Source organism: Pseudoalteromonas byunsanensis, from assembly GCF_001854475.1.
GTDB classification, from domain to species: Bacteria; Pseudomonadota; Gammaproteobacteria; order Enterobacterales; family Alteromonadaceae; genus Pseudoalteromonas; species Pseudoalteromonas byunsanensis.
The window spans coordinates 224762-340104 of the sequence record NZ_MNAN01000037.1; the positions used below are offsets into that span (position 1 = coordinate 224762).

Sequence of the window (115343 nt, forward strand, 5' to 3'; positions counted from 1 at the left end):
TTTTGACCGTCAATGTCTAATAGTGCACTGCCATCGGCATTGAACTTTAAGGTATCGTGCGCACCACTGCCTTGGGTGCTGACATACTCACCTTTAGCTGCATTATAGTTAAAGCGCTGCGCAAAGCCATCTGCCGTCACGCGCGTCACTGTGCTGCCTGCTTGGTTACGTGCCCCTTCAAGGGTAATCGATTTTAAAAACCCGAGGCGCCATTGGTCATCGTTATCACCATCAAAATGGCCCAAGCTGTTGTAGGTTCTTATCACCCCAAGTCCCAGTCCCAGCCCTTTTACCTGCTCATCTTGATGTTGCAACACCAAGTTACCTGTCGCTGCATTAACAAAGATGTTTTCTGATGCCTGCCCAAGAGCCGCACGCCCCTGTTGGCCTGAAAATGATGTAGAGGTGTTAAAAAGACCGAGTCCTTCGCCTGAAATGATAGCGCCCATAATTTATCCAATTTATTTGCTAAAAAGTGTTTCTATGTACCTCTTCCAGCATTTTTCTAAAATCTTTAACAATTAATGATATTTTTTTTCATATCACGTTAAAAACAATAAATTAGGATTAGCAAGCCCACTGAGAAGCCTAAACAGCGCAACTATCACCATCGGAAAAATAATTAATCTGGTAACTTGTGCCTTGGAGTGAAGTGTATTTAAATGATGAAGCAGCCAACCCTTGATACTGACTGACATATCGGCTTACTGTTCTAAGTGATGCCTAGCGAGCTGATTTATTGCTTCCTAATGGATATATTGTTCAGTCCTTGAACCTAAAAATTGGTATGAATTTGAGGAATAGAAAGATATTTTTTAAAACCACTCCAACATGTAAATAAGGGGGTCCTCGATTTACAACCGTATTAAACCTCCAAGGAAAAGTGTCAATCGGTAATCTCACAAATACAGCGATTACTTTTCCAGCCGCTCAACAGCTCTTTTTACTTCCCTTTGCCCTAGCCTCACACACTAACCAATCAAAAATATTGCGGTGGGCTTTCATGTAAAATAAATACTCTGGATGCCATTGTACCCCTAAAATCTTATCGCTCTTAGTGCTCTCCGTAACCTGATTAATACCGGATTTCTCTTTTCCTGTCACTTGCATATTATCGCCCGGCTGCGCAACAGCTTGAGAATGCAGAGCATTGACTCTCAAGGGTTCATCTCCAGCAATTTTCGAGATCAACGAGTCGTCCTGAGTATAAATGACCTTTTTACGCGGGAAGAAGCTGCGAATTCGCATTTCACGGCGCAATAGTGGCAGCGTCGAGGTGTACATCTTGCCACCTAATCGCGCATTAAGAAGTTGGTAACCCCGGCATATCGCTAAAATCGGTTTACCTTGTTGCAAAGCGTGATCAATAAACGCAATTTCCATATCATCTCTGGGTTTATCATAACGGCCCTTGGAAAACCGATCCAAAAACTCTAATGGATAAACCAGCCACTCTTTTAGCTTCAGTGAAAGAGGTCTTTTGAATGCGGGTAAATCTTGCTGTTGATAGTTATCGGGGTGAATGTCTGAGCCACCACCAATAATGAAGCCATCATAATCGGTATTACCATCGAATTGCTTAGGTGTAACTCGGTAGGCTTTTCCACCCGATAGCCAGACGTTAAAAGCACTAAACAACCACGCAGTGGTGCCAGAATCATCTGGTCCAGTAACTGCTATTTTAGGTTTACCAATTGAGGACATATCAACCCGATAGATTTGAACTGTTGAGAAAAACAGGGCTAGACAAAAAAAGCTTATCATCAAGTGTATACGCTAAGCCTAAGGTTACAAAATTAATATCACTGCGTAGTTACTACACTCACAGCTACATCCGTTCAATTAGTCATAGTCTGCAATGGCATTTCTGCGCATGTGAATTACTATTTAGGCTGTACATTTCTCAAACACTCAAAGGAATAACCATGGCAATTATCAACTACACAAGTTTAAATAATATCAAAAAGTTAACTATCAGTGAGATACCAACCACCCCAACCCAAATTGATGAGCAATTAGGCAACTACAATGAAATGGCCCATGCATTATCGCCATCCCCCTTTGATTTGATACGCCTAAGCATGACCCAGCCACTTACCTCGCAATATTGTGCGGCTTATAGCTTAACTGCCTCGGCGGCAACGCTTGGGATCTTGCCAGAAAATAAGGAAGTAGAGGTTAAACTAAGCGAGTACAACCCCTCTAAGATCACACTAAAGCGCGAAGACAACTTCACCACTTTGGCACTAAAACTCTATAAACTCACACGTTTCGATACTGCTGAAATACAAGATTTACTTCAAGTGAGTAGCGTACCCAAAGCAGTTGAAAAGGGAGGCAGTATGCCGCAACGGGTAACTAAAGTTGCAGCTAGTTTAGGCTTAGATGCCGAACTGTTCGTCACTAAGCAAGCTTGCGATAACTTTGCTACATTGGCACAAAAAGAGATAGACGAATTAGGGTCAAAAGTTAACCCACAGGATGTGTTGGCATTTGTTTTCGGCAAACCAGGCGAATATACCTTAACTGAGTCTCCCACGCCGATCCCTCAAGCGAATGAACTCAACCTAGTTTTAGTTCAGACCCCTGTAAATACACTACATTGGGTAGCACTTAGTAGCGACAGCACCTACTTTGATTCTCTGCGCGACTTTCAGCCAGACGGTAAATTCGGCTGTGTTGGTAGTCAATGGTCAGCAAGACCTTATGTTGATACTGGTATTTGGATAACACTAAAAAACCAAGACAAAGTAAAAGGCGTGTCTCCTAAGTTAAATGTCACGGGCTTGTTTACTTTTGACTGAGGCCTAAACTAACCCTTTTCAGTAAGCTAGAAGGGGTTAGTTTTCGTTCGTAGAGTTGGATTTTGCACGAAACACCTTTGCTTTAAAGCCTTACTAAAGGAATTTTGTTGTCAAATGAGCGAATGTAGGAAGTCTTATTGCGCAAGCATTTTATAAGACTTCTTTTTTTCTAAGATGACACTTATTGCGCTGTTTTCCTTAAAATTAGCTGTTCACGAATTGCATTTCGTATCTGCGTATGTAGTTCAAGAACACGATTTATATCATCTAGATTCAAGGAAATATTTTCTAGCATCACTAGGTCAATATTAAACTCTGGATAGTGGAGTGACATTGACATATACCCAGGTAAGTAGCCCGTATGACTATATTCTGAAAGACCTTCTTCAGTATTAATTCTAAGCCCATAACCATAGCTCATATTAGGCCAAAAAAACTTCATTTGGGTATGTGCATCCGTCATAAGGCGGTAACTCTTAGCGCTGATTAACTTGCCACTGTGAAACAGGTCTTGAAAAGACGCGAACGCCCTTGCCGACGCTATCAAACCACCTGCTGGCAGTAACATTTCATCTATTTCTAGATTTGTAGGCTGCAAACTCTCGGATTCTTCTAATCCTCTAATAAGCGACGTCACTTTTTGCTGAATAGATTCAATATTTCCTACCGCACTGTAAATTTGGCCCAACTTGTTTTCGTGTACAAATTGCATGACCTGTTCAGAAAAAGGTCGTTTATTTACTTTTTCAAGCACCTGACCCAAAAGAGCGTAGCCTAAATTGGAATATGCAAATTTGCTCCCAGGCTCAAAGAGATTTTGCTGACCCAAAGGCGCAATACCTGATGTGTTGCTCAGTAGATGGTGAACAGTGATCCGATTATCAAATCCCTCAGGCTTAGGTGTTGCAATTTCTTGAGATGAGCTTTGCACAGATAAATTGCTGTCCGTTTCACTATTATCTTCTTGAGTGCCAAATAGGTAAGTATTCAGTGGGCGCGCTAAGCCTAATTTTTCTTTATCAACTGCTTGCATGACCAAAGTTGCGGTAATTTGTTTAGACAACGATGCGACGACAAAGCTGGTTTCATATGTAACTCCTTCGCCTATTTGTAGTTCTAATTAAGTAGTGCCATGTTCAAGTAAGAGAATACTGCCACTAAATGGCTGCATAGAGTTTTTTATTGTTGCCTCAACTATACGCCCCATATTTTGTGTATTTGATACTGCTTTCACAGGCTGATGTATCGACACTGAAGCGCTGGTGCTATAACTCAACAGAAACAAAAAACAGCCCAATAGATTGGGAAATTGGCCAGTGGGCATAGGTGATCCTTAACGTATTGAGTAAAAATAAGGCGAATGTTAGTGTTGGGGTAGAGAATTACTGATTCTTAAGTTTTTAACTTTACCACATGAATTTTATATAGATTTTATGATAAAAACCAACTGGACAGCCACTCAAACCAAAGTGGCTGTCCAGAATGAGCTTGCTGTCGCTATTAATTCATTATTGCTAGATAAGGCTGATTGTTAGCTTAGTTAGCAATGCTCACTCTTACCACACCCCATGGTGACACTTCACCCGCAGGGTTGATAACGCGAAATGGGATCATATCAAATCGATTGATGCCTTGTGTATCATCTGCCATGTATAGCAGTTTACCTTTGAATTTAATCCAGCGTCTATCTAGAGTATTGTATGCAACCGCCTGACCATAAGCTGTTTCAGTCTTATCATAAAAGCTTATTTGCTCATATGACTTAGTTGAGTCCAGTTGAATACGCAACTCGCTGTTTGGATAATCAGGGTCAAATACGTAACCGTCTGCGAATAAATTAAATTCTTCTTGAATATACATTTGGGCATCGTATTCAAATGTTGTCTGACTAAGTTGAGGTGCAGCGCCTGCCAAAGATGTTACAAGTACAGAGCTTGCGAAAATTGCTTTTAACCAATGTGAGTTTAATTTCATTTTAATATATCCTTATTACTATACGTTAACTCCACACACCAAAATTAACAAAATCAACATGTTAAATCAACTCATCAGATTCCGAGTTTATTATTTTTATATCGTAGATTGGGTAAGGCGTGAAACGCCGCCATTCGACAAGATCTGAAACTACGCAATGCTGGAAGACCCTGTGGCTTTTCCAACCTAGCATTCACTTTGTCACGCTGATGTGAGCAAAAATTTTTCTCTAAAAAGCGCTTATTAATCAAAAAACAAGCTCATTTTTGTTAGAAAAAATCAATCTTTAAGCGCCTGCAACACACATTTATTTACATAGCTGCTACATTTATTTATGTCTACAAGGATGACTATGTTGGCATTGTCGCGTAAAGGACCATGCGTGCTGTACATGCTCAGAAGTAATCCATTAACAAGCAAAACGACTTACACCGCCAATCATGCAAGGAAAGCATCTATTGTTACCAATGCTTTATCGCTAACCTGCTTGATATGTGACGCGGTAACAATACCAAGGAACTATCATGACCCATTATAAGTTTGGCAATGAGATTAAAAACAAATCAATCCCTAACAACGTCAAAGTCGCCATCGTTGGTGCTGGTATGTCAGGCCTTTACAGCGCTTGGCGATTAGAAAATGAAAGTAGCATCAACGATTTTGCTATTTTCGAACGCTCTGATCGCACAGGTGGACGCCTAGATTCAGATCTAATCAACTTCAAAAACCAAAAATCAGGACCAAATCAACCTAACACTATCACGGTAAAAGAAGAGCAAGGGGGTATGCGTTTCTTGTTCGATGGTATGGACGACTTAATGGCGCTGTTTCTGAAGTTAGATTTACAGGATGATATCGTCCCCTTTCCAATGAACAGCGATGGTAACAATCGCCTCTACTTCCGAGGTGAAGGGTTCTGTGTTAGTGAGGCCGCAGATGACGACTACTCTATTTGGTCAGCGCTGTATAACCTAGACCCCGCAGAGCGTGGGATGAACCCAACAGAGATTGTAAATGTGGTGTTCAATCGCATTTTACGAGCCAACCCGCAATTTAGTGAGCGCCCTGAAGTGAAAGGGCCAGAGTTTTGGCAGAAGTTTCGCCTAGACTGCCAATGGAATGGTAAGCCATTGAATGAATGGACTCTTTGGGATTTGTATTCGGATATGGGTTACTCTCAAGAGTGTATCACCATGTTGTATCGCGCCTTAGGCTTCAACGGCACATTTTTATCAAAAATGAATGCAGGTGTGGCCTATCAACTATTGGAAGACTTTCCTGCTGACGCAAAATTCCGCACGTTTAAAGATGGCTTTAGTACGCTGCCAAACGCCTTGGTAGATAAAGTAGGCACGGAGCGTATCCATCTGCAAACTGAGATTGAAGCAATTGATTATGACGAAGAATGTAAAGAGTATATTCTGCGCTATACCCACATTGACGAGCATAACCAAGAGCACCGCGGCCATATTCGTGCTGAAAAAGTGATTTTAGGTCTACCAAGGCTTGCTTTAGAGCGCTTGTTCATCGGTTCCAATGCATTCCATCGCTTACCTAAGGCTGAATCAGAGAAGATCTGGAATACCTTACAAACCGCAACCAATCAGCCTTTGCTAAAAATCAATTTATATTATGATACTGCTTGGTGGGCAACGGGTATTACGGGGCGACCTTCTGTTGAGTTTGGCCCTAACTTTGCAGATTTACCAACAGGCTCTGTGTATCCATTTTATGCAATAAACGACCCCCTTGCGGCCGCGTTAATGTACGAAGAGCGTCGCACCAATCCAAGCAAAGAAACACAAGCTAAGTTGGACAAAATAAACTCTGAAAAGTATCAGCGCCCAGCGGCATTAACCATCTACTGCGACTACCTAAATATAAATTTCTGGAGCACTTTACAAGACAAGGGAGAGCTTTATCACAATCCAGATCAAGACCGCTATGTTGACTCCGTACCATCAGATATCTATCCAGCGTCTGTAGCTGTGGTTGAGCAAGCAACCGCGTTTTTCAAAAAAATCTTCGACACGCATTATGTGCCACAACCTGTACTTACCAGTGCTCGTATTTGGGAAGGTAGCGTAAATTTTGATTTACCACAGAGCAGACAGTTTGGTTATGGAGTGCATCAATGGGCGGTAGGTGCTGATGATAGAGCCGTGATGAAAGAGCTAACTGAACCACTACCAAACCTTTATACCTGTGGTGAAGCGTACTCTGACTATCAAGGCTGGGTTGAAGGCGCACTACGTTCAACAGATTTAGTACTTCAACAAGGCTTTGGTTTAGCGCCACTTAGCGAAGTGTATGAGCAGCAAACAGGCCTGCCTCCTTCCGTTGCCATTACAGCAGTATACGAAGAAAATGCGTCAAAACTTATCAATGAGTATATTGACCCGCAACTAAGTTTGAGCGATGCACCGATTGACCATACCTGCAATCGACACAGCGTATTGGGTGTTAACCTGACTTACTTCGATAAAGCCTAAGAGCGTTTGTAGGAGGTAGCTGATACCTCCTACTCAATACAATCACAGAGAAATATTATGAACAATGTAATCAACGACTACTGTGTTGCTGACTATCTAAAAGCACGCCTGGAAGAAATAGGTGTAGAGCAAATGTTTGGTGTTGCCGGAAATTACACCGCAGCTTTACTCGATACCATACTGGCAGATGATAATTCGCCAATTAAGATCTCAGGTAATGCTAACGAGATCTGTGCAGGCTTTGCGGCCGATGCCTATGCAAGACTCAAAGGGGTCAGCGCGCTTTATGTGACCTACAGCGTAGGCGCATTTAGCTTGCTAAACACAATCGCAGGCTCATTTGTCGAGCAAGTTCCGGTTATTCTGATCAACGGCGCCCCGACCAATAAAGAAGATCAAATTTCTAAACAGGCAGGGTTGCTGTATTCGCACACCACAGGCTATGATTTTGTGGACATTCACATGTTCAAGCCTATCACTGTTGCTGCTGAGCGCATCACCAACGCCCAACAAGCGCCATACCAAATTGATTCAGCCATCACCGCCATGCTGACGCAAAAACGGCCCATTTACTTTGAAGTGGCAGAAGATGTTTGGCGCACACCATGCGTTAAGCCCGTTGGCAAACTGAGCTCAGGTGCTAATGCAACCATCACTATCAGCGAAGCAAGCAATGCCGCGCAAGCCACCGTTGAGTTGATGCTTAGCAAGCCAAACAGTATCTTCTGGGCAGGGATAGAGTTGCAACGCTATGGCTTACAGGACAAGTTTTTAACGCTATTAGATACCCTTAATCGCTCACACACGTTACCAAATCAGCATATTCACTTTGTTACCACTGCGCTGAGTAAGTCCGTTATCGAAGAAACTCACCCATGGTTTGAAGGCTGTGTCACCCTAAAAAATAAAGAAATAGCCGAGCTTGTGGGTGAGGACGGTGCGTTAATCGGTATTGGCGCTTGGACCACGGGTAAAGATACTGGGAATGAAGATATCCGCAGTAGCAAAACCGTACTCGCCGCACACGGTGGTGTGTTTGTTGGTGCGAATTTCTATCCCTCAGTTCAACTAGAGCAGTATCTTGATGCCCTTATTGAAAAGTTTACTGAACTGGCCATGGTTGAAACACCAAAGTTATCTGGGCTCAGACTGACCAAGCCATTAATTAAAACAGCAAGCTTAGCACCGAACAGCGACAGTACATTGGGTTATGACAACTTCTTTCATACTATGAGCCAGTGGATCAGTGAAGATGACGTGATGGTCGTCGACGCAGGATTTCCACTCATTGGCGCGCAAGGGGTTAAGATCCCAAGCCGAAATGGTTTTGTAGCACAAGCTGCCTGGCTATCCATAGGTTACTCTGTCCCTGCGGGCACAGGCGTAAAATGTGCTTTTCCCGATAAACGTTCTATTGTCGTGGTGGGCGATGGTGCGTTTCACGAAACCTGCCAAGCCGTTGCAGACCAACATGCATACGGACAAAACACCGTGGTATTTGTAATCGCTAATGGCATTTACGGCATTGAGCAATATTTGGTGAACCCTAACCCATTTAGAACGCCGCCAGTTGAATACAACGACAAGCTGCTAGACAATGTATACGCCTACAACGAGTTACCGAGTTGGAACATCTCGAAGTTAACTGATGCTTTGGGTGGTGTAGGTAGAAAAGTCAGCCATATGAGTGAGTTAATGGCTGTAATGGAAGAGATCCGCTGCAACCCAGAGAGTAACTTTTTGGTGGAGGTGGTGATCCCCAAAGAAAACGTACCTCTTTCTATCGCTCAGGAAGCAGATAGTGCGGTGGGTGAGGATGAGATTGAAAACCCAAATTGGCCCCCCGCAAGTAAATTCTAACCGGCTGTAATATTTACTTTTTAAAACCCTGTGAAATATTCTCGGGGTTTCGCTCTTCAACCTTAGCTGTTAAGGGCCTTAACAACGCTAATCATAATTACACCTCTAACCAACCTCAGTTCAAAGCCATATCTTTTAATCAACCCACTTTTGATATACATTAACTTCAGTTTTGAAAATACAATTTAAATCAATCAGTTCGATACTCATTTACTTTGAACCCGCATGTATATAAGGAAGCACAATGCAATTCATCGTCACAGCCTATGATCACACTGACAACGAAGCACTTAACCGCCGCTTAGCCTGTAGAGAAGCCCACCTCGAGGGCATCAAAAGTATGATCAAACAGGGCATTTTTTTAAGTGGAGGAGCAATGCTGGATAGTCATGGCAAAATGATAGGCTCGTCCGTTCATGTGGAGTTTCCAACCAGAGCTGCATTAGATGAGTGGCTTGCTCAAGACCCCTATGTAAGCGAAAAAGTGTGGGACAGAATTGAGGTCTGCGAGGCGCGTTTGGTACCAGTAGAGCAATTTAAATAGCTTCAAATTAACCTTTATTAAAACCAAACTTAACTCGTTTGCTAAAAATATTTGCTCTATCCACCCGCAGGACAAAATATGAAAGCCCTGATAACCTTATTGGTTTTTATTACCAGCGTTTGCCAAGCTAATGTAGAACGCTTTTCGATCGCGTCTAAAGTAATTGATGAAACCACTGCTGTGCGCGTTTCGCTACCAGATACCTATACCCATTCCGACACTTTTAGTTATCCACTGTTAATTGTGCTTGATGGTGCAACCCAGTTTCCTCATGTTGCAGCAAGCACCCAGTTTTTAAGTACTTATGCCATTTTGCCAGAAATGATCGTGGTCGGTGTAAGCACCCACAAACGTCTACAGTACTTCACCCCTACAGAACATGAAGAATTTGTAGGTCGCTCTGGTCAAGCCAATGCTTTTAAGACATATTTGCACAAAGAACTTATTCCAACCTTAAAATCCAAGTATCGGATAGCGCCTTATTATGTGATCTCTGGACACTCAATGGGAGGGTTATTCACCAGTTATTTGGCACTGCAAAGTGACAGTGATTTTAATGCACACATCGCCATTAGTCCCAGCCTCTGGTGGGACGAGAACACGCTGGTGAATACTTACCAAACTTTACCAAATCAACACCTTTCAAAAGCAAAGCGCTGGTTCTTAAGTATGGCCAACGAACCTGGCGAAATGAACGACTCATATGTTGCTATGTTGAACGCCCTCAATGAAAAATCAATTAAAAACTTGCACTGGTTTAGTCAACGCTTTGCCAATGAAACCCATGACAGTACCCCACTAGTTGGCAATGCACAGGCCCTCAAGTCACTCTTTCACAATTGGAATGCCGTCCCCGAAATTACCGTAATGTCACTTTCCCAGTTACATGCATTTTATCAGCTAAAAAGTGATGAATATGGTTACAATTTCCCATTATCAGCACATCAGTACAATGTATATGGTCTCAAAGCAACCTACGAAGGGAAAACCACTTGGGGCGTTGAGATTTTGAAGCAAGGTGTAGAACATTTCTCTCAATCAGAAATTCTTTGGGACAGCTTAGCGACAGCCTACAACCTGGACAACAAACCAGTTAAAGCGTTAACGGCTTCTAAAGAAGCGCTGAAACTTGCCAAAGCAAATGACTCAATTTATCTAAATGAGATCACCAGTCAAAACAAGCAACTGATGTCTAAGGTAAAATCTCATAGCGGCTCACGATCTTTATGATAAGACGATAAAGTAACGCCTTTGTGCCAAGGGGAGTGCCTAATTAGAGTGGGCAAACCACTTGGCATTTTAAGCCACAATTTAATAAAAAATTAATCTAATCAAGCTATGAAAGTCAGACCTTTGTTGCCCATCTAAGTGCTCATCATAAAATTTAAATGTATTCAACTAACTGCTATTAACCAATATCACCACAAGCTTTTTAACTGCTATTCAAAGTTACAACACTGACACCAAAAATACTTAAATGAGTAAACATATCTGGCCAATTGGCCTGATTACCTCCAATGGTACAGCCTCACACACCCCTCAAATTAAACTCGTTTGACCATACTTAGCGCGACGCTTTGTATACAAACTCTTTGTACGAGCATAGCTTCGCACAGCGATATATACACAGCGCCGAAAAGGACTCCATCTAGGAGATTCATTAACAGGAATTAAGGAGAGAACCGTTATGAAACGTTTATTAGCATTTTGCTTAGCTGCATGCACCATATCAAGCACAGCGGTACAAGCACAACTTTACAAACCAACGTTAACTCAAGAGGGTAATCAGTGGATGATCACATTTCACGATGACCGCTCGTCTGTCCATGCCCGCTGGGCCACGCAAGGTATATGCTTTTACTTTGTTGGCATCAATGGTACTCATGAAGTCTATCGTTGGGTTTCAAACACTTACCCCAACTGGAATGGCGTAGCCGAAAAAGAAGGTGACCAAGTCTTTATGTATGGTGACTTCTGGAGCGAGCGCGGCCATGATGGCATGCAGTGGGAATTAGTGACACAAGTGAAAGACTCGCGCTCTGAAATCGGTGCAGGTCACTGGCATGAATGGGTAGAAAATACCACTTTTGGTAGCTTCTGGTTCTTTGGCAACACGCACTTTGAGCGAAAAGGATATTGTAGTATCAGTCGCCAAGGCGCAACAGTAAAGAGTATCAGCGGCGAATCTTATGATGACGATGTAGGTTTACAGTTATCAGAGCAAGCGATGGAGAGATATAACACGCTAGAGCCACCAAAAGATGAAAAAGGCAGATTGCTTTCACCTATGGGGTTAACTGAGCAGTGATAGCCCATGTAGCAAGACAAAAGTAATGAGATACGTAAATCAGGCAGCCTGTTGGCTGCCTTTTTAACTATTTGTTTTTAATTAACAAACGCCCGGTGATGTATAACATACAGGATAGCTATGCTGACACATCCAAGGGGCTGTATAACCACCACCCACCTGAACGGTTTGCTGCTCGTTTAGTTGTTTATTTGTGCTTAAGTCTTTGATTGATTTTTTATTCAGTTTTATTTTCATTGTTATGCTCCTTTGTTGACTACAAATCAGCCTAATGAATTAAGCAAACATCATAAAGTGAATAAAATTCAAACAATCCCAACCGTAAAATAAGCCCTCTATTAACTTAAAAATTATTAACATTAATCCATTAATTCTGTGATAAGAAATATAAAACTTAAAGAATAAAACAGTTCAAAGTTAACTTTTATGTACTTATATTGTAAAAGTAAAGATATTAATTAGCACAGCTCATAGTGCATTTATACTAATTCAAATAACGGGTTAGATATTGATTATTAGAAAAACGAGTATTGTGCAAGATGCAATTTTCTAAAGGTATCGTTATAACCGAGTAAGACCATCATAAGGCTTTTTTTAATGCATTGAGGCCGCTTTCTAAATGATCAACGTGTCATTCCAATTTATGCCCGTCAGAGTCAAAAATATAAAGTGAATGTCCTTCACTATGGTTTTCTTGCCATCGTTTAACACCATGAGAAAAGATACGAACTAAACCCCGCAAATCTGGGGGAGACGCATCAAACGCAATATAAGAATCTTCCTTAGCATAGGGACTGTCACAACTCAGGCACAGCGTTACTGCGGAAAAATACGCACCACCGTACCATTTAACATGACCCTTAAAAAACCAATAAATTAATATAAGGTGCTAGAGGGCATATAAGGTTGCTTACTGCAATAATGATATAATTTGGTCTTAGGAACATACTATTTTCATCTTGTATCGATAAGATGAAAACTGCATATTAGCTAGCAAGCATTATGGCTAAACCTTTTTGAGCTAACCCAATAAACTCCAATCTATTTTTGGTTATTTATTCGGCTGCTTTTCTAATGTGTTAATACTCACCTGAGGCCACTTGATAAGACCTGCTCCCGTAGGGCTTTCAAAGAATTCCAACAAAACGGTTTGTGTGTATTGCAATAACATTTTTGGCTCACCATTGAGATGCATTTCTTTAAGCTCATAAATCCAAAAAATAGAACTCACTTCTCCTGCACTCGCTGCTCTGGTAATGAACGGAATGTTATTCACACCGCTACAGGCTGAAGCAGAGTCCACTTTCAACTGAGTAACACTGGCTACTTTATCTTGCTCAAAGAAAGGCAGGATAGCCTGATTAAGCAGCTCATTGGGTTTTGTTGGGTCAAATACTCCCTGAAACAGATGCTCGTGAAAGTGTAAATAAGGCTTAAGGTATGGGCTTTGCAAGTCCTGATTGATACCAATAGGTAAACCGCTAATACTTGGAATATCAAAGCCTGTGTGATTTTTTTGGCTTCTCCCAAGCGCCATCACGGCATTCCCCTGAGCAATACTAGAAAGCCGACCAACATCGAATTCCCCTGTAGGATGGTTTTTCCTGTGCAACCACAAACCCGGTGCATGATGGATAGCAAGCCCAGCTTCTCCAGCTAAACCCGAGTTCGGAAAGTCAGCCGCTGCAATTTGTTCTATCGCTTGAACATATTCAATAGTGAACACTTCCTGACTGCCATTTGCCCCCCTATTTGGCACACTCTTATCTGGCAGTTGAAAAGTAAGCGTTTCATTATATTGGTTATTGAGTAGACGGTAGCCGTGTTCACCCGATGCAAAAGGCTGTGCGCTCATATTCCAGCCATGACCTTGAAACTGTCCGGAGTTTTTCCACACCCCAGGCAACTGGCTCAAAGGTTCTGATGCGGCCTCCGTGGTGGGTGAGGTGGTGAGCGAACGCTTTGATACTTGATGCTTTGCGTGACCTGAAATAGACATATTCCCTCCTACTTTTTCAGTGTCATTGCTACATATAGCCTATTAGGTGTAGTTCATATATGTCTGAATAGCTATTCCGCGGTTTAGCAAACAAGGCGCTTTAGCGCGCCTTTATAGTATGTAACTGTTTTTGCCTTCCATTTAGATAGAAAACGCCATCAGCGATAAAAAATGCATCTTCTTCGAGCATGATACGAATTTGCTTTTGCCACTGCTCTAAATAAATATCATTGCTCAATTCAATGGAGTATGCGGTGTTTAAATGCAGCGGGTAATCACCATCTCCTGGTTTACCTTGTTGCGCATCCCACATACCAATAGTAGTGCCAGCCGCGTGACCATGCAGGCCTAAAGGGTGAGTATAAATTGTCGGCTTCAGACCTCTGGCAATTGCTGTTTCTCGTGCCATTTTAAGTACTTCATTGCCCGTTCTGCCCACTTTAAATTGTTCTAACAAGGCATCTTGCACCTGATTACCAGAATGTAACGCCGCTTGAAGATATTCTGGTGGCGAAGTTTCACCTTCTTTTAGTACATAAGCGTGCTGCTGCGTGTCTGTATTCAAACGCAAATACACTATGCCAAAATCAACATGTAATAGATCTCCTGGCTGGATCACGTTATCACTATCAACATTGGTAAAGCTGGATTCATGGTCAAATTTACGCTTATCATCACGCTGAATAGATACACTCGGATGAAACCAAGTTTGCAACTTTAGTTCTCTGACTCGCTCACGCAACCACCAAACCAAATCATCTGTGGTGGTTTTTCCAGGCGTGATCACCTCGTTAGAAAAGCCCTGCGCGATAATAGCCTGCGCGATAGCAACGGCTTGCTTGAAGTAAGGAATTTCTTCGTCTATACGTTGCTCAAGCCAACCGACAGCCAAAGGCTCTGCCGATGTGAGCCGCTGCTGATATTTAGTCGGTAACTTAGCCTGTAGCTTTTTTTGATCCGTCACCACTAATCCATCTGCATGGGCCCAATGTTCAGAGGTATTTACACCGATACGCTTTGGCTGATATTTATCCATCAAATCCACCAGCGCTTGCCACTGATCCGGTTGATTATGTTTATCCCACGCACTTATAAATACATTACCAATTTTATAAGGCGCAACTGCGTAAGCATTCACATCGCCTTGTTTATCCAGCGCAAACACTAAAATGGTGGTACGCCGCGCCGAAAGCCAGGTGGCTGGTAGCATGGTTTTTAAAACTGGGTCTTCGTTATATTCGCGACTGATCAACACCCACATATCTAACCCTGTGTCTTTCATCAGCTTTGGGAGCAACGTATTGACTCGTTTAGCGGTCAACTCATCAATTACCGCCGCGCGCTCCTTCATGGGTAGAATAGTAGAAAACGGACTCTCGCTGGCCATGTTCAGACCACTGAAAGCCAGCAAGACCAAAAACTTGAGCGCCAATGCGCACTTATGAATGGATGCCAAAGGTATATTGGAAAACATATTCTCACTCCGAAAATGTAACGAGGACACTCTTGAGCCTATGCAAATTACCCAACAGCCACAATCTCAATGAGACAAACCCCCTTTATTAACAGTTTATTGTAAGCTTGTTTCCTATATTCATACTTTGATATGAAACACTTCTGCAAGAATATAAACGGCTAAGGGAGGTGAGATAACAAAACTTATTCAAGCTACAAAATTTAGGCGCTAATATGCAAAAAGCACAACACCTTAGACAGTATTGTGCTTATTCAACATACCGGAAGTATGTGTGTACTTTTAATCTTTTTCTTTGTCTTTGTCTTTGTCGAACAGCCAAGCTTTAGCCTGTGCATATTCACTAAACTGCTCCACCTTAGCACCCACAAACCATCCCGCTATTTTAGCCAACGCGTCTTGCCAAGGCTGAGCACCTATCAACGCCACTTTTTCAAAGTGCGAACCGTATTTTAACCCCAGTTTAAGATCATCCCACGCAGCCTGAAGCTCCCACCCTTCCAAGTGAGTCATATCTGCCAGCACTTTTATGTGTGGATGTTCGACCTGTTTAAAGGCACCTTCTAACATCGGGGTAATGGTTTTATAGTCTTCGTGGGTTAACGTTCCAAATGCCTTCATATGAATGACAAATTCGTCATTTATTCGCCCTATGCCAATTGAAAATCCGTGTTGCTGTGACATCTTTGTGCTCCAAGTTGTTCGTTCACTCCTAATAAACTTAGTGGCACTTGGTCGTTGATACAAGTCTCAATCTGCTGACATTTGATTTGGAACAAATAGCCTGCTTTGTGGACAACAATTGATGCCAAAATTGCTCACCTATCACCGCTTCCTGCCACACAATTTAGCCACCAAATGCCCCTTCGGTTTGATCTGCAGCGCGTACGCCTTTAGATGCCGACGTCGCCAAGCCTAACCCACCTGTTAATACTTTTGTAGAACTCCCCCCTGCCATAGTGGAGAACCCAGTGAATACTCCAGCATGTACTTCAATCCAATGTGCAACTGCTGATGCTTTTTTCATTGTTGAAAGTATCTTAGGGTGCTGCGCTTTTCTGGCCGGATCACTGGCCACAAAATCACCAACTGCGGTGCATACACTGCGAATGGCCTTCGCGATACCAAACAAGTACGCTGCAGGATTGCCAGAGAATACTGCGCTGGTGATCGCAGCCGCCGCTTCCAATGTTCGTAGGGCATCCGATAGGATCAGGAAGAACTTACCCCATTTCCCTTCTTTAGTGGCAAACATACTGATCAGGCCACGTATAATTTTTGAGCCACCTACACACACAGAGATAATGCCTGGTACTGACAGCACGCCGTGGCTAGCGCCAATGACTAAAAAGCCCGCGGCCATGGTTAGGCCACCTTCCAGAATGAGTAACATGCCCTTGGATTTCGCGCTCAGGCCAACCTGCTGTTGTACACCTAACGATTTATCCTGATACTGAGTCACAACAACGTTGTTGCCATCAACGCATTTACCATGTAACTGGGCGGTGCCCTGCTTGGACTTTTGCCACAACTGATAACTGTCTTGACTCATTACTGCATAATTAACACCGTCGATTCCCTGCATAGGTTGAAACTGAGCAGTGTTGTTTTTACGCAAAGATTGAGCTTGAACAGTAGATGATTGTTGGTTTTGACTGCTGCCAATGGAAGCGCGCTGTAAGGCCTTATTACCCATCACTGTGGCTTCATGCTCAAGTGCTGCGTTGTCGTTCACATTCATACCATTGACTTGTGTGGTGGGCTTCACACGGCCTTGCGCCTGTTGCACAACATGCCCCAATTCATGCGGTAAATGATGTGACTGTCCCGGCCCTAGGTGAATTTCACTGCCCTGCGCGTAGGCATGAGCTTGCACCATAGCAGGCTTACTAGAGTTATAATGCACTTTGACGTGATCTAAGCTCATGCCCGATAACGATTCCATGCCCGATTTCAAATTATCTGGCAACCCAGTGCTATTGCGCTTTTGCTGTTGCACTGATGCGCTCCGGTTATCGGCGAGTGCATTTGCCCCTTTAAGTTGTGCAGCTTGTTGCGTGCTCGCTTTTTCTTTTTGTTGATACTGCTGCTTGCTGTCGCTCATGTCGCTATCCTTACCTTGGCACCAAATTATTTGTATTTCTTTTTGGTACTACCTTGACCAAACTTGCCTCCGGGGTAGCTACTTTTATTAGATGCCCACCACGAATTTGCTTCTGCGTGATTTTTAAACGCCCCTACATATTGCCAACTGCCACCATCAGGCTTTACCCAGTAGTACTTATCACCACCGAGCTGTAACGTCTGCTGCTGCGCTGTGCGATTATCTTTTAACGGCTTTGAATTAGAGCGTGTCGCACGCTGTTTAGTGTTTGCTGATAAAGAGTTTATATTGATCTGTTTCATCGCATGTGTTCCATGCCAGTAATGTTGATAGTTTTGTTATCTTTTTGAAATTCTTGGCGAATACTTTCAAGTAAATCCGCTTGATAGACAACACGTTCATCACGACGAATGGCCTGTAAGGCACATTGGCGTAAAATATTAATGATCTGACCACCTGCCAACTCAAAGTCATGAGCAATACGCTGCAAATTCACATCGTCGGCCAAATCACACACCTGCTCGAAGGCGTTTTGCCAAAGCTTTAAACGCTCCTGCGGTCCTGGAATGGTAAATTGCACCATGTTTTGAAAGCGTCGGGTAAATGCCTCATCCATATTGGCGCGCAAGTTAGTGGCTAAAATTACGGTGCCTGGAAAGTCTTCTATGCGCTGTAATAAATACCCTGTTAATTGGTTTGCATGACGGTCGTTGGAAGAGCTTGTCGCGGTTCTCTTTCCGAATAATGAGTCCGCTTCGTCAAAGAACAAAATCCAATCTTTGTAACTGGCTACATCAAATACCCGTGAAAGGTTTTTCTCGGTTTCACCGATATACTTTGACACAACCATAGACAAGTCTACTCGGTAGATTTCTCGTTCGGTGACTTTAGCAAGCAACGCAGCGGTCATGGTTTTACCCGTACCAGGAGGACCAAAAAATACTGCTCGATAGCCCGGCTTGACCTTTCTACCAAGCTGCCAATCCGTCATTAATACCTGCCCGTATGACAGCCACGCGCGAATTTCATCAACACGCTTCATCACCGAATAATCCAGTACCAAGTCATGCCATTGATGTGGTGTTTCAAGCGCATGGGCCGGAAAACTGGTGCTTAACTCTGGTTGAACATGATTGCCTGTGAGCAAGTAACTCAACCAATGTTCGGTGATTTTATACACTCCAGCCCAGTGGGGTAGCGCGGGGTCAGCCTGTAAAAGTTCAGTCACTTGTTCTGCCATAAAACGGTGGCGGGTCGATAACAATCTATCAACATACACACGCCATGGCGGATTGTTGCCTGCAATTAAAAAGTTAAGTGTTTGTCCTGTTGGTAAAAAACCACCAAAAGCTTTATCACTCACTCCCCCAAATTCACTAAAACCCCTGTCAATGAGTTGGTTGACACCAAACAGAATGTCTAACACCTCAGGCTTAATGGCAGGTGCCATCGCCAAAGCTAAAGCCAAACGCTCAAAGGTGTCTAACTCCCATTCGAGCACTAAATCTTCGTAGGCGCTCTGATCTCGTTCAACATCAGGTGGAGCCAATTCAAACCAGTGGTTTTCGTGGCCCTCATGCTTGAGGTAATTACAGATAACTTGATTAACGACCGAATGTAACCAATCCATTTCGCGATACAGTGCTGATAAATTCTGCTCCAGAGGATTATCTATCATGCTCACTCCTTAACGCGGCGCTTGTGTAAGCAACAAAACATCGTCAAGTGTCGCATCCTGCCATTGGAAAAAATCCTGACAGGTATTGATATTTAATTGCTCTGTGGTTGATAGACTCAACAGGTTCGAGTGCAACCAATTGTCGATAGGTAGTTGCGGTTTGTATGTGCCTCTTTTATATAATTCGTGCAAATATTCATCAAACTTACGGTCGCTGATGGTCAGTTTTTTCGCCTTGAAGAAATGCATCGGCCGTTCATCATTGTGCTCAAAAAACGCCAATCCACTGCTGTTTGTGATATTGCATCGCTGTTGCTCAAACAAACATAGACTGTGCTCACGCTCCCCTTCTAACATCAGCTCAGCGCCCTCTGTCGCAGCTATCGCCAACCCCCAGCGAGACATTCTCGCCACGGCTGTGACCACATAGGCTTCTCTAAAGGTATATTTGCTTTGTGTGAGCTTCACTATTAACTCCGGGGCAACTTGGGACCAATTACGCATATATGTGGCCATCGGGTTATCGCCATAAAATAGATATGCTCCAGCTTTATCAAAGCGAAATGTTTGCTGACGTTTTACGCTTTGCTCTTCAAATTGCTGCTCTACAATGAGGCTGTCATCTACTTTTAAACAGTTGCGAGCATGACGCCAATCGTCATTTCTCAAAGGAAAGGCTTCATTTGCGTGAATATGATTCACCAAATCAAGGTCGCACCCTGCATTGAGTAGTGTCAACATTCTCCCTTGGTGAATTTGGAACACATCGCCCAGCTCTGCTTGCAAACCGAAAGGATGAACTGGGATCCAGCCACTATCGTTGTAACTATCGAAGAAAAAATCTTTGTATATCATTGCTGACTCCTTGCCAAACCTAGGCTTGGGACTTGTTGCTCAAGCGACTCAACAAGCCCCTGCCCAGCGCTCATATTAAGCGGCAAATGCTGCAGCTTTAGCGGCTTCTAGACCCGCATTAAGTGATGCTAGATTCGCTTGTGCTTCGGCAAGCTGCGCCTGCGCATCTTCAAGCTGCTGGTTTGCCATATTGCTAGCGTTCAGCGCATTTTGATAGCTAGTTGCTGAGGTGCCATAAGCACTTTCCAATGATTGTGTTAACGTGGCTGACAACGCCAATAATATCTGCATTTGGTTGCTTTCTAAGCCAGAAATCTCTTCAATTTCTTGCACTGGTGTGATGCTCGCATAACAACTTTCTAGTGCCGTTAATGTCAACGACACCGCATTGTTTGATTCAGTTACCGCATTGTTTAAATAGGTAATTAAATCATCTGGGATCACCTCATTCACCGCTTTCCTGCGATTAACAAAATCCAGAAGCTTCTCAATGATATCCACGGAGAAAATCAACTTATCTATCACACCGGCCATATATTCTGCGGTTTCATTGAGCTTGCCACTTAACGAATCCGTATCGCTCTCAGTACCAATCTGGGTCTCAACTATCTTGACGTAGTTATTGGTTTCTCTAAGATCCGCCATCAACGCTTTTGACTGATTATAGTGCTGTAAGGAAGATGCTTGTTTATTGCTAGCAAGGGTTAGTAAGTTAGCGAAATAGACTTGTTTACTGGTTAACGACGTCACAACGTTAGTCAACTCATTCACTGTATATTGCGCATCTGTTACTTGAGTGGTTAAAGCCTGAATATCAGCGTTCTTATTTTGTGCAACGCCTTTTGAGTTCCTATATCCTAAACCTGGAGTTTGAGTTGTCATAATTTGCTCTCCTTATTTCTTCTCTTTGTTAGACTTTTTAGCACTAGCAGTATCGCTTGTGGAGTCCGTGGCACTATTGTCTGATGTAGCATCAGTTTCTGGTTCGGCGCTATCTTTTGCTTTAGGGGAAGCGCTTGAAGTCAATGAAGGGGCACTGGTCGACATCGAGCTACTTTGTGATGTATGACCCGTATTATTTAAATGCGTGACATTCAATAGCTTTAAGAGCAATGAAGTAGTTGTGTGACCAAAAGTAAATGGTGAAGTTGAAATATATAACGTCGGCAAATACTGTGATAAATACTGAGCTTCTGTAGGCTGGCATAGCACCCCGATATAATAGTCAATATCATCTATTAACGGGCAGCCAAAGTTATCGGTTGTGTCAGCTATAATGTCTACTGTCTCGGTGGTATCTTGATTTTGGAAATCAACAGTTCCTTTTATGTAGTTTGCACTTGAGACCTGCTGAGCTATCGACACATTAAAATAAAATGGTAAGACTGATGAATCTGAGCTAGTCATCAGATGAGCCTCATCGGGCTTATTCTTCGGTAATAACATAACATGCAAGTCAACCGATAAGTTCGTCGCGATAGCTTGTGAACCAGGCTCTAGATCCACTGTAATCGTGCTCCCCTGTATTGATGTACTCGATACAACAGGTAATGGCAATGTCGGAGTGAAAGACGCTGAAGCACTGCTTATTATGTTGTCGTAAACGCCAATGTAACGTTGGTAGGCGAGCGTTAATTCTACGTATACAAATGCTACATATTCCTGACCTGGGCTCAGATAGTCACCATCAATATCTTTAGTGGCTGACGTATCATTAGGTGTATATAGACAAGCGGAACTTACTTCTAATTCTGGTGTCGCCCCCTCTGACATTACATAAAAACGATTCAAGTTGCCGGTATTTGCAGAGGTGTAGTACTCTCCAAACAGCGTTTCTATTTGCTCAAGCGTGACACTTGATTGACTACTGGCTTTAGCAAAAAATACATACTGGTTTTCTACGGTTTGGACAGGCTGATTGCCTGCGCCGGATGTCAACGCAAAAGGCGCTTCGTATTTATCACTTGATACGACAACTGAGGCATTAGCTGAGCTTAATACCCAGTTTATATTCAGGTTTAATTGAGAGTTTGCAGCAAGCACAGATTCATTCACACCTAATAGCTGTGAATCAGCGTCTTTGAGTACCCCTTCAGCTTTGCGTTCTGCTTTTTTATCCGCATTAAACGTTTGAAAGTCAGTGGCTGACTGCGTACTCAAGTTAGTCACATCCGTGCTCAGTTCCGTCAATAGTTGCTCAAGTGCAGCTTTTGATGCTGTTACATTTGATAATACATCTGCGCTCATAAGCTCTGAGCATTGGCTCGATGCTTCCATTGCCAACTGTGATGCGTACTCCGCTTCATTTGCCGTAACAGAGATATAGTTATTTGCCTGCAATGTTTTTTTATAAATGTCAGTGTCATAGCATGACGCCAGCGCAATGTTCAAAGCACTACCAATATTAGCGGCCACTGTAGAAATTGAGTTTGAAGCGGTTTTTATATTGGCCGCAGCCGCCGCGACATTACTGATTGCAGTGGTGGTGTTAGACTGCAATACCGTCGCTGTGTCTAATAAGTTGACTGCCGCGTTGTCACACAAGACTCCTTTATCGTTAAGCGATTGAGCTTCTGCAAGCTCTAAATCGGTTTGCGCTAAGTGATCACCAGAACTGATTTGTGCGCCTTGTGCATAATACAAGTTATACTCAGCACTGCGTTGTCCTGACTCTATTTTTTGTTGGTCTGCATACAAGCTACTCAGTGTCTTACTGACTGTTTGTTGCAGGTTTTCACTGTATGAATTCATACCTTCACCTTATCCTTCTTTTGTATCAATCAATGTGAATTACATCCTTGGGTTACATCACCAACTAGGTTGGCCAAGTTACGTAAATCGGTTTTTCCATCCAAGGCAACTTAACTATCGAATACGACAACGGCGAGCGGCTGATCAAAATGTCATACACGCGTTTTTCGACTATCAAATCCCAATGATCTGGTGCTTCGGTTAGGGTGCCACTGCGCACTAACCAGTTTCCTCTAAATCCATCTACTGACGTTTTGCCTATTGCAGGCCAGTAGTTACATACCGCTTCAATTAGGCTGTGTATGGTATCTATTTCACTTTGTGGGAGCGTAATACCCGCTTCAACAGGGTGTGTTACTCCATGACCACACAACAGCTTGTTTAAAACTAAATGATGCTCTTCGGTCGTGCTTTGCCCTGTGACCAAAAACTGTAGGTAATGAACCGCAGCACGCTGCTTTTCCTCGCTGATAAATTTGTCGTCACTGACCAAACCTAAACGATCGAATAAATGCGGAATAAAGCTTTGTATCAGTACCAACCCTGCGTTGGGCACACTCATGGGGAATTCTGTGGGCTGCTCAGGCGCTTCGCAGGCCTCTTCACGTAATATGCGATCTAGCGTTTCATGTTGTAGTGATGAGTTATCCGCTTGCCTTCTGGTACTGTGACGGTAGCGCGTCAACTGCTTACGTAACTCACTCAGAGCATTCATTACATGCGTAAAGTTTGGTAGTTCATCATGATTTAGTATCGTGAGAAGCTCTGCTGCACTGCACGCTTGACGCTGTACAAGTAGCCAACACACCGATTGCAGGAGTGATTCTGCACTTAACTCTACTAACTCATCTTTTGCCAAACTTGTTAGCAAACATAGCAGCATGTATTGCTCACACTCTTGTGGGCTTAGGGCAAGTCCAAGGCGGTTAAACGTATTGAGCAAACGCAGTACATCGTTGAACATATTGCTGTGTGATTGAGACAATTTATCTGCTCGATTGAGCGTATCAAGCAACATGGTTAATGTGGTGTGATTAGCAATACGTGCCAGAACGATTTCGTTGCCAAGAAGTGGCTGCACAATATCGCACCACTGTTTTGGCTTGTGCAGTTGCATATCATCTAACAGTCGTGCACCACTAAAAGTACCTTGTTGAGCAATAAAATGTGGCCGACTACCGTGCTGTAGCCAGTGCGACATAACGGCTTTAATATCAGTGCGATTGAGGTATACCCCACTAAGGTCTTGTATCCATTTACCAGCACTTCCCCTCTCAAAGTGGTCCACATCAGGGTGCGAAGTTGCAGTTTGGTCGCGTTCCAAGTGTTCAGTTTTTGCATGGTTTTCTTGTTTGGGAGAATTTACCCTCTGCTGTGCTATGCGCTTAACGCGTTGTTCTGAAGGTGACTCTTGGGCCGATAAATTCTGAGCAATGGCCTTAAAGCTACCTTGATGTGTTACACGCTTAAGGATACTCAAAACACGCTCTAACGATGATTTAGGCTGCATGAACTGATGTTCATGTGCTATCGAATAACGCTCAAACTGTGCCACCCCTTGAGTTAAATTCAGAGCATGTGCCTGACTCCACCTCAAGATAAGTGCTGCAACCAGTTGTTCAACCTGCTCAATAGATATGGTTGCGGCCTTTAGAGAACTCGTCGAGGTGTTAAGCGCTGCATCAAAATGCTGCGCCATCAACTGCCAGAACAATTGTTTGATATGCTGTATATCGTGTTTTCGAGCCAAAAATTGCCCTACGGGAGACAGGCCATTGCGATTATCCGCCTCTTCAATCGCATGACATAACCAAGTTTGTAATTGATGGCACCACCTATCGCAAGCACCTATATCTTGCCACATGGCAGGTAACAAGGGAGCTAACCACCTTCTTACCAATGAGCTTTTAAATAGCCCGTCAAAATGCCCTGATGTGATATTCATGGCAGCAGCTTTTTGTACCATCATAAGAGCGAGCTTGCTCTCTTGTTGACGCAATCGCTGGATCAATGTCTCGATCAGCTCATCATGTTTCACCGCGCTAACAGGCTTCATAGCCTCATCTATAGCTAATCCCTTGGCTGAATTGGCTGAAGCACTTGCTAGATACAAGCGATATAACCAGCGCATCTTAGTCGCCATGTCAAAAGGGTTTAACAGCCAATCAAGTAAGCTTTTATGATCCCTAACCATGTGTAAGCCGTGAGTAAAAGCGCCATTTGTGCCCCTCATTGCCAACAAACATGCAAACAATTCGCTCATTGGCTGCGAAGGCTGTCGATGGGAATATCGAATGGCTTGTGCAAGGGACTGCGGCGCTTTTTTGGGTAAGGTAACTGACTTGACGAGCAAAGGTGTCGAGTGTTCGCGTGTCATTGTCATCACACCGATAGGCGCTATCTGTTTGGCTGAAGATGCCCATATTTGGCGTTTAAGTGTATCTTGCTCTGCTTTGACTAAAACCTGCTGTAACGCCTTTAGTGATAGGGCTGACCTTGCCAGCGAGGAGCTTTGACCCACTGCAACTCCAATCACGGGTTCCTCAGCGCTGAAATATTGCAATTGTTGCAAGCTGCCAGAAAGTGACGTTGCTCGTGCCAATTGTATTGCTAAATAGCGATACAGCTGCCTTACAGGCAGAGCAAAATGAGTTGCAAGATAATGAGTAAGCTCACTGACAAATTGTGATTCTTTGAACTCAAATGTATTTGCAGCACTTGTTACTTCGAGTTGTAAGCCCCCTTTACAAACAAAATCTGCGCAGAGCTTTAGTACCATTGCCACTGGTAACTTAAAACGTATAGCCAACGCCTTAAGTGCTTTTATTTGGCTATAACTTAACGGTGAGTAGATCACATGCTCTGGCACATTGCTATTGCCTGTTGATACAGTGGCTAGATCTGTAAATTGAGTATTTAAAGCGCCTTTAAGACACTGTATCAAAATGTTATCTAGTGGCTGATGAGATAGGCTATGTTGCTGCACGTTTGAGCACATTTGCTGTAGCAATGCGTTCTGAGACACTGCAAAACGCTGCGCAATGTCGTGAGTGGTTTGTATAAACCACTGCTCAAGGCTGTGTACTTGTGTTTGGTTCATCAAGCTAAACACCACACTTTCCAGCAACGCTATTAGCGATCCGTTGTGTGCAGACCAAGGCATCAATCCTTGTTTTTGCCAGTCAAGCAAAGCGGTTATCAACTGCATCGACTGCGTAGCATGGTTAGGCGACAGTGCGCTCAATAAATGTTTAATATCATGCAAAGCAACAACGCTTGAAGACGCCATCGCTGCCACCAATTTTTGTGCAAGCAAGTAACGTTGTGACACTCCTAAATTGCTACGTTTTAGCAAAGTAAACAATGAACGAGGGCTAGCGAGTGGACGTACCATGACCATCCCACGTACCGCTTGTTGCCAGCTAAGGGAGGCAAATTGTCCTAACAAAGCGCTGTGTTGCACTGAGCTTTGTTGAGTCTGCACGTCGATAAGCGCCTGATAATGACGCAACCAAAGAGCATCATTATGTTGCGCTTGTTTAGCTTGCTGCTGTTGTAAGTCAGCCAAAATAGTGAACAGTTCATACTGCTGCCCCGCTTTACTTGGCATACTGCTGGTTTGTTGTAGCATCAACAAGATTAGATGATAATCTACACCAAAGTGCTGACTCACTCCCGTGAGGGTAGTATGTACAAACTGTCTGCGATTAAAGTAACTGCCCCGATTGACAAACAAATATGCAAGCAATACGCGCCAAATAAGTGCGGGATCTAAATGTTGCTCTCTAAGAAGAGCTTGAGTGTGAGACACATGGGCTAAAATAAACTGCGTATCATGTGGAGCGACCACTTCCACAATATGTGCGAGCTGCTGCTCATCAAACTGCTTCACAATATGCAACCGAACAGCTTCGGTCTGCCCTTCATGCTTAAGTACCTGCGCCATTTTACTCGGCCCAACCTGTGCAAGTCGGATGAACAACTCAGTTAAATAATAGGTATGGCTTTGATGTTGTGTACTGGTTTGTTTAGCGTGTAATAGCTTTGAAAACAGCGACCACAAGTTCGCTTCATCATCAACCTTAGAGGGGGCTGTTTGCTGTCTCTGCTCACTGTGTTGTATATCTACCAGCACTTGTAAAAATTGCGGTGCGACCAGCCCTGTTTCTTGCATGTTCTTAGCCACACAGCTCAGCTGCGCTAATAAATCATAAAAAGAGATTTGGTAATGCTGCGCCATTTGCCAAAGTGTTGCCTTCACAAATTGTGAGGTATTAAATAAAGTCCCTCTGTCCACCAGCAAGTGCGTTAAGATCCAATACCATAAATGTGTTTGCAGATGACTATCTTTAGGGATGAGACTCTGTGATTGACGCTGCGCAAGTATGACATTGTCCGCATAACTACAAATAAACTGTGCGTTCCACGGTTCAAGTACTTGCACCGTTTTACGGGTTCTGGCCTCTCCCCATTGCCAAACTATGCGCCGTCTCACAGCGTCTAGGTGGCCTACGTCTCGAAGCACAGATGCCACAGCATTTGGTTGCTGGCTCATTTGAGAGTCAACAACATGTAACGGGCTATTGTTGCCCACCACCCACCAAGGCGTGACGCCATACAGTAAAAACCAACGCAACAATGCCAACTCAGACTCGCCCTGTGCAACAATAGTCAGCTTGTTTCCTTTACCACCTTTTGACTCGGTTCCATACTGCTGAAGCATATTGAGTAACGCTTGTTCAACAGCTGCTGCGACTTTTTGTGATAACTGGGTATCCAACTCATTTAGTGTCAACGACCCCAAATCTATATGCAATTGTTCAATACGCCACGTCTGGCCACTTGGGCAATAGCGTTCAAACACACTATTAAGCACACTTGGTAATATCTGATTGCTCCACTGGCTTAGCGCATCTTGTAGCTGGGTGACATTCGATTGGTCATCAAAACTGGTCTGCCACTGGCACTGACCTATCATATGCTTAGACATCATCATTGGGCACCTCCGTGAGCAATTGGAGCTTATCTTTTAGCCCATCCGATAATGCCTGTTGTGCCGTTTGCGAACCCACAACAGGATGACGTTCAATCAAACGCTGCTGATTAAACCACTGACAATAATTATCAATCAAATCAATGAATTGGGTAACATTGGCTGTCAATAGATCAAGCGTGACATGACTTGGCCAATGCAACTGTTGGATCGCTCGAATGAAGTAAATAAATTTCGACTGATTGACCAAAGAAACATAATCAGGCAGTACTATTGAGGAGGTTAAATAATACCAGTCATCGCTATCTGCGCTTTGTGATGAAACTTGCACCGCAGCGCTTTGCAGCAAAGTATGCTCAATAAGCAAAACCCCTTTCCTATAGCCACTTAACCAAGCCAATTGATCAATATATTGCTGTATGTCAGCAACCTGCCATGATGACCCCGGATTTGGTAAGGCCATAACCTGTTTACCGCTGATACTTATGTTCAGCTGTGTAGCGCCACGCTCAGCCACAATGTCATCAATATTAAAGGATGCCTGCCCTTCTTGCTGCGATTCATCGGTGCTTAAAACATCCGTTGGTTGTCCCAACCAAGTCACAAAATCAGGATCATTGACTAATGTCACCAATGCCGCTGCAAGTGTGCGTAAATGCAAAGCAAAGCCCATCAACAAATCCAGTTTTAATTCAAATACACTGAAATTCGCAAAGTCTTGTGTGCTGAGTTTGCCATAAGCATCTAACGCCTGTGCATCGTATTGACCATCAAGCATTAAACGTTGCTGGGAATTGTCCAATAACAGTTGATTGCCATCGCTCAGTGGTATAGTCACCGCCAAGGCACGGCTCTGTTTGAGCACTTTAGCGGTATCTATTTTACTTTCTTTGCCCTTGGCTTTAGCATGCTTTTTAGCCTGCTTCACAAGTAAGGTGGCTATCATACGCGCCAATTGACCTTTATCGCTGAACCCTTGTTGATAAACACCACTAATGATCTTGCCAAAATCATTACTCTTGGTGGCGATCAATTGCTTGTAATGTTTGAAACTCAACCGGTAGCGCCCCGGGGTTGGCAAAATTTGCGCGAATATAAATTGTAATGCCTGGGCTCGGCGGTAGCTCAGCTGCTGCAAATTTTGCATCCAGATCGATTTGATTATGATGCGAGTTTGCAACCGGCTCCCGTACCATTGAGAGGCATCAATGATGTCATCATATAAATCAGCAGGTTCGCCCTGACGTGCTAATAGATGACTCAACATAGTGTCTCGACGCAGCTGTGCCTCTTGCTGGTTTTCTATTATCTCACTCAAACCGTGATTGTATTGATTAAATGGGTCGTCTTTGAAACGTTGCCATACCAGCGTACTTCTTTGTGCAGCATCACTTGGGTCATCTGGGTAGAAAAATTGATAATGCTGCTGGCCCTTTAACAAGGCCTGCACATCCGGCACGTCATACAGAGGTTGATAAAAATAACTGCGAATAAAGCTCTGGCTTGGGATAGCTGGCGGCATAGGTGCGCTCTGAGCTTGGCTTTGCTGATAAAACTGCTGTTGAGAAGTCGGAACAATATCAAAACCAAAAGTAAACAGATTGCTTAAATTAGCCAATTGCGAAAACTGATTTGCCAACACCTGATCAAATAGCAACAAATAGCCCTTGAGCTGTCGAGATTGTGCGATACGGTGTGCAGAAGCATCAGACTCTAGTGAGTTGATTCCCACCGCATAAATGTCCGGAAAGGTATTTTGAATTGAATAGTAACTTTCAATGTCACGATAGCGTCCAGTAGGTTTTTTCGGTGTTAAATCTACCTGAGAAGCAATACTTTGATTTTGGCAGTGCGCTTCAATTTGCGACAACAAGTTGGTCTGCTGCCAAGGTTGCATATTTAGCGGTGCTTGATGCTGTATCAGTGTGAAATCCGCGCCTAATTCCAACTGCGCAATTTCGTCCGCGGCTATCGAAACTGATTGCACATCATCTTGTGCATTTAAGTTGAACGACTCAACGGCGGTTACACCGCTTACCTGACTTATCAAGGTGATCAACTCAACCTTTTGGATAACACTACGTTTACTGCCTAAAGGGTTATCACCCAACATCCAACCATTTTGTAATCTAGGACCATCAAATATTTGCTCTGCCGACTCCCCTTGTGTTCGCGCCTGCTGATAGCCCGCTTTTTTCACTTGAGGACTAACATAATCACGCAGTACCTGCATAATTTCTACATGCACCTGCTCGGGATCAGCATCCTGCGTCAGTAACACTTCACCACTTAGCGTCACGGTATTTTTTCGCAGAACCTGCGGCATTAAAAAGTACTCACCCAAATTGCGATGCTTATTTAACAACTGATAAACCGCACTGCACAGTGCCTGTTGCACCTGTGGCGCTACAGTTTGTTGGGTAAGGAAATGAGGAACGTAGAGCCACACCTGATACAGTCCCGTCAACTGCTCGTGCAAACTTAGCGGCTGCAAATACACGTTGTTAATTTCACTGATGCTATCGACCACCAGTTTACGATAATCACCTATGCTGACAGGGCCTGTCGTTAAAATTTCATCAATCGCATAGAACTGTTGTTGATAGTCAATGCTACCGTCAGGTTGCGTCAATACATCGACAATATCAAAGGTATTCACATACCCCAGTTCGGTTAGTGCAAAAACAATTTGCTCTAGAATCGTAACACCGGGGTCGCTATCGTTGTAATTACTCCATGATGATCCCGCCAGTGCTTTGAGCGAAGTAATGCCTGCGTTTTTTAAAAACGTAAATTGCAACGCTTTAGGCAATGGCCCTGCACTGATGCTGTTTTGATGCACCAAGCTATCTAGTGACATGGCTGCGGACTCGCTCATACCCCCGCCTCCACCAAAGTATTCATCGGTAGGGTCACTGTTTGTGCGCCACCTATGTCACCATTGAACATGGTTTCACTCGAAGCCCTTACAAACGTAAAGTTGTGTTTGCTGGCGGGCACAAAAATTGCGCTGTCGCTGCTTGGTGAAATCGTATCTGTTTGCAACGCTGTTTGTTTGGCCGCAGGCTGAGCCTGTGCAGAAACTATTGGGTCAAATGGAGTTGTTAGCGGTGAAATATCCAGCCTTTGAATCGCTTCTACTTGCTTAAAACTGGCTATATATGCTGCTAAACCTGCTTTGCTCAAGCCACTATTTAAGCAATATTGCGGTTGGTTAGCCTCTACCCAAGGCGCCAAATAAATATTCACCCCAGCCGTCAGCGCTAAGTTTAAATCGTTAATATTGGTGTCTTTACTAACCACCAGCTCAGCCGTGATAACAATTGTTTCATGTGCCAAGTTGCATACCTTGACCTGCGTCATTGCTGATACCCGGGCAGCTAAATAATCGGTGATTTGTAATTGATACGCCTTAGGCATTACGGGAGTAAATGCGTTGGCTTGTTCAGGCGAAGTGTAGTGCTGAACCACACCGAGAGTTACGGTGCCCGCTTTTGAAGAGGTCAACAACTTAACATAGAAAACCCCATTGTATGCCTGCTGCGCAAGCATACAATAATCCCAATCACTGCTCGCTCGATTTTTCGTTTTCAGTCTCAGACTAACACGCTGTTCAAACTGACTGGTGTTTTCAGCCGAGCGGCCCACAATTGAAGCAAATGGTTGCGTGACTTTACTGATCGCTGCGATTTTAGAGGCTGGGGCCGTGATTTGTTCAGCTTGTATACTAGGAACTGTCCCAAGCGGTAAAGCAATTGGCGCACAGCGCTGTACTTTGACCGCTTGAGTATTGCAATACACACATTGCACTTTTCTGGGAGTCTGTTGTGTCAACATCAGCCAAGTGGTGTTTGTTGTTTTACCCTGAGGTTTTGGCCACAACGGCGAATCTAACGCGACATCTTGCATCAGATCCAATTCAATAATGCCAGAGCGAGTCAGCGCTCGGGTTTCATCCTCAAGCACATTAACCGCTTTCCAACCGCTTGCACTCCAGTAAAAAATATCAACCTGATTAGGCTGAAGATCACCACTGATATCTTGCGCAAGTTCCACAAACAAACTGAGCCTACACGGCGGTTCAACCTGTGCAAGTTGCATGTATAAACTCAATGCTGGTTGACTAACCCCCTGATATAACGCTAAGCCTTGCTGGGCACTATCCGACACCGCATGTTGCTCAGATTGTAGGGTTGGTGCAGAGGGTATTTCTGGCTGTAACTTCAAAGCTCGTTCATCAACACTAGGCGTGGCTTGCCCTGCTAACTGGCAAAAATACAGATAGGTTTGCCAAGGGCCAATGTGTTGCAACGCAAATCCTTGCTGCAAACTCACCGTAGACGATGTGAAGTCAATGCTCTGCACAGCCTCATAAGTCATTGCTACGCGCTTGGCTTGCAACTGTAAAGGAGGATTGGGCATTGGTTCAAGCTTGCCTTTTTTCGAACCAAACAACTGTGCCGCCGAGTTAATCGCCTTGATGATAATCGAAAACACCCCCGACATCGCTATAAGAATTTGCGCATTTTTCAGACTGACATTATTGACAACCGCGCCATAGAGCTGATCACCAAAACCTTGCGCTGGCCCCGTTAGCGTCATCCTCAAGCTCGGATTCTTATTACTGGCAATATCTGTTGCGTTGATATTTGCACATTGCAATGACGGCGAAAACGTAAAAGCAAATTCACTCGCTTTAGCATTACTACTGGCACTGGTCTGCGCGAATAGCCCATTTTTAGGTTGCACTGGCGCTGGGTCACTCGCAGTCGCAGAAGGGTCATTATCAGGATCAGCTGTCACACTATCGGCACTTGATAACTCACTAGACTCAACATCGTGTGAATTATCCATGTTATCTAAACCTAATGTCGGTTCGGTGCGCTCAGTTAAAGCGGTTGGGCCTTTTTTCGGCTGCTGAGCAGTCGTTGGGGTAGTCGGAACAGTATCAAGATCAGCGGGTAACGTGAGCGTCGCCGCTGCATCTTGCCAGCCTGCAGCTTGATAAACGTTCCAAGCAACAGTAAAGACACTGTTTGTATAGGCTACCGCATCACCTACCTGAGCGCTGTTATTGTTGATGTAGTCATTGTAAGCACTGTAATAAACAGTGAAATCGTCAGGTACGTTATCCCAGTCAATATGCACCGTGAGGGATGTGACAGGCTTTGCAAAGGCTTCTGGATAACTGAGGTAGAAGTGGCTATCAACCTTCGGGCGTGTACCAAGTATGTACATTGCTTTGTTGTTCGTTAGCAGACCGCTGTCATTGCTTGGTGCCAACATTTCACTGTCTTGTACTGAAACATTAATCGTAATATTCAATAAGCGTGGCTGTGATTGTAAATCGACGCTGTTGGGCAGCATCACTTTACAATAAGGCATACTCAAAGGGTAATCTGACTGAGGCTTTGCGAATGTTGTTATCGCCGCAAAGCTACTGCTAAAGGTTAAGGTAAGCTGTAATTGTTTGCTGCCAGAAGATGACCAAAGCGCTGAACTAACTTGGCTGGTATGCAATGCCGGGTCAAAGGGCAAAATGTCCAACCACCCTTTTGCACCTGATACAGCGACCTGCGCATCTTCATAGTCAGCCAGCGCAATATTATTAGCAAAATTTAAGGTCAGTATAACCTTGCGAGTTCCTGCATTTAAAAACAGCATATCACTGGCTAGCGCAAATCCCTGCTGAACTTTCTCCCCTTGTCCACTGGCAAACCAGTTGCTGGATAGTACTCGGCCCGTCTGATCGGTTCGAACTAGGGTGCTATTAGCATATGTTTGCAAGTATTGCTGCATTGCATTGCCCGCTCTACTGGTTGGGCAGTAACTCACACCACACATACCAACAATGGAGGTGTGGTTGAGTTCTGTTTGCTGAGTCGTAGCAAACAATACGGGAGATTTGTCTGGATAGACACCCGCCGCAAAAGCGCTCCCCGCTGCTAATTCATAGCTTGAAACCGATTTGTCTAATGTCAAACACAGATAAGTATAATCTGGCTGTGCTTGTGCGGGTGCTTGTTTTAGTAGGTTCTTATAATAAAAATCTAAGTGCTTTTGGGCATACTGATTAAATTCTTGTTGTGAATACTTTAACAACTGATTGGCTACGATAATCAAGCTAGTATCAGGAAAGTCGTTTTGTTGTATCACCATCTCGTAAAAAGCAGGTTTAGCGCTTTGGATCACCTGTACAAAGAAACGATAAACCTGTTGATATATTTGCTCAAGCCTCTGCAATGCGTCTAGTGGACTTTGCGCACTCATGGTATTTTTGATGCGCTTATTGGTGAACCAGTTTGGATTAAAGTCACTAAAGCGTGAATCACTGGGCTTTGGCACACACCCTATTAGTTGGCTCGACAAAAAGTCTTGCAGCGCCAAACGCTGCCACAACTGCTGGCCTATAGGGCCCGTGACTTGCTGTAAAATATAGTCGCGTAAGTCAAAGTCTACGGTGCTTTTCTCTAGATATCCGACCCAATTGTTGATGGCTTCAAAGACCTGGTCGATGACCAAAAGTAACTGGGAAATACAGTGATTGTTTAGGTTTTGTGGCAGGCTTAGAGGCTGTTCGTCTTCAGTTTTATGTTGTTGGCTTAACCATATTTTTACTTTTTCTAAAGACCCTATTATTTGATTAAACCTAAAATACATCGGTTGATATGCTGTTTTGCTTATCACGGCCAATAAGATCACTGGATCTTTTAGCACCACAGAACGCCAATCTCCCGATGGCTGATTTTGCTCATCGTAAAACAAAACTAACTCAGACAAGGATGCAACAAATGCGAGGCGATCACGAATATCACGCCCATCCAACGCAATAGCGTTGGGGTCTAAGCGAGCATTAAGCTGCGCCTGCATTGCTACAAAGTCGAGCCGATTACGCACCTTGCGCCCTCACTGCCAAGTTAGTGCCTTCCAAAATTGAAAATGGAAACACATGGTTATGACGTGTATTTGTTTGCTTGATGGTATATATAATACTTATCACCACCAGAGATTCCTCACCCGTGGTGTAGCTAACACTCACATCGTCTACCAAAATTCTGGGCTCATCATTGAGTAGGGTGTAACGCACTGACTTTTCTATTTCTTCTTTAAGCGTCGCATCTTGGGAACGAAACAAAAAGCTACTGAGTTGACTGCCGTAATACGGCAACAAACTACGCTCGCCGCGCCGTGTTTGTAGTATCAAGTCTATCGACTGGTTAATATTGTCCTCACCCTCGCTCATCGCGACCTGATTGGAGACGCTAGAAAACATTGGCGGAAATTGCCAACCACGTCCCAGAAACTGGCTCTGATGTGCTGATGTTGATTTATCACTCATAAATTACCCCCCTATCATCACAGTAAAATCCCCTAACACAATGGAACCACCATGTGCGGTGTTGTCGCCGATACGCGCCGCTGGCATACCACCGATAAGCACGGTTGCTGAGCCCTTGATAATGGTATCTGGAGGGCCTACACAAACCAGCATGTCACCCACTCTGGCAGCGGGCAGTTTGCCAATTAACACCGTAGGGCACCCTGGCCCCGCGATAGGCCCACCAACATGAGGAATTGGCGGTACACCTGGCGTCACCATTGGACATTCATGAAAATCTGTAAGTCTGGCTGCTGGTGGCATAATTTCATCCAATTAATTAATCATCACTATGGCGCCTTTGAGCGTCAGCTCTGCACCGCCTTGAACCTGTGCTGTCGCAGATCCTTTTGCGCTGAACTGCACATCAGCCTCGGCATTGACATTGAGCCCAGAGACTTTCACATCGCCTGACTCCGCTTGTACATTAACGCCCATAGCGCCTTTAATATTAACCGACTGATCTGCCTGAATATTGATGCTTTTAGGGCTTTTGATATCAATGCCTGATTCACTCATCAGTATGCTGTTGTCATTCTGATCAGATATCTTGATTTGCTTACTTTTGTCATCCAACACTATGGTGTTGTTAGCATCCGTAGTAATGGTGAGAATGCTTTCTTTATCGTCAAAAACGATCCGCAAGTTGCTTTTAGTGACAATGGCTTTCTTACTGTTATCTGAATCGGGTGTTAGTTCGCTATAAGGCTTGCGATTCTCGCTATAGACACTGCCGACTATAATCGGAAAACGAGGGTCTTGATTTAAAAAGCCCACTATCACTTCATCACCTATTTCAGGTAGGAAGAATGCGCCGCAACCGCTGCTAGAATAGAAATTGGTTAATCTTGCCCACACGCCTTTCCCCTCATCGTTATAAAGGGGTAATTCGACTAAAATTCGATATGCATTATCAGGGTCTTCATCGATTTTCTTAACCGTGCCGTTGTATAACCCGCCAATTCCAGGTAGCAGTCCCGCAGCTTCGGGCGCAGTAACGTCATGTTCTTGCACAAACCACACTGGCGACAACCCCAACTCCACCGTGGTAAACCAGTTACCATCAGAGAAATCGTGCTCAACACTAGAAATAAAGTGATCACCGTTAAAGCGGGTTCCCATGCCAGCTAGCGTGAGATATTTGCCAACCTGAGCCTTTGCACTGCCTTGAAAACGGGCGTCACCTGTGATTTTTGACAGCTCACTTTTGAGCATCTGTCCTTTGGCCCATTGCGTCAGATTATCGTTATCAACCGCTGCTGTGGTTTGCAACTCAAATTCCGACAACCCAACTACTTCAGCTAATTTTTTGCTACTTAAATTACCAGCACCTGCCACTGAGTTACTGGCCGTTGCTGAAATTATTGCCTGAGATTTAGCATCCCAAGCACTTGATTTAACTTCACTTAACTGAGTAACACTATTGAGTTGAACATTAATATGGTAAAGGTCGTCACCATAAGTGACTGTCATGACTGAGCTGGTATCATCTGTTGGCGAGAACACCGACACTTTACCGTTGATGGTACTGACCACCATACTGTTAACCTCTGCTCGACTAAGCAAAAAGTCCCAATCTGACGTGTAATATTGCACCAATTCAGGTAACTCAACGGATGTACTCGACACGTCGGCACTTAGGCTGTATTGGCCAATCAATGTGCTCATAACGTCACTGTCTTTTTTCTTTTGATAAGCCGAATTTTTGCGGCCAACTGTCATTTTTATAGCTTTGTCACGACATTCAACATTCAACATCGGCCCGCCACCGGGGTTAACCTGTATCATCTGCTTAGTCACAATACCGGTAAATACGGTGCTGTTGGTACCGTCGTACCCCAGGGCAATACTGATCTCATTACCCGGCACAAAGACACTAGAGCTGCTGACAGCAAAGCCCTCTTTCGAGGGGTTTCCATCCAATACTTCGATACTAGCGCAAGCTACACGATTGATGTCTTGCCTGATCACCACGCTATGCACTTGCACCGTATCTGGAATAACCGCCCCTTGTGACTTAATTTCCAGCGTGGCTACACCACCATTGCTACTATTGCTCATGCTTGCTCCCCTTGACTACGTAATGGAGGCGCGCTCAATACACTACCTGCTTTGATATTCCTCAGTTTATTCAACTGATTAAATGCCCCAAGTTGCACATACAAGTCTGGGTCTTGATAAACCTGCTGACTGATCTGTGGCAAGCTATCTCCTTCTACAACCGCAATACGGTGGGTAAGATCTGGTGACTTTTTATCTTCTTCTTTTGCAGCGGTAGATGGGTCTAGATAAGAGGTAAAGCGCAAAGACACTTTGGCGCGAAGGGCCGTGCCATCTGGTTTAAAAAAGGTGTAGTTGGTATCAAATGCAGTAAGCACCCCCTGAAATGACAACCCCTGCCCCCAATAAACGATGACATAGTTTGGTCGGTGTATATCGCCGTTATAGGTGTAGACCACTTTTTGTAGTTGATTTAGCTCTGTTGGCATATCGGTGCGTGTGGAATCAACTACACCAGTGCAATCAACCACCAAATCAAAACTAAGCTTTTCACCGGGCGTGGAACGATATTTAGAAGAGAGCTTTCCCGAATCTGGTGCCTGCTCTTCATTATAATTTATGCTGCGGTCCAGCTTGATTTGCTCTGGATTAAGCATAACAACATACTCATCCACCTTAGAGGTAAATTTTTCATCGCTGTATGCGACTATGCGCATTTTCTTTAAACTACCCACGCCTTTATCTCCGTGCTTAAGTAATGTCTTAGCGCTCTAACATTTTTTGCCGCTGTTTGAGGCCAAGCTGCTTGACGCACTCTTGTACAATTTGTTGCTTTAGCTGCTGTAATTGTTGCTCTGTAAGTTCATGTCCAGATGTTTCTTTGTGACCATGAATAGCGGTTTTAATCACCAACTCTCTAATTTCAACGGCCATGCTCTGACTCCTCTCGTTGCTGTTATGAAAAGTACTAGCTACGCGTACAAGTCCATTTGTGGTGAGCGACTATCTTCAACTTCAAAATATCGGTAGGAAAACTCGAGTGTTTCTATAAATACCTCACCATCTTGCGATTTCAGGTCGCTCGCCGACCACTTCACAGGATAGGCAGCTATGAAATCCCACTGCATACTAACGTTGCCCTTTTCATCCAATAACCGCACTTTAATATCTTTGGTTTGAATGGGATTCGCCAAACCATCGTCCAGCGTATCTTTTACCCAGGCAATTAACGAAGATTCGTCAGTTGTCACACCTCGCTTGAGCACTAGATTTGAAAAGGTCGTCATGGTGGGTAGACGGTATTTAAAACGGTTCTCACCACCACAGACCACATCTTCGCTTCCCATCTCCTTGCTCAATCCCAGTACTTCCTGAAAAGCAGCATCACTGCTGCCCATCCCTGAGATTGAAACGCTGAAGTAAAAGCTGGTTTGCAGATTATGAGCCATTGGTCACAATCAACTGTTCATGCGCTATTTCTAACGTATCAACGGCTACTTCATTTCCATCCGACTTCAGATCAGTACCTGTGATTTTGGTCGGCCAAGCATTATTAAGCTGCCATTGCATGGTGGTTTTACCATCCTGATCAAGTAATTTGATCAACACCGTGCGACGCTTAATCGTGTTCATTTCAATTTCATCCATCCACTTCCAGAAATTGTTGTCATTCACAAAAATGCCACGCTTCATAGTGATATTGCCGTACTTAGCAATGCCAGGCATTTTGATTGTGGAGAACAAAGTACTGTTACTGTGACGGTATTCGATCACTTGAACTTCTTTGTCCATCCCAGAGACTTCCTGAAAAGCCACTTTTTGTAGTTCCGTTCCAAGGTCAACCTCGAAACGGAACTTGGGCATTGGCCACGTGCTGCCTTCTTTGCTGCCGTCATCTGCCATGGTATTTCCCCTTATATTTTTTCTATAATTTGGTTAAACATAACTACCTCAGCGCTGCCTATTAGCCTGACTTAGCCATTTCCTGTTCGAATGTGATCACAATAAATTCTGCTGGGTGAACAATCGCTACTTTTACCGACACTTTCATAAAACCGTTGAGAATATCGTCACTGGTCATCGTGGTGCCTAAACCACACTCAACCTGAAACGCATCTGACGCTTTAGAGCCTTGTAGACCACCTTCTTTCCAAATACTCATTAGGAAGCTGCCAATTTCGCTCTTAACCGCGCCCCATGTGTTGATATCATTAGGTGCAAACACATAAGCTCGAGCTGCCAATTTGCATGATTGCTCCAAGAAGGTCATGGTGCGGCGTACCGATACATAGCGCCAATCTTGAGAGTTACCATCAAGCGTTCGCGCACCCCATACCAAAATACCTTGACCATTGAAAAAGCGGATCGCGTTGACTGATTTACCCGACACCGCATCAACGTTCAGGCCTGCCTGCTGCGTGTCATTTAAGCGAATAGGTAATGATGATGCGCCGACAATACTGGTGTTCGCAGGTGCTCCCCATACGCCTTTAACATTGTCATTAACGGTATAAACACCCGCCATTCCGCCACTTGGAGGCAGCAAATTGGCATCAGTCAATACGTGATTAACTATTTGCACATAGGTTTGCGACGCATTCAACAGAGCAGCATTTAGCTGTGAAGTAGTCATCGAGCCATCATCCGCTTCAATCATAGAAATGATTTTCGAAGCTGTTGGATTTGGCGCAGATGGAGGATTCAACAATGGCTCTAACTGCTTAACGTCACCGCCAAATAAATTGGTGTAGTTAATTTCTGACGATTGCATGACAGTGGTGCCAATGAATGGATAATATGCAACGCCATAATTCAAGCTATTTGAACCGGTATTGTTTCTGAACGTTTCTATATCATTCGTGTAGGTAATTGGGTCGGGAGTATTACCGCCAATAATGTCAAACATACACACAGCGGTTTGCATTTCACCTGCTTGCAGCAGCATTTCTTGCATCAATGTACCGTTGTCGGCAACAGATAATAACGTCGCTTCAGGACAGATATAAATGGTTGGTTCCTGTTCATATTGCAACAAGTCTAAGCCACTTTTTAAGTCACTGAGCTTAACATTAGGGTTAACAATTTGCGCACCAACGGTACCTGGCTTACCTGATGATGGACCATAGGTTCCTACAGACACAATGTACGCATCGCCGCCGCCATTTTGATAAAACAGACGTACACTGTTGTATAAATAATAAATACTGTTTGGATCAGGCACTATTGAATAATAGCTACCAGAGAGCATCATATAATCGCCGGAGGTTGGTTTTTCTTTTTGCTCTACTAAGTAGTATTCAGGGCTATATTGCGAGGCTGGATCTGCCGGAGGTGGCGGACTCCCCTTCATGTAAATAGACTGAAACTCAGCGAATGAGGTAATTTTTTGTGCCTTGTTGAAGTAAGACTTGCCCTGATACTCAGCCGTTGGCGTATAACCAATAAACGCAGGTACCGCCGTTGCGACGGGGACCACTGAGTTCGGGAAGGCATTGACTTCATCAATGTACACGCCGGGTGTTTTAATGTTGGAAGTTACCATAACATCGTTTGCCTTTTGTTCCTGTTTGACTAAATTTCGTTTTCCTTCGACCTATAAAGTGAAGTGAAAACCCTTTTGTGCCGCTACAGTAAGGTGTTGTATATCACTGTATCGACTGGTTTTTTTACGGTATTTCACATGCCATTTTCTAAGCAAACCCCATTTATGGGCTAACCCCAATCAGGCATTACTGGCCTGACGCTAGTGTTACTCAATGGCAAAGTAACCTAGAAATAAACATACATGTGTGACTGTATGCACACCGGGAACGACTCATTCGAATTCATCGGAACTCCAAAGTGAAGCTGATCACTTCTTGGAGCTGGTAACGCGCTAATCACGGTACGCTTGATATAGTGCTCACCAGTACTGTCTAACTTTTGTGTATCAACCAACTCAAAACGGGGTTCTGGAACTTGCTGTAGCGGCAAGTTGAACTCCCCACTATTACTTAACCAAGCTGTTTCACCATCTTGAGTTTTGTAAGAGCTCGGTGTGGAAAATGACACTTCATTTTTCTTATCAACTAATTGAGGATGATATAAATGGGTCTGACCGCGCTGTATTAGGTGATATACCCACTGAGTTTCCCGCGCCGACAGAACTATCTGATAGGACTCAGTGGTCATCAAATCATTAATATTGAATACAATTTTTGCAATTGCGCGATCGACAAATACATCCTGTGTTGCCTCATAAAGCGTATTAACTTGCAACAGGCTCACTCCCTTACCTTCAGACACTGGCGTACTGTTGGCACTATTGAACTGGAGCAGCCCTTTCCAATCCATCGGCAAGTCAGTAAAGGTTACAAAGTCACTTAAAGGTTGTAGCAACCAGAACTCTAATGTCTGAATGTTTTGACTATTTCTTAGGAAGTGCAAAAAATCTGTTTTTGAGGTGTTTTGATAGCCGTATAGGCGCCAAGTTGTACCATCTTTATGTAGCGACATTTGATAGCGGTTTAACCAAAATTGAGTCGTTGAGGTCGCTTGTAACTGAGCATTACTCCACTTTTTGCCTGCGAAGTAGCCATGTTCAAGAAATAAGCTAAACAAGCTAAACATCAAACTGATGCCTCACTATCGACATCTGTTATTGCACCGACACTACCCATTACTTGTAGTGACTGCACCGCAACATGGCGTATTTTATATATAATTGACGGCTGATATTTAGCCCCTAATGCGCTCCATAAGTTATGGGTTTGAGTATAAGGTGAGTTTTCAATTTCAAACTGAAGCTGGAATAAGTCTGAGGGCATGTTAGGAAAGTCTTTTTTCGTCAGTGTCGGGTAGGCCTGAAAGAACGCCACCGATGCACTCAAAAATTTAAGCGCCTCATTATAAGAATCAAAGTGTGCTGTCAGTAATATGTCTAGGTTAAAACGTGTTGTTGGTTGTAACTGCTGAACTTGTGTGGTTTGTACCGTTCGCTGACCGCCATAAAACTGCTTATTTGTTTCATGCTCTAAATTGATCAAAGTAATGACGAGTTTGTTTTGATTCGCAAGTGGAGGCGTACCATTTGATTCAACCAAATGGTTCATAATGACAATGTCGCTATCAAGGGCGAATTTTGTTCTTAGTGTTTGGTTAAGTTGTTGCTCGACAAAACGTAAGGCTAAATCAATCACATCATCCTTCCACCAAAAAATAGCCATCCATGTTAGATACGAATAAACAGCGCAAAAAAGTTAAAGTAGTGTAACCACAATGATAAATAAAGCAATTACACCTCATTACACTATTTACAATATTTTTCATAACTTACTGATTAGATATAGGAAACCCTATGAAGAATGCACGTAAAATAATGATTTTTTGGTATTTTTTAATAAAGACAATAACACCTTAATACTTTATAACTATTTTCATCCCCTTTATATAGATGATAGATAAATGCAAAAATCACAACAAAAAAAATAAAGAGCATATGCTTAGGATCAACCCATATTTTTATAAAAAAGGTTATAAATATAGGTAAGTACACGCTAACAACGTTTCACTGTGACGAATTTTGATACAATTACACACTATGGGCCCGAGATACGACGCAGTACAAAGTAGAACCATAAAAGTGGTATATTGAAGAGGTGCTAAGGACTTAGTGGTATGAATTATATACTAATAATAATTTTCATCGGTACGAGCTGGATAAACTGACCATTCGCCAATGGATGCTCAATTTCACCACCAGCGACAAACAGGTGCTACGAATGTCAGGCAACAAAATTCTTTTGCTCTCGTTTGCTCTTCAGAGGTGGCTAAAATCATGGATTTGATCCCTTTGCGTGTAAAATCAGGTTCAATAAAAAACGCTCTGATTTGGACAACATATGAGTGTAGGACTGGGTATTTCAACACATTCCAAAGCAAAGTATGTATTATCAGTGATAAGCTCAGACCCATTGTGCAACTTGAATAGTAGCGCAATGAATGAGTGCGTTACGTATTATCAATGCGTTACTCACCTCGTTAAGGCTATTTGAAAAGTGGCAGAACCCCGCCACTTTCAATGTCTACTGATAATAAAGCTACATATTCCCAAGCTCAATCATCATAGCCGTGTACATACGCAAGTTAAGCTCAAGCTGTTCCACTGTTATGAATTCATGCTCCGAGTGACCCGTATAATTTTTACCCGGCATAGATGGGCCAAAACTGACCGCATTGTCGAATAGCTTGGCGTTGGTACCGCCACCAATTGACACAAAACCTGCATCAGCATCATTGGTATAATGCTTAAAGATATCTAGTAACTTTTGTGCATGTGGCGCGTTGTCCAATAGCATTGGTTCACCTAATTCAATCTCAACCTTGTCTAACGTCACTTGATTGGCCAGCTGCCAGTTATCGATGGCTTGGCGGATTTGCTGTTCTAACAATTGGGCCTGTTTACCTACTGGTCGACGGACATTAACAGATAACACAACATCATCTCCACGACGCGCTAACAACGTTGGCGCAACGGTCATCGGACCCATAAAGTCATGGCTGTAGGCTATCTCACCAAAATGCTTACCATACAAGTCTGTGCCAACAAGCTGATTAATAAATGTGATTGCCTGACCGTCTGCATTTAGCTCAAGGGTCACACCACTAAACAATTCTGCAAGGTGAGCGATCGCGTTCACACCTGCTTCAGGCTCAGATGAATGAGCTGAAACACCTTTGACACTCACCTTCACTCCCTGTGGCTGCTGTGCAAACGACACTTTAACCTGAGACAAAGAGTTAGCTCTAGTCTGCAACTGCGCTAGAAGTTCCGCCGATGCATTATGCACAATCACGCTGGCATCTTCTGGGATCTGGCTTTTAAATGCCCCCCCAGTTAAATTACTTACATACACTCCATTACCTGTAGATGTACCTTTAAATGTTGGCTCAATTAAGCTCCAACCTTTTTCAGCTACAACGACAGGATAACTCGCATCTATAGTGATGGCATATTTGGGCTGCTCATAATTTTCCATAAAAGCCTTGAGAGGCTCCCAGTCTGATTCTTCAGCTAGATAGATCATCAACTCTATGCGATTGTTCAGCTCTACTCCTTGATCTTTTATCGCTTTCATCGCATAAAGCGCTGTTGCAATCGGCCCCTTATCATCTTCTGTCCCGCGCGCGATAAGTTTGCCAGGTTCAGTCGTTGAATCTAAATAAAAAGGGCTTTGCTGCCATTTTTTAGGATCCGCAGGTTGTACATCCCCATGAGTAACAACAGTGACTTTTTGCGCTTGCGTGCCCAGACCAATCAGTACCGTATGACCCTCGTCCTGATAATCTAGACCCAGTTGCGCCGCTTTCATCTTAAGCAGCTGCTTGAAACCGATAAAGTCTGGATTTTCTGGAGTTGCTATGCCTTCTATATTCACGGTGGGAAAAGACACCAGATTGGCGAGCGTATGGATCTGAGCCTGATGATAGTTTTTGACGGCGTACTGCGCCGTTTTTACACTAATATCTTCTATGTTTGCTTGAACACTGCTTGCAAGCATTGCCGCTGCCACATATACGAGACGGGTCATGTTAGTTTCCTTGATTCTGTATAAACAACAAAGGGGGCTTGCGCCCCCTAATGTAAATAGGATGAACGCTTAGACTAAGCCTGTTTTTGCTTCTTAATCCAACGCTTAACGTCTTCTTCAACCAAAGCGAGAGGACGTGCGCCCTTAAGCAAGATCAGATCATGAAACGCTTTGACATCAAACTTATCACCAAGAGCTTCTTTTGCCATACTGCGCAACTCAACCAACTTTAACATACCCAGTTTATAACCAAGCGCTTGCCCCGGCCATGCAATATAACGGTCAATCGCAGCGGTCACATCACTCATTGCTGTCCCCGTCGCTTCGGCAAAATATTCGATCGCTTGTTGGCGCGTCCACTTTTTATGATGTAAGCCTGTATCTACCACCAAGCGTGCAGCGCGGTATACCTCTGCTTGTAAACGACCTAAATCACCAAATGGGTCATTTTCGTACATCCCCATCTCATAAGCGACGAGTTCTGAATAAAGTGCCCAACCTTCAATATATCCATTAAATGAAGCATTTTGACGCATTAAGCCAATATCAGTTTGCAGCATATTCAGGGCAATTTGAAAATGGTGCCCAGGCACCGCTTCATGGTAAGTCAGTGTTTTCATTGCAAAACTTGGCACTGCTTTCATATCTTTCAAGTTGATAGCAAAGATCCCTGGACGGCTACCGTCTAACGATGGGCCATTGTAATACCCACCTGGTGCCCCTGCTTCGACAGCTTTTGGGATACGTTTTACTTCCACCTTTTGAGGTGGCAGTGTTGAAAATAGTTCAGGCGCTCTTTTGTTGATGGTTTCAATTTCGCCACGTAAGAAAGTCAGTAGCTTTTCACGTCCTTCGTCACTGTCTTCATATAAGAAACGCTCTTCTTCGTTAAGCTGCTGCATTCGCTCACCAACGCTGCCTTCACTATAGCCATTGGCTTTTAAGATCTCATCCATGCGTTTGGTAATGCGCTCAACTTCCTGCAAACCAATATTGTGAATTTGCTCGGCGGTCATATCTGAATCGGCCAAATAAGTAATAGCGTGTTGATAATATGCTTCACCATTTGGTTGTGCCCAAATCCCAACTTTATCTGGTGCTTTACTTTCTAGCGCTTGCATGTCGGTGCTCACCTTGGCAAAAGCTGGATAAATTTTGTTTTTAATAATCGCCGTTGCTTCTTCCACCATAGACTGTTTGGTTTCTTGCGAAAGCTCACCAACTGACTCCAACTTTTGAGCGAATGACGCTACTAGCGGGTGCGCCGCAGCATCTGGCGCAGTAAAGTTGTTTAAGTAACCCAAAGTATTAGCAAACAAAGGCTTAGGTAAAATAACCCCTTTTTTTGCATCAACAGCCGCTTTTGAACGCACTTGTTCTGTTACATTGGCAAATGCTTCTAATCTTGCCAAATAGTCTTTTGCATCTTGTTCTGACTCAACGCCATGCTGATCTTTGAGAATATTCGGAATATCGACCAGGGGCCCAGACAACTGATTGATAATATATGGCAAATGACCACCCCAAGTATCGATATAGCCTGCCGAGAACTGGCTATGACCAGCATAATATCTCGCAAGCACTTCGTTGACTTTCACATGCAACATTTCGTCTTCGTTCAGTGGTAGAGTCTGTAACTGTTTTAGCTGCTCAGCAGCCTTATTCATATCAATTTGCAAAGCTTGCATACCCGCAAGCGAGTAGTTAGGTAATCTAGAGGCATACTCACCATATTGCTCTGGTGAAAGCTTAAGCGATGTTGCTAATGCTGGTTGGTGAGTAATGAATGTTTGCGTATATTGTTCGACAACCTCATTAACAGCTTCGGAACTCGAAGTGCTGGTTACTTCAGCTGCGGTTTTAGCAGCAGATGAAGCGGAACTGGTTTGAGTGCTTTCTGATGAGCACCCTGCAAGGGCAAAAAGTACGGCTAAGCTTACTAAGCTTGCTTTTTTCATGACGAACTCCATTGGTAACGAGAAAAGGCGACCCATTTAGTGTAATAGGTATCTGGTTTTTTATTCTTATTGTTATATTCTCAATACCATTTTTTGCGTACAATATACAGCGTAATACGTCGAACAACAGACAATTAAGTATCCATACTGATTTCATCAAGTAACAGCTATCTAGTATAAACAATGTGTTTTCTAGTTATTTTTAGTTTCGCTACTCTGGCAATTCAACAACATATAGCGCATCTGCCTTGGCCGATAAGACTAATAACAACTTATCATTAACCAGTTCCACCATTGAAGAAACACTGTGTATGGTCTGATCTGGTGAATTATAACGGTTTGCAAAATTCAGCGTCCCATTCGGCGCAACAGCAAATTGTACAAAGCCGCTATCTTGTTCCCCCGCCGCATACAGTTTTTTACCATCATGGGATAATAGCAAACTGCCAACACCTTTTAAGCCATCATGAACAACCGATTGAGTAAAGCTGTATTCATCATCTTGCAACGAAAAAACAGAAATTGACGAACCTGTGGAATTGGCTACATACACCGTTTTTGAATCTGCTGACAACAGTATTTTTTGGGGGTTATTAAAATGCGTCGGCTGCGTATGAGGGTTTTCTAGCTGCTGTTTGAATGAGAGCTTTGAGTCTTCGTCTTTACTATAGATGGTTAGAGTATTTCCTTCATATCCGAGTATAAAAACCCGATCGTCTGTATTTGACAAAGCAATGCTCACGGGACTACCCAAGCTCTTAGGTTGTTGTGCCAAACGATGTACTTTATAAGCGAACTCTAAACCCTCCGATGTGAGATTAAAAACCGCTACCTCATTACTTTTGTAGCCAGCAACAAACAACTGTTTACCATTGTTGCTTTTAGCGATATCCCACGCCCCCAACAAGCCAAAATTATCTTTATCCGCTAAAGACTCAGCACTTTTAAAAACCCGTTCAGGTGCAAGGTGGTCACTAATCACCTGCAAAGGTGTGTAGGATTGCGTCTCACTTTGTCCAAATAATGATAATGCGCCGTTATAAAAACTCACCACAGCCAAACGTTTACTATCATCCAACACCACCAAGCCAGCTGCGCCTTCTAAATACACGTCCGCTTGTTCGTCGCTGTTAATCATGTCACTTTGTGAAAGCTCGTTTTTATGATTAATATCAAACACTGACAACGAATTATCATCACCACTTAATACATAAGCGGTTTTTTTATCTTTCGCTAATTTAACCAGTCTGGGGTTGTCTAATCCATCAACCTTATCTACCCCATCTTTCAAGGTTTGAATTATTGTCACATGTGCTGCTGACTGAGTAAGCTTTGCAGAGACAGGTAAAATAAAGACCATTGACAAAAAAAGAGTTAAAAGCACTTTATACTGCACCATAATTCGTCACACCTTATGAAAATCAAGCCAAACTTCAATTGAAGAAAAATCAGTACTGTAGCACATCAAAGATAAGTTAATTGATATAAAATTCAAACAACTATGTAAACACAGTTTCTAAAAAGCTGATTGAAAATACGGCAAGGGGCATAAGAAGCGAATACAAAACGCTTGGCGACTACACTAGCAAGTGGACACTCGGCTGGTAATACATATTTATATAAAAAGGAAGCCATATATGCCATTGCTCCCTTTTATTTCCACTTAAATCAACTGCAAAAGTAGCAGCCGCACATCCATTTAACAGCCGCTCATTGCTAATAACTTAGTTTACTTTGACACCCAAGTCTTTGAGACCCAAGCTGGCTGATACAACTGTGCCCTCTTGCTGTAATGCCGCAAGTACTTGTGCCAGATTTTCTTGCTTTGAAGTCACTACATAAAATGACTTGTACGCCTGCTTTAGCGTCAGGTTATGAGCTTTGGCTACTTCATCAGCATTTGCAAAAGCCGCAAGTTGAATAAGCACTTCACCCGTTGCTTGATAGGCATTCAAACCATTATCACCGATGATCACCTGACCTTTTTTAACGAAATGAGCGTCATTTAGATCACTTGTTTGAGTCAGATCAGACAGTGGTAATTGGCTGATGTCCTGCAACGCTTGCTGCTTAAGCTCGTTAACTGATACTGGAAAATTTGCGAATGCTGCACTTGAGGTTGTCAGCGCTACTAACACTAATAGTTTTTTCATGATTTTACTCCTTAGTGACCGTAAATACGTAATGACCAATCTTTCAATACACCGTCTAGCGCATTGTTAGTGCCGTTGGTAGTGAACAGACCAATATTCGGGTTATAAATCAAAGTACTGCTTGCCCCCTTGTCAGTGTCGATCACTTTGATGGTCCAATTCCCCTGAGACTTTTCGCCATAGAAATGATGACTCAACATCACAGAATCCGTGTAACCACCGTCTGTTCCGTCCAAGAATCCAGTTCGTGCACTCATAACCACGCTACGTGTACCCGATGGCGACGTCAGCTCAATGGCAACATCACGCAGACGTTCATGATCTAGGTTTAGTTTTAGCTGCACAGCTTCGATGGTTAGGTTTTGGTCAACCACCATAGTACTTTGCGCGCCCGCCAAGTCAGCATCAGGGATCGTCACATTAGCAATTTGTTTTTGCCAATCTGTGATTTGAAGCTCTGGCAAAGATACGCCAGTAAACAACGCTTTATAGACAGCATCATCAATGTTCACAGCCCCAAGACCATAGTAGTTGTGAAAATGATAACCCGCAGCGTTGGTCTGCCAGCCTGGTATGGCCTCATAAGTCACGGTGTTTCCGCTTGCCGATTCGAAATCAAGAGTGACACCTTTATGCTCAGGATCTACCTTACGCGCTGTTGCAGCCAGAATATGACGTACTGTTCTAGCATCTAACCCTGGATTTGCCGACATCACAGTCGCCACAGCCCCTGCAACGTTTGGACCCGATGAAGAGGTACCGTTCATCACAGCGTTGAAGTCACAGTTTGGATCCAGCTGTGTCCCACCATGCAAACTATTTTTGTGTGTGCCGGTAACATTCATACCTTGCTCACAACCCGTTAAATCAACGGTGACCATTGCCGGTTTGTCCTCACCAAATTCCCCGCCTGGTGCTGACAAAAAGATATTCGACCCTACCGATGAGTAAGAAGCCAATTGACCCTCTGCATTAAGCGATGAAACTACCAGGTTCCAAAATGTGGTGTTATCTAAAGCAATGTTTGCGTTGTGAAATGGTAGCCCTTTGTTATTGAGGAACTGATTGTTCTCATAAGGGATAACATAGAACTGAATGCCCTGAATGTAAGTTGTGTAAAACCCAAATGAATTACCCGCAGATTTTACATAAGTGGCACCGCGCCCCCAGTGGCTGTCTAATGAAATATCCTTCATTACTTCTTCTATCAACGCATACTCTGGCTCAGCGTTCAAGTCACCATTTAGGGGGGAAGATGGTGTAGAACCATAACTTTGGTTAAATACTCGCGGATCGGTAAAGCGGTCAAGGACTCTAAAGTCTTCACTTAGACCATGAGAAACCATCCAAGAAGCCAGTGATTGCTCGCTCAAAAAGTTAAAGCCGATTAAATTGGCATAAGGAGCAACGCCTCGCCCACCTAAATTGTTTCCTTCCTCTGCTGCAATAAGACCCGCTACCGATGTACCATGACCGTGGGTATCCACTGGGTAATCACTTCCATCAATAAGATTTCTTGAGCCTGGAACAACATTGTTTTTCAAGTCAGGGTGTGAAATTTCTACTCCCGTATCAATTACCGAAACCGTAATACCGCGGCCTTTGATACCCATACGATCCGCAAAGTCTAAATTTAGATCTTCACCTGCTTTACCTGCTGATAAAGAGAACCCTGTTTGACCTGTGTTTTGTAAATGCCACTGCTGATACGTCAATGGATCTCGTTTGATTAGGTCTTGTTCAGGAGACGTATTAGCGTACACCGTGCCTGTTGCCATCATTACGGCTATGGCCAAAATTTTCTTATTATAGTTCATTTTTTCCTCTACACTATACCCAAAAGAGGAACCCAACATAACACCACGGTAACTAACTGGCAACAAAAAAGACATCGCTGTCAAAATTAATTTTAACAAGTTATTTAACTAATCCACTAAGGTCTCGAGAAAATACACCTCTCCCCATAACGCCCTTTTTAGAAATAACGCTAATGACATGAGCTAATCATTTGGTTTTGTGCGGTATGCGTGTAAAATACGGCGACTGACGAGAGAGATATTATGAACCGCAAAAAAAAGATTTACGAAACACTTAAAAAGAAGGACAAGCGAGCCAACGCTAAACTGCACAAAAGCAATAAGCCTCGCTATATTTCAAAGGCAGAACGCGCAGCAGCCGACGAGCAAACCTCTTGCCAAGAAGCGCAAATAGCTAGTGACACACAGGAGTGACTCTCTAGCTCTGCTCAGCGCTTTTCCAATACCTAGTTTTGATGAAATTCAAAAGCTCTATTGCGACCTATCCGTTGCCAACTAAGGTATTGAGTTCATCGAGCATATCATCGCTAAACATATGATTTTTCAATAAGCTTTTAAGCTTAAGATCACCATGGTTATAGAGTGAGAGAATTTGTTGTGCCACCCGACGATTTAGCTCAGGTTGTTTACTTTTCGATTGATAGTACTGCAACATCAAGCCATCTGCAGCCATGCTTCGCAAATATTCGTTCTGTTCCCTTTCTACAATTGCAACAAAACTATCTGCTACCCTAGCATCGGTCAATGGTGTATTGGCAATCACTTCGAGTGCCTGTACTTTAAGCTTTTCATCACTACTTTGTTGGGCTATTTTTAAAATCGCATCCACAGCTTCATAGCTGTAATCACTCATCTGAGTTTTATTGAGCACATACATATTCATTTGTAATTGGCCCATTGCAGAAAGCCTCTCCAAGGCAGGTAAACTGCTATCCAGCACTTTTGAGTTTAACTCTCTATTTATTTGCTGCGCATAATCTGGGTCTGTTTTTAGTTTTATTTCATAATCTTGGGGTAAGCTTTCATAAAAAGCGTAGGCAGGGTCTTTACTGCGCATCTCGTCTCGTTCTCTTGCCTGCTGCTGCTCAATCACGCTCAGTACAGCCCGCTCAAATTCATCGCCTGCCATGGCATGCTCTGCATAACCATTTCGACTTTCCAAGTCGTCTATTCGCAACTCTAATTCAGATAGTTGCGCATTCAAGCGATTAATAACCTGCGACTGTGGCAATATTTGCTGATCTGTATTGCCATTATTACGTTGAGTATGTTGCATAGTCACATCTTCATCATAGTGTGAAGAACGATTAAAAGCCCCATAAAAAGAAACCGCCAAAGCCAGTAAAGAAATAATTAAAGCCAAATTAGCCGTTCTAAACATCCAAACTCCTGTTGTATATGACACACCACCGTATATAGACACCATTAATAAGTCTATACAGTACAATATTTATCGCCAATTAATACTCCTATTATTCTAGCGATATCTGCACCTGTGACCAACCAAAATAGTGAAGCTTTTAAGAATAAAGTCATACAGTTGAAAAGGTTTTGCAAGCAATTGTTCACACCCACCCCCTAACATACCCGACTTCTAGCAAGGATGATCACCGTTACTAGGACGACAGATCTATTTTAGGAATCAACATGAACAAATTCAGCTGTTTGCTTATCGCATTTTTACCTACATTGGCCTTAGCACAGAACGCCGTGCACTATGAGCAGTGTAAAACCAGTTTTAACTATTTAGGTGCGGATTACCAAGGCACAACTAATAAAAACAACGATGGTAGTCAATGGTGTTATCTAAAAAATGCACAAGAAGGCGCATATTGGGCAAATGTAAAAGTGGAAACGATTCCTCAATTTACCACTGTCAGTGGTAAAACTTGCCGTGCTCCTTCTAGCTATCAGGGAGAACAGTTTTACGGTTGCAGCTCCCGAAATCACACCATGCCATGGTGTTATACCAGTGCAAGTGAATGGGAAGAGTGCGAGCTTGCAGAACCTTCAGAGCTCCTAAGCCATACCTCCCCGCAAACAAGTAAACGAATTGACCGAGTCGCTTTAGGGTCTTGTTTTAAAACAAAAGGCGATATGCCTGAAGCTCTAGCCCGCCTTATCACCCAAAAGCCCGATCTGTTCCTATGGCTTGGCGATAATATCTATGCTGATACAACAGACATGAGCAGTATGCGTAGAAAATATAACGAGAAAAAGCAAAATGCTGATTATCATGCCTTTTTAGAAGCTCAGATACCAGTAATGGCCACTTGGGATGATCATGATTTTGGCAGAAATAATGATGGCAAACACTATCCCGAGCGCGAAAATGCGCAAAAAGAGTATTTACGTCATTTTGATGTTTCTCAGGACGACCCAAGGCTCAATGGTCGAGCTGGTATTTATGAGGCCAAAATGCTAGGTACAGCTGAAGAACAAACACATGTCATCACATTAGATGCCCGTTACTTCCGCTCACCGACTTTTAATAACTATGGTAAGTGCGAAGGTGAGCAAAGTACTATGCTCGGTGAGCAGCAATGGCAATGGCTTGAACAGGAGTTAGCAAAACCCTCTGAAATTAAACTAATAGCTAGTGGTATACAAGTACTCCCCCCATTGTATCAAGGCCGCAGTAAATCAAATTACTGCGCTTATGGAAATGGTCAGCAGTTTGAAAGCGCAATAGAGTCCCTCGAAGAAGGTGCAATGTCTGGCACCAGTTATGAGTCTTGGGCAGAAATGCCGAGCGAGCGTGAGCGCCTACTGCGCATGGTGCAAAAGTCCATGAACGATGGTAAGACCAAGGCGGTCATTTTTTTATCGGGCGATCAACACTGGGGTGAGCTGCTACAAAAGGATATTCCAGCCAGCAGCGAATTTGGTAAACAAGCCACTGTGTATGAGATCACCGCCTCTGGTTTTGGCCAAAATTGGCCATATCACATCGAAAACCCACTAAGGTTGCCTATATATGCTGATACAAAAGGCGATGGTAACTACAACAAGCAGTGTAAATTACCATTTAACCATGCAGGAACCTCCTACCAAGGTTGTACGACCAAAGACCGCGAGCAACCATGGTGCTACACCCAAGTAGATAAAAATGATAAAGGTATTGCAGGACAATGGGGTAACTGTGCACCAAGCGGTGCAAAAATTCCAACAGGTTACGTGGGTAGTGTAAGCTCTGATATTCATAACCTAACCACCAGCAACCGCCACTTAATCAATAAATCGGGTAGTAACTACGGTATGTTAGACATAGATTGGCAAAACCGTACTATCAAAATGTCGATTCAAACAGCTGACGAAGAAGCCGTTTCAACCGTCGTTGTATTCTAACCGGCTTAGCAGTGAAGCCTTGCTTCACTGCTTTTAATCTAAGAAGAATGTTGAGTGGCGCCTACCGAGTAGCGCCTAGCGAACCGAGTAACATCAGCCGATTCTCATTTATGACAAGACTGTTGGATTTGCTCAATGATCTTTCAAGCTCCTAAAATATGCTTGGACAAATATTAAATTAAGGAGCTTTAACATGACCTCACGTATCAACTACTTTCAAATCGCAATTTTTTAGCAAAAGTTTTACAGTTTGTACCGAGCAGCTATACTCTGTTTAATCAGGTATATAAAGACAATAAGTTATAAAGGTAACGCGGCAATGTATCATAGCGCTGTTCGCTTTTGGCAAAAACGCTCTTTGCGATTTTGGCTCACCTCAGGGCTAATAATGACTATTTCCCCTTTTATAGCTTTTTCTATTTTGACCTATATATTTGTTCACGAACGCATCGTAAATCCATTACTTGACCTCACATCTGAACAGATCGGTATTTTAAGCCCTATCAATGAACTACAAACCACTCTTTGGGATGTATCCAGAACGGTTACGGGCTTTGCGATAAACGCCGAGCCTAACCTCAGTGAAGAGTATGCTATTCAGGCACAACGAATTGATAATGCTTTCTCGCGATTAAGTGAAGCTTCAAATTCAGCTTACGTCCAACTAAAAGATGATCTTGCGAGCGCACAGCAACAATGGCTAAGAGTTGCAGCGCATTCTGAGGTGATTTTACGCGAGCCTCATACTCATATGAGTCCTGCATTTGGGAGCAAAGTTATTACATTCGAAAATGAAATAAGCGCACTTGGCTACAAACTAGAACAAGTATACGAAGACTTACAACAACAAAACGAACAATTACGCCACCAAGTGCTAGAGACTCTTGAATTCGCCAATAAAATGTTTGTTTTAGTACTGCTAAGCGCTACTTTGATTGGTTTACTGGGCCTACTCATTTTAAATCGTTCGTTACTTTGTAGCATGAACAAGCTTACAGAAGGCGCGTCTAAATTCGCCACAGGTGACACAAGTCACCACATTGATATTGGCACCCCTATGGAGATGGCCAGTGTCGCACATACCTTCAACAGCATGAAAAATAAAATCATTGAACAGCATAAAGCGCTCGAACTGGAGGCCAACATGGACGGCCTTACCGGTTTACTCAACCGACGTAAATTCAATGAACAAATCGAACTGGAGCTCAATCTTGCACGGCAAGGTAGTTATCCCGTGAGTGTCATTATTTGTGATATCGATCACTTTAAACAGTTCAACGACACATATGGGCACCTTGACGGAGACGAAGCTCTAAAAGCAGTCGCACAAACGCTCAAAAATGGCATACGTGATAATGATAAAGCCTGTCGCTATGGCGGTGAGGAGTTCGTCATTATCTTGCCTCACTGCGCTAGCAATGCAGCCTACATGATTGCTGATAAATTAAGGCAAAAAGTGGCCTCTCAAATGATCATTATAGAAGAGCGAAAAGTAAGCCCCCTCACTATCAGTATGGGCGTTGCTGTTTTTCCTGAACACGGAAAAACAAGTGAAACACTCATCAAGCATGCCGACCAAGCTCTTTATAAAGCAAAAGATCATGGCCGAAATAGGGTATTTATGGCAAGTACTGATTGTTAAGTCAGCGCCTAGGTTTAGGCGAATGCTAAAAGCTAGCCGTACACAGTTAAGCGTCAACTAGCTTTAAAATGCACATCATCTTGCCAAACGATTGCTCCCTGGCAAAATTGTAAAATATATTGCGTATTCAGTGCGATGTCTTGAGACAAAGCACAACATGGTAACAACTGATAAAAACCATTACACAAAAACTTAATTAGCCTTTATTTATCAAATGGCTAATTAAGCCACTCCCCTGTGCTATACATTTAACATTTAAACGTTTTTACTGATGTATATCTATGCGTTCCATGTCGTCCTTGTGCAGGTGGTGGAAGCGTCACTGGTATCCCAAATTCGCCGCCATTGACCTGTTTAGCATTAGACAGTGAAAGCTCTTTTAATTTTTTTGACTTTAGTAATAGTGAAGTTTTCATGCTTTTAGTTCCTTGTTGTTAAGCTATTGGACTCCTTCAACTTCATAAAAACACAGGTACAACCTAACTACCAAATAACGATTTGGCAAAACCACCCTATGTATTTGTATTTCTTTTTCCTTAACTGAAGCATTAGAAGCGATAAACGGAACAATATCCTAAACCTGTATCTTTATTGAGCGCAAGAGTATATTACTAGGTTCGCTTAAAAATATTCAATATAGTGTAAAGAATAAACACCATGATCCCACTTACACTGCAATACCATGGTATTCACTGGGTAACCGTCAATTCAATAGAGTAAATTTCAACAAGTTGATTTTGCTAAACTTTACCCTCTCGAACAGCTGGTATTAATAAGAAGTGAAAAACAAAATAAGAGCAAATATGCCAATTATAATTGCTCGCAAGACACAGCACTTACCAACACATGAATATCATAATAAACCGACATTGCTTTGAATAACTCACCAAAAGTGTTGCCATCTTTGGTACTGATTGTGACATGTGTATCGTAGTGTCGTGAAGAGGCATAATTAAAAGGGTACAATATACTGTGGCGACTAATACTGCTCGGATGCAACTCATAAGCACCACTGCTGGTTAAATGTGTTGACTCTACCTTAATCTGAGCCTGCAACTCGCGATAATAGCGCTCATGGCGGTTGGTTTTATTAAAGGCAATGCCTACGCCACAATTCCCACCCATAGGGTAAACGTTGTTAACAAAAAATGTTACTTCACTGGCATCTCGGTGCAAGGTAGCAAAATCTCCGCTACTTTTGAGCCATTCAGCCGGATTTGCAGATACTGGCAAAGCAGACACCACACCAGCTAAAGATAGTAGTCCACATTGAAGGGCCGTTTTGGTTTTACCTGTCATCATTTTCAATATTCCTTATTGTAGGTTGAGGTCATGATCTATGATAGATATAGTGAATTACAATGTAAAATAAAAGTTAATAACAATTAACATACTCTAAATATATAATACTGAAATAGGTAAACGCTGCGCTACTCTGCTTTAAACTCGCGACAGAATTAAAAACTAATTAATTGATTTTAAAAATTAAAATAAATAAACATGCTCCATACTAGGAGATAAAGCAAACAAAGTTCACATATAAACCATATACCCTTTATAGTTACACACTTTAGAATAAGTTAAAGTAATGTGAAGGAAGACAATGCGACCATCATTTGATGATTTAAGCTATTTTGAAGAAGTGGCAAACACTCAGAACCTCTCAAGAGCCGCTCAGCGCCTTGGGATCACTCAACCCAGTATGAGCGCAGCAATAAAGCGCTTGGAGCAGAGTTTTAACACACAACTGGTGATCAGAAGTCGAAATGGTGTGCAACTGACTCGCTCTGGTGCCGCTCTGGCGGAGCACAGTCGTAAATTCATGGCCGACTGGGAGCAACTACAGGCGAATGTGATCCGAGCGGGAACCGATATGCTTGGCACTTTCTCAATCGGCTGTCACCCATCCGTAGCGCTTTATACCTTGCCGCATCTATTGCCCGCACTGAAGAGCAAATATCCCAATTTAAAGCTTAACTTGGTACATGATCTATCGCGTAAAATTACCGAACAGGTAGTCGGCTGTGAAATAGACTTCGGTCTTGTGATCAACCCAATTCGCCATCCTGATTTGGTGATCCATAAATTATTTTTAGATGAAGTGACACTGTGGCGCGGCCCCACCTTTGACAGTGTTCAAAACGCAAATGAACGAGTCATTTTATACTGTGACCCAAACCTAAAACAATCTCAGGCACTACTTAAAGCTATAAATTTAAATCAATTTCAAGTAGAACACTCGAACAACCTAGAAGTCATTGCGTGTTTGGTTGCCAAAGGTATTGGCGTGGGGATCCTACCGCAACGGGTTGCTAATAAGAGTATGGAACCATTGCATCGCTACGAGCATAACGATGCAATGGTGACAGATGAATTATGTCTCATCCATCGTTTTGATATTCAAAATAGTACGGTGAGTCACAATTTAAAGCAGGAAATCAAAGCCGTACTGCGCGAACAGTCAGATTAATTTTCTTTCGCATCTTCAAGCTGCTTACAGCTAAGCGCACTGGTTAACGCGTAGATACTATTAAAGCTAGACATACCATCGAACACTTCCCCGAAGGTACGGCCATCTTTGGTGCTAATAGTGACATATGTCGCATAATATTGAACGTAATAGTCAAATGGATACAAAATACCATCACGCGTGATGGATGATGGCTGTAACTCGTACAGGCCACGGTTGGTCATATAAATCGTCTTTACTTCAATATGCTCAAGTAACTCGCGATAATAGCGCTCGTGGCTATTGAAGCCATTAAGCGCAATGCCAATACCGCAGTTTGCATCTCGAAGCTGTGGATATTGCACAGCAAAGCGCACTTGCGATGCTTCAGGATTTAAGGTGGCGAAATCACCACTGGTATTGATCCAATCTCCAGGACTTGCCAGGGCAGGGAGTGCCATCGCGGCACAGATAAGTGATGCAGACAAACGCTTACTAAAAATGTGTGTGATCATATTAATGACTCCTTTTTATGTTGTATGACGCAATCATATGGACTTACCTTCACAACATAAAATAGGAGTTAGCAATGAGTAGCATAGGACCTATCTATGGCCTGATACGAAACAAATTTGCACCCGGCCAACTAATTACTAATATTGAACGTTGTTTTTGTCCAAAATAGACTGGCTAACATGCTTCTTAAGCAAAGCGTAAGGTTTATAGGTCACATCCACGCCACTGAAATCTACTTCTAGGTAATTCTCTATTACTTCTTTTTTAGTGAAGCCATGAAAGAACCCCAATTGCTGTTCAACAAAGTGCTCAGTAGTAAAAAACAACTTAACCAAAAACGCCTGATGCTGCTCAACGTTCTCATTGTAACGCTGCAATATCCCCATGTCTGACAAAGAGTTCTTGCTTCTTTCATTGGCTAATCTTGCTACCCCTTTTTGATTCAACTGTTTACACAATACATCAAATCTATAATTGTGAGCTTTAACATACTTTGGGTTGCAAGCTGCTTTTATTACATCCTGTATTGCTGCTTTTGGCTCACATATAAAAGTGGCGTAGTCTTCAAGACCTTCCTTGTAAGGTCGAAGGTGGGGTTTATACATATAATCAGTTTCTCTTTTTAAAGAGCTGTTACACCTTTCACAGCTTGGGATCAAATTAGCTGCCGTCATTGCAAAGAATGGGTACTTACTCTTGCTGTAATAGTGATCAAGCGGCGCTCGACAGACAACGCTAACTTTGCCTTCTATTTCTGCTTGTTCCTCATAGACCGTACTACTATCTGCGCTGTTACAGGTAGGGCATACTTTGACTTCAAGCTTTTTTGAAAACGAATAGCCATTCCACTGCTCTTTGTCGAATTTCTTTCCTATCACTTTAGAAAAGTAACCATAACCAAAAAACGTTGCCGCTCTGCGTCGAACCATTTGCGAGATGTCTTCTACATTTTGTGCTATGCCGTTCTGATAAAAGTCTCTGGGCAGGTTGGTGACAAAATGTTGGAAAAAGGGTTGCGTTTCGTAGGGCTTTCGCAGTTCTTGTGACAAACACAAAACAAAATACAACTTATGCTTTTCAAACAGGGCTGATGTAAAAAATGTAGATAACTGTTCGGCTGAGCAACCTATTAACTCTCGACACGTAGCTTTTGCAACACAAATATCACGATAGAATCTCGCCTCCATACGAGAAAGCTCTTTAAGCTCTGGGCTGTTTTTCAAAATAGAGTGAAATCTCTTCCTGACGCTATCTACGTGCCATTCGATGACCTGTGGTGTTAGTACATGACTGATATTGATCATGAGGCGTCTCGTTTGTTCATCATATCGCTGATAACTTTTTCTAACATCGGGTTATTAATTTCATTGACAATATAGCTGTCTTGGCGCGATACGTGCTTCAACCTACCTTCGTTCATGCTTTCGCAAAGATCCGTTATTCGTCTATAGGCGAATTCGCTAAGAATGTTATCAACCGCAAAACCGTCTGCAAACAAGTCATATAAATTGGCACCAAAGTATCCCCGCTGTTCATCAGAGTCCATCATATTCAGGGAGTGACTCGGAATATCTGACAGAATTAGTGGTGAGTGAGAGGTGATCACCACATTGACATGGCTGAATTCACAGAAGAGGGCATCCATATACTTTATCAGATTAGCAACATATGACCTTTGCAGCTCTGGGTGCAGACAAATCTCTCCTTCATCTATAATGACGGTGATATTGTCTTTTATCGGGGTATTACACGCAGCCTCATGAAGTCTCGATAACATCGTCAATAACGAGTACTCGCCGGAACTGATACTTTTCCAACTAAAATGAATAGGCGGGAACAGGCTTTTTGCATCGCTCTGAAATTCATTAAGCAGCTTGAAAGACTCAAACGACTTAATATCAAGCGTTATCACGCCATCTTTCAATTCTCCTTCTTCAAAGTTGCTCAATAAATCACTCACTGCAAGCCTGACTTCTACACCGTTCTTTTTGTGTTGGGTACAAACAAAAATGTTGGAGTCTGAGGCATACTTTACGTTTTCTTTGAGCAAGAAAAGCAGTCGGTCATGTATCCAAGTTATGCTGTTAAATACCTCATCTCTTGCGAGCTGCTTTTGCCTCTCAAAAAGCGTATGACAAAAATGTTCTGCATATAGACAATGATACTTATCCTTTTTCCGCTCTAGAATTTGCAAAATGGCATCGACATAGTTTGATTTAAAGCTCAGATAGAAATACTTATCGACTGGATGTCTACCTTCTCTTAAACAAGCACCTACTACCTCCTTAAACTCCTTCATATTGGAAAAAAGTTCACTCTCTTCGTTCAGGTAGTCGCTTAGTAGGTATTCTAATTCTGAATTCGTATCGGGCAGACCATTCTTATTAATGAATTTTATACAGCTAGCAAGATTTACCTTGATCCCTTCTTTGAGCAACCTTTTTAATTTGAGCCGTTTTCGATAAACATCTAATGTAACCTGCATAGGAGCACTAGATTGTTTCAGCTGTATTGGGACTGTGCATTCATTGGGCTGCGCTAGCTTGAACTTGGTAATTAGCTCAAAAATCGCTTTGATATCCTGTCGCTTTCCAACAGTATGATAAAGACGATGATTTAAGCTCGAATTGGATATATCTAAATAGGAAAATTCAGATGTGGAATTGATTTCAAGACCTAATGAGAGAGGCTCTGTGAGAGGGGAATAATAAATAAGCCCTCGCATTTGTTGAGAAATGGTTGACCATTCAACTTTTTCAACTGGCACACTGTGGTAGTTAAACGCTATATTTTGTGTCGATGTAGTGCTGTAGCACAGTTTACCTGCGATGGTAAAAAGCGCCGTGATCCCCTCTGGTAGTTCAGTGCTATCTGCCTGATATACCAGCTTGAGTAACTCTGTTGCTTTGGTTTTCCCTGAACCATTGCGTCCAAAAAAAGCCGTTAATTTAAGCTCTTTTTGAGAGTAAAAATCCGCTGGCATATTACTTTTAGTCACTTCAAAACAGTTTATGCTCTGCGTTATTTCATAACAACCACCTACTTTTATCCCTCTATTTTTTAAAGGTCCGTAGTCTTCCACATACAAATACTCCAGCTGCACTAGATGTACTCCATTAAACTCTGCTACGTTGCTAATGTAATTTAATCACTCTACAAGCACAATTGTCATTTTGAGTAAATTACCATTAAAAACAGACCTGTATATGAGTTTTCAATGTACTCTTAGATAGCTATGCGCACTTGTAATGCCAACTGGTGTAACAAAGGAATTAAAACATCATGCGATGAACACTGATTGCTCTTTGCTTACCCTGTAGCTCAATCTCGGTATCTTCCACATAGCTTAAGCCCAGCTTTCCAATGACAGCTCGGGAACGATGATTTTCCACAAAGTGAGTCGCGGCAAGTCCCTTGAGATTGTGATGCTCTTTGTAATAGTTGACCATCCCATTTACCGCCTCTGGTGTGATTCCTTGCCCCCAATAGTCGCACCCCAACCAGTATCCCAAGGTACCCACATTATCGGTTATCTCTACAAAACCCAAGGCACCAATCACGGCGTCATCACTTTTTAGAGTAATAGCATATACAACACTACGGCCACTTTCATACTCAGACTCGTGGCTGCAAATCCAATCCACCGCCATGTCTTCTGAGTATGGATAAGGGATATTTTTAGTCATATCACTGACTCGCTTATCCCCTGCAAGCCTTGCTACAGTCGCAGCATCATTGCGGTTAAAAGGCCGCAGTAATAGACGTTTTGTAGTGATGGTCGGTTGCACCTGGTTTCCTTACTCTAATGACTGGGTTATTAACAGCTGAGGGCGTCTTTTCTCATATAAATCACCCCTTGCAATGATGCTGCACCATCAAAAAACTCCGTTTGCTTAAATCCAAAGCGTTCATAAGCTTTGATCGCAGACACGTTATCACGATATACAAACAGCGAGCATTGCTGCACTTGAAGTGACTGTAAACCCCGTTTACACAACTCGCTCAGCAACCTATTTACAATCCCTGCGCCTCGTTGCGTAGGGTTGACAGCTAGGCGTGCAAGATGACAACAGCCAGAGCGCAAATAGTATTGACCAAAAGCCACTAACTCACCGCTGGCCGACTGTAACGCTAAACTCTTGGACTCATAAAGCCCCAAATCAGCTTTAAAAGATATCAAATCAAACGGGTAACGAAAATTTGGCCCAGCCCACATCTGTAACTCCTGAGAGTTATTGAACCAAGTCATTAGTTGTAAAATATGCGGATCTGTTGGCTCAATGGCTTGCATATGGTAATTAAAATCCATTGCTGATGCCCCTAAAATATCAAACTAGCCTGCAATTGCAAACAAGACGCTAGTCACTAATGCCAAAGCAAACCCCAAGCGTAACTTCCTCGCCTGTTTAGGTCTTGCAAACAAAGGTCTGAGTTTCGCACCAGCTACCATCCATAGCGTATCAACTGTCACGGCCACCAAAAAACAAATGCTCGCCGTAAGCAGTAAGTCGATTAATGGGCTGTGGATTTGCAGCATGTTATTAGCAAAAATTGCTAGAAATGCGGCGTAAGCTTTAGGATTAATCAGATTTAAAATAAAACCATCTTTGAATGCTGGCGGTTGACCAGTTTGAGACGCTATTCCGCCCTCAGCCATGGCTATTCGATATGCCACAAAGCACAAATAACCTGCGGCGGCAAACTGACAAACCATTCTAATCGTTGGGTAAGCGGTGAATAAGGTGCCAAGTCCGGCCGCCACTAGGATGATCACTACTAACAGGCCACCTAAGATCCCGGCTAGAAACCCACTTCCCTGACGAAATCCAAAGCTCGCGCCTACTCCTGCCAAAGCCAGCGGTGCAGGGCCAGGCGAGCCTAGCAATAACGCCGTTGTTAGCGCTAAAGATAAAACCAATTCCATTGTGTTCTTTCTCTATTAAATTAATGCGATAAAAAAGGCCCAGTGTGGGCCTTGGTAACATTACCAACAAAATGTGTTCTGTGCGCTTCTATGCTTGAGGCACTCTTACATGTCCTTCCATCAGTACTCGCGCACTGCGGCTCATTACCGCTTTTTCAGCTTGCCATTGTCCATCAATATACTGAGCTGCGGCGCCTACACGTAAGGTGCCCGAAGGATGTCCAAAAGTGACGCTCTCACGCGCTCCACCGCCTGCGGCTAAATTCACCAATGTTCCAGGGATGGCAGCCGCAGTCGCGATTGCAACAGCAGCGGTTCCCATCATGGCATGGTGTAATTTACCCATCGATAAAGCACGCACACAGATATCAATATCTTGTGCGTTGATCTGTTTACCACTAGATGCCAAGTAACTTTGTGCTTTGCTTACAAATGCTATTTTGGGTGTATGTTGGCGCGTTACAGCTTCTTCCAAAGAGCTTATTAAGCCCATTTTTAAAGCACCATAAGCACGAATTGTTTCAAATCGCGCCAATGCAGTATCGTCACCGTTAATCGCTTCTTGTAATTCTGTGCCTGTGTAACCGAGTTCATCGGCATTAAAAAACAATGTCGGTATACCTGCATTAATCATGGTTACCGCAAACTTACCAATTTGAGGCACTTCCAACATATCGACCAAGTTGCCTGACGGGAACATGGCACCCTCACCATCTGCTGGGTCCATAAACTCCACCACAACTTCTGCCGCAGGGAAAGTGACGCCATCAAGTTCAAAATCACCTGTTTCCTGAACTTCTCCATCAGTAATAGGCACGTGGGCAATAATAGTTTTCTTGATGTTAGCTTGCCAGATACGCACTACAGCGATGCCATTTTGAGGAATGCGCTCGGCGTCTACTAAACCATTACTGATAGCGAACGACCCCACTGCGGCTGTTAAATTACCGCAATTTCCGCTCCAATCGATGAATGGTTTATCAATAGCAACCTGACCAAATAAGTAATCCACATCATGATCAGCTTGTGTGCTTTTTGACAAAATAACCGTTTTGCTGGTACTTGATGTGGCTCCCCCCATACCATCGGTATGCTTACCGTATGGATCTGGGCTACCAATCACGCGCAGCAACAAAGCATCGCGTTCAGGGCCCGCTTCTTGCGCTTGTGGAGGTAAATCAGTGAGGTTAAAGAACACCCCTTTACTGGTGCCACCACGCATGTAGGTTGCAGGCACTTTAATTTGTGGCTTAAAAGACATTGCTTGTTCCTGTAAAAAGCATCATCCAAGGCCCTAATAAATAGGGCCAAATGTTATTGAAAGTTATGTATTGGCTTCTAAAAAGTCTTTAGCAAAACGCTGTAATACGCCCCCTGCCGAGTAAATCGATACTTCTTCGCCAGTATCCAATCGGCACGTCATTGGCACTTCAACACGCTCTCCATTGCTACGGTTAATAACCAGTGTCAACGTTGCACCAGGACTTGGCTCACCTTCTACGTCGAAAGTTTCAGTACCATCTATAGCCAACGTCTTGCGAGTCGTGCCCGCTTTAAATTCAAGCGGTAATACACCCATACCAATCAAGTTGGTACGGTGAATACGCTCAAACCCCTCAGCAGCGATAACTTCAACGCCGGCTAAACGAACGCCTTTAGCTGCCCAGTCTCGCGAAGACCCTTGTCCATAATCAGCACCAGCGACAATGATCAGAGGCTGCTTACGCTTCATGTAGGTTTCAATGGCCTCCCACATACGAATTTCTTGACCTTCAGGTTCAAGACGCGCCAATGACCCTTGTTTCACCTCTCCATGTTCATCACGTACCATTTCATTGAACAGTTTTGGGTTAGCGAACGTTGCACGCTGAGCCGTTAAGTGATCGCCTCGGTGTGTTGCATAGGAATTAAAGTCTTCTTCTGGCAAGCCCATTTTCGCTAAGTACTCACCTGCGGCGCTGCTGGCCATAATAGCATTTGATGGAGACAGATGATCCGTTGTGATGTTGTCACCTAGTACTGCCAGCGGTCTCATCCCTTTCATGGTACGTTCCGCCGCCAGTGCGCCTTCCCAGTATGGTGGACGGCGAATATAGGTACTCATTTCACGCCAATCATACAGCGGGTTATTGTGCTCGCCGTAATCAACCGTTAAGTCAAACATCGGTTCGTAGACTTGGCGGAACTGCTCTGGCTTCACGCTTTTAGCGATTACTGCATCAATTTCTTCGTCACTCGGCCATAGGTCTTTCAAAGTAATAGGATTACCTTGGGTATCATGGCCTAATATATCCTTTTCAATATCAAAACGGATAGTCCCAGCAATGGCATACGCCACAACCAATGGAGGGGATGCTAAAAACGCCTGTTTTGCATAAGGGTGAATACGGCCATCAAAGTTACGGTTGCCTGATAGTACCGCAGTGGCATATAGGTCACGGTCAATCAATTCTTGCTGAATTTTCGGGTCAAGGGCACCACTCATACCATTACACGTCGTACACGCAAACGCTACAATCCCAAAGCCCAATTGCTCTAACTCAGGCAGTAGGTTGGCTTCTTCAAGATACATTTTTACCGCTTTTGAGCCTGGAGCCAATGAAGTTTTCACCCAAGGTTTACGCACTAAACCTTTCGCGTTTGCATTACGCGCTAGCAAGCCTGCCGCAATTACATTGCGCGGGTTACTGGTGTTAGTACAGCTGGTGATGGCAGCGATGATCACCGCACCATCTGGCATTTTACCTTCTTCGTTTTCAACAACGCCCGAAATGCCTGCTTTAGCTAAGTCCGCTGTTGCGACACGTTTGTGTGGATTTGAAGGACCCGCGATATTACGACCAACCGAAGATAAATCAAATTTAAGAACACGCTCGTACTGTGCACTTTCAAGGCTATCAGCCCAAAGGCCCGTATGCTTTGCATAGCTTTCTACTAAACGGACTTGCTCATCATCACGGCCTGTCAGTTTAAGATAATCAATGGTTTGTTGATCGATATAGAACATGGCGGCCGTTGCCCCATATTCTGGTGTCATATTTGAGATGGTCGCTCTGTCACCCAAAGTTAAACTCGCAGCACCCTCACCATAGAATTCAAGGTATGCGCCAACCACTTTTTCAGCACGCAAAAACTCTGTAATAGCAAGGACAATATCGGTTGCGGTAATGCCTGGCTGAGCTTTACCCGTCAACTCTACGCCGACAATATCTGGCAAGCGCATGTATGAAGCACGACCCAACATCACGCTCTCTGCTTCAAGGCCACCCACACCCACGGCAATAACGCCCAAAGCATCTACATGTGGTGTATGACTGTCCGTACCCACTAAGGTATCAGGAAACGCTACACCGTCTCTGGCATGAATAACTGGTGACATTTTCTCAAGATTAATTTGATGCATGATGCCATTACCCGGTTGGATAACGTCAACATTTTTAAATGCTGTTTTCGTCCAGTTGATAAAATGGAATCTATCTTCGTTACGTCTGTCTTCGATAGCACGGTTTTTTTCAAAAGCATCTTTTTCAAAGCCCGCGTGCTCGACAGCCAATGAGTGGTCAACAATCAATTGAGTTGGCACAACTGGGTTCACTTTGGAGGGATCACCTCCTTTAGCCGCAATGGCATCACGTAAACCTGCAAGGTCGACCAAGGCTGTTTGACCAAGAATGTCATGACATACAACACGTGCCGGAAACCAAGGAAAATCTAAATCACGACGACGCTCAATGATCTGAGTCAGACAGTCATCCAGCTTTTCTGGTTCACAACGACGTACTAGGTTTTCAGCAAGCACACGCGATGTATAAGGCAAGGTGTCATAGGCACCTGGTTTAAGAGAATCGACTGCTTCACGTGTGTCATAAAAGCTCAGTTGCGAGTTAGGCAACAGCTTACGGTATTTGGTATTCATAACTACACCCATTGGAATTTGATGACGGACAAAATAGCTAGCGGCTAACACCTGTTAGCCGCATAAGCAATTGATTAACGCCCTGAAATTGGCGGTACAGGACGCAATTCTTCGCCTGTATATTCAGCTGATGGACGGATGATGCGGTTGTCCGCACGCTGTTCCATCACATGTGCAGCCCAACCTGTTAAGCGTGACATTACAAAGATAGGGGTAAATAGTTTCGTTGGAATTCCCATAAAGTTGTATGCTGATGCATGGAAGAAGTCTGCGTTACAGAACAATTTTTTCTCACGCCACATAACTTCTTCACAACGTACTGATACCGGGTAAAGCACCGTATCACCAACGTCTTTGGCAAGCTTTTCTGACCACAGCTTGATGATTTCGTTACGCGGGTCACATTCTGAGTAAATCGCGTGGCCAAAGCCCATGATTTTCTCTTTACGCTCTAGCATACCCATCATTTCTTGTTCAGCGTGCTCAGCCGATGTGAAGCCTTGGATCATATCCATTGCAGCCTCATTTGCGCCACCGTGCAGTGGGCCACGTAATGAGCCAATCGCACCGGTAACACATGAATGCATATCTGAAAGCGTTGAGGCACATACACGAGCCGTGAAAGTCGATGCGTTAAACTCATGCTCAGCATAAAGGATCAGAGAAACATGCATCACACGTTCGTGCAAATCGTTTGGTTTTTTACCATGTAACATGTGTAGGAAGTGAGCACCGATAGAGTCATCATCGGTTTCCACATTAATACGTACACCATCGTGACTAAAACGATACCAGTAACAAATAATGCTTGGGAAACACGCCAGCATGCGGTCAGTAACTTTGCCTTGTAAGTCAAAGCTCGTTTCACCTTCTAAGTTACCTAGCATTGAGCAACCTGTACGTAACACATCCATTGGGTGAGCATCAGCTGGGATACGCTCTAACACTTCTTTTAGCGCCTGTGGTAAACCACGCATTGAACGTAACTCGCCTTTATAGCTGTCTAGTTCAGCCTGAGTAGGTAAGTGGCCTTTTAGGATAAGATACGCTACTTCTTCAAAATCACAGTGCTCAGCCAACTCTTTAACATCATAACCACGATAAGTTAGACCTGAACCTGATTTCCCAACTGTTGATAGTGCTGTTTTCCCTGCTACCTGGCCACGAAGGCCAGCACCGCTTAGTACTTTTGCCATTTTGTTGTCTCCTGAATTTTTACCTGCTGAATATTATTCTTAGCTGATGGGCCAAGGTGATAATAACGCACTGACCCACCAAAATTTTTTCTCTAATTACTTGTTTTTACCTTCGGCAAACAATGAATCAAGCTTCTGCTCGTAATCGTGATAACCAAGGTAATCATATAAATCCATACGCGTTTGCATGGTGTCGATGACCGCTTTTTGATCGCCGTCCGACAAAATTGTTTGGTACACCAACTCGGCTGCTTTGTTCATCGCTCGAAACGCACTTAATGGGTAAAGCACCATATCAACGCCCCATTGAGCCAGTTGATCTTTGTTCCACAGCTCAGTTTTGCCAAATTCGGTGATGTTCGCCAAAATTGGTACATCTAACGCTTCACTGAACGCTCGGTAATGCTCTTCGGTTTGCACAGCCTCAGCGAAAATGCCATCCGCGCCCGCTGCCACATAGGCTTTCGCGCGCTCAATAGCCGCCTCTAGCCCTTCCTGTGCGAAAGCATCTGTACGCGCCATAATGAAAAAGTCAGAGTCAGTGCGAGCATCTACTGCAGCTTTAATGCGGTCTACCATTTCTTGTGTAGATACGATCTCTTTATTTGGACGGTGACCACAACGCTTCTGAGCCACCTGATCTTCCATATGTACAGCAGCAGCGCCTGCTTTTTCCATATCTCGGATGGTTTTAGCAATGTTAAATGCACCACCCCAACCCGTATCAATGTCTACCATAAGAGGCAAATCACAAGCCGATGTAATACGCTGTACATCTGCAATAACATCATTTAGTGAGGTCATACCTAAATCTGGTAAACCGTAAGAAGCGTTGGCCACGCCACCACCAGAGAGATAAATAGCTTGATGGCCTATCTTTTTAGCCATGATGGCTGAGTAGGCATTGATAGTACCTACAATTTGCAATGGTTGATTCGCGACTAATGCCTCACGAAACTTTTTACCTGCGCTTTTATATCCTGTCATGATGCTCTCTCTTTATAAGCTGTTTTGAAGCTTAGCTTCGATATTATTTTTTGAGTATGTGATATGTCGACGCATCAGCATTTCCGCTAATTCAGGGTCACGATTGCTGATGGCTTGTACGATATGCTTGTGTTCGTCAAAAGCACTGGTGACTCTTGGACCGGCCATACCGAGTTGCACGCGATACATACGCACTAAGTGGTATAAGCCATTCACCAGCATAGAAATCAGATGACTATTTTTGCTGCCTAAAATGATACGGTAGTGAAAATCCAGATCGCCCGCTTCTTGATAGTAAAGCTCAGCGCTTTTGACTTCATGAGATTGACTATTCAGTAAGGCGTTGAGGTCGGTTATTTCCTGAGCACTCATATGCTGAGCCGCTAAACGTGCAGCCATGCCTTCAAGTGACTCTCTTACTTGATAGAGCTCAATCAACCCCTCAGGGCTAAGCGATACAACCCGCGCGCCTACATTGGCTCTACGTTCAACGATATTGCACGCTTCTAAACGGTTAATCGCTTCACGAACAACCGCACGACTCACCTGATACTTTGTCGACAATTCGGTTTCACTCAGTTTTGAGCCTGACGGGATCACCCCTTCAACAATCTCCTTTCTAAGGCGAAAGAAGGCTTTATCTGAGGATGTTACGGCTTGTTCTTGAAAAAACTCCATCTTAGCCCGCATACACTGAGTGATTAAAAGTTGTAGACAATATAGTGCTGCTTTACGTTAACGTCAACCTGGCAACAGGAAGATTGTCGACAATTTAAGTTATAGCCTATATAAATATGATGAATAATAGTAGCCATGACGAGTTTAAGCCTCAGACTCTATTGATACTTGCGGTGTAACTATCATGTCGCCAAGAAATTGCTATAAATACAACTACCCCAAACACACATAAACACCACCATTGATACCAAAACTCCCGCAGACCCTAAGTCCTTCGCCAAACCAGATAACGGGTGTATCTCAAAACTGACACGGTCGATTGTGGCTTCAATGGCGGTATTGATGATCTCAGCAAACATCACAAATAGCGTGGCGCACAACATAGCAACCTTTTCATACAGGCTAATTTCAATACTAAAAATAACCATCAGCGTTATAGCGAGTAGTACAACTTCTTGGCGAAATGCCGATTCATTACGCGCCAACCATTTCAGTCCACGTATTGAGTGTTTGAATGCAAAGTAGATACGTTTAAGTCCACGCGGTTTTCGGCTAGTGTCAAATTCCATCAAGATTTCCATCCTATACTGAGTGCTCACTTCAAATAACCTACCCACTAAATGTTGCAAAATTACAGACGCTAAAGCCATTAATTTGGTGAACAAGATGGTATTTCATCTCATTATTGAGCTAAGCAATATGCAAACGAATAATAAAAGAAGAGTAAAAAGGTCGTGGCGCGTAGCAAGTTTATTTCGCTTCATCACTTCGAAGACAGGCCAAACCACAACCGAAGCGTTGAAAGAAGAATCACCTTAAAAGCGCAAAGAATAATACCTTATCAAGTAGTTAAATGATCGAAATGACGCTGCTTTTAAACTTATTTGCTACACTTATCACATACACATCAATTGGGTACCGCCGTGGTTGCAAATAAATACCTTCACTGTTTGCTGTTTGCTTGCCTGCTTCCCTGTGGCTTGTGCTTAAGTAGTCATAGCACGGCTTCTGCCCTACCAAATTTAACCATCGTCACTGAACTGTCACCACCTAATCAGACTTATGATAATGGCGTTGTTGGGGGCACCAGTACCGAATTGGTCAAACAAATAGTGGAGCAAGCTCACCTAAATGCAAATTACTACCTTTACCCATGGGCTAGAGCATTTAAAGTCGCCAGTGAGCGTAAAAACACCTTAATATACAGCATGGCCAAAACCACACTGAGAGAGCAAAGCTTTCATTGGATTGGAGCTGTGGCTAAGTTTGAACTGGGGTTTGTCACCAATAATTATCGTCAAGACGTTAAGGTAGAGTCATTAGAAGATGCTAAAAAGTACAGACTTGCGGTTCAACGTGGAGATATTGCCGCAGAACAACTAGAACAATATGGGTTTGAGTATGTACTCACCGCCGATATCGAACGCTCTTATCAACTGCTGGTGACAAATAAAGTGGATTTAGTGTTAGACGATCCTCGCTATATTCAACCTATGGCGGAAGCTCTCAACCTGCCAAAAGACCACTTTCGTTTTTTATTCAGTGTACCCAACCTCTCGGTAAAAGGGTATTTGGCCGCCAATATTAATACCCCCGATGAAGTTATTAATAAGCTGCGCTTAGCATTTGAGGATGTAAAAAGAACCGAGTCATATAAACTGGTGCTTTCTGGTTATCATTAAAAGTTACGACGCCTAATTTTAAACACAAAAAAAGCAAGCCTTAACTTGCTTTTTTTCACAGCACGAATGCTTAGATAACAGTGATGTTCTCTGCTTGAGGGCCTTTTTGACCTGTAGCAAGAGTAAACTCAACACGTTGGCCTTCAGCAAGAGTGCGGAAACCGTCACCTTTGATTGCGCTGAAATGAGCAAAAACGTCTGGGCCATTCTCTTGTGCAATGAAACCAAAACCTTTTGACTCGTTGAACCACTTAACTGTGCCTGTTACTGTATTAGACATATCTAGATATCCTGATTTAAAAATTTAACTATGCCCATCTGGGCGCATAGAGCAAAAATTAGACGGTACTTAAAAACTTCAGGACGGTACTACAAGTATGACTTATACAACAACGTAATGGAGATTTATAAACACTGACATATTTTTTGTCTAAGTTCAGTCTATCTAGATAAAGCTCCAAGTCAATCAATTTTGCGACCAATGAAATGAAATTTCTATGACATTTTGTTAACACAAAAAGTTGACCTCACACTTGGTAAGAAAAAAGAGCTAAAAAACCCAAAAAGACAGATAAAAAAGAATTAACCCACCAAGCTATGGAAGCAAAATACCAAGCGCATTAATCCAGTCATTCGAAAAAACAGACTAAACATTTACAACGGAATACATGAAAAACTAATCCAAGTTACCCCAGCTCACGTATTGAATGATGCCCGCTGGTTTTTCACCACGCTTGCACTAACTTTAATTAAGTCCGTAATAATCATAATTGGGGTTCAAAGCTCATGGAAAACAAAACATCAAGCATAGAAGAAACTGCATTTTTTAGTCAGCTTATGCACAGCTGCTCTGTACTTCAGCTACTTAGACAAGTACTGATGCACTCTCATCATGCGATTGTCGTAACTACAGCGGACCACACGCAGGGGTATCCAATCGTCTATGCCAATAAGGTATTTTGCGAACATACAGGCTATGAATTAGCGGAGCTTGTCGGTCAATCCCCCCGTATCCTCCAAGGCCCAGGCAGTAACCACAAAGTGATAGCTAAAATTACACCAGCGCTTAAAAAAAGTGGTTATTTTTACGGCTCGTCAATCAACTACCGAAAAGACGGTTCGCCATACCCTGTTGAATGGAATATTACTGAGATTAAAAATGAAGAAGGCGAAGTCACTCACTACATATCAATGCAAAAAGATTTAACCAACCTTAAACGCATCGCGGAACAAATCAAGGATACCAATGAATTATTCAAGCGCTTTTATGCTATCCAAGCGAAGGAAAATGAGAACAAAATAGAGCTTAACAAACAGGTCGTTGAAACAATCAAAACAAATGAAAAAATATATAGTGGCAACTTGCGTTCAAGCGATAACGTTGAGCTATTTGAAGATGCATTTTTCGATTTTTCCCCTGGAGAAATGGGTGCTCTAGGCAATAAAATGCAAAAGACCCCTATTAGTGCAGCTGAATTTTGGCAAGAAAGCCCTATCGCTCAAGACGACCTTATTTCCCTAACCGAATCTATTCGCGAGTTAGACGCCGAAATAGGTCTAGCTGAAGCACTCAACAATCGAACTAATTACCACACAATTGCTAATTATATGAAAGAGGTCGCCAATTGCTTATATTTTTGCGTTGAATTCAATGATGGAGCACTCATCATAGATGAAGTTGCTAACGCACTGTCACAGTTAGAAAGCACTGAAAGCGTGCCGACTGAAATGCTATCAATGTTTAACAGAGATGTATCTGATTGGATTGATAGTGTCTTTGTTCTTAAAAATGCCGAGAATATCTTCTCTGGTGAAAATAATACTGTAGCGGCAGGTAATCAGCTGCTGGCGTTACTTAAGTAATCATTACTCATAACTGCTTGGCAATAGCAAGTGGTTATGAAATCACTTTGAGAGAGCCAATAAAGGCGAATATGCTCCAAACCTATAAGCTGGCACCTTAAATTGCAGTAGGTTGGATCAGTGGCGAAGCCACGCCATCCGACATAAAGCTGTAAGCGTTTGCAGTGTGCCAATTGCAGATGTCCCAATAAAGCTAATCAATGGCACACATGGCGTAAAACGTCGGATGGCGCTTCGCTTATACCGACCTACCGCGTGCTTGGCAATAGCAAGTGTTATGCAATCTCTTTGAGGAAGCCAATAAAGGCGACTATGCTCCAAACTTATAAGCTGGCACCTTAAATTGCAGTAGGTTGGATAAGTGGCGAAGCCACGCCATCCGACATAAGGCTGTAAGCGTTTGCAGTGTGCCATCAGCGTAACTCGTTTCTGCCCCATTATGAGTTAACGTGAATGCTCTAATGACGGCTATGAGCGAGGATCGGACATTGGTAGCGAGCAAAGTTATGCAACTTTTATACAAAATGCCTAATTTTGTCCTATAACATTATTACTCGCCGTTTTAGGGGAAAGTGACATACTGGAATTTGCAGCTGTGTTATATGCTTGTTTACAGTGGCAATTATTGGTGGAATTATGAAGGTATGTAATATGAGCCGCTTTGGTGTGTTATAAACTGCCAAAGAGGGACAGAATAAGCTGTTATGAATCAAAGGATGAAGATGACGAAATTTAATTTTTCTCCTACAGAAGAGAACGAATTTTTTAAAATAGTAGAATTTCGCGAAAGGGTCTCAGACCACTTGGTATCGCAGTTACGTGAAATGCTTGAAGAGGGGCGCGTTCACACTGAGGCCGTAGTCGACGAAATCCGTTACTTAGAGGGTCTTAGAGATCGAACGAGAACTAAGAAGGCTAAAAAGTTCAGTGGGGGTAAGCTGAAAGGTTTCTGGCACTCACACTTTTTCAATGGCGATGTGTCTGAGCAAGCGAAAAATTATATGAAGCTCCTTGATAAGGAAGGAGCTTTTGAAAAGATCTATAGAGATATTCTCGCTAAGACTAATGACCCTATGGAATTATCTCGCCTGCTAGCAGAGCGTATAGTTGCGCAGCAGTATCAAGATATAAACAGTGCTAAATCATGGACAGGAAATTGGATTATTTATGCCAAACATAATGATAAAAACTACTATCTAATGGTGGCAAGTCATTCCAGTCCGGGCGACGACACTGACCCACTTTATTCCGAGATGAAAAGCAAATGTGAATCGCAGTTTCCTTTTCTATTTAGCAATGAAAATTCATAACAAAGCCGTCAAATTCGTTCCGGCCACAAAAAGCGTGGCCTCCACCGGACTGCCTACGCGTTGCTTCGGCAGCCGTTTACGGCGGCATTAGGCACCAATCAAAGGTTCAATCATGGAAGAAGAAAATAAAAAACTGGATAAAAATAGAACAGAAGAATTCATTTCTTACGATTTGGCTCTTCTCAAAGAAAAAGGAAAATGGACTAAGTACTGTAGAGTAGTTGCCAACGCAATGTCAGCTATCCCATGGGTCGGTCAAGTTTTATCAAGTGGCGCAGCAATTCATGGAGAACAAGAGCAAGGAAAAGTTAATGAACTCCATGAAGAATGGTTGAAAGTTCACAAAGACAAAGTAGAGCTTCTAATGGTCGCATTAGATGATATGGCAAGTCGACTTGAATCTGTTCATGACGAGTATGAAGCTCGAATTCAATCTGATGAATATATGGGGCTTGTTCGTCGAGCTTTTAAATCTTGGGATGCATCTGAAACTCAAGAAAAGCAGCAATACGTTATTAATTTAATTTCAAACGCTGCAGCGTCACATTTATGCCCTGACGATCAAATCAGGTTATTCAATGATTGGCTAGACAAATATCACGAAATACACTTCAAGGTTATTCGAGCGATTTATCAAAATAATGGAATTACACGTTTAGGTATTTGGCAATCAGTTAGTGACATAATGCCTAGAGAAGATAGTGCAGAAGCAGATTTATTTAAGTTACTAATTAGGGACTTAAGTACAGGTGGGGTTATACGGCAATATCGGCCAACAACCTATGATGGCCAATTTATGCGTCAGACAACTAGAGGGAAAACTAAAAAGCCAGCTAGCTCAACGATGGAGTCAGCATTTGAAAACACTAAACCTTATCAACTTACCGAACTCGGTTCGCAGTTTGTTCATTATACAATGAATCAAGTAGTTAAAAGGATCGGTAGCGCCTAACAAGGCCATCAAGCCAAAGGAAAAAGAGAATTCAAAGGACAGCCACTTAGAATTCAAAGGACAGCCACTTAGATGTACTAGCTCAGACTTGATCTGACAGTTACCCGTTTTTCAATCGGTGACTGTCAGTTTAGATTTGAGCTAAATTCTTCTCAGCCCAAATCGATTTTCCATCAAGCAATGTTTCAAATGGCGTTCTGCCACAAAAATCAATGGGGTCAAAAATCAATGGGGTCAGAGTTGTTGATTTTAGGAGCTTCGGTATTACTTTGCTCACACCCTATTAGGGCGTTCACCGTCTACTTCTGGCATAAAACCGCCGTTCGTCTCTAACTCACCTTTGTCCAAAAACGAGCTGAAGTTAGCGCCGCTCCCCGCTCAAAACTGCCTCTCAGATGAAGTCAGACCCTCTTCGTTTAAACTCTAGAGCCAACTCTGAGTTATTACATTTAATGGTGTTAGCATCGGGCGATTTTATCGTGTTTTAATTTGCACTAACTCGTCCTTAATTCCAGCAAAATTTCTTTCGCTTTTTCAAATTCAAAGTCATTAATGGTATTGCGAACTAGCTCTAGCTTCTCTTTAGAAACAATGTCTTGCTCAGACAACCTATCGACTAGCTCAATCGCCTGTACGTCGTTGCTTTCTACTAACTCTAGCAGCTTTGCAAACAGCTTATCTGACTTCGCCTTTGGCATAGCCGTGTTATCTGCTGTATCTACTTGCTGCTTTTCAGCCTGTCTATTTTCTAATTGCTCGTGCACAACACGTAGGTAATCTATCACTTTATGCAACTGCTCAATATCAACTTTGCCAGATGATTTGATTTGCTGTTCAAACGAAGTACCTTGCTCCACAAGATAGTTTGCCGACAGATTAGCCGCAGAGCCTTTTAATGAATGTGCTATACGAGAAGCGTGCTCAGAATCACCAATGATCAGCGCTTGCTCCAAGTTGATCAGCTCCTCAATTTGCTTGTGAATAAATTTACCAAGAATGTTCCAGTATGCTTTTTCATTGCCACCGATCCGTTCAAGCCCTTCATTGATGTCGATACCATCGAGCTCGAAAGTCTTTTCAGCACAAACTTTATCATCCTCTCCTTGAGCAGGCTCAACAGCCGCTGACTCGGTTGTCTTACCTGCATTAATTTGTGCATCAATTGTCGACACCATCTTATTGAAATTAATCGGCTTACTAATATGTGCATTCATACCCGCTGACAAACAACGCTCGACATCTTCACGCATCGCATTGGCGGTCATTGCTATGATGGGTAAATCGGAAAACTGGGGCAGTGCTCTTATCTTCTTGGTCGCCGTTAAACCATCCATCACAGGCATTTGCATGTCCATAAACACCAACTCAAATTGCTCGCCTCGCTCTAGTAGTTCAAGCGCTTCTTTGCCATGGTTAGCGATTGTCACGTGCAAGTCTAAAGACTCTAACATTTCAGTTGCAACTTCCTGATTAGTGACATTGTCTTCAACTAGCAATACTTTTACCCCTGCAAATGAAACGTTGTAGTCTATTTGCTGTTTAGGCGCTGGGGTCTCACGTCCCTTTATGTCGAAGCAATCTATCACGCAGTCGAATACAATTGACGCATTAATGGGCTTACTGATAATGCCATCTAGTTTTGCTATCAACTCTTCGTTCATATCTAATTCACGGCTGTGGGCCGTCACTAGAATGATTTTTGGCTTAGGTTCCATTTCAAGGGCATAAATACGAGACGCTAACTCACAACCATCCATTTCTGGCATACTCCAATCAGTAAACACCAACTGATAGGGCCTTCTTGCAAGCTCATCAAGTGCTTCTTGTGCACTAGCAACCGCATAGGTGGCAAACCCTAACCCCTTAATCAAATTCGACATGATTTCTCTGGCTGCGTCATTGTCATCCACTATCAGCACCGAAGTATTTCTGATGATAGACTCCGGACATAGCCACTGTTTTCTTGGCTGAGCCTGCAAGCCCACTTTAACGGTAAAATAAAACTCAGAACCAACACCTGGCTCGCTGCTAACCCCTATCTGCCCTCCCATCAGCTCAACCAAGCGTTTCGATATACTCAAGCCCAATCCCGTTCCGCCATACTTACGAGTGATAGAGCTATCAGCCTGAGAAAAGGCTTTGAACAGTTTATCTTGCTGCTCTTTCGTCAGCCCTATACCTGAGTCCTTGACTGAAAACCTTAGTAACGCCGCATCCGAAGCTTGCTCAACAACCGTTGCGGTAATGATCACTTCACCGTGTTCAGTGAACTTAATGGCATTACCACACAAATTAACCAATACCTGCCCTAAACGCAGCGAGTCGCCAATTAAATTGGTAGGGATGCGAGAAGGAATGTCTAATAATAACTCTATGCCTTTATCTTCCGCTTTCACCGAGTTGACCACCGAAACGTTGGTCATGACTTCTTCCAAGTCAAACTCCTCGCTCACTATGGTCATTTTGCCTGATTCAATTTTTGAAAAGTCTAATACGTCATTTATGATCCCCAATAGATTATTAGCTGCCATATCGATTTTTTTTATGTAGTTCATTTGCTGCTTAGATAATTTGGTATTTAGCACTAGATGACTCATACCTATAATGGCATTCATTGGGGTGCGTATCTCATGACTCATATTCGCCAAAAATTCTCCTTTGGCTTTGCTGGTACTATCTGCTTTGGCTTTTGCTTCGCGCAGTTGTGCTTCCATTTCTTTGCTTTTCGTTACATCAAGCAATAAACCAACAATCCCCGCTACATGATTATCCGCATCACTAAAGGTGGCTTCATATACCACCATCTCCCGTAAATTACCGTGCACATCCTTAAGACGCATTTCATAGTTGTGGCTGCCAGGTTTAGCCAGCAACTTTCTCTCCGACTCATTAAAGCGACTGGCGATGTCAAAACTAAAAATATTATCGGGTCTAGAACCTATGACATCCGCTTCAAAAGTGCCGATAATTTCATGGAATTGGGAGTTTACTCCCATATATATACCTTCTCGATTGCGGTAGTACATGGGGTTGGGGATCGCATCAATGATTTTACGGTTTAATTCGAGTTGCTCCACCAGCATACGTTCCGTCTTTCTTTGTAGTTCCTGATTCCTCGCTAAGTGCAGCCCCACAGATAAATCTCTGATGATGAAATTCAACCAATAAAACTCTTTTTCGCCAATGTTATAAAAACTGCCCAGCTCCAGCAGACCGATACAGTTGTCAGAAACACTCAGAGGAAAATAATGTAGCTCTTTGAGAAAGACTTGGTGGCCGTGATGATCGATTGCATATTGCTGTGCAAGATCTATGGAATATTTTTTATTCATTTTTACAGCATGAAAGTATACCGAGTCCGAATCATGATAGGTGCTTTGCGCACCATCCTCGTACCCTATTCCCGATACCCTAATCAGTTCATCCTCATGGCTGACGTACAAACCAACCAAAGGAATTGATAGCCTGTGACAGATAAATTCTATGATCTCATCGCCCAGTTCTTGCGCACTATTTTTGCCACGCAACGCCAAGTTGAGTTCCTTTAAAATTTCACTGTACTTTAATTGCTCATTAATGTTTCCCAATAAGCTATTCATTGCCTGAGCAAATATGGCCAGCTCACCTTTGTAAGTTTTTTCGAGGCGAAACTCAAAATTATCACTATCAACCTGTGCGACCAAGGCTTTTTGCATCCTTGAAATTGGCCATATGTAATAGCGCCACAAAAAATAAAAAGACAAAGCAATGATGACCAATAATACACCTATGATGATATTGTGTATTTGCTCAGCCACTTTGAACTGCCTTTGATTACTGTTAGCTTGCTCTTCAAAGCGTGTAAACATGCGATGCTCAATTTCGCTTAGCGTGTACATTGCTTCATTTTTTGTTTCCAAATACGCTTCATCAAACAAAAAATTGCGTTTATCTGCCAATATCAACTGTGCATTCTGTTGCTTGGAGCCTTCAGCACTAGATAATCGACGCGTGTTGTTGATTGCGTTACGTTCAATTTCAATCAACTCTTTAACCATGTCTAACGCTCGTTGGATCTGACTTAGTTCATAACTTGTGATTTCAAGCAATTGAAAGCGCTCTAAAAAAGAAGCACCCGAACCACTGCTTTCCACATCTGGAATCCTCGTATGATCTAGGGCTAGATTGTCCCAATAGTTTAGGCTCTGAGCGTCAATTTTGGGCGCCCGGCCCTCACTCACAGCGATTGCATAGTTGAACAATGCCAGCCAGCGCGGTTGTTCGGTAATAATATACGCACGCGCAAATAAACTGCGATGGTCGGATACCTGCTTGAACTCCTCGCTGAGCTGATTGAGGGTGACCAATTGCTGACGAGCTTCTTTTTCGGCTGCCTGAGTCGTATCGATATACTTTGAAACAAACATCAAAGCGATACTTGTGATAAACATAAACCCAAATAAAACAACAAAAAGTAATCTAAGCTGAAACATATTTCGACCCTTCAGTTGGCACTTATAAAAAGATAGACCTAATATTGAATCTATGTTCATGTTTTGCGTAGGATGGCGTAGATGGCTGAGAAGTTCACAGTATTGCTTGTTGATGATACTTCCGAAAACCTTGCATTAATGTCGGAGATATTAAAGACAGAATACCGAGTGATCGCCGCCAAAAGTGGACAAAGCGCACTAAATATTTTAGACACTAAACCCGTCGATATCGTGTTGCTAGATATCATCATGCCTGAAATGGATGGCTATGAAGTGATAAGAAGAATAAAAGCCACCGAAAAACTGACTGACATTCCGGTGATCTTTTTAACTGCAAAAAACAGTATACAGGACGAAGAACTGGGGTTTTCGCTCGGTGCATGTGATTATATCAACAAGCCAATCAGTCCACCGATTATTCAATCTCGGGTCAGAACACATATTCAAATTAAGCGCCACAGGGATTTTTTAAAAGATAAAAATGCATATCTAGAGTCTGAAGTACAAAAAAGAACCAAAGAGCTTTCTGATGCCCAAGACGCAACCATTGCTGCGATGGCCAGCTTGGCTGAAACCCGCGATCAGGAAACAGGTAATCACATTAAGCGCACACAACTTTATGTTAAAACATTGGCCGCAAGACTGGCGACATTAACTAAATACAAACACGTATTGACCGAAGAAGTTATAGAACTGTTTTACAAATCAGCACCATTACATGACATTGGTAAAGTAGGTATTCCAGATGCCATATTACTGAAACAAGGTCGCCTCACGCCCCCTGAGTTTGAAGTTATGAAAACTCATGCTCAACTAGGTTACGAGGCCATTGCCAAAGCAGAAGAGGAACTCTCTGGTGAGGTTAAGTTTTTGCAAATTGCCAAAGATATTGCACGTTTCCATCACGAGAAATGGGATGGCAGCGGTTACCCACTAGGCTTATCTGGTACAGAAATACCTCTAAGTGCAAGACTCATGGCTATTGCTGATGTGTATGATGCTTTGATCAGTAAACGCGTTTATAAAGATGCGATACCACATGAACAAGCACTAAAAATAATCTGTGATGGGCGCGGCAGTCACTTCGACCCAGAAATACTCGATGAGTTTATAGCTATAGAGAAGGTTTTTTTCTCTATAGCCCGTAAGTACTCGGATTAATACCGTATTGCCACTCAGACAGCTTCAAATGAACTTCTGCCTGTGAGTTTCATTTGAACTCAATAGGTGTATGAACAATAGCCTTTAACCTATTCAGGTTTGATTCAAGACCTGTAATGCTTTTTTATAAAGATCAATAACAGGTTCTATACTATTGGTTTCAATAAAATTATTAAACTGAGGTGAGGCGTTAAGCTCGATGAGATACATGTCGTCTTTATCATCAACAATAATGTCATAGCCAACCCAGCCCATAGGGAACTCATTGTGGATCGGTGCAACAAAATCAGCCAATTGTTTGAATAGCCCTTCATCTGTTACATGAATAGCCTGCTCGCCATTTTCCCAATACTTTACATTGAAAGAGGCTGCAGCATTACCTCGACGATAAGCAAACATAGGCTCACCGTACGCACATAATAAGCGGTACTCGGCTTTGGTTGCGACAAACTCCTGCGCTAAAGCAAGATAATCATAACTTTTTGAATGATGATTAAAGATTTCCTTCAGAGCGGTTTCAGCCTCAATGGCGTCATGACACAAAAATACATTGTTTCCTAATGCGCCTTTGTTGCGTTTAACCACTACGGGGTATTCAAGTTCTTCGTCAATACGTGCAAGTGCAGCAGCAATACTGTTACAGTGTTTATATTGGCTGTACTTCGCGGCAACATTGAAGTCTAAAAAGTCTAACGTTTTTGGAACCCGTACAACATCCTTAAGCAATTGATATGTATGGCTCTTATCTCCACAAATACAAAACGCTACTTCACTATTGAATGCTGTTTTGTTCAACTCAAAGTATTGCCAACCCTTGTCCATCTTCACGCGAACAAAGTTTTGGTCTAAATCAATAAATTCATACTCAAAACCAACAGCATCACACGCTTGAATGAGACATTTTATATTATTTTCCATATCGTTATTTGATCTCGTTAATTGGAGAGTTAGACATATTGTATGTGCTTTAACAAACAACGGTCCAAATTTGTGGGACGTAGGTCCTGATTGGTATATTTATATCTTTATAATGCAAGCACAGTAATGACCGTGCTCGCCAATTTACCCACAGATTAATCTGCGCGGCCCATAAACTTTTTCTCGTCAGTGTTGATTCGGATCTTATCACCAGCTGAAATATGCTCAGGAACCTGAACAACTAAACCTGTCGTTAATGTTGCGGGTTTAGTACGAGCACTGGCTGATGCGCCTTTGATTGAAGGAGATGTGTCTTCAATAACAAGCTCAACGCTTGAAGGTAGATCAATAGAGACCGGGCGGCCTTCAACAATAACTGCCAATAACCCTTTAGTATCTTCACTGATGAACTGTACCTGCTCTTCAATGGTACTTTTATTCAAGTTGTACGGTGTGTAATCTTCTTCATCCATAAACACATACTCATCACCATCGATGTATGAGAACATGACTGGACGACGAACCAGATCTGCAAGTGTTAGCATTTCATCGGCTTTGAATGTTTCATCAACTTTACCGCCATTCACAACGTCGTACATACGCATACGATATAAACTACCACCTGCACGACCCTGAGGAACAGAGCGTTCTATGTCTCTGACGATCATTACACGGTTGTTATACTCAATCGCAGCATGTTTTTTAATTTCACTGGCCTTAGGCATGACTATTTCTCTTAAAATTATTTTGGCAAAAAACTACCACGATCTTGCCACATAACCAAGCACCAAGGCCAGCTAATTTAAGCTGATTAAATCACTGTAGCTAGCGTAAAATTAGCCAGAGCGCGTGTATAATCCCTGGTACAAAAAACAAAATACTCAAAAGTACGTTTATTACCAAATCTTTCCCTACACCATTGTTTAATGCCACTGCAATCGGTGGAAAGATAATTGCTAAAATAATCAACACCAGTTTATTCATTTTCTTCTCCATGATTAAGAATATCCGGGTAAAAGTCCGCGACGCCATGTCTACTTACTCACCCTCATTAAAGGCTAATCCAAAACACACGCTTTGCAATTTATTCTGGCAAGTTAATGAACATAATAGATAAAAACCACCAAATTTAGCTTTGGTGGTTTTTGACATAACTGATATCCGGCTAAAGGCGCAAGCTCAACTTGCAATAACAGTTAGAATTCAAACTCCAACGCCATTGTAAAGCTGTGATCTTTACCACAGTACTAAACTCCAGCAACAAAACTAACTTCCAACTATAAGCAGGCGTTGACTAACACGGATGCGCACACTAGAGCAAAGTACGAGAATGGTCTATCGACATGCCGGCCTCAATAATAGCATCTATGGCACGAGCACATTTGGGTTGTGAGAAGTAATAGCCCTGTAACTGATGGCAACCAGCATCAGCCAGTATGCGTGCTTGCTCTGAGGTTTCGACCCCCTCAGCAACACAGTTAACCTTTAGGCTCTTCGCCATGTGCACAATTACAATGGCCAGTTCACTACTGTTAATATCACCGGTCAGATCGGAGACAAACTTTTGATCAACCTTAATGGTATCGAAGGTAAGGTGCTTTAAATAACTCAAACTAGAGTAGCCAGTTCCAAAGTCATCAATTGCCACCCGAATACCATGGCTTTTGATATCCAATAGCGTTTGTTTCATTGCATCTAAGTTAGAAACCAATGAAGATTCAGTGATCTCTATTTCAATGTTTGTCGGGGGAATGTTGAATTGCTCTAGTGAGTATAAAAAGATATCGATAAACCTAGGTTCTACTAATTGCAAAACAGAAATATTGACGCTTAATATCAAAGAAGGCATTTTTTGCAACCAAGTGGAGAAATCTGCGAGTGCCTTTTCAAGTAGCTGCTCACACACCTTATCAATGAGGTTTGCTTCCTCTGCAATGGCGATAAATTGATGGGGCCCAGCTAATTGACCATCATGATCCCATCGAGCCAGCATCTCGAGCTTTTCTAATAAGAAACTCTGTGCATTAACAACTGGCTGATAATAAGGAATAAACTCACTTTCTTTTATGCCAATAGCAATCGCAGACTCTTGTTCAATCTTAAACTCCGCATCCTGATCAAGCTCTACACTGTAGAACTGATAATCACTCCTCGCGACATTCTTTGCGCGATACATCGCTGTATCTGCATGTTTCATCAAAGACTCAGCAGAGTCACCATCTTCTGGATAGATTGCAACGCCGGCACTGAGCGCCAGCTCGACCTGCACCTGTTCAAGCTCATAACAACCCGAAACAGACTCTAGTATCTTTTCAACTACTTTGCCCACCTGCGACTTATTGCTTACCCTATCAAGCAACAATACAAACTCATCTCCGCCCATACGAGACACGGTGTCGCAACTTCGGATACTATTAGTCAATCGTTTTGCCACTTTTTTCAACAGTGAATCACCCACGTAATGCCCTAATGAGTCATTGATTTTTTTAAATTTGTCCAAATCAATAAAAACAACCGCAAAATGATGAGCTTCTCTTTTCGCCCGTTTACAAAATTGCGATAAGCGGTCTTGCAACAACAGCCGGTTAGGTAAGCCTGTCAGCACATCATGATGGGCTAAGTGGTTTAACTTACGTGACATTATTCGTGATTCAGTCACATCTTGAAACACCATTACCGCCCCCACTATTTCACCATTTTTAAGATAAATAGGAGAAATTGAATCTTGAATAGCAAACTCGAGGTTTAAGTGGTTTCTTACACAAGTTAGTTCGGGTAAAGTCATAAGTTGATTGTGCTTAATACAGTAATCGGTCAATCCCCTGATCGGCTGTTTGGTGTCTTCATTATAAAGCGGCATAACTTCATCGAACGGTAACCCTTTAACCTCTCTAGTCAATTTTGCCAATACAGCTTCAGCAACAGGATTCATGTAAGTAACTTTGCTATTTACATCGGTACAAATCACCCCATCACCAATTGAGCTCAGTGTTACTTCTAGTAGCTCTTTTTCTTGCTCTAGTACATCTGCTAATTTTATTTGCTCTGATATGTCTTGTAAGAAACACAAGGTACGTACTCCAGTGGGTGTATTGAACACTTCGGCTTTTAAATTAACGGTTAAGCTTTCATCTTCACTACCTGTCAACAGCAAGTTCGAGAGCATAAATTTACTCTCAATATCTAAAACATGCTTATCAAAAGCTTGTTTACCTTCTGGTGTCATAAAGTCAGTAAATGATCTCCCAATGAGAAGCTCTCGAGGTTCCTCTATCGCGTCGACAAAGCCTTCACTCACTTCCTGAATTTTGCCATCTGAATCAATCGTCAGGAGCATTTCAGGACTCAGTTCAAATGTGTGTTTAAAACTCACATGCAACTGAGACAGCTGTTCATTTGAATGAGCGGCAAGTTTCTTATAGCGCCAAACAAGCAATGCAGTTAAGTAGCCAACCGTAATTGAAATGAACAGCGAAAAACCTGAACCTAACACTCCGTTTTCCACATTGATATAATGAAAATTAAGGACTGCGCTCGCTAATCCACCAATAGAAAAACTAAATAAGTTCAACAATTTAAAGTCGTAAAACACCACAGACAATACAAACAAAGCCACTGTTATTGCAGTAAACAAGTGCCACGAAATGGCGGCTGTAATCACCATTAAACCAATTACTAGCGCACAAAACATCGCATAGCGAAACTGATACACTGATTGCAGGTACGCTTGTCCTCTGCTCATGAAAGCTAAAATAAATGGGGAGCCCACAAACAGCGCTAATGAGTTGCCAATCACCCGACTAAATAACACTGTTTGTGTAGCAATTGATGTGTTGTACAAAACCCAAGAGACACCAATAGCACCAAACACGGTTGCAGGAATAAATACATATGTAAAAATACTCATTGCTACTTGAAAAGAGGAGCGTTGGTATACGTCAGTCTGATAGAAACGCTCTAGCAGCTCACAGATCACGACCACTTCTATCATATTAATAAGAATCAAAGTTCCATTGAGCAAATCGAGTGCTGATAGATAAGCAAGTACAGCACCGTTTATCATTGCAATACCTGTACAAACGGCCAACCTTACTAATGCATTTTGATTGATAAGGGCACCTACCAACCACAGACTAACGCCGCCTAACGAAATTACCGCAAGCGCAGTTGGCGAGTAAGATAAATATAAAATGACCGTCGCTAAATAACCCAAAACCCAAAATAACAGGTGTTTCATTTGTATAACCTAACCTTGGTTGACGTGGAAGGGCCTGTGTCTAGTAAAAATATGAGTGAGATCTCTTGTTTTATCAAGGTAAAGGCATGATATGAGTGGTTTTCAAGCGATTTATTGGGCGAAAAACCAAAATTTATCTATGCTCATAAAACAGCAACAGTTGAGTTTCACCCATGACCAGAAATGATGAAGCAGCTCAGGCTGTTAGAAATTTTGTACGAGTAGCAAATATAGTCGCTAACTTAGATACCATTTTAATAGAAGCAAAGAACCTCTCACTAACTGCAAAAAATGCAAGGGTTGTTGCACTTAGAGCTGGCGATTCTGCGTTTGGTTTTAAACCTATCACTAACTTTATTGACGAGTTTTCTGATCTCACCATCAAAATAACTAAGCAGATATCACAGCTATCCAGCCAACTGTTCTCAATAGCCCTTGCAGTGGTCAGATGTAGTGACTTTCAACAACACCTGAATAATTGTGCCAAGAGCTCCGATAATAAAGCGATTAGCCACTTACAGCGGGAAGTCAATCTCGAGCTGATGAAAACCATTAAACAGTTAGAATCTGTGATTACATACCTAGAGAGTTACTTTGAGGACATTCAAAAACAAATGCGTAGTGCCGAATACATAGCTGTCACGAGTCGTGTGGAGGCATCTAACGCAGGAGAATTTAGCGAAAGTTTACAATCAGTATCTGATTTTATCACCGGTGCCGCAAAAAAAATTAAATCAGCAATTAATGATAATTTGAAAGAAATTAACCAGCTAAGAGGAGCATTACGTTGAAAACAAGTGAAATTTACAACAGCGCGACACATGTCTGGCTAGTACTTGGGAGAGACTCAAACAAATCAAATCACATCATCGACACCAACCAGTATTTGATTAAAAGCACTGACGAAGCAATTATTTTAGACCCAGGAGGCATTGAGCTTTTCTCACCAATGCTTGCCAGCATACTCAAGCACGTTACTTTAGAACAAGTCACTACTTTATTTGCTTCGCACCAAGACCCCGATATTATCTCTTCACTAGGGCTTTGGGATAAGGCCCTGCCGCAGGCGACTCTCCATGCACCTTGGCTATGGGAAGGATTTATTCGCCACTTTGGTATGGATAACATTACCTATCAACCCATCAAGGACGAAGGTGGAGAAATCAAAATTGGCAAGGCCACATTGCGATTTGTACCGGCCCACTACCTGCATTCTTCAGGCAACTTTAATGTGTACGACCCCAAAGCAAGAATATTAATGAGTGGTGACATTGGAGCGGCACTTGAAAAAGGTGAGCCACCTATGTTTGTTGAAGATTTTGCCAGTCATGTTAAATATATGGAGTATTTTCATCGCCGCTGGATGCCTTCAAACCGAGCCAAAAATGATTGGATCTCCCGTGTCAGAGAACTAGATATCGATATAATGGCACCACAACATGGTCGTATTTTCAAAGGTGAGATGGTACAGGAATTTTTAGAGTGGTTTTCACGTTTAGATGTGGGCTGCGCATATAAATAAACCACTCATTTGAGATAGATGCGGCTGTTAGCTGTCTGACCAAACGGCTAACTCGTTACCACTGGGTTCAATAAAGTGAAACCTTCTACCGCCAGGGAAACTAAAAATATCTTTGTTAATAGATCCCCCCTCCTGTTGCACGCGCTCTAGTGTGAGTTCAAGTTGGCTACTATAAATAACCACCAGTGCACTGCCACTGATGGTACTTGCCGATAGTTCACCACGATAGAAACCACCTTCGAGACCTGAGTTACTAAATGCAATATAATCAGGGCCATAGTGTTGAAATTGCCACCCAAAAGTGCGACTAAAGAACTGCTCAGTAGCAGCTAAATCGTGGGCCGCAAACTCCACATAATTGATATGATTTTGCATATTCCTCTCCTTGTTGAAACGTATCATGAACGGATTAATATTAACGAAATATATCCCCAAAATATTTACATGATTATTATGTAATTCAATACATTAGCATAACTTCTCAAAGATAACTTACTCCTTCATTAGACCAAAGTATATTGGTTAAAAGTGGTACAACACCGTACCTTTGAAAGTGATACAACATGTTAACAATAGGAGATCATCATGATCAAGAAGATACTTAGTCTTATCACTTTTATATATTTATCATTATTTAATTCATATGGTTATGCTAATAACTGTGAGGGCATTAACGAATATCCAAACTGGACAAGAAGTAACTGGGCTGGTGTTTACGACCATGCCCTAGGCGGCGACAAAATGCACCACCAAGGCATTCTATATCGCGCGAAATGGTGGACCAATTCAATACCAGGAAATGGCAGTGTCTGGGAAACCCTCGGTGCGTGTCAAAGTACTCCACCTGTTAGTGAAGGCCCTTTCAGTCGTCATGGTAAGCTTAGTGTATGTGGCACCAAATTATGCGACAAAAATAATCTCCCAGTACAACTTAAAGGTATGAGTAGTCATGGACTGCAATGGTTTGGCTTAAATAAATGTTTAACTCAAAACTCGCTACAGGTACTAGCTCAAGACTGGCATGCTGACATCATACGTTTAAGTCTATACGTCCAAGAAGGTGGGTATGAAACTAACCCCAGTGCCTTTACCAATCAGGTGAATGAGTTGATTGCTATGGCCAGCGACTTAGACATGTATGTATTGGTTGACTGGCATCAGCTTGACCCAGGAGACCCTAACTTTAATCTCGCCAATGCCAAACAGTTTTTTAGTGACATCGTCACCGCGAACAAAACCAGAGACAATGTAATTTATGATATCGCCAACGAGCCAAATGGTGTCAACTGGCAACGTATTTACGACTACGCCGTTGAGCTGATCCCAGTGATCCGTGATATTGACCCCGATGCAGTGGTGCTTGTAGGGACGCATGGCTGGTCAACATTTGGCGCTTCCGATGGTGGCTCGTTCAACGATGTGGTACTTCAACCATTACCGTTTAACAACATTATGTATACCTTCCACTTTTACGCAGCGTCACATCTTGATTACCACCGCAACATGTTAGATCAGGCATCAGATGTCTTACCGGTATTTGTCACCGAGTGGGGCACCCAAGATTATAAAGGGGAAGGTGACAATGACTTTGACAGTGCACAGGCCTATCTTGATCTCATGGCTAGTAAACATATTAGCTGGACGAACTGGAACTATTCCGATGACTGGCGTTCTGGCGCGGTATTTAAAGTGGGCTCATGCGCACAGGGACTATTTGGTGATGAGCAGCTAAAACCCGCGGGTGTATGGCTTAAAGAGCAAATCAAGCAAGGACACTAGACTCTTGACTTCACAGGCTAGCAGCTACACGCTACTAGCCTGTGTTAAAACGCTAAAATTTACCAATCACCTTTACTGCTCCAGTAACTTTGCCACTATCAACATAACCAATGGCGTCGGTATTTCCGGCAACAAAGTCAAGCACAGCTTGTTCACTATCTAACCCTTCAGGTGGCGTGCCTTTGCCCGTAAAAATTAGCTTTGACCAATAGGCTTTATATTGACTACTCGACTTACCAAGCACATTACTTGTAAATTCATCGACCACGTTCCCACTGTTCAAACTAACCGCTTGTACCTTTGTTCCATCATTAAATGACTTCGTTTTACCCAAATAGATTTTAGCAATGCTGTCTTTATCAAGCGTATTGCCATTGCTAGGGTGCACAATAACTGAAACCTCAGCGGCACAATGAGCGCTTGCTGCTAGCAATATACAAGTTGCAATCGTTTTTTTCATATTTGCCTCTCTAGAACACCAAGTCAACCGCAACCGCGATAACATCATTATCTTGATTTATCACGTCATTATCCAAGCGACTCCAATCAATTTTAAATGCCGCCGAAGGATGAAAATCATAGCGTGCGCCTATGGTTATCGTGTTGGTATTAACACGAGTCGCATTTAAAGCGCCATTCATAAGATCTCTGATCAACGGAGCATTTGGGTTAGTCGGATCTGTCGAAACTGGAACCACAGAGCCATTTGCAAGCGTTACCGTCGTCGGTACTTGATTAAAACGGCTACTAGGATGCTTGTCATCATTGTCTTCATAAGTGACATGCAACGTCCAATCTTCGAGTCGATAACCAGCTGAAATATAGTATTGCGACTGTTCAGGCAACAAACTATTGTCCACTTCGATTTCTGTATATTCACCATCAAGTAAGAAGTTGCTGTAATCAATCGCAAAACCTAACCCTAAAAATGAGCCATCGTCTTTATCTATGACCAATTGGCTAAGTTGTTCTTGCAAACCATAGTTTTGCAATGCGCCAGACAACCCAACCAAGGGCGCAGAGTTATTTAAACTGATACTCGTCTGTGCAACGACATAGGATGCACGCAATGTGAGCCAGTCTCGAGACATGGTCCAATTGAAACCCGTGATATCATTGAGGGTAGAATCATCACTGTCGGTAATAGCGCTGGCCTTGCCTTCATAGCGCCCATACACAATTTGCAACGATGAGTCCCACAGCCCTAACTGTGAAGTATAAAGCAAGCTCATTCCTGTTGGAGTGGTTGATGCAAAGCTATAAACCGATGTGGGTGGACGTACCCAACGATACGCATAGCCTACTTCTATAAAATCAGAGTATCTAAACAAGGGTAATCGCATTTTCCCTGCACTCAGACGCAGGTGTTCATTAATATCATATGATACATAAGCCCATTCGAACCCTGCATCGTAATCTTCATTGCCTCGGGCCACGATTTGAGCAGTGGCGCTAATGCCATTCCCTAAATCGGACGAAACTTGCAGGGCAAACATGCTTTCGTTACTGAATGAAATCTCATCTTCGTAGCCGAATACACTCATATTATCGTCAGTCGCTGACCCCGCAACAATGGAGGCAAAACCATTGATACGCAGGTCTGCGCCGTATGCTGTACCATTAATGGCGCAACATAAAGCTACAGCTATTAGTCGTTTTTTCATAGTGTCATCCCAATTGATAATTTATTAAACATCAATATCTCCTTGAGTATAGAAGCGAATTTTTCTTTTACCTTATTGGGCCCAGCTAAATCAGCTTAAAAACGATTGCTTTTTAATATGTTATCAAAACAGGTATGCGCTAATTATTAGTTACAAACAAAAAAGCCTTCACAGATGTGAAGGCTTTTGTACTGAGCTTTACTGCTTTGTTTTTCAGCTGTTAAGCTATTTTTCGAAGTAAGCCTTGTGTGTTTTGTCGCATTGTTTTGGCGACCATAAAATAACCGATAACTGACACAAAACCGGCACCGGTAAGCGGTCCCAACAACCACACATATGGGTGCATTTTTCCACTTACATCAAACAGTTGCTGTTGTATAACCAACAGTGCAATATCACTCACTACAGCCGCAACAAGTCCTGCAATGGCTCCTAATAGCAGAAACTCATACAAAGTCGCCAATTTGATCAGTCTACCCTTAGCACCTAAAGTACGCAGTATGACCACCTCTTGCATTCGCTCAGCAAGGCTTGCTTGAACTTGAGAAACTAAGACCAACGCACCACTTATCAATACAATCGTCAATACAAACCCAATGGCCAAAGATACTTGAGCTATTATCGACTGAGCCTGTTCAAGACGACTTTTTATATCAATCATGCTGATCGTTGGATATTGCTGGAGCATGCTACTGATAGCCTTTGTATGGTGCTCTTCAAGTTTGGCTGCACTGAAATATGTAACGGGCAGTTGTCCTGCCATATTTGGACTTAGGATCATAACAAAATTTGGTTTAAGAGTTCCCCAGTCCACACTTCTAAAACTGGTGACAACAGCCTCAAATCGCTGCTCATCGACAAGAAACCCAATGGTGTCGCCAAGCTCCAAATCTAACTGCTCTTTCCATCCTTCAAATACCGACACTTCAATACGTCCATCGGTTACCTCACTACTAAACCACTCACCTTCAGTAATTTCATTTCCTTCAGGTAGCTGTGAGAGCCAAGTTAAATTAGGTTCGCGATTCACACCTCGTCGTTCGTTTTCATCTTTTTGCTCTTGCTCCCCTTCTTGACGAGACACTCGACGTTCCAACTGTTCGTCATTTATCGAGTCAACTCGCGCATTGAACACTGGATAAAAATCTTCGTGAGTGATTTTATGTTGACTAAAAAACGCAGTAAGTGGCTGCACTTCATCTTCAGCAATATTGATGAGAAACATATTAGGCGCATCTGCTGGCACTTGTGTTTGCCAGTCTGAGATCATGTCATTTTTTAGTACCACCAAAAACAGCATCAGTTTAATCGCTAACGCAAAACTTATCAGTTGTATCGCATTAGCGTTGGCGCGCTTTTGTAATGTTGCAATTGCTAATGACCAACTCGAACCGGGGCTTAGTCCCAGCTTTCTACCCGCACTAAAAATGAGTCGCGAAAAACCAAATAACACAGCAATGACCAGTAGTGTCGAACCAAATAAGATCAATGTAGTAATTAACTGCGCACTAAACATCCACATCAACAAGAAAATAGTCAATAACGACAACCCAACATGTACACGACTTAACGCCAATTGATCGCCAAGATTGCGTCGCAATACACGCAAAGGTGGAATATCAAACAAGTCAAGTAGAGGCTTTAACGAAAACATTAAGGCACACACAATGCCGATAAAAATAGACATAAGCCAAGGTTTGAAACCCGCGGCAGGCAACTCGGCATCCATAAATTTAGCTAGATAATCAGCCCCGATATGTTGCAAACCAAAACCAATGATCAAGCCGACCATAATGGAAAAGCCAGTCACCAAGCTCAAGTGAAGTAAGAAAATATTGCGGATAACCGAGCGACTTCCGCCCAAAGTTTTCATCATCGCAACGGGGTCGTACTGACGTTCACAATAGCGTTTAGCTGACACCGCCATCGCTACTGCTGCCAGCATGATACCAAACAAACCAGCTAACAATAAAAACCGCTCAGCACGCATCAGATTATCTCCTAACGGCGACTGTCTGTCTTTGATGCCTTGCCATGACTGATTCGCTTTGAGTTGCGGTTTAAGCCATGAATAAAACTCTGCCAGTTGCTGTTCCTCTCCCGCAAACAGTAACCGGTGAAATACGCGACTGCCAGGTTGTACGGCCTTAGTGGCGGCAATATCCTCATAATTAAGTAACACTCTGCGGTTCCCCGCCAGTGAGAAGAAAGGCGCATCCGGTTCAGTTACCAATACTTTACTAACAATGAAATTTCCAGCACCTAATTCAACACTATCACCCACTTGTACGCCCAAACTGTAGAACAAACCTTCGCTTAACCACAGCTGCCCTGCTTGAGGTGCGCCGCGTATTTCATAAGGTTGTCCAGCTAAGCTGTCTTTTAAAGTTACTTCTCCACGTAATGGATAAGCTTCAGACACCGCTTTTACCGAACCAAGTACCAGCTCATCGTTGGCAAACAGCATAGAATCAAAATACAACATCTTTGCCGTTTGTAACCCAAACTCTTGACCTTTATTTAAAATTTCGGGGCTAAGGGCATGGTTACTCGATAAGCGACGGTCCGCAGCGATAAAGTCACTGGTTTTTTGCTCTATGTTTAAGCCAATACGCTCGGTCACCGAAGACAGACTGAACACCGTAAGCACAGCTAATGAAATGGCTGCGAAAATAATCGATAGCTCGCCTCGGCGAAACTCTCGCGAAAATAGTTTTAATGCTAATTTAACCCACATTGACAGCCTCTCCTTCACGGATAGTTTCCAATTTACCGCCCTCAATATGGATGATACGGTCGCATTGATGAGCAAGCTGTTCATCATGGGTCACAAGTACCAAAGTTGTGCCGTTTTGTTTATTCAAATCAAACAATAGCTTTTCTATCATGTGACCATTTTTGCTGTCTAAATTTGCAGATGGTTCATCCGCGAACAAAATTTTAGGCGTGCCGATAAATGCACGGGCAATGGCAACTCGCTGTTGCTCACCACCCGATAATTGGGAAGGGTAATGCTCTAAACGATGCGATAGCCCCACTTTTTCAAGTAGTTCAATGGCCTGTTGTTTAGCATTTTTTTCCCCTGCAAGTTCGGCAGGTAGCATCACGTTTTCCAACGCAGTTAAGCTTTGTACCAACATGAAGGACTGAAAAACAAAACCCACCTTCTCTGCCCGTAACTGAGCTCGTTGCTCCTCATCCATTAGCTCTAACTGCTCTGTATCTAAGCTGATCTCCCCTTGTGTTGCAACGTCTAACCCTGCCAGCAAGCTCAATAATGTTGATTTACCAGAACCTGAAGCACCAACAATCGCGACTGACTCCCCCGACTTGACAGAAAAATTGATATCACTGAGGATAGTGAGCTCGCCCTCTAAGGTGTTTACACGCTTAGTAAGCCCCGAGACATTAATGATATTTAACTGAGAAAATACTGACATGACACGTTTCTTCCTAAAGTTCTTAGTAATTTCCTTGCTAACTGTGCAATCGTTTAGCAGCTTCGCAAAAGATAAAATTATGATTATTGGTGATAGCTTAAGCGCAGGCTACGGACTGGAACAAGCACAAGCTTGGGTTAATTTGTTACAAAATAAATACGTAGCAGAGCAAAAACCGATCGAAATAATCAATACAGCCATAAGCGGACAAACGACAGACAACGCACTACTTAAGATTGGCGCATGGTTAGCAGCACATAAACCAAGCCATGTACTCATAGAGTTAGGCGGCAATGATGGAATTCGCGGCTTTCCGATTAAGTTACTACAAAAGCATCTTACCGAGCTGGTTACTAAAAGCCAACGTTCTGGCGCGCATGTAGCATTAATGGAGATTCAGATCCCGCCTAATTTGGGGCCAAGATACACAAAAATGTTCACCGACAGCTACAGCAAAGTAGCAAACAGCACTGAGGCATATTTGATGCCTTATTTTATGGTGCCAATAGCAGTTAACCCAGATCTAATGCAAGATGACAACTTACACCCAAATGCAAAAGCACAGCCCATTATCAGAGATTTTATGGACAAGGAGATTTCAACTTGGCTAAAACAAACCAAACAATAAGGTAAGAAAGGTTAAGGAAAAAGAAAAATTTATAGGTGTCTAGCTCTACTCACTATTAACTAGCTATAGCCGATTTAGTCGATAGAGCCGACACCGCTCAGTGTGGTTAGGCTGACGTATTAGTCAGCCATTTAATAAAGCTTCTCGCATCACTTGGCGAAGCAAAACGGGTATTTCTCATTCCCATTTTATCTGCAAAGATAACATTACTTTTATTTACTGAGATTGACAGCACAGGCTGTGCAATTTGGATCACAGATCCATTATATTCATATGACATAGAAAACTCACAAATTTATGTCGAAAAACCGACAAATTAATTAAATAAGCTTCACTACAGTGTTGACGATATTCCCATCGATTAGTGCCTTAAAAGGCTCGGTCCAGCCACGAGGATATTCTGGCTAAGTGGTCGCCGTACAATAATTCAGCTTTTGATTTTTTAATGCTGGCTTACTGGATCAGGGTAAGAAAGGACATTATAAACTGGCCACTCGCGTAGAAAGCGATGGCCCAAGGGGCGAAATTTACCACCGAATCCAAATAAAAAGCAAGCAATTGTTGTAATTTATTTCATCCTCCAACTTTATTGCCTACGATCCTACCTACAACAATCAGATTTATAAACCTGTCACCTTAGACAGATGCGTACTCAAACTTAGGTCAATTTGACTACTTGGCGCCATTAATTCCACCAGTGCATCATCAAAGTCTCCTTTACTAAAATGGTCATATATATTGTTCGATAACGCATACGGCTCACTAGGCATTCCCAAAAATGGAAAGATCATTCTATCGAGTTCACCATCAGCATCTTCATCATGAATCACATTAATGGCATATTTACCGGCGGGTACGTTTTCAAAAACAACGACTGTGTTTGGAGCTACTGGAACAACTGCTTTTTTAAGGAAATACTGTGCTTTGGGATCATTAAAGTTTAAATCAGCGTGATAGTCAGCACTATTGTCGTGAATCATCACCAAAAGCTGTCCTTCATCGCTTTTTACATTACTAATGTTTACAATCAGCCGAGTGGCATCTCCTGCTATATTATTTACGCTTTGCTTACTAGTTGATTGGCAGCCAATCAATACTATGGCAACCACAATCATCAATATATTTCTCATGTTTATCTCCTTATATTTTGAGTGATTAAATTAACAGCTCTATGCCTTGATAAATATGATTGAAGCTAGGTATTTTTGTAAAAAAGTGTAATGTTTTTAGCTCGATGACAACCGATATTGATAAGGCTTTTAGAATGACTAAACCCCGTATTACCATACATTACTGCGTACTATGCCAATGGTTACTACGCAGTGGCTGGCTTGCCCAAGAGTTACTTTCGACATTTTCTGACGAACTGCAAGAGGTCGCGATTGCTCCTGCTTCAAAAGGAGTATTCAAGATTTTTTATAATCAAGAGCTGATCTGGTGTAGAGAAAAAGACGGGGGCTTTCCAGAGGCCAAAATATTAAAGCGCAGAGTTAGAGATAAGTTAGATCCATCCAGAAATCTAGGACATATTGATAATTAGACCATTAAAATAAACTCATTTCGATTGATTATTAATCAACATTTAGTTAATTTAAATAAGACCTTTTAAACCAGGCATTAATAACATAAGGTTAACTTTAACAAACAGCATACATTCGCCGTTGTTTTGCAATGTTTTCGATATGCTGTTATAAAACATATAAAATAGGTACATCCATACAAACTGGATCAATAACAAAAATGAAATTCCGTTTTAGCCATTTTGAATTTGACTGCGAAGCTTTAGTTTTAACCAATAATGGTAAAGTATTCTCGCTAAATGAAAAACCTGCCAAATTACTGGCCTTACTGCTTATGAATGCTGAACATATTCACAGCAAAGATGAAATACTAGAAGCCGTCTGGCCGGGCCGCGAAGTGACTAATCAAGTCGTTTTCCAAAGCATTGGTCACCTCAGAGCGTTATTCGGTGATGATGCTATCAAAACATTTTCTCGCAAAGGCTATCAATGGCAACTACCTTTGAGCGAGGTAAGCGATGAAGAAGTAGCAGAAGTGCCTTCACCAACCGTTGAAACTTCAAATTCAACGCAGAGTAATGTCGGTAACGACAATAACTCAACAGCATCCTCACCTGCAAATGACGCAACCGCTAACACATCGAAACCGGCATGGCCTTTGGCTGCGGCAACTTTACTTGGATTACTCGCTGGCGCATATTTTTTTGTGTGACTCTTTTTTTGAGTCACACCCAATAATCTAGAGATAGCAAAGCAATATGCTTAAAAATTCAGATTGTGGACTCATTGTTGTTGATGTACAAGGCAAACTTGCTAGGGTAGTTGATAACAGCGAACAGATGTTGCAACAGATCAGCACGCTTATCCAAGGGTGCCAAGCCCTTGGTTTGCCTATTATCTGGCTTGAGCAAACACTTGATAAACTAGGTCACACAGTACCTGAGTTAACAAAGTTACTAAACGCTGAGCAAATTATTACAAAAACAACATTTAGTGGTTTCCTAAATCAAGCGTTTAGAACAAGACTGGCCAATGAGAACAAAAGCCATTGGCTTGTTTGTGGCATTGAGGCACACATTTGCGTCTACCAAACAGCATTGAGCCTGTTGAACAATAGGTTTGGCGTATCCTTGATAACGGATGCAATTGCTTCTCGAAACCCAGAGCACAAACAACTTGCCATACACAAGCTTGCGCACAGCGGTGCACAGCTCAGTAATGTAGAAATGGTTTTATATGAGCTACTCGCCGACTCCGAGCACCCTGACTTCAGAACAATATTGCAGTTGATCAAATAACGGGCGCTATTTCGTTGAGTTGGCCAATTGTTTATTGAAAACCTTAAAAATACCTCTTGTGATTAAACCCTCTTCAACAGTGTAAATACAGAGCATCTCGACACAGCCTAGGCCTTCTGCAAAGTTACGAGTGATTTTTTCATGATCGATCACCACATTGTCATACACTGTTCTACTCAGTAGCTCAGCCTTGAGATCCGGTTCTAAAAAGCGCTCAGCAATCGTGGCCTGAATTGCCTCTCTTCCCGAGGCGAGAATCATACCATCTGTGGTTTGCTGAACTGCATTAGCAGCGTATGTTTGTGCCCAGGCAGCTGCATCTTTTTGGTTATACGCTTTGAGTTGCCTGTCGACAACCTCAACAACTGCGTCATTCATGAGTTTCTTTCCATGGTCTAAATTGCAGAAAATAATATTACTTAAGCCAATTTAATACTTTTCCTGTTGGCTGGAAAGATATTTATTGTTCGCCAAGCTCAATAGCTTGGTTTGCCAGAACAGCCTGCAAAGCCTCATCCATTTTTTCAATAAAATCATGTTTGTACGGATACCTATCCAAAGCGTCTTTAACGTATCCAATATGCGCAGTGCGCTTTAAAACGACACGGTCTTCTTTAATTTGACTTAAATCTAATTCCGGGTGTATTCGCTTAAGATTTCTTAATCCTAATAACGTGGAAAGCCTATCGTTAACGTAACAATCAATGCGATTTTTCGCCAATTTCATCACATTCGAAAACGTGTCTTTATTTTCCCAGAGTCTAATCTTACTTTGCTGGTAAGCTTGCCTTAGGCCATCATCTAGAATCATATAACCCGCATTCAACCCCACATTAATGGGGTGAGCTGTTGTATCTTCAGAATCTATCTTCTTTAATGAAAAACCTTGATTACAAAATGCCACCACAACTTCCTCAAGAAGTGGAACCGAATAAGGCCAAATAAAAGGTCTACGTTTGATATGCTTGTATGGTGGCATTAACGCAAACGCTTCACCATCTTGTAATGCTGAAACACCTCTTTTCCAAGGTACAGGATGTAATTCAACTAAGTACTTATCGTCAATAAGCTGTGCTGCTTGTTTCACTAAATCAACATAGATCCCCTTTAACTCTCCATTGCTTAGATATGTATAAGGGGGGTAACTCTCGTCCACTAGAATCGTGACACGATATTGCGGATTTGCCTCACTTTTCAAAGTGAAACACGCGCATATAGCCAGCAATATACCCAAGCGGATGAGTGATGCTAATTTATTCTGATACCCTGAAATCATAAATATCTTCTCGGTTGAACTACACACATACCCTTGATGTACCTGTCGCGACTATCTGTTGGCACCGATTCTTAAGTCTCATTAAAACTATAGCTCATACATTTAGAGTGTGTTCTGATGCGCTTCACTTCACAAAGTCAGAAATAAAATAGTGACAGAATCCATGAAAGGATTTTGCCACACTGCGGTGTAGGAAAAACTTAAATGGCGGCATCAACAAAAGCGCTCTGCGTACCGAGCACTTACTATAATTCTGTTATTCGTAGTGATTTACAGGTATAGCAATGAGATTCACTCTTCCTTATCCGTTACCCACAGTAGCACTGACTTTTTTGCTATTTAGTCCAACTCTTGTTGCCACTGAACGCACTGTAACTTGGGCTGATATTGAAGCCATCGAATCCCAACTGGCAGAGCTAAAAGAGCTTTTTCTAAAGCAAAATTCGAAAACTCTCATTGCTAAAACCACTAACTCCACGCCCCCTGTTAACACACAGCAAACTACCCAGCAAGAACATACTCAAGTAAATATGTACGCAACGATAAGGCCGACACTAAGTATGATTAATGAGCAGCCACATAGCTACTGGGATGTCGCTGATGCATTGTCTCACGCTGGTTTTAAGGTGACTCAGGAATTTGCCAATGATTGGTCAGCAGAACTCCATGGAGAATGGAGCATTGATTTGGCCAATGAAGGTAACTTTGGCAAATCTCGGCGCGCGTACACCGCTCTCAGTACGCCCTTAGGCCGCTTTGGCATAGGCAAGCAAAGGCCACCTCAGTACCTTTTTATTGCCGAATATGTGGATATTTTCAACCACGCTAGTAGCCCTTTTGCATATGACCCACAAAGTATTTTCTTTGTCGACAATTTAATATCTTACCGTTTAGACCGTAAACCCTTTACTTTCATCGCTGTAGGCCAATACGCAGGCACTCATGGCGACAAGCAAACCGATCTGTTTAATATGGGACTAAGCTATGATACAAAAGCGTTTCATGCAGCCCTCACTTATCAGCAAAACGATGTATTTGCAGATGAGGATCACATAGGTGAAAACAGAATTTGGGCAGCATCCTTAGCCTATCAGTTCAGTAATCGTTTCTATGCGGCAATGTCATATCAGGCAAAGGACTACCGTCGGACTACTTTCGAAGTTCCCCGTAAAGGACATACTTTTGATTTATCTTTAGCGTACCTATTGGCCAAGGGCTACAAAATTAAAACAGGCGTGTTCGAGTTTGATGACGGTTATCAGGGCAGTAACACTAATCACCAAAGTTTTGATGGCTTTAACATCACATTAGAGTGGCTACCCACTCCCCCATTGAGAGTTCATTTGGAATATTTAAACAAATCTTTCTTCTATCAGGCTGACATAGAGTCTATATCTGTCGGGATACGGTATGATTTTAAACAGAATTGGCTGTTCAACTAAGCTTGTAATTTAGCCGAAGGTAAATCGGTTTCTGATAAAGAGCACGATGTCTGGCTTGCCGAATTAGCAAGCCAATACTTAATTAACTTAATCCCTTAATGTTAAAAACGATATGTAAAACCTACCGCTGTGCTCTGCCATTTCTGATCACCCGAGATAAAGTCTGGCAGAATTTGGTGGTCTATAAAAACATCAATATTGTCATTCAACTGGTACTCCAACCCAACTCCATAGCTAAGCCCATCACGCGTCCAATTACTTTCGCTATGGTAGCGCACTACTTCATTACCGCCTTCATTTAATACTAACCCTTTATTTTCAAATGTAACTTTAGAGCGTGTGTACCCTGTTAACCCATACACATTCAACCCATCTGCAATAGGGTAGGTTAGCTTAAGCAACAGTGAAGTTTGTAAGTCAATATCTTCCTTAACAGAACGTTTTGTATTAGGTGCTGTGTACTCCATGTCCATTCCAGATATCCCTGTTGCAAATCGACTCTCAAAAGCAACATACTCATTAAATTCATACCCTACTACGATCCCCGCCGCATCATAGCCATAACCAGGAATATCAATATCTTGATGATTATAAAGAGCACCTACATAAACATCACTTGCCACTGCATTTTGGGTAAAAGCCGCTCCTAGCATGATCAGGGCAGCAGGTAATAACACTTTCATTTTTAGTCCTTTTAAAAAAGTTTTGATTAATAATTCCACTTTGCTAGAAATACTAACAATTGAGCTTAAATTAACTTACATTTCAGTAAATTACTGTTCTAGAGTGTAAAAAACTGTTCAAGTTATGGGGCCACAGACGAGAGAGCCTATTCGATGGAACCTATTTATTAGTTCTTCATATCTAAGAGAACGTAGCGAATTACTACTATTATCCCTAGATTGGACAAGTAAGTAGCTAACTCTAAGGTAGAAATGAATGAATACGCTCACTTTCACCTTACATGTGAGACGTCTAGTGATATTTTTATCCGTTTATTTACGAGGCGAATAAACCCAATTCACCTTTTCTAAGCTCAAGTCTTGCCAAAATTCCCAAAGCCACATTACTAGCACATTGACATATAGCTAATACAGCTGTTCAGCTTTGTAAAAGCTCACAGTTTGTAAAAGTTTTCATAGTTAAGTTTTACCACCGTTTGCGCTTTTCGTTATGCTTAATAGGCTTTAAAGTCAGGGGATAAATATCGAAAAGTTGTAAATCTATTATTTGCGGAGCTTCTGTTTTTTAGCTACTTTTTAAGCACTGCCTTTAAATTAAGTGCTAAGGAAAACGTGTGAAGATATTGTCCGTCGATGATAATCCGCAAAATAGAGCTGTGTTAGAAAAAGCGCTCAGTAAACAATATGATATTGTCTCTTCCGACGGTTCTGAACCTATTATTCCACTACTTGAACAGCACAAGCCCGACGTTATACTGATGGACATCATGCTAGGACAACCGTTCAATGGCTATGATCTAGTTAAAGAACTTCGAGCAGCCCCTGATTTTGAAAACTGCGAAGTGATTTTTATCTCAGCTTTAACCTCAAGTGAAGACAAACTCGCTGCATATGGCTGTGGGGGTGACGACTACATTGCTAAACCAGTCGACTTTAAAGAGTTAAGAGAAAAACTCAAGCGCGTCGAATTGCGTATTGAGGAGCGAAACTCTCTCAAAGAACAGTATGAAATGGCCTCTACCACAGCCTTCACATCAATGCAGCAAGCCAGTGAATTAGGAGAGTTGGTCACCTTTTTCACAGAGAACCTGGAAGTCACAGACATCAAGATCTTATTTAACAACATTAAACGCTTTTTCAGTAATTCAGGTGTTAACTGCTGTGTTGAATTTAGGATAGCGAGTGAGTTCTATCAATTCCCTGAGCAGAGCATCACTGACCTAGAAAGGGAGATCCTAGAGTTAGGCCGCAAGGCAAAGCGCATCACTCCATTTGGCTCCAATATGCTGTTTAATTCACCGCAATGTTCCATGCTTGTTAAAGGGCTTCGTATTAACGATGAGGATGTGATTGGTCGTATTCGCGATAATTTTGCCATTCTGCTAACCATTGTGGACAGTCGTATCGATTTTATTGAGGGGCAAATAGAGAAAAACAATATTCGTAAAAAAGCACTAAACAACCTCAAGAGCCAACTCATGGACGATTTTGGCACTATAAAAAACCTGTGTGAAAGTCAGGACAATAAAATCGTAAAACTGGTAAACGACTTGTCCCAAGCAGTTCAGTTAAAAATCATTACATTAGGCCTTGATGAAGACCAAGAGTCAGAACTCATGTGTTTAGTCGATGAGACTAAAGACATTGTTGAAGAAACGCTGGGCTTATCATTCGTGATTGAAGACAAGCTATTCAATATTACAGAGCGACTAAAGGCAGTTGAATAGACTAACCACTTTTTAACTCAACAACTTCGGGCACGTCTCGAACATTACAATCAGGCTTAAACACAGTGAAAGACTTAAGAAGCGACTCTATTATACTTGCTATAGATGATAATCCGACCAATCTAAAACTATTGCACAGATTACTCAGTGCAAAAGGGTATAACCATGTCCATCTGTTATCTGACTCTAGAGAGGCGCTCGCTACATATCAAAGGATTGAACCGGATCTGATCTTACTAGATATAAATATGCCATATATGAATGGCTTCGATGTTATGGATGCGCTGTTTTCTTTGCAAGAACCTCTTATGGCCCCCATTGTCGTTATTTCCGCCCAGCAAGGCTCAGAAACGACTCTGACCGCTTTGGAGAAAGGGGCTAGAGACTATATAACCAAACCTTTTGAGAAAAATGAGCTATTAATGCGTGTTCAGAACCTGCTAGATGCACATTTAGCCCATAAGTTGCTCAACAATCAGGCTCTAGTACTTGAACAAATGGTGGAACACAGAACCCGTGAATTGAACGATACTCGCCTAAGCGTCGTACAACGTTTAGGTATGGCCGCAGAATATAAAGATGAAGAAACGGGTAATCATATTTTACGGATGAGCCATATATGCCAATTACTCGCTCAGAAGATGGGTTTACCGCAAAGGGAATGCGAGCTGATCTTACATGCCAGTCCTATGCATGATATCGGCAAAATTGGCATACCTGACTCAGTACTTTTAAAGCCAGGTCGGCTAGATGCTCATGAGTGGGAAGTCATGAAAACGCATGCACAAATAGGTGGGCATTTATTGGACAATGATGACTCTGAACTGATGATTATGGCCAGAAATATCGCCTTAACTCACCACGAAAAGTGGGATGGTACAGGTTATCCGAATGGCTTAAAGCAAGAAGACATACCGATAGAAGGGCGGATAGCCGCCGTAGCGGACGTGTTTGATGCATTAACTTCACAAAGACCATATAAAAATGCTTGGAGTATTGATGAAGCAATTCATTATATTAAAACCCACAGCGGCCATCAGTTTGACCCTAAGGTTGTTGATGTGTTCATCGCCCACATAGATGACGTCTTAGTGATTAAGAATCAATTTCAAGATGATTAACAAAATAAGCATGGACATAGCGGTGCAACCACCACTCCTTTGCAAAAATACAGGGGTAACATAAGCATGTATCCGGTACAAAACTTACTCCACAAATTCATGATATTGAAAAAGCGCATTTACCAAGACGATTTAGATCCTCAGAAACTGCGGGAAACCATTAGCAAGGTGACCAATCTCATCAATGAAATGTGCAACAGTCAACGTGGTAGTGCAATTTACCCTGAGTCTTTACTTAACACCGTATTTATCAACCAACTCCAAAACTATCAGATAAACCCCAACTCTGATTTAGCTAAATCCATCGTCCGTAGTATTGACGACTTCTCATATATCTTGTCGCAAAATCATATGTTCTCAAAAAGTATGCGTGTCGAAATGATGCAAAACGATATGCAAGAGTTCGCTGAAAAAGTTGTTATTGTTGACGACTGCCTGCAAGAAAGTGAAAAGCTGATTAGTGTTTTACACACCGCTGGATTTGGTGTGTGCGCCGTCGAAAGCATTGGGGCATTAGAGTCATTTCTACATACACATCATGAGTATGACTCATCTTGTATAATCATTTTTAAATGGAATCAACAACCTGTTGAAGAGCAACTTTATCCGAACATAACCAAAATCAAAAAAATGCTGCCTCACGATGCATCATTAATACTAATGTCTTCAACTATTGATATTCAATTAAGACTCAAAATGCTTCGTGCGGGAGTAGACAGATACATTCAACTGCCGAGCCATGAAGTTTATATCGCCAATATGCTCAGCACACTTACGGAGAATAGTAAAAACGAACCTTATCGGGTTTTGATCATTGATGATAATGCTTCCTCATTGAGTTTGCACAGTACAATTTTGCAAGGTCAAGGTTTTGAAACAATTGAGTTTGATAAGCCTTTAGACGTGTTTGAATGTTTAGATGAAATCAAGCCAGATGTCATCATACTTGATTTCCATATGCCCGATATTATGGGCCCTGAGATGGCAACCTTATTGCGTGAACAACCTGAATTAATTAGTGTTCCAATTGTGTTTTTATCAGCAGACTCAGACTACTCATCTCAACTCTACGCGCTCAAAACGGGTGCGGATGACTTTTTGAAAAAGCCAGTTGACCATGACCACTTTTGCGGCGCTATTTCGGTACGTGCACGCCGCTATCGCCTCAAAATGTCACTCAAGCAAAACCTGCAAAGAGAAGTTTATGAAAGAGACAAAGAACACCTTGCGCTTAACTCTCACGCTATCGTCAGTATCACCGACAGGAATGGCGATATTATTTATGTTAACGATTATTTTTGCCGGATCAGTGGCTACACCAAAGAAGAGCTCTTGGGTCAAAACCATCGTTTGATCAAATCAGACGTGCATGATATGGAGTTCTATCGCGACATATGGCAAACCATTTCCCGAGGTCAGGTATGGAAAGGAGATATCTGCAACCAAAAAAAGAACGGCGGCTTGTATTGGGTTCATTCCACCATTACACCGATGCTTGATCAAGATGGGCACCCATACCAGTACATCTCAATACGCACCGACATCACGACAAATAAGATGTTACAAGAAGCTCTAAAAGCCATGGTGATCAGCACATCAACGACCATGGGGACTGAGTTTTTTGAACAAACCACCGTCGGATTAACACTGGCCACAGGGGCAACCACTGCATTCATTTCTGTACCTTCAACAAAACCTAATACAATGAAGACGTTATCGCTATTTCATAATGGTGAGCATCAAAGTGAATACGAATATGAGCTTACAGGCACACCTTGTGAACAGGTTGCAAATCACGGGCTGTGCTTCTTCGAAGAAAATGTTTATAAGCGGTTTCCTAAAGACCAGTGGTTGGCAGAAAATGAAATAGAGGCATACATCGCTGTGCCTCTGACTTCCATTGAGGGAGACAGGCTTGGCCATGTGGGCCTAATGAGCACCCAAAAGCTTTACAACTCCGATTATACAAAGTCACTGCTTACCGTATTTGCAGACCGCGTTTCGCTGGAGCTCCTACGGCTACAAAATGAGGCCAAACTGGTTAAGGCAAAAGAGGAAGCAGACAGAGCCAATCGAGCCAAATCTGAATTTTTATCAAACATGAGCCATGAATTGCGCACCCCCTTAAATGCCATTCTTGGGTTTGGTCAACTTCTTGAGTCTTCAGAGGAACTTTCCAAAAACGATGCTGATGATTTAGATGAAATACTCAAAGCCAGTAGACATTTGCTAAATCTAATTAACGAAATTTTAGATCTGTCAAAAGTGGAGGCGGGTAAATTCAAAATCGAAAATATAGTCACCAATGTGTCCCGAATAATTAAAGAGTGTACTCAATTAATTGCTGCAGATTGTACCAAGAGAGGTTTAACCCTACACGTTGATAACAGCGAATCAATAGAAGCCATTTGTGATGCCCTGAGACTAAAACAAGTGCTATTGAACCTGCTTTCAAACGCCGTTAAATACAATAAGAACAATGGTGAAGTTCGCGTAACCACATATGAAGATAGCCATTTTTGCTCCATTTCCATATCTGATACTGGAATAGGCATTAGCGAAAAGGACTTAGAGAAAATTTATGAGCCCTTTAACCGTATAGGTGCTGAAAACTCAGAAACTGAGGGCACAGGTATTGGTTTAACACTCACTAAGAAGTTGGTACATCTAATGAATGGAGAGCTACTAGTTCAAAGCGAACCTTCAGTAGGGAGCACTTTTACCATTAAGCTGTTAAAAGAAAACAAATAACAAATGGCGATGACGTATTGAGCACAATGACTCAATGGTGACAAAAAAACGCTCTAAGAGGTATTTGAAAAATATGAAGGCTGTTCGAACAATCCCCTACTACTATGTAGTAATGTTACTGATTGCTGTAAGTTTTAGTGCTCTTTATTTGATAGTCAAAGAGCACACAATAGAAAATCAAGTAACAGTGTTAGAGGAGACAATTCAAACGCACCTAGATAGTAAATTGAAGTTACTGTCGTCTATCGCACAAAAAATGGAGCCAAAAACGGCATTTGTGCTTTGGAAAAATAACCTTGATGAAAGTCTAAAACCCACCATCTCTGGTTACCTTGTTGCAATTAACGAACAGCGAGTAATTGATAGTACTGAACCTGGCGCAATAGGTTCACCTACAACACTTGTCTTGAGCAATGACGTCTCGATATCCACCGCACTCACATCTATGATGCCGGTGTTTTCCAAAGAAAATGATTCTCTCTTTGGCCTCACTAAAGTGTGTAGTAAAGCCACCGAGGTCGAAACACAATGTTACCTATATGTTCTAAAACAGCACATAAACGAACAGCTCGAGCATAACCTATATCACCAGTTCATTTGGGTACTTACTGCCCTAATACTGGCACTCTCAATGATTGCCTACCTCAAACTTCGTATACTTGGACTTAAAGAAGCAATATTGAGTTTTCCAGATCCGCGTTCACTTAATGAGTTAAAAGGCGATGAATTCTCCGTAGTTGAGCAGGGAATTTCATCTATAGAAGCACAAAGTTGCGCTGACAGCGTGCAATTGGAATCCGAGTTAAACCAAAAAGATCAACTGTCTGTACAACTCCAGTCACAGTATTCTCGACTGTCGGCCATCATAAACACTGTCATAGACGGCGTAATAACCATCGACAAACATGGGATTGTCGAAACTTTTAACCCCGCGGCGGAGAGGATCTTTGGCTATCGTGCCAACGACGTAATTGGAAATAACGTAAAAATGTTAATGCCAACTCCATATCGAGATGAACACGATGATTACATTACCAATTATTTAGATACAGGTAATGCGAAAGTAATTGGTTCTGGCCGTGAAGTTCTTGGTCAAAAAGCTAATGGGGCACTTTTTCCACTGGAACTATCAGTTAGTGAAATGAATGTTGATGGAGAGCGAATGTTTACAGGTATTGTCAGAGATATTTCTGAAATAGCTGAGCATAAATCTCTGTTAAGCGATCAAGTTTCTCGAATTCAAGCAATCATTGAAACTGTAGTAGACGGCATCATCACCATTGATGAGAATGGCATAATAGATAGCTTTAACCCTGCGGCGGAGAAAATATTTGGCTTTTCAGAATTTGAAGTCATTGGACAAAATATAAAAATGCTGATGCCAGACCCCTATCAGCAAGAGCATGACAGCTATCTTTCTAACTATAAACGCACTGGCATAAAAAAAGTCATAGGTTCGGGACGAGAAGTGCTCGGACAGCGAAAAGACGGCTCGGTATTTCCACTCTCTTTAGCGATAAGTGAAATGAATGTGGGCAATAAAAAAATGTTTACCGGCATTGTTCGCGACATCACTGAACAGAAAAAATATGAAACTGCACTTAGTCAATACCGTACTGATTTAGAGGAACGGGTAAAGCAGCGAACTGCTGAATTTGAAATGGCTTCAAAGCAAGCCCAAGCAGCCAGTAGCGCCAAATCCAAATTTTTATCGCGAATGAGTCATGAACTAAGAACACCACTCAATGCCATTATCGGATTTACACAAATTCTCCAAGACGAAGAGCTAACACCTATTCAACAAGATAGCTTGACAGAAATTTCCAGAGCGGGGAAAGATCTGATGACGATGGTTAATGAAATCCTTCAAATAGCGACGATTCAAACAGGCAACTTGGCAATCAGCAAAGAAGAAGTTCTGTTAAATGAGAATGTTCAAGAAGCGATCAACCAATTGATGCCTAAAGCGCAAACCAAGGATCTCACTATCAACTTTGAACAAGCAACCCAAGTGTTCGTCTGCGCTGACTATACAAAGCTAAAACAAGTAATTACCAACATTTTAGATAACGCTATTCGCTTTAGTCATAATGGTGGGAGTATTAACCTCACTTTACAAACCAGCGATACGAAAGCATGTGTGATTGTTGAAGATTTTGGCGTCGGTATGTCTGAAGATAAGCTCACCAACATCTTTGAGCCATTTGAGCGTGGTCCAGATGCCTACTCAGGCGAAGAGGGCATAGGGATAGGTTTAACAATTGCGAATGAGTTTTTACAGGCAATGGACGGTGCAATAGCTGTCAGAAGTACAGAAGGAAAAGGAACCGTATTTACTGTCACCTTGCCATTAGTACGCGAAATGAACGATTCGCTTTCGCAAAACTGTTCAATACTATATGTAGAAGACAATGTAACCAACAGGAAGCTGATGAAGCGGCTAATTGACCGATTTGATCACTTTGACTATTTTGAGGCTGTTGATGGGGCAAGTGGCATCGATGCCGCAAAACGCATTATACCAAAGCTCATTCTACTGGATATTAATTTACCCGATATGTCTGGCTACGATGTTTTTAACCTATTGAAGAAAAATGATAAAACAAAAAATATTCCTGTGGTCGCTGTTTCTGCCAACGCCATGGCAACGGATAAAGAAAAGGCAACCGAGCTGGGCTTTACAGACTATATAACTAAACCTATTGAAATGAATGAACTTAAATCAGTACTTGAGACTACGTTGGACTAATTATATATATCCGCTTTTGTATGCACTAACACGAGTTTTTGATTAAATGCACCAAGAAACGTGGCATAGATACAAGTAGATAGTAGACCTTCAAGTTGGTTTTTTGTCAGATTTATAGCGCGAGGTTAGCGTCAAATCACCATCAACAAACTTTGTTAGGTGTTAACTCGACACTGGCTTCTTGTAAGAAGCTCACTGACAAAAAGGGCCTGTAAAGGCCCTTTACATTTTTCAATAAAAGAACGTTACCTTGACTGGCTCAGAGCGTACCCACCCTTCAAGTGCCCAACATGCTCAAAACCTAAACGAGTCAAAGCCTGCGCCGCAACTTGAGAACGACTACCACTGCGGCAAACCAGTATCAATTCCTGAGACTTGTTATGCTGTTGTTGACAAATAAAGTCTGTAAGACGTGTCAATGGCACGTTCAAATCAAACTCTTGACTATGATTAAGTGCATACTCATGAGGTTCCCGTATATCAATTAACTTAACACCAGATGTCGTGTTAAGTTTTGCCCTTAACTCGGGTGTATTATACTCTCGTAAACGCTTTTGATTACATGAACCAGTAAACGCACCACACATGATTTCTTCACCAACTTGGTCATGAATATTTTTATCTAGCTCAGCCTTACTTTCTAGGAACTGTTCTTCACTAATCTGAGACGATAAAATACCATTGAGTAATTGGTTTCTACTGGTTTCAGCAGCAAAGTTAGTGACAAATTCATTGTGATAATCATGGCTTGGACATAGGAGGCTTTCGTTGCCAACCAAATTAAAGAGTTTCTTCAAACTAGCGTACATGAGCGACGCATTGCTGGTTGAAAAATTAGTACGGCCAAGGCTACCCATCAGCACCAAATCACCACAAAATACATAACTGACAACCAGTTTACCCTGTTGTAGCTTTTGTTTGTCACATAATACTAAAGAAATACTGTCTTCAGTGTGTCCAGGTGTTGCAATGCGTAATAGATATTTATCGCCAATAGAAATGGCTTCATAAGACTGACCATCTAGCTCAACCGTTGCAACTTCTTCAGGCCAACCTAAATGATCGGTATGTTGCATCATCAAATGTTGCTGCGCCAATATAACTCGTCCAGATTGATGATCTGCATGACCATGGGTATCAATCACAGCAATAAGCTGTAGCTGTTGACACTGCAAAATCGTTAACAAACGTTTATTCAGCTCTGGAAGTGGGTCAACTATAATTGCCGTCTTGGTTGTTGGATCCGCGTAAAGCCAAGTGCAACTACCACCAACTTTAAACTGTACCAAGCCCTGCAACTGAGATTTTTCGTCAATATTGCCCATAGCATTTAACAAACAACTGTGACCCAATGCTTGTGCACAATGTTGAATACGATCACAAGCTTGGTCAATTTGCTGCTGCGTAACCGCAGGACCAAATGACATGCGAATGGCAGACTCACTTTGCCATGCAGGTAAACCCATTGCATCAAGTACAAAACTACGTGTAACCTTAGAACTACACGCTGACCCCGAACTAACCCGCATATTTGCCGCATCAAACAAGTCCATAATTTCTTTTGAGCTAAACCCAGGGATTGAAAAATTCAATGTAGTTGGCACGCTGTTCGAGAAATCATGATTGAACACCACTGTTGGAAAAGCATTTTTTAGTGCTAACGCTAGCTGTGAGCGAAACAATTGTAATTGACCTACACTGGCAAATACCCCATCACCTTGATCCAATAGCTCATCAAAAATAACATTGAGTGCCGCCAAACCAGGTAAGTTTTCTGTTCCTGAGCGTAATCCGCCTTCTTGTCCCCCTCCAGCAATAAATGGGGTAAACGGTGCACCTTTACGTATGTAAACAAATCCAATGCCCTTTGGCCCGTATAGTTTATGTCCACTAAAAGGCGCATAATCGATACTAGTATTGGCTAAGTCAAGGCAACGCTTACCCAAAGCTTGAACACAATCAACCATCCAAAATACATCGGCATTATTGCCTCTTATCACAAGCTCTAACGCTTCTAAATCTTGGTATACTCCAGTTTCATTATTGACTGCCATCGTGCAGATCATCAGCGCATTTGGTACTTCTTTTGCGATAAAATCCATGTCTAGCTTGCCCGTAGCATCGACCGGGATTGGTTTTATTGTTGCGTTTATCTCTAGTATTTTATTCCAGTGTTTTAAAGATTCTGGTACAGCTTTATGTTCTGTTGCACCGTATAAGATGCTGTACTCTTTATCCGAGTCCATACTATTTTTGGCGGCATATAGAGCCGACAAGATTCCTGTTTGAATCCCTTCTGTCGCTCCACTGGTAAAGATCACCTGCCCAGAGCCCGCACCTAACACCTTAATTGCCTTATTGCGTGTTTCGTCCATTACTTGCTTAGCCTGTAACCCACTAATATGGCTACTGCTAGGATTACCAAACATCGTTTCCATTGTCGACAATGCTGCTTTTGCAGCCTTTGCCAATACAGGTGTAGTGGCATTTGCATCTAGGTAAATTTGGCTTAGCGCCTGTTGCTCAGACATGACAAGACCTTTCTTTATATAGGACCATTTAGTTATAACAAAAAGATATAACTAATTACTTATTGCTATATTAGCAAGTTGTGGTGCTTATTCAACCATTAATTTTGTAAAAACATCGTGCAAGAGCTCTACATTCATACATCTCAAGAAATTTGTACAGAATGGTTGAGGAAACTACTTATAACATTTGTTGTGTATTTATGGTTAAACTAAAGTTAAAAAATTATAACAGAACAGTTTATTTTTTGTTCATTTTGAGTCATCGTAGATAGCGAATCCACTTAAAACAACATGTAAAGGAAATAATATGACAAAGCTAAACACTCTCACATTAGCAGTTACTTTAGGTATTGCTTCAAACAGTTATGCAGCGCAAATGATGTCTGTAAACCCAGATAAAGCCATTGAAGATCAGTATATTATTGTGTTTGACACTCCAAGTGTACTGAGCATGAACAATGAAAATCAGGTTTCAGCATATCTTGAGGCGCAGGGTAACGATTTAGCAAACAAGTATAACGTGCGTGTAAAGCGTAACTTTGGCTCAGCTTTAAATGGCGTACTTGTTAACGCCAATAAGAAACAAATTGAAGCAATGCTAAAAGATGGCAACGTTAAGTACATAGAACAAGACCAAATCGTAACGGTTAATCCATTGGCTGGCACAACAGCGGATCAAAATGGCGCGGTTTGGGGTCTAGATCGTATTGATCAACAAGACCTACCGCTAAACGGTGTCTACCATTATGACTATGATGGTTCAGGTGTTACCGCTTATATTATCGATACAGGTGTACTGGTAAGCCATAACGAATTTGGTAACCGCGCAAGTCACGGCTATGACTTTATTGATAACGATGCAGATGCAACAGACTGTAACGGTCACGGTACTCACGTGGCTGGTACAATCGGTGGCTCAACCTACGGTGTAGCTAAAAATGTTAACGTTGTAGGTGTTCGCGTTTTGAGCTGTAGCGGTTCAGGTACAAACTCTGGTGTAATCTCAGGTGTTAACTGGGTTAAGAACAATGCAAGTGGCCCATCAGTTGCGAACATGAGTCTTGGCGGTGGTGTTTCTCAAGCACTTGATGATGCCGTTAACAGTGCAGTTGCCGCTGGTGTTAGCTTTGTCGTAGCTGCTGGTAACGATAACAGCAATGCATGTAACTACTCTCCTGCACGTGCTGCTGATGCAATCACTGTTGGTTCAACAACAAGCAGCGATGGTCGTTCTAGCTTCTCTAACTATGGTACTTGTCTAGATATTTATGCCCCTGGTTCAAGCATCAAGTCTGCTTGGTACAACTCAAACACTGCAACAAACACAATCAGTGGTACATCTATGGCTGCACCGCACGTTGCGGGTACTGTTGCACTTTACTTGGATGAAAACCCAAGTCTTACGCCATCACAGCTTGATCAGATGCTCAGCGATAAGAGCGCGAAGAACAAGTTATCTGATGCGAAGACTGGTTCACCAAACGAATTACTACAAGCTGCAAGTGGCCCTATCGTAGAGCCGCCAATAACTGAACTAACTAGCGGTGCAGGTGTTGCTGCTGACGGTGCAAACGGTTCTCAAAAATACTTCAGAATCAACGTTCCAGCAGGTAGTTCAGCACTATCATTCGTGTTAACAGGTGGTTCTGGCGATGCTGACTTATATGTAAAACAAGGTCAAAAGCCAACCACGAATGATTATGCTTGTCGTCCATATAAAAATGGTAACGAAGAGCAGTGTGATTTCACTAACCCAGCAGGCGGCGATTGGTATGCAATGTTACACGGCTATAGTTCATATAGCGGTGCGACACTTACAGCAACAGTTGGCGGTGATGACACAGGTTGTGGCAGTGACTGTCTACAAAACGGTGTTCCAGTGACAGGTTTAGCTGGCAGCCAAAACCAGCAACTAAACTATAAGATTGAAGTACCAGCAAACGTGACGTTAAATGTGTCAATCTCTGGTGGTTCTGGTGATGCTGACTTATATGTAAAAAAAGGTTCAGCACCAACTACTTCAAGCTATGACTGTCGTCCATTTAGAAATGGCAACAGCGAAACTTGTTCTTTAAATTCAGGTCAAGGTGGTACGTATTACATCATGCTAAACGGTTACACTAGCTTCTCTGGTGTAAGCTTAGTGGGTCAATACTAAACCATAGCTATAAAGTAACGAAATAAAAAGCCCGAGCCTAGTTCGGGCTTTTTATTAGCTTTTATACAAACAAAACTAGACTTCCTATGCTC

92 protein-coding genes are annotated in these 115343 nt (G+C 42.5%); 28 read left to right on the plus strand and 64 right to left on the minus strand.

Annotated features, from left to right (window positions below; all coding sequences use genetic code 11):
- Window positions 1–449, minus strand: a 449-nt coding sequence (locus BIW53_RS20995; protein WP_217495725.1) for a DUF6531 domain-containing protein, incomplete at its 3' end; no start/stop codon positions are given.
- 481 nt (window positions 450–930) lie between these two features.
- On the minus strand, window positions 931–1704 hold the full coding sequence (locus BIW53_RS19460) for a gamma-glutamyl-gamma-aminobutyrate hydrolase family protein (protein ID WP_070993683.1): 774 nt from the start codon (window positions 1702–1704) through the stop codon (window positions 931–933).
- Between the two features lie 221 nt (window positions 1705–1925).
- Between BIW53_RS19460 and BIW53_RS19465 the strand changes: the two genes are divergently transcribed.
- Entirely contained in the window at window positions 1926–2804 is an 879-nt protein-coding gene (locus BIW53_RS19465; protein WP_070993684.1) for a T3SS effector IpaJ family cysteine protease, read from the plus strand.
- 181 nt (window positions 2805–2985) lie between these two features.
- On the opposite strand, the gene BIW53_RS19470 is transcribed toward BIW53_RS19465, so the two are convergent.
- Both BIW53_RS19470 and BIW53_RS19475 read right to left on the minus strand, forming a co-directional pair.
- Window positions 2986–3912: a serine hydrolase domain-containing protein gene (locus BIW53_RS19470; RefSeq protein ID WP_139158894.1), complete on the minus strand. Its 927-nt coding sequence runs from the start codon at window positions 3910–3912 to the stop codon at window positions 2986–2988.
- Between the two features lie 428 nt (window positions 3913–4340).
- A complete protein-coding gene (locus tag BIW53_RS19475; protein WP_070993685.1) occupies window positions 4341–4778 on the minus strand; it encodes a hypothetical protein in 438 nt (145 codons plus the stop codon).
- Between the two features lie 524 nt (window positions 4779–5302).
- On the opposite strand from BIW53_RS19475, the gene BIW53_RS19480 reads away from it, so the two are divergent.
- The 5 genes from BIW53_RS19480 (at window position 5303) to BIW53_RS19500 (ending at window position 11982) form a co-directional block, all read left to right on the plus strand.
- Complete coding sequence (locus BIW53_RS19480; protein ID WP_070993686.1) at window positions 5303–7270, plus strand: FAD-dependent L-amino acid oxidase; 1968 nt, start codon at window positions 5303–5305, stop codon at window positions 7268–7270.
- Between the two features lie 57 nt (window positions 7271–7327).
- The gene (locus BIW53_RS19485) at window positions 7328–9130 is read left to right on the plus strand and encodes an alpha-keto acid decarboxylase family protein (RefSeq protein ID WP_070993687.1); all 1803 of its coding nucleotides are present in this window, start codon (window positions 7328–7330) and stop codon (window positions 9128–9130) included.
- A gap of 244 nt (window positions 9131–9374) precedes the next feature.
- The gene (locus BIW53_RS19490) at window positions 9375–9674 is read left to right on the plus strand and encodes a YciI family protein (protein WP_070993688.1); all 300 of its coding nucleotides are present in this window, start codon (window positions 9375–9377) and stop codon (window positions 9672–9674) included.
- A gap of 78 nt (window positions 9675–9752) precedes the next feature.
- Window positions 9753–10904: an alpha/beta hydrolase gene (locus BIW53_RS19495; RefSeq protein ID WP_070993689.1), complete on the plus strand. Its 1152-nt coding sequence runs from the start codon at window positions 9753–9755 to the stop codon at window positions 10902–10904.
- A 457-nt stretch (window positions 10905–11361) separates the two neighbouring features.
- The gene (locus tag BIW53_RS19500; RefSeq protein WP_070993690.1) at window positions 11362–11982 is read left to right on the plus strand and encodes a hypothetical protein; all 621 of its coding nucleotides are present in this window, start codon (window positions 11362–11364) and stop codon (window positions 11980–11982) included.
- An 81-nt stretch (window positions 11983–12063) separates the two neighbouring features.
- Here the strand turns inward: BIW53_RS19500 and BIW53_RS21000 are convergent, their stop codons facing one another.
- The 28 genes from BIW53_RS21000 to BIW53_RS19635 all read right to left on the minus strand — a co-directional run bounded on the left by BIW53_RS21000 (window position 12064) and on the right by BIW53_RS19635 (window position 50711).
- The gene (locus BIW53_RS21000; RefSeq protein ID WP_175442173.1) at window positions 12064–12219 is read right to left on the minus strand and encodes a hypothetical protein; all 156 of its coding nucleotides are present in this window, start codon (window positions 12217–12219) and stop codon (window positions 12064–12066) included.
- Window positions 12220–13033: 814 nt separating this feature from the next.
- On the minus strand, window positions 13034–13981 hold the full coding sequence (locus tag BIW53_RS19510) for a heme-binding protein (RefSeq protein WP_070993691.1): 948 nt from the start codon (window positions 13979–13981) through the stop codon (window positions 13034–13036).
- Between the two features lie 100 nt (window positions 13982–14081).
- Window positions 14082–15455 (minus strand): M24 family metallopeptidase, encoded by a 1374-nt coding sequence (locus BIW53_RS19515; protein WP_084228272.1) that lies wholly within the window; start codon window positions 15453–15455, stop codon window positions 14082–14084.
- A gap of 282 nt (window positions 15456–15737) precedes the next feature.
- Window positions 15738–16139 carry a SpoIIAA family protein gene (locus tag BIW53_RS19520; protein ID WP_070993692.1) on the minus strand — a complete coding sequence of 134 codons (402 nt, stop codon included), beginning with the start codon at window positions 16137–16139 and terminating at the stop codon, window positions 15738–15740.
- Window positions 16140–16302: 163 nt separating this feature from the next.
- Window positions 16303–17559: an eCIS core domain-containing protein gene (locus BIW53_RS19525; RefSeq protein WP_070993693.1), complete on the minus strand. Its 1257-nt coding sequence runs from the start codon at window positions 17557–17559 to the stop codon at window positions 16303–16305.
- 26 nt (window positions 17560–17585) lie between these two features.
- Window positions 17586–17861, minus strand: coding sequence for a hypothetical protein (locus BIW53_RS19530; RefSeq protein WP_070993694.1), 276 nt, complete (start codon window positions 17859–17861; stop codon window positions 17586–17588).
- Window positions 17858–19237, minus strand: a complete 1380-nt coding sequence (locus BIW53_RS19535; protein ID WP_070993695.1) for an ATP-binding protein — start codon at window positions 19235–19237, stop codon at window positions 17858–17860. The genes BIW53_RS19530 and BIW53_RS19535 overlap by 4 nt, the downstream gene beginning before the upstream one ends.
- A 9-nt stretch (window positions 19238–19246) precedes the next feature.
- Window positions 19247–20092, minus strand: coding sequence for a hypothetical protein (locus tag BIW53_RS19540; RefSeq protein WP_070993696.1), 846 nt, complete (start codon window positions 20090–20092; stop codon window positions 19247–19249).
- A gap of 75 nt (window positions 20093–20167) precedes the next feature.
- Window positions 20168–20974: a hypothetical protein gene (locus BIW53_RS19545; protein ID WP_070993697.1), complete on the minus strand. Its 807-nt coding sequence runs from the start codon at window positions 20972–20974 to the stop codon at window positions 20168–20170.
- A 12-nt stretch (window positions 20975–20986) separates the two neighbouring features.
- Window positions 20987–22843 carry a hypothetical protein gene (locus BIW53_RS19550; protein ID WP_070993698.1) on the minus strand — a complete coding sequence of 619 codons (1857 nt, stop codon included), beginning with the start codon at window positions 22841–22843 and terminating at the stop codon, window positions 20987–20989.
- Between the two features lie 64 nt (window positions 22844–22907).
- Complete coding sequence (locus tag BIW53_RS19555) at window positions 22908–27839, minus strand: contractile injection system tape measure protein (protein ID WP_070993699.1); 4932 nt, start codon at window positions 27837–27839, stop codon at window positions 22908–22910.
- On the minus strand, window positions 27826–30714 hold the full coding sequence (locus BIW53_RS19560) for a hypothetical protein (protein ID WP_070993700.1): 2889 nt from the start codon (window positions 30712–30714) through the stop codon (window positions 27826–27828). The genes BIW53_RS19555 and BIW53_RS19560 overlap by 14 nt, the downstream gene beginning before the upstream one ends.
- Window positions 30711–34733: a baseplate J/gp47 family protein gene (locus tag BIW53_RS19565; RefSeq protein WP_139158895.1), complete on the minus strand. Its 4023-nt coding sequence runs from the start codon at window positions 34731–34733 to the stop codon at window positions 30711–30713. Before BIW53_RS19565 ends, BIW53_RS19560 begins: the two co-directional genes overlap by 4 nt.
- Entirely contained in the window at window positions 34726–35175 is a 450-nt protein-coding gene (locus tag BIW53_RS19570) for a GPW/gp25 family protein (RefSeq protein ID WP_070993702.1), read from the minus strand. Before BIW53_RS19570 ends, BIW53_RS19565 begins: the two co-directional genes overlap by 8 nt.
- 3 nt (window positions 35176–35178) lie before the next feature.
- Window positions 35179–35478, minus strand: a complete 300-nt coding sequence (locus BIW53_RS19575; protein ID WP_070993874.1) for a PAAR domain-containing protein — start codon at window positions 35476–35478, stop codon at window positions 35179–35181.
- A gap of 12 nt (window positions 35479–35490) precedes the next feature.
- A complete protein-coding gene (vgrG, locus tag BIW53_RS19580; protein WP_070993703.1) occupies window positions 35491–37275 on the minus strand; it encodes a type VI secretion system tip protein VgrG in 1785 nt (594 codons plus the stop codon).
- Window positions 37272–37949: a CIS tube protein gene (locus BIW53_RS19585; protein WP_217495726.1), complete on the minus strand. Its 678-nt coding sequence runs from the start codon at window positions 37947–37949 to the stop codon at window positions 37272–37274. The genes vgrG and BIW53_RS19585 overlap by 4 nt, the downstream gene beginning before the upstream one ends.
- Before the next feature lie 28 nt (window positions 37950–37977).
- Window positions 37978–38148: a DUF5908 family protein gene (locus tag BIW53_RS21005; RefSeq protein WP_175442174.1), complete on the minus strand. Its 171-nt coding sequence runs from the start codon at window positions 38146–38148 to the stop codon at window positions 37978–37980.
- 38 nt (window positions 38149–38186) lie between these two features.
- The gene (locus BIW53_RS19590) at window positions 38187–38663 is read right to left on the minus strand and encodes a phage tail protein (RefSeq protein ID WP_070993705.1); all 477 of its coding nucleotides are present in this window, start codon (window positions 38661–38663) and stop codon (window positions 38187–38189) included.
- Window positions 38653–39117: a phage tail protein gene (locus tag BIW53_RS19595; RefSeq protein ID WP_070986053.1), complete on the minus strand. Its 465-nt coding sequence runs from the start codon at window positions 39115–39117 to the stop codon at window positions 38653–38655. Before BIW53_RS19595 ends, BIW53_RS19590 begins: the two co-directional genes overlap by 11 nt.
- Before the next feature lie 61 nt (window positions 39118–39178).
- A complete protein-coding gene (locus BIW53_RS19600; protein ID WP_070993706.1) occupies window positions 39179–40756 on the minus strand; it encodes a phage tail sheath family protein in 1578 nt (525 codons plus the stop codon).
- Window positions 40757–40983: 227 nt separating this feature from the next.
- The gene (locus tag BIW53_RS19605) at window positions 40984–41823 is read right to left on the minus strand and encodes a hypothetical protein (protein WP_070993707.1); all 840 of its coding nucleotides are present in this window, start codon (window positions 41821–41823) and stop codon (window positions 40984–40986) included.
- Window positions 41823–42392 (minus strand): Pvc16 family protein, encoded by a 570-nt coding sequence (locus tag BIW53_RS19610; RefSeq protein ID WP_070993875.1) that lies wholly within the window; start codon window positions 42390–42392, stop codon window positions 41823–41825. Before BIW53_RS19610 ends, BIW53_RS19605 begins: the two co-directional genes overlap by 1 nt.
- Window positions 42393–43292: 900 nt before the next feature.
- The gene (locus BIW53_RS19615; protein WP_070993876.1) at window positions 43293–44753 is read right to left on the minus strand and encodes a dipeptidase; all 1461 of its coding nucleotides are present in this window, start codon (window positions 44751–44753) and stop codon (window positions 43293–43295) included.
- A 104-nt stretch (window positions 44754–44857) separates the two neighbouring features.
- Window positions 44858–46741, minus strand: a complete 1884-nt coding sequence (locus BIW53_RS19620) for a DUF885 domain-containing protein (protein WP_070993708.1) — start codon at window positions 46739–46741, stop codon at window positions 44858–44860.
- Between the two features lie 211 nt (window positions 46742–46952).
- On the minus strand, window positions 46953–48050 hold the full coding sequence (locus BIW53_RS19625) for a lactonase family protein (protein ID WP_175442175.1): 1098 nt from the start codon (window positions 48048–48050) through the stop codon (window positions 46953–46955).
- A gap of 415 nt (window positions 48051–48465) precedes the next feature.
- Complete coding sequence (locus BIW53_RS19630) at window positions 48466–48894, minus strand: hypothetical protein (protein WP_070993710.1); 429 nt, start codon at window positions 48892–48894, stop codon at window positions 48466–48468.
- An 11-nt stretch (window positions 48895–48905) separates the two neighbouring features.
- The gene (locus tag BIW53_RS19635) at window positions 48906–50711 is read right to left on the minus strand and encodes a S8 family serine peptidase (protein WP_070993711.1); all 1806 of its coding nucleotides are present in this window, start codon (window positions 50709–50711) and stop codon (window positions 48906–48908) included.
- A gap of 243 nt (window positions 50712–50954) precedes the next feature.
- Here BIW53_RS19635 and BIW53_RS20615 point away from each other — a divergent pair, with 243 nt between their 5' ends.
- The gene (locus BIW53_RS20615) at window positions 50955–51125 is read left to right on the plus strand and encodes a DUF2986 domain-containing protein (RefSeq protein ID WP_084228276.1); all 171 of its coding nucleotides are present in this window, start codon (window positions 50955–50957) and stop codon (window positions 51123–51125) included.
- A gap of 67 nt (window positions 51126–51192) precedes the next feature.
- Here the strand turns inward: BIW53_RS20615 and BIW53_RS19640 are convergent, their stop codons facing one another.
- Entirely contained in the window at window positions 51193–52092 is a 900-nt protein-coding gene (locus tag BIW53_RS19640) for a hypothetical protein (protein WP_070993712.1), read from the minus strand.
- Window positions 52093–52358: 266 nt separating this feature from the next.
- Between BIW53_RS19640 and BIW53_RS19645 the strand changes: the two genes are divergently transcribed.
- Both BIW53_RS19645 and BIW53_RS19650 read left to right on the plus strand, forming a co-directional pair.
- Window positions 52359–54059, plus strand: a complete 1701-nt coding sequence (locus tag BIW53_RS19645; RefSeq protein WP_070993713.1) for an alkaline phosphatase D family protein — start codon at window positions 52359–52361, stop codon at window positions 54057–54059.
- Between the two features lie 388 nt (window positions 54060–54447).
- Window positions 54448–55701, plus strand: a complete 1254-nt coding sequence (locus BIW53_RS19650; RefSeq protein WP_175442176.1) for a diguanylate cyclase — start codon at window positions 54448–54450, stop codon at window positions 55699–55701.
- 248 nt (window positions 55702–55949) lie between these two features.
- Here the strand turns inward: BIW53_RS19650 and BIW53_RS21010 are convergent, their stop codons facing one another.
- Both BIW53_RS21010 and BIW53_RS19655 read right to left on the minus strand, forming a co-directional pair.
- On the minus strand, window positions 55950–56117 hold the full coding sequence (locus BIW53_RS21010) for a hypothetical protein (RefSeq protein ID WP_175442177.1): 168 nt from the start codon (window positions 56115–56117) through the stop codon (window positions 55950–55952).
- A gap of 394 nt (window positions 56118–56511) precedes the next feature.
- Window positions 56512–57003 (minus strand): hypothetical protein, encoded by a 492-nt coding sequence (locus BIW53_RS19655; protein WP_070993715.1) that lies wholly within the window; start codon window positions 57001–57003, stop codon window positions 56512–56514.
- Between the two features lie 301 nt (window positions 57004–57304).
- Here BIW53_RS19655 and BIW53_RS19660 point away from each other — a divergent pair, with 301 nt between their 5' ends.
- A complete protein-coding gene (locus BIW53_RS19660) occupies window positions 57305–58171 on the plus strand; it encodes a LysR family transcriptional regulator (RefSeq protein ID WP_070993716.1) in 867 nt (288 codons plus the stop codon).
- Here the strand turns inward: BIW53_RS19660 and BIW53_RS19665 are convergent.
- From BIW53_RS19665 to BIW53_RS19720, 12 genes are all read right to left on the minus strand, one after another.
- A complete protein-coding gene (locus BIW53_RS19665; protein WP_070993717.1) occupies window positions 58168–58665 on the minus strand; it encodes a hypothetical protein in 498 nt (165 codons plus the stop codon). The two genes, BIW53_RS19660 and BIW53_RS19665, sit on opposite strands and share 4 nt — an antisense overlap.
- Before the next feature lie 138 nt (window positions 58666–58803).
- Window positions 58804–59970 carry a hypothetical protein gene (locus BIW53_RS19670; protein ID WP_070993718.1) on the minus strand — a complete coding sequence of 389 codons (1167 nt, stop codon included), beginning with the start codon at window positions 59968–59970 and terminating at the stop codon, window positions 58804–58806.
- The gene (locus BIW53_RS19675; protein WP_070993719.1) at window positions 59967–61769 is read right to left on the minus strand and encodes an AAA family ATPase; all 1803 of its coding nucleotides are present in this window, start codon (window positions 61767–61769) and stop codon (window positions 59967–59969) included. The genes BIW53_RS19670 and BIW53_RS19675 overlap by 4 nt, the downstream gene beginning before the upstream one ends.
- 169 nt (window positions 61770–61938) lie before the next feature.
- The gene (locus BIW53_RS19680) at window positions 61939–62454 is read right to left on the minus strand and encodes a GNAT family N-acetyltransferase (protein ID WP_070993720.1); all 516 of its coding nucleotides are present in this window, start codon (window positions 62452–62454) and stop codon (window positions 61939–61941) included.
- 29 nt (window positions 62455–62483) lie between these two features.
- Window positions 62484–62975, minus strand: coding sequence for a GNAT family N-acetyltransferase (locus BIW53_RS19685; protein ID WP_245699491.1), 492 nt, complete (start codon window positions 62973–62975; stop codon window positions 62484–62486).
- 24 nt (window positions 62976–62999) lie between these two features.
- Window positions 63000–63590, minus strand: coding sequence for a LysE family translocator (locus tag BIW53_RS19690; RefSeq protein WP_070993721.1), 591 nt, complete (start codon window positions 63588–63590; stop codon window positions 63000–63002).
- 88 nt (window positions 63591–63678) lie between these two features.
- Window positions 63679–64851 carry a 2-methylaconitate cis-trans isomerase PrpF gene (prpF, locus tag BIW53_RS19695; protein WP_070993722.1) on the minus strand — a complete coding sequence of 391 codons (1173 nt, stop codon included), beginning with the start codon at window positions 64849–64851 and terminating at the stop codon, window positions 63679–63681.
- A gap of 63 nt (window positions 64852–64914) precedes the next feature.
- The gene (acnD, locus tag BIW53_RS19700) at window positions 64915–67506 is read right to left on the minus strand and encodes a Fe/S-dependent 2-methylisocitrate dehydratase AcnD (protein WP_070993723.1); all 2592 of its coding nucleotides are present in this window, start codon (window positions 67504–67506) and stop codon (window positions 64915–64917) included.
- 74 nt (window positions 67507–67580) lie between these two features.
- On the minus strand, window positions 67581–68702 hold the full coding sequence (gene prpC, locus BIW53_RS19705) for a bifunctional 2-methylcitrate synthase/citrate synthase (RefSeq protein WP_070993724.1): 1122 nt from the start codon (window positions 68700–68702) through the stop codon (window positions 67581–67583).
- A 96-nt stretch (window positions 68703–68798) separates the two neighbouring features.
- On the minus strand, window positions 68799–69689 hold the full coding sequence (gene prpB, locus BIW53_RS19710) for a methylisocitrate lyase (RefSeq protein WP_070993725.1): 891 nt from the start codon (window positions 69687–69689) through the stop codon (window positions 68799–68801).
- Between the two features lie 12 nt (window positions 69690–69701).
- Window positions 69702–70367, minus strand: coding sequence for a GntR family transcriptional regulator (locus tag BIW53_RS19715; RefSeq protein ID WP_070993726.1), 666 nt, complete (start codon window positions 70365–70367; stop codon window positions 69702–69704).
- 182 nt (window positions 70368–70549) lie between these two features.
- Window positions 70550–70936: a diacylglycerol kinase gene (locus BIW53_RS19720; protein ID WP_070993878.1), complete on the minus strand. Its 387-nt coding sequence runs from the start codon at window positions 70934–70936 to the stop codon at window positions 70550–70552.
- Window positions 70937–71290: 354 nt separating this feature from the next.
- Between BIW53_RS19720 and BIW53_RS19725 the strand changes: the two genes are divergently transcribed.
- Window positions 71291–72049, plus strand: coding sequence for a substrate-binding periplasmic protein (locus tag BIW53_RS19725; protein WP_245699492.1), 759 nt, complete (start codon window positions 71291–71293; stop codon window positions 72047–72049).
- A 70-nt stretch (window positions 72050–72119) separates the two neighbouring features.
- Here the strand turns inward: BIW53_RS19725 and BIW53_RS19730 are convergent, their stop codons facing one another.
- Complete coding sequence (locus tag BIW53_RS19730) at window positions 72120–72329, minus strand: cold-shock protein (protein ID WP_070986022.1); 210 nt, start codon at window positions 72327–72329, stop codon at window positions 72120–72122.
- 506 nt (window positions 72330–72835) lie between these two features.
- Here BIW53_RS19730 and BIW53_RS19735 point away from each other — a divergent pair.
- The 3 genes from BIW53_RS19735 (at window position 72836) to BIW53_RS19745 (ending at window position 76174) form a co-directional block, all read left to right on the plus strand.
- Window positions 72836–73912, plus strand: a complete 1077-nt coding sequence (locus BIW53_RS19735) for a PAS domain-containing protein (RefSeq protein WP_070993727.1) — start codon at window positions 72836–72838, stop codon at window positions 73910–73912.
- Window positions 73913–74634: 722 nt separating this feature from the next.
- The gene (locus tag BIW53_RS19740; protein WP_139158897.1) at window positions 74635–75222 is read left to right on the plus strand and encodes a hypothetical protein; all 588 of its coding nucleotides are present in this window, start codon (window positions 74635–74637) and stop codon (window positions 75220–75222) included.
- A gap of 112 nt (window positions 75223–75334) precedes the next feature.
- A complete protein-coding gene (locus BIW53_RS19745; RefSeq protein ID WP_070993729.1) occupies window positions 75335–76174 on the plus strand; it encodes a hypothetical protein in 840 nt (279 codons plus the stop codon).
- A 494-nt stretch (window positions 76175–76668) separates the two neighbouring features.
- Here BIW53_RS19745 and BIW53_RS19750 read toward each other — a convergent pair whose 3' ends face one another.
- On the minus strand, window positions 76669–80646 hold the full coding sequence (locus BIW53_RS19750; protein ID WP_070993730.1) for a response regulator: 3978 nt from the start codon (window positions 80644–80646) through the stop codon (window positions 76669–76671).
- Window positions 80647–80727: 81 nt separating this feature from the next.
- Between BIW53_RS19750 and BIW53_RS19755 the strand changes: the two genes are divergently transcribed.
- Window positions 80728–81807 (plus strand): HD-GYP domain-containing protein, encoded by a 1080-nt coding sequence (locus BIW53_RS19755; protein WP_070993731.1) that lies wholly within the window; start codon window positions 80728–80730, stop codon window positions 81805–81807.
- A 93-nt stretch (window positions 81808–81900) separates the two neighbouring features.
- On the opposite strand, the gene BIW53_RS19760 is transcribed toward BIW53_RS19755, so the two are convergent.
- From BIW53_RS19760 to BIW53_RS19775, 4 genes are all read right to left on the minus strand, one after another.
- Complete coding sequence (locus BIW53_RS19760) at window positions 81901–82725, minus strand: ATP-grasp domain-containing protein (protein ID WP_070993732.1); 825 nt, start codon at window positions 82723–82725, stop codon at window positions 81901–81903.
- Window positions 82726–82880: 155 nt separating this feature from the next.
- Complete coding sequence (gene efpL / locus BIW53_RS19765; protein ID WP_070993733.1) at window positions 82881–83450, minus strand: elongation factor P-like protein EfpL; 570 nt, start codon at window positions 83448–83450, stop codon at window positions 82881–82883.
- A gap of 100 nt (window positions 83451–83550) precedes the next feature.
- Window positions 83551–83709, minus strand: coding sequence for a YqaE/Pmp3 family membrane protein (locus BIW53_RS19770; protein ID WP_070986015.1), 159 nt, complete (start codon window positions 83707–83709; stop codon window positions 83551–83553).
- A gap of 328 nt (window positions 83710–84037) precedes the next feature.
- The gene (locus BIW53_RS19775; RefSeq protein ID WP_070993734.1) at window positions 84038–86962 is read right to left on the minus strand and encodes a sensor domain-containing protein; all 2925 of its coding nucleotides are present in this window, start codon (window positions 86960–86962) and stop codon (window positions 84038–84040) included.
- Between the two features lie 173 nt (window positions 86963–87135).
- Between BIW53_RS19775 and BIW53_RS19780 the strand changes: the two genes are divergently transcribed.
- A complete protein-coding gene (locus tag BIW53_RS19780; protein WP_070993735.1) occupies window positions 87136–87753 on the plus strand; it encodes a chemotaxis protein in 618 nt (205 codons plus the stop codon).
- On the plus strand, window positions 87750–88484 hold the full coding sequence (locus BIW53_RS19785; protein WP_070993736.1) for an oxygen-binding di-iron domain-containing protein: 735 nt from the start codon (window positions 87750–87752) through the stop codon (window positions 88482–88484). Before BIW53_RS19780 ends, BIW53_RS19785 begins: the two co-directional genes overlap by 4 nt.
- Before the next feature lie 27 nt (window positions 88485–88511).
- Here BIW53_RS19785 and BIW53_RS19790 read toward each other — a convergent pair whose 3' ends face one another.
- Window positions 88512–88859 carry a VOC family protein gene (locus BIW53_RS19790; protein WP_070993737.1) on the minus strand — a complete coding sequence of 116 codons (348 nt, stop codon included), beginning with the start codon at window positions 88857–88859 and terminating at the stop codon, window positions 88512–88514.
- 210 nt (window positions 88860–89069) lie between these two features.
- Here BIW53_RS19790 and BIW53_RS19795 point away from each other — a divergent pair, with 210 nt between their 5' ends.
- Complete coding sequence (locus BIW53_RS19795; RefSeq protein WP_070993738.1) at window positions 89070–90263, plus strand: cellulase family glycosylhydrolase; 1194 nt, start codon at window positions 89070–89072, stop codon at window positions 90261–90263.
- A gap of 52 nt (window positions 90264–90315) precedes the next feature.
- On the opposite strand, the gene BIW53_RS19800 is transcribed toward BIW53_RS19795, so the two are convergent.
- From BIW53_RS19800 to BIW53_RS19815, 4 genes are all read right to left on the minus strand, one after another.
- On the minus strand, window positions 90316–90723 hold the full coding sequence (locus BIW53_RS19800) for a type 2 periplasmic-binding domain-containing protein (protein WP_070993739.1): 408 nt from the start codon (window positions 90721–90723) through the stop codon (window positions 90316–90318).
- A 10-nt stretch (window positions 90724–90733) separates the two neighbouring features.
- Window positions 90734–91927 (minus strand): porin, encoded by a 1194-nt coding sequence (locus BIW53_RS19805; protein WP_070993740.1) that lies wholly within the window; start codon window positions 91925–91927, stop codon window positions 90734–90736.
- A 220-nt stretch (window positions 91928–92147) separates the two neighbouring features.
- The gene (locus BIW53_RS19810; protein WP_070993741.1) at window positions 92148–94664 is read right to left on the minus strand and encodes an ABC transporter permease; all 2517 of its coding nucleotides are present in this window, start codon (window positions 94662–94664) and stop codon (window positions 92148–92150) included.
- Window positions 94654–95367 (minus strand): ABC transporter ATP-binding protein, encoded by a 714-nt coding sequence (locus BIW53_RS19815; RefSeq protein WP_070993742.1) that lies wholly within the window; start codon window positions 95365–95367, stop codon window positions 94654–94656. Before BIW53_RS19815 ends, BIW53_RS19810 begins: the two co-directional genes overlap by 11 nt.
- Here BIW53_RS19815 and BIW53_RS19820 point away from each other — a divergent pair.
- Window positions 95366–95995, plus strand: coding sequence for an arylesterase (locus tag BIW53_RS19820; RefSeq protein ID WP_070993743.1), 630 nt, complete (start codon window positions 95366–95368; stop codon window positions 95993–95995). The genes BIW53_RS19815 and BIW53_RS19820 overlap by 2 nt on opposite strands.
- A gap of 106 nt (window positions 95996–96101) precedes the next feature.
- Here the strand turns inward: BIW53_RS19820 and BIW53_RS21015 are convergent, their stop codons facing one another.
- Together BIW53_RS21015 and BIW53_RS19825 are read right to left on the minus strand one after the other, a co-directional pair.
- Window positions 96102–96275: a hypothetical protein gene (locus BIW53_RS21015; RefSeq protein WP_175442178.1), complete on the minus strand. Its 174-nt coding sequence runs from the start codon at window positions 96273–96275 to the stop codon at window positions 96102–96104.
- Window positions 96276–96615: 340 nt separating this feature from the next.
- Window positions 96616–97125: a DUF2141 domain-containing protein gene (locus tag BIW53_RS19825; RefSeq protein WP_070993744.1), complete on the minus strand. Its 510-nt coding sequence runs from the start codon at window positions 97123–97125 to the stop codon at window positions 96616–96618.
- A gap of 134 nt (window positions 97126–97259) precedes the next feature.
- Here BIW53_RS19825 and BIW53_RS19830 point away from each other — a divergent pair, with 134 nt between their 5' ends.
- The 3 genes from BIW53_RS19830 (at window position 97260) to BIW53_RS19840 (ending at window position 98813) form a co-directional block, all read left to right on the plus strand.
- Complete coding sequence (locus BIW53_RS19830) at window positions 97260–97535, plus strand: Rdx family protein (RefSeq protein WP_070993880.1); 276 nt, start codon at window positions 97260–97262, stop codon at window positions 97533–97535.
- 200 nt (window positions 97536–97735) lie between these two features.
- The gene (locus BIW53_RS19835; protein ID WP_070993745.1) at window positions 97736–98227 is read left to right on the plus strand and encodes a winged helix-turn-helix domain-containing protein; all 492 of its coding nucleotides are present in this window, start codon (window positions 97736–97738) and stop codon (window positions 98225–98227) included.
- 46 nt (window positions 98228–98273) lie between these two features.
- Window positions 98274–98813, plus strand: coding sequence for an isochorismatase family protein (locus BIW53_RS19840; RefSeq protein WP_070993746.1), 540 nt, complete (start codon window positions 98274–98276; stop codon window positions 98811–98813).
- A 6-nt stretch (window positions 98814–98819) separates the two neighbouring features.
- Here the strand turns inward: BIW53_RS19840 and BIW53_RS19845 are convergent, their stop codons facing one another.
- Window positions 98820–99191, minus strand: coding sequence for a nuclear transport factor 2 family protein (locus BIW53_RS19845; RefSeq protein WP_070993747.1), 372 nt, complete (start codon window positions 99189–99191; stop codon window positions 98820–98822).
- A gap of 82 nt (window positions 99192–99273) precedes the next feature.
- Window positions 99274–100089 carry a substrate-binding periplasmic protein gene (locus BIW53_RS19850; protein ID WP_070993748.1) on the minus strand — a complete coding sequence of 272 codons (816 nt, stop codon included), beginning with the start codon at window positions 100087–100089 and terminating at the stop codon, window positions 99274–99276.
- 284 nt (window positions 100090–100373) lie between these two features.
- Between BIW53_RS19850 and BIW53_RS19855 the strand changes: the two genes are divergently transcribed.
- The gene (locus BIW53_RS19855) at window positions 100374–101531 is read left to right on the plus strand and encodes a porin (protein ID WP_070993749.1); all 1158 of its coding nucleotides are present in this window, start codon (window positions 100374–100376) and stop codon (window positions 101529–101531) included.
- A gap of 101 nt (window positions 101532–101632) precedes the next feature.
- Here BIW53_RS19855 and BIW53_RS19860 read toward each other — a convergent pair whose 3' ends face one another.
- Entirely contained in the window at window positions 101633–102214 is a 582-nt protein-coding gene (locus BIW53_RS19860) for a porin family protein (protein WP_070993750.1), read from the minus strand.
- A 614-nt stretch (window positions 102215–102828) separates the two neighbouring features.
- On the opposite strand from BIW53_RS19860, the gene BIW53_RS19865 reads away from it, so the two are divergent.
- The 4 genes from BIW53_RS19865 (at window position 102829) to BIW53_RS19880 (ending at window position 110562) form a co-directional block, all read left to right on the plus strand.
- Entirely contained in the window at window positions 102829–103941 is a 1113-nt protein-coding gene (locus BIW53_RS19865; RefSeq protein ID WP_245699494.1) for a response regulator, read from the plus strand.
- A 65-nt stretch (window positions 103942–104006) separates the two neighbouring features.
- A complete protein-coding gene (locus BIW53_RS19870) occupies window positions 104007–105062 on the plus strand; it encodes an HD domain-containing phosphohydrolase (RefSeq protein WP_070993751.1) in 1056 nt (351 codons plus the stop codon).
- Window positions 105063–105128: 66 nt separating this feature from the next.
- The gene (locus tag BIW53_RS19875) at window positions 105129–107813 is read left to right on the plus strand and encodes a hybrid sensor histidine kinase/response regulator (protein WP_070993752.1); all 2685 of its coding nucleotides are present in this window, start codon (window positions 105129–105131) and stop codon (window positions 107811–107813) included.
- Window positions 107814–107886: 73 nt separating this feature from the next.
- Entirely contained in the window at window positions 107887–110562 is a 2676-nt protein-coding gene (locus BIW53_RS19880) for a hybrid sensor histidine kinase/response regulator (RefSeq protein ID WP_070993753.1), read from the plus strand.
- 245 nt (window positions 110563–110807) lie between these two features.
- Here the strand turns inward: BIW53_RS19880 and BIW53_RS19885 are convergent, their stop codons facing one another.
- Window positions 110808–113093: an aminotransferase class V-fold PLP-dependent enzyme gene (locus BIW53_RS19885; protein WP_070993754.1), complete on the minus strand. Its 2286-nt coding sequence runs from the start codon at window positions 113091–113093 to the stop codon at window positions 110808–110810.
- Window positions 113094–113400: 307 nt separating this feature from the next.
- Between BIW53_RS19885 and BIW53_RS19890 the strand changes: the two genes are divergently transcribed.
- Window positions 113401–115251 carry a S8 family serine peptidase gene (locus tag BIW53_RS19890; protein WP_070993755.1) on the plus strand — a complete coding sequence of 617 codons (1851 nt, stop codon included), beginning with the start codon at window positions 113401–113403 and terminating at the stop codon, window positions 115249–115251.
- The last annotated feature ends 92 nt before the right edge of the window (window positions 115252–115343 follow it).

Coding starts and splice junctions, on each gene's coding strand:
- BIW53_RS19460 (WP_070993683.1), bottom strand. CDS start 1,704: ATGTCCTCAATTGGTAAACCTAAAATAGCAGTTACTGGACCAGATGAT.
- BIW53_RS19465 (WP_070993684.1), top strand. CDS start 1,926: ATGGCAATTATCAACTACACAAGTTTAAATAATATCAAAAAGTTAACT.
- BIW53_RS19475 (WP_070993685.1), bottom strand. CDS start 4,778: ATGAAATTAAACTCACATTGGTTAAAAGCAATTTTCGCAAGCTCTGTA.
- BIW53_RS19480 (WP_070993686.1), top strand. CDS start 5,303: ATGACCCATTATAAGTTTGGCAATGAGATTAAAAACAAATCAATCCCT.
- BIW53_RS19485 (WP_070993687.1), top strand. CDS start 7,328: ATGAACAATGTAATCAACGACTACTGTGTTGCTGACTATCTAAAAGCA.
- BIW53_RS19490 (WP_070993688.1), top strand. CDS start 9,375: ATGCAATTCATCGTCACAGCCTATGATCACACTGACAACGAAGCACTT.
- BIW53_RS19495 (WP_070993689.1), top strand. CDS start 9,753: ATGAAAGCCCTGATAACCTTATTGGTTTTTATTACCAGCGTTTGCCAA.
- BIW53_RS19500 (WP_070993690.1), top strand. CDS start 11,362: ATGAAACGTTTATTAGCATTTTGCTTAGCTGCATGCACCATATCAAGC.
- BIW53_RS21000 (WP_175442173.1), bottom strand. CDS start 12,219: ATGAAAATAAAACTGAATAAAAAATCAATCAAAGACTTAAGCACAAAT.
- BIW53_RS19510 (WP_070993691.1), bottom strand. CDS start 13,981: ATGTCTATTTCAGGTCACGCAAAGCATCAAGTATCAAAGCGTTCGCTC.
- BIW53_RS19515 (WP_084228272.1), bottom strand. CDS start 15,455: ATGTTTTCCAATATACCTTTGGCATCCATTCATAAGTGCGCATTGGCG.
- BIW53_RS19520 (WP_070993692.1), bottom strand. CDS start 16,139: ATGTCACAGCAACACGGATTTTCAATTGGCATAGGGCGAATAAATGAC.
- BIW53_RS19525 (WP_070993693.1), bottom strand. CDS start 17,559: ATGAGCGACAGCAAGCAGCAGTATCAACAAAAAGAAAAAGCGAGCACG.
- BIW53_RS19530 (WP_070993694.1), bottom strand. CDS start 17,861: ATGAAACAGATCAATATAAACTCTTTATCAGCAAACACTAAACAGCGT.
- BIW53_RS19535 (WP_070993695.1), bottom strand. CDS start 19,237: ATGATAGATAATCCTCTGGAGCAGAATTTATCAGCACTGTATCGCGAA.
- BIW53_RS19540 (WP_070993696.1), bottom strand. CDS start 20,092: ATGATATACAAAGATTTTTTCTTCGATAGTTACAACGATAGTGGCTGG.
- BIW53_RS19545 (WP_070993697.1), bottom strand. CDS start 20,974: ATGACAACTCAAACTCCAGGTTTAGGATATAGGAACTCAAAAGGCGTT.
- BIW53_RS19550 (WP_070993698.1), bottom strand. CDS start 22,843: ATGAATTCATACAGTGAAAACCTGCAACAAACAGTCAGTAAGACACTG.
- BIW53_RS19555 (WP_070993699.1), bottom strand. CDS start 27,839: ATGATGATGTCTAAGCATATGATAGGTCAGTGCCAGTGGCAGACCAGT.
- BIW53_RS19560 (WP_070993700.1), bottom strand. CDS start 30,714: ATGAGCGAGTCCGCAGCCATGTCACTAGATAGCTTGGTGCATCAAAAC.
- BIW53_RS19570 (WP_070993702.1), bottom strand. CDS start 35,175: ATGAGTGATAAATCAACATCAGCACATCAGAGCCAGTTTCTGGGACGT.
- BIW53_RS19575 (WP_070993874.1), bottom strand. CDS start 35,478: ATGCCACCAGCAGCCAGACTTACAGATTTTCATGAATGTCCAATGGTG.
- vgrG (WP_070993703.1), bottom strand. CDS start 37,275: ATGAGCAATAGTAGCAATGGTGGTGTAGCCACGCTGGAAATTAAGTCA.
- BIW53_RS21005 (WP_175442174.1), bottom strand. CDS start 38,148: ATGGCCGTTGAAATTAGAGAGTTGGTGATTAAAACCGCTATTCATGGT.
- BIW53_RS19590 (WP_070993705.1), bottom strand. CDS start 38,663: ATGGCTCATAATCTGCAAACCAGCTTTTACTTCAGCGTTTCAATCTCA.
- BIW53_RS19595 (WP_070986053.1), bottom strand. CDS start 39,117: ATGGCAGATGACGGCAGCAAAGAAGGCAGCACGTGGCCAATGCCCAAG.
- BIW53_RS19600 (WP_070993706.1), bottom strand. CDS start 40,756: ATGGTAACTTCCAACATTAAAACACCCGGCGTGTACATTGATGAAGTC.
- BIW53_RS19605 (WP_070993707.1), bottom strand. CDS start 41,823: ATGTTTAGCTTGTTTAGCTTATTTCTTGAACATGGCTACTTCGCAGGC.
- BIW53_RS19615 (WP_070993876.1), bottom strand. CDS start 44,753: ATGCTTGCAAGCAGTGTTCAAGCAAACATAGAAGATATTAGTGTAAAA.
- BIW53_RS19620 (WP_070993708.1), bottom strand. CDS start 46,741: ATGAAAAAAGCAAGCTTAGTAAGCTTAGCCGTACTTTTTGCCCTTGCA.
- BIW53_RS19630 (WP_070993710.1), bottom strand. CDS start 48,894: ATGAAAAAACTATTAGTGTTAGTAGCGCTGACAACCTCAAGTGCAGCA.
- BIW53_RS19635 (WP_070993711.1), bottom strand. CDS start 50,711: ATGAACTATAATAAGAAAATTTTGGCCATAGCCGTAATGATGGCAACA.
- BIW53_RS20615 (WP_084228276.1), top strand. CDS start 50,955: ATGAACCGCAAAAAAAAGATTTACGAAACACTTAAAAAGAAGGACAAG.
- BIW53_RS19640 (WP_070993712.1), bottom strand. CDS start 52,092: ATGTTTAGAACGGCTAATTTGGCTTTAATTATTTCTTTACTGGCTTTG.
- BIW53_RS19645 (WP_070993713.1), top strand. CDS start 52,359: ATGAACAAATTCAGCTGTTTGCTTATCGCATTTTTACCTACATTGGCC.
- BIW53_RS19650 (WP_175442176.1), top strand. CDS start 54,448: ATGACTATTTCCCCTTTTATAGCTTTTTCTATTTTGACCTATATATTT.
- BIW53_RS21010 (WP_175442177.1), bottom strand. CDS start 56,117: ATGAAAACTTCACTATTACTAAAGTCAAAAAAATTAAAAGAGCTTTCA.
- BIW53_RS19655 (WP_070993715.1), bottom strand. CDS start 57,003: ATGATGACAGGTAAAACCAAAACGGCCCTTCAATGTGGACTACTATCT.
- BIW53_RS19660 (WP_070993716.1), top strand. CDS start 57,305: ATGCGACCATCATTTGATGATTTAAGCTATTTTGAAGAAGTGGCAAAC.
- BIW53_RS19665 (WP_070993717.1), bottom strand. CDS start 58,665: ATGATCACACACATTTTTAGTAAGCGTTTGTCTGCATCACTTATCTGT.
- BIW53_RS19670 (WP_070993718.1), bottom strand. CDS start 59,970: ATGATCAATATCAGTCATGTACTAACACCACAGGTCATCGAATGGCAC.
- BIW53_RS19685 (WP_245699491.1), bottom strand. CDS start 62,975: ATGGATTTTAATTACCATATGCAAGCCATTGAGCCAACAGATCCGCAT.
- BIW53_RS19690 (WP_070993721.1), bottom strand. CDS start 63,590: ATGGAATTGGTTTTATCTTTAGCGCTAACAACGGCGTTATTGCTAGGC.
- prpF (WP_070993722.1), bottom strand. CDS start 64,851: ATGTCTTTTAAGCCACAAATTAAAGTGCCTGCAACCTACATGCGTGGT.
- acnD (WP_070993723.1), bottom strand. CDS start 67,506: ATGAATACCAAATACCGTAAGCTGTTGCCTAACTCGCAACTGAGCTTT.
- prpC (WP_070993724.1), bottom strand. CDS start 68,702: ATGGCAAAAGTACTAAGCGGTGCTGGCCTTCGTGGCCAGGTAGCAGGG.
- prpB (WP_070993725.1), bottom strand. CDS start 69,689: ATGACAGGATATAAAAGCGCAGGTAAAAAGTTTCGTGAGGCATTAGTC.
- BIW53_RS19715 (WP_070993726.1), bottom strand. CDS start 70,367: ATGGAGTTTTTTCAAGAACAAGCCGTAACATCCTCAGATAAAGCCTTC.
- BIW53_RS19720 (WP_070993878.1), bottom strand. CDS start 70,936: ATGGAATTTGACACTAGCCGAAAACCGCGTGGACTTAAACGTATCTAC.
- BIW53_RS19730 (WP_070986022.1), bottom strand. CDS start 72,329: ATGTCTAATACAGTAACAGGCACAGTTAAGTGGTTCAACGAGTCAAAA.
- BIW53_RS19735 (WP_070993727.1), top strand. CDS start 72,836: ATGGAAAACAAAACATCAAGCATAGAAGAAACTGCATTTTTTAGTCAG.
- BIW53_RS19740 (WP_139158897.1), top strand. CDS start 74,635: ATGACGAAATTTAATTTTTCTCCTACAGAAGAGAACGAATTTTTTAAA.
- BIW53_RS19745 (WP_070993729.1), top strand. CDS start 75,335: ATGGAAGAAGAAAATAAAAAACTGGATAAAAATAGAACAGAAGAATTC.
- BIW53_RS19750 (WP_070993730.1), bottom strand. CDS start 80,646: ATGTTTCAGCTTAGATTACTTTTTGTTGTTTTATTTGGGTTTATGTTT.
- BIW53_RS19755 (WP_070993731.1), top strand. CDS start 80,728: ATGGCTGAGAAGTTCACAGTATTGCTTGTTGATGATACTTCCGAAAAC.
- BIW53_RS19760 (WP_070993732.1), bottom strand. CDS start 82,725: ATGGAAAATAATATAAAATGTCTCATTCAAGCGTGTGATGCTGTTGGT.
- efpL (WP_070993733.1), bottom strand. CDS start 83,450: ATGCCTAAGGCCAGTGAAATTAAAAAACATGCTGCGATTGAGTATAAC.
- BIW53_RS19770 (WP_070986015.1), bottom strand. CDS start 83,709: ATGAATAAACTGGTGTTGATTATTTTAGCAATTATCTTTCCACCGATT.
- BIW53_RS19775 (WP_070993734.1), bottom strand. CDS start 86,962: ATGAAACACCTGTTATTTTGGGTTTTGGGTTATTTAGCGACGGTCATT.
- BIW53_RS19780 (WP_070993735.1), top strand. CDS start 87,136: ATGACCAGAAATGATGAAGCAGCTCAGGCTGTTAGAAATTTTGTACGA.
- BIW53_RS19790 (WP_070993737.1), bottom strand. CDS start 88,859: ATGCAAAATCATATCAATTATGTGGAGTTTGCGGCCCACGATTTAGCT.
- BIW53_RS19795 (WP_070993738.1), top strand. CDS start 89,070: ATGATCAAGAAGATACTTAGTCTTATCACTTTTATATATTTATCATTA.
- BIW53_RS19800 (WP_070993739.1), bottom strand. CDS start 90,723: ATGAAAAAAACGATTGCAACTTGTATATTGCTAGCAGCAAGCGCTCAT.
- BIW53_RS19805 (WP_070993740.1), bottom strand. CDS start 91,927: ATGAAAAAACGACTAATAGCTGTAGCTTTATGTTGCGCCATTAATGGT.
- BIW53_RS19810 (WP_070993741.1), bottom strand. CDS start 94,664: ATGTGGGTTAAATTAGCATTAAAACTATTTTCGCGAGAGTTTCGCCGA.
- BIW53_RS19820 (WP_070993743.1), top strand. CDS start 95,366: ATGACACGTTTCTTCCTAAAGTTCTTAGTAATTTCCTTGCTAACTGTG.
- BIW53_RS19815 (WP_070993742.1), bottom strand. CDS start 95,367: ATGTCAGTATTTTCTCAGTTAAATATCATTAATGTCTCGGGGCTTACT.
- BIW53_RS21015 (WP_175442178.1), bottom strand. CDS start 96,275: ATGTCATATGAATATAATGGATCTGTGATCCAAATTGCACAGCCTGTG.
- BIW53_RS19825 (WP_070993744.1), bottom strand. CDS start 97,125: ATGAGAAATATATTGATGATTGTGGTTGCCATAGTATTGATTGGCTGC.
- BIW53_RS19830 (WP_070993880.1), top strand. CDS start 97,260: ATGACTAAACCCCGTATTACCATACATTACTGCGTACTATGCCAATGG.
- BIW53_RS19835 (WP_070993745.1), top strand. CDS start 97,736: ATGAAATTCCGTTTTAGCCATTTTGAATTTGACTGCGAAGCTTTAGTT.
- BIW53_RS19840 (WP_070993746.1), top strand. CDS start 98,274: ATGCTTAAAAATTCAGATTGTGGACTCATTGTTGTTGATGTACAAGGC.
- BIW53_RS19845 (WP_070993747.1), bottom strand. CDS start 99,191: ATGAATGACGCAGTTGTTGAGGTTGTCGACAGGCAACTCAAAGCGTAT.
- BIW53_RS19850 (WP_070993748.1), bottom strand. CDS start 100,089: ATGATTTCAGGGTATCAGAATAAATTAGCATCACTCATCCGCTTGGGT.
- BIW53_RS19855 (WP_070993749.1), top strand. CDS start 100,374: ATGAGATTCACTCTTCCTTATCCGTTACCCACAGTAGCACTGACTTTT.
- BIW53_RS19860 (WP_070993750.1), bottom strand. CDS start 102,214: ATGAAAGTGTTATTACCTGCTGCCCTGATCATGCTAGGAGCGGCTTTT.
- BIW53_RS19875 (WP_070993752.1), top strand. CDS start 105,129: ATGTATCCGGTACAAAACTTACTCCACAAATTCATGATATTGAAAAAG.
- BIW53_RS19880 (WP_070993753.1), top strand. CDS start 107,887: ATGAAGGCTGTTCGAACAATCCCCTACTACTATGTAGTAATGTTACTG.
- BIW53_RS19885 (WP_070993754.1), bottom strand. CDS start 113,093: ATGTCTGAGCAACAGGCGCTAAGCCAAATTTACCTAGATGCAAATGCC.
- BIW53_RS19890 (WP_070993755.1), top strand. CDS start 113,401: ATGACAAAGCTAAACACTCTCACATTAGCAGTTACTTTAGGTATTGCT.